Here is a 115,343-nt window from a genome sequence, read left to right as displayed (position 1 = left end):
TTGACCCGCCGGCGGGTTTTTTCGATTTCATCAGCCATGAGCTGACAGTTTTTTTCAACTTCTGCTAGCCGCAACAGCTTGGTGAGCTGTGCTTCCATTTTTTGAATCGTATTATCCATTTCACTGTTGGAATTAAGAAAACTATAGGACAGTTGATTGGCGCTGTCTGTTGACGTTTCATTGATTAGAAACCGGGGAACGTGAACACTCATGATATTATCAACTTCAATAATTAACTGGGCTTCTCGCACAGGAACTGAAAATAACTCTTCAATCATCGCATCATTTTCAAGAGACTTAGCTAAAACAAATTCTTGCATATTATGCTGAAGCACAGCTTCAACTTCCTGGCGAAGGCGCGCATTTTCTCGTATCAGATCAATAAAATGACGCATGAGCTCATCGCGTTTATCTTTGAGGAGTTTATGCCCTCTTTGTGCTGTTTTTAAACGTTTTTTTAGGCCATTTAGCTCCATGCGGGTTGGTTTGACATTTAATCTTACCATTGACAAAAACCTTTCTATTACATTAGGACCTTAAGACGACGCCTATCAAGCAGAGAAAAGCTATGCCTTACTTTCACCTAAATAATGGTCAAGCATCTCGTCTTTAATCCGTTTTAATTCGGTTCTTGGTAATATTGCCAATAGCTCCCATCCAAGATTTAAGCTTTCCTCAATACTGCGGTTAGTGTAAAAACCTTGGTTAATATACTCCGCTTCAAAGCGATCAGTAAATTGCACATATAATTTATCCGTCTTTGATAGGGCTGATTCTCCCAAAACGACAGCTAACTCCTTGGCTTGCTTTCCTTGAGCATAGGCAGCAAATAATTGATTCATCGTTGCAGCATGATCAGCTCGGGTTTTTCCCTCACCAGAACCTTTATCCTTTAAACGCGAGAGCGATGGCAAGATATTAATGGGCGGACGAAAACCATTATTATAAAGTTCGTGTGAGAGAATGATTTGACCCTCTGTGATATAGCCAGTTAAATCAGGAATAGGGTGCGTAATGTCGTCTTCAGGCATCGTTAAGATTGGAATCTGTGTAACAGAACCTTTCTTACCAACTAACCGTCCCGCACGTTCATAGAGGGTTGAGAGATTGGTATACAAATAACCGGGATAACCGCGCCGACCTGGCACCTCCCGGCGAGCAGCCGAAATTTCCCGCAGAGCTTCACAATAGTTGGTCATATCAGTCATAATGACTAACACATGCATACCTTTTTCATAAGCTAGATATTCAGCGGTGGTCAAGGCAATACGAGGAGTTGCTATCCGCTCAATAGCAGGGTCATTAGCTAGATTCATAAATAGGACTGAGCGATCAATAGCACCTGTTTTACGTAAATCATTCATAAAGAACTCGGCTTCTTCAAAACTGATACCCATAGCAGCAAAAACCACTGCAAAATGGTCGTCTGTATTGAGTACCGTGGCCTGGCGCGCGATTTGTGCGGCCAATTCATTATGAGGTAAGCCAGAGCCTGAAAAGACTGGTAGTTTTTGGCCACGAACCAAAGTATTCAAATGGTCAATCGCAGAAATACCCGTCTGAATAAATTCATCAGGATAGTCTCTAGCAACTGGGTTGATGGCTTGACCATCAATGTCCAGGTATTTTTCAGGGAGCAAGTCAGGTCCATCATCAATTGGTCGACCCAAACCATCGAAAATACGACCAAGCATATCCTCAGAAACGGCTAACTCAAGCGGGTGGCCGGTAAAACGTACTTTTGTCTTAGCCAGATTGATACCACTTGAGCTCTCAAACAATTGGACCATGACCTTGTCTTCTTGTACTTCAAGCACTTGGCCTTGACGTTTTTCACCATTATGCATCCTGATTTCAACCAATTCATTATAATGTACCCCTTGAACGTGATCAACAATCATCAAAGGACCCACAACCTCGCTAACGGTCCGGTATTCTTTAATGGCAGGCATGCTAGATTCCTCCTTTTTCTAAAACGTGATGAATGTCTGATTTAATGGTTTGAGCTAAATCAAGAATTTCTTGCAGCCGGTCCTCAGCGATGAACTTACTACGAGCAATCCGATCACGTAGGGTAACCGTTCCTTCCATCAGCTCTGTAAAATAAGCTCCTAATGATAAAGCCTTTGTAGCTTCTTCGTTAAAGAGCAAAATATTACTTAGCATTGCCTCTTGCTTAGCAAAGGAGGTAAAGGTATCTACACTATCAAAAGCATTTTGTTGCAAATAGTCTTCGCGAATTTGGCGCGCGACAGCCATGGTCAGGCGGTCTTGCTCTGATAGGGAATCGAGTCCCACCAAGCGAACAATTTCTTCGAGGCTTGCTTCTGCTTGAAGAATCGTCATGGCCGCCGTCACCTTTTGTATCCAGTTACTTTCTTGGTGCTGACTGATATACTGGCCGACCTGGTCACTATAAAGCGAATAAGAAGTTAACCAATTAATAGCTGGAAAATGTCGGCGTTGGGCAAGCGGAGCATCTAAGCCCCAGAATACTTTTACAATCCGTAAGGTATTTTGAGTAACTGGCTCTGAAATGTCTCCTCCAGGGGGTGAAACAGCCCCAATGGCTGTAATACTTCCTTCTCTTCCTTGACTGCCCAGAGTTCGATAACGGCCTGCGCGCTCATAATACTCAGCAATACGACTGCCTAAATAAGCAGGATAGCCCTCATCACCTGGCATTTCTTCTAAGCGGCCAGACATTTCCCTAAGTGCCTCAGCCCAGCGAGAGGTTGAATCCGCCATAACAGCAACAGAGTAACCCATATCGCGGAAGTATTCGGCAATCGTAATCCCTGTATAAATCGAAGCTTCACGTGCTGCTACTGGCATATTTGAGGTGTTAGCAATCAAAACTGTTCGTTCCATAATCGAATGGCCCGTACTAGGATCAATCAATTCTGGGAATTCATTTAAAACATCGGTCATTTCATTCCCACGTTCCCCACAACCAATGTAGATTACAATGTCCACATTAGCAAATTTAGCTATCTGGTGTTGGACAACTGTCTTACCAGCTCCAAAGGGCCCAGGAACGGCAGCCGCTCCGCCTTTTGCCACTGGAAAAAAGGTATCAATAACACGTTGGCCAGTAATTAAAGGTTCAACAGGCATGAGTTTTTTGGCTACCGGACGGCTCTTGCGCACAGGCCACGTTTGCATCAGTGTTCCTTTGTAAATACTGCCATCAGTTTGCTCAATTTCATAAACCACTTCATCCACACAAAAGGTGCCAGCCTTTATAGAGAGAAGCTTACCAGATACCTGGTTGGGTACCATAATCCGATGCTCCACCACTTGTGTTTCTTGAACTGTTCCTAAAACATCCCCTGTCACTACTTTTGTACCAACTGCAAGTGTTGGCTGAAAAGCCCATGCCCGCTCACGATCTAACCGCGCAACATCCACCCCACGAAGCAGAAAGTCACTAGATGTTGCCTGTTTGAATCGATCAAGTGGGCGTTGGATGCCATCAAACATCTCAGATATTAATCCTGGGCCCAATTCCACTGACAAAGGACTACCTGTAGAGATAACAGGTTCCCCAGGACCAAGCCCTGAGGTTTCTTCGTAAACCTGAATAGAGGCCTGATCCTGGCGCATTTCAATAATTTCACCGATTAGACCAAGCTGGCCAACACGGCAAATATCCTGAATATTTGCTTCTTCCATCCCAGAAGCCACGACAAGTGGCCCTGAAACCTTTATAATTTTTCCTTGGCGCAAGTTTCTCTCCTTTATTTCTGTTAAAAAGATTGTGTCCACGTCCTTAACTCTATATGCCGTTAGCAGACGACTCGCCTGCCCTGTTTGCTTTTAGAGGATATTTTGACCAACCGCACGTTCTACCCGCTCTTGAACACCTTTCATCCCTAATTGCAGATCAGCTTTATGAGTCGGTATAATCGTGACAGCTGGTAAGAGTTGTCCCTCATAATGGGCAAGGGTCTCAGGAATCATTGCAGCTATATCTTCAGTGATATAGATAATGCCAAAATCACTTTGGGCAAGTTTTCTAAGGGTATTGGTCGCCTCTTGGGCTGCAAGAACAGGGAAAGTCTGAAAGCCAATCATATGAAAAGGTAAAATCGCATCCCGATTTCCAATGACTCCAATCTTATAAGCTTTATTGGCCATAAATAGGTCGCATCCTTTCTTTAATGTGTGCCATTGGCAATTGGTTAACAAGAGCAGAAAGTATTAAACGGATATTTTTGACTTCAAATTGCTTCCCTAGCAGGTAGCGTGGCAAGAGATAAGGCCCATCACTGTCATATTTAGCCTCATCAAATAAAGCAAAGAGCAAATAGTCACTGAGGTACTCTAACTCTGGCAAAGACAAGGCTCCTTGACTGAGCTTGGTTTGATAGTTTTGTAAATCATGAGCATACGGATTGGAAATCAAGCAATCGAATAAGTCATTCCAACCTGATCCTGCAAGCAGCTCTTGATAACGATGGATAGGATAGCTTCCCTGACTGGAGATAAGCTGCTTGATAAAGCTATTTGATTTGCCTAATTGCTGAGCTCGGCCCACTGTTATCAGATTATAACATTCAATTATTATCTTAACTGCCTGCATCACCTTGCCATCCTTTAAAGATTGGGCAATTGTCATCAAATGTTTAAAATAGGCTAAATCTGCCCCTATCTCAATAACACGACTATCTTGATAATCCAAATACTCTGCCCAGATAGATTGCACCTCATGTACCATAACAAAAGGATAGCTATCTGAGTTTAAAGTCGACACTAGCTGTTTAAGAGCTGCTTGAGAGCCAATACCAATGGGTAGTAATAGACTGTGCAAGTCTCTTTGACTGGCTTTAGCCTTTAGCAGAACTTTTAAATTGTGATAAGTATAGCGTAAGGTAAACAAGTCCACTAGCTCAGGATAAGGAGACTCCTGATAGGCCCACTTAAAGGTCTTCGCTAACTCCGTCATCAAGGCGTGCTCCACTAAGTCTAGTTGTCCAAGACTATTGACAGAAAGCTGATAAGGCGAAGCTTGAAAAAGCAAACCAAGTCTTTCATTATCTGGTGAGTTTAGCATTTGGGAAAATTGCTCAGCAGTAAATAAGTCTTTTTCTTTCACACTTATAGTTGTATTAACCTGTGTAAACCGACTCGTGTCCATAAGGCCTCCTAATCTTCGTTAAATAATGTTTTAGCAATTAAGGAGCATTCTTCTTGATAAATCGAAGCTATCAGATCATGGTATAAATAAGAATAATCTAGGGGGCCCGTTTTAAGCAAAAAGCCAGCTTGGCCACTAATCTTCACCGGAGAAAGGACTACCTGAGGAAAGTCATCCCTAAGTTGCTCAAGATCAGACGGACCAAATTTATCAGCTGTGATTTGACCAAGCTCAAGTGTTATAGCTTGGTCTGTATAGTGCTGTAAAACTGACGTCATAAAAGCGAGCTCTTGCTTTTGATCAAAGGCGATCATTTGGTCAAGAGCAGCTGTAAATAAAGCTTTAAGAACAGTCTGCTTAGCAACTAGGGTTGACTGCCGCTCCTTGGTTTTTAACTGTTGTAACTCAATCTGGTAACGTTGATTGACTTTCTTGAGCCGCTGGCGCTTTTCTTCATTTTTCGTTGCTAATAAGGTGGCTTTATTATTTTCAAAAGCGGCAGCTATTTTTTTGCTCTCTTTGTCTAGTTTTTCTTTTCCCTCACGATGCGCACGCTCAAGTACGGTTTGCTTCAAGTTTTCCAGGTCATTCACTTGACATCCTCCTTCTTCCATCATTACAACTAACAAAAGGTTAGCCGACACGAAGGGTTAAGATAAATGAAACAACGAAAGCTAAAATAGCATAGGTTTCAACCATGGCCGCAAGGATCGCACCTTTCATGAATTCTTCAGGCCGTTTCGCCAAAATTTGCATACCAGCAACTGCCACATTACCCTGATGTTTAGCTGAAAAATAACCGACAATAGCAATAGGTAAAGCCACAAAGAAATAAGCCAAGCCTTTTGCTACTGATAAGTCTGGTGTTAATTGCAACCAGATTAAGATGCCAATAACAAAGCCATACAGTCCTTGTGTCCCTGGTAGCAATTGTAAGATTAAGGCAGAAGCAAACTTATCAGGTTCTTCTTTTAACAGCGCAGCTGCTGCTTGCCCTGCCTTACCAACGCCATAGGCTGACCCCATACCACTAAAGCTAACCGCAACCGCAATTCCTAAAGCGGCAAAAAAGGCACCTCCATGGGCTGCAAAATACTGTGCTAATTGTTCCATTTTATTTTTCCTCCATCGGATTTTCTTTGTGAATAGTGATGTATTTTTCTGAAATTTTAAGAGGTTGGAAGGGCTTACCGCCACCTTGATAGAATTTACCAAAAAATTCTACAAACATCAGCCTTGCCCCATGAACATAACCTGACAAAAGGGACAAGAAAATGTTGATGGCATGTAAAAGGGCAAACAGTAATATTCCAACCGTAAAGCGAGCCAGCGGTGGTAATATTCCTACAATCAGATTAAAGGCCGAAGCTATGCTCGCACCGGATAAACCAAGGGCCATCAAACGCGTAAAGCTTACGAGGTCCCCGATATAGCCACTAATATTATAGAGATTATAAAGACCAACTCCAAGGCCAAGTAGACTTCTTGCTTTAACAATTGCCACCAAGACCACACCAACAGCATTGAAAATGGCAAGCCACTTGCCAAGTTCCGCTAATAGAGCAAGGCCTGGTACCAGCTTACCTAAAGCTAGTAGGAAGATCCCAAGCAAGATTAAACACCAAGCAAAGCCTGAACTATAGGCTTTGGCATAATCTTTCATTTTGACATGTTGTAACCCACCTAACAGTAGGCCAACCATTACCGTGATAAAACCAAAGATGACAGACAGCATTAAAATCGTCATCACATCTGTGCGGGTAGAAATTAAAACAAATGGCAATGTAAAGCCAAAAAAAGAACCATAGACTAGTCCCCAAAGGGCAACAGCGAGACTTAAACTATTAAAAAAACGAAGAAAACGTCTTTGCTTATTAGGCAGCTTAAAAACTTGCAAGGCAAACCAGGTGACGGCAAATAAGAGTAAGCCATAACCGAGATCTGCTACCATCATGCCAAAAAAGGTAAAGTAAAATGGGGCTAGAATCGGAGTTGGATCTTGCTCATAATACTTAGGCAAGGCGTACATCTCAGTGATCAATTCAAACGGAGCAATCACCGGATGATTCACTAATTTGATAGGAACCTCATCCCAGTCATCCTTGTCCACCTCAGACTCACTGATATAGATAGACGTCCCAAACCGCTCGGCAATAACTTGCTTAAGTAAAGGCAATTGCGCCCTTTCTACCCAGCCTTCTAGGGCGACGAGGTTCTTGGTGCTAGCCAACTGCTTTTTAGCTGCTTGTCTTAGATAAGAGCTCAATAAAAAGTCTGTCGCCAACTGCATTTGCTGTAGGGCCAACTCAGCAGCAGCGAGTTCCCTGGTTAATTGCTGGCGCTCCTTTTCATATTCTGCTAGCCTGTAAGCAGAGTTTGCCAGCATTTTAGCCGGTAGTTCCGGATAAGGGTAATCTAAAGCTTTAAATTGCAGCTCATCTAAAGGAATTGTTTTGCCCTTGTCCCAAAACAAAATAACACCATATTCCAACTGATTGCGAAAAACTTCCTCAAAGGCCAAGTCGGGATTGCCTTGCAACAGCCGGTAATAGCTATCATCACTAGTATTAGGAATTGTTCCTACAAGAGCTGATAAGTGCTTAAACTGAGTCAAGTCTTTTGGCAACACTTTAAGCTTAACCCAATCAGCCAACTGTTCTTGCTGGTCTTGGCACACAGCCATTGCCTTATCCAGTTCGCTGAGGCGATCCAATTTTTGGTTGATCTGGGTATAGGCCAGCTCGGCCTGCTCTTGTCGCTTAGGATTGTCAAGTTCAGCAACAGAGACACTCAAAGGTGCCTGCTTAAGCTTTGTGAATTTGCTTTTGCGAGGGATATAGTTCTCAAGCCTAGCCATTGTACTTTCTAAATGTTGCTGGCGGCGGGACAATTCTTGAAAGACCTGCTCCCCCTTTAACAGCTGGTGAGGACCATCTGCTAACTCTTGATAAATCTTAGGGATGTGCACCTGCTCTTGCCTAAAGGCTGCTTGCCAAGTAGCTTGCTTTGGCATGTCCTTAATTTCCACCAATTGGGTGCTTTGAAGAAGCTGTAAAAAAGTATCAAGCTCGTGGTTTCCCAATACAAAAGAAACCGTTTGCATTTGACTAATGGCCATATTTTTCAACCACCTTATCCACTATTTGCGAAGCCAAAGTCCGCTTTTTTTGCTTTAAAATGGCTTGCACTTGTGCTTCATTTTTGGTCAGGGTGTCTGTCAGATGTGTTGTTTGAACCTTTAATTCCTTTGCCAAAGCAGCTTCTTCTTGCTCTAGGCACTTCTGTATTTCCTGATCACACTGCTGCTTGACTTCTTCTAATTCTAGTTGTCGTTCTCTGGCATAGTCCTGAATCTCTCGCTCGTAGCTATCTTGAATGGCTTGTGCTTCTGTCTCGATTTGTGTCATCAATGCCAATATTGAATTCGTCACATTTTCCTCCTTACCCTTTTGGTTACTGATTAACTGCTACTTACTCGTCTTTAAGGAAAAAACAAGGTCCATTTCGAGATACCCTAGCACATAACTGACTGTGATTTTCGCTTGAGTATCCTAAGCATGGACCCTATACCTTTATTGCTAAATTCAATCTTTCCAATAAGCTTATCATTTGCTGAAACACCAGGTTTCTATGAAACAAAGCAAACTCAGGTCCTATCTGCTTGTCCATGACTGTCAAAGGCTTCATCAACCGGGAAAACCACAGCAAAGCTTACCTGGATCAACAATAAGCACAAGGTTCTATCCACCAAACACCAGTAAGATAGGACTTCTTACCAATGATCAATTATTTCTAGCTTGTAGTTCTTGTTTGGTAATCACCTTATAATTTTTAAAGGCAAGGCCTCCCAGATAACCAGAAATCAGACTTAAGATAATACAGCCCAGAGCCGTTATCAGCACCTTGGTCATTGGATTATAAGCAAACATAACCGCAAATCCAGCAATTGGGGTGGCTGTCCCAGGAGTATTATTGACTAATTGCATTAGAGCGATCAAGACCCCGCAGGCCGCGCCACCGACAAAATTGGTCACATAAATAGGGATTGGATTTGCTGATGTCACATCGGCTTGCGTCAAGGGTTCAATAGCAAAGGCAATATTGTCTTTACGTTCACCGAGTTTGAGTTTGTAAAAGAGGACCCCATTCATAAAGGATGATCCAAAAACAGCAAGTGCACCGATAGCCATTGGAATTCCTGTTAAACCAAGCATAGCAGTTAAGGCCATGGAAGATAGCGGAGCAGTTGCTACCACGACAATTGTCCCACCAAGGATAATACCCATAATAATCGGACTTGATTTAGCACTAGCAGTCAGGATTTCACCAATGGTTAACAAGGTTTTATCAATCACCGGAGTGACAAACTGGGCAATAAAACGAGAAATCGGGGTGGCAACAATGATAATACTAATCAAATCTAAACCACCAGGAATTTTTTTCTCCATCCATTTCACAAGGAAAGATACCAAGTAGCCAGCAATGAAGCCAGGTAAAATACCAAAACCAGATGTTGCTAAACCAATCATTACCGCATAAACCGGAGAAACGTCTAAAGCAAGCGCCACTAAACTTGCTGCTGCTACACCTGATAGCGACCCATTTGCTCCTCCAACTTCGCTGAGAAATTTAAAGCCCAGAACTTTACCAAAAAAAGCACTTTGAAAAGCTTCCACCAAGAATGAAGCACAGGCAGCCGCTGCCAAAGCACCCATGGCCTTTGCACCATGAGGCGCTTTGTAGTTAAATAAGGTAAAAATCGCAAGGACAAGGAGTAAAAGCCCTGTACCAACAAGAATATCCATAATGTTTTCCACCAATCTATAAGATTATTTTTATAACGTTTTAGTAAGACGTGCCATTGCTTCTATCTCAATTAAGGCATTTCTAGGTAAGGATGCCACCTGATGGGCTGTACGAATCGGGTAAGGCTCCTCAAACAGCGTTTCCATAATACGATTAAGCTCATCAAAATGGGCTAAATCAGCTAAGTAAATCGTTAATTTAAAAATAGCATCCAATGATAAATCTTCGCTTTTCAAAACATTCGCAATATTTGAAAAAGCCCGGCGGCACTGTGCTTCAAAGCCTGTTTCTAAGGTGCCACTTTCCGGACAAATCGGCAGCTGACCAGAGGTATATAAGATATTCCCTTCAATGGTATAAATTGAATAAGGCCCAACACGCTTGGGTATGGTATTCATCATAATCCTCCTTTGACTTTATGACCTAATAGTACATGAAATCGCCTCCAAAGTCAATAATAATTTATTATCTTAACAATATTTTTTTATTATGATAGTTTTTTATTGTCTTTTAACCTAAAATATATTACTATAGTATAAATAAGAAAACAAAGGAATGACCGGATGGATAAAGAACGATTAAGTTACTGGAAAACCGTTATGCATTTTTTAAACGGCGTGCTTGGCAGCAATTATGAACTTGTCTTACATGTCATTGACAAAAATGATATTTACATTGGTGAAATTATCAACAACCACATCAGTGGTCGAACAACTAGTTCTCCTCTGACAACTTTCGCTCTTGATTTGATTAACAAAAAAATTTACAAAGAAAAAGACTTTGTTACTAATTACAAAGCCATCGTTAGCCCACAAAATAAAGAAGTCCGAGGTTCCACCTACTTTATCAAAGATACAGACGGAAACCTAGACGGTATGCTATGTATTAATATGGACATCACTGCCTATAAAGACATGGCTGAAAATATTCTCAATTTAGCTAACGTCAATCTGACACACTTAGTGCCAACTAATAGCTCTGCTAGTAGTGACAACAATCAAGATGAGACTGTCGAAGTCCTATCTAGCAATATTCAAGATATTATCGGCGAAATGATTGATCCTGCCTTATTGGATGAGGGGATTCACCTGAGCCAAGAAGTCAAAATTGACATTGTCCTTAAGTTATATGAAAGAGGCGTTTTTCAATTAAAAGGGGCCGTTTCCAAAGTGGCTGAAGTGTTAAAAATCTCAGAACCCAGTGTCTATCGCTACCTAAAAAAAGTAGAAAATGATTAGCCCGCTTCCTCCAATCATAGCAACTACCAAATGGTGGTTGTTTTTTATTGTCACTATTATCAGAATTTCCCTATAACTATTTAATGAAAACAGCGTTATTTAGACATTTTTTAGCAATTTGTCTCATTAACAATTCATTATAAGCTAGGATTGTGCTAAAATAAATCTGGAACCATCCCAAAAATAAAGGAAAGCAGACCTGATAAGCACTATCTGGAGCTTTGGAGAGCATTTTTATCAAGGGATAATAAAAATTTCTCACGTTTACACCATGCCCCTTAGTGCCCATCACATTGCACTAAAAAGCTTATGAAACCAAAAAAGTTTTCACCCCTTCAACTCAGTCTACTCTTAGTAATCCTCTCACTCACATTTTTAAGCGACAGCCTGCACTCTAGTGTCGTCAGACAGCCTTTTACTCAAGTAATTGCCGAAGCTAAGACAGACAGCGCAGCCATTCTTCCCTTTAAGCATAAGCGCCAACTCATCTTAGGTAAGCTTGATGAGAAAGGCCGATCTACCTATGCCCATATCCAACTGCAAAGCAAGGATGAACCGACCCATAAGCGTCATAAGCGGCTCAAGACCAAACCTGTCGGCTGGCATAATTTTAAATTCTACTATGAAGATGGTAGCAAAAAGGCCTGGTTGATGAAGCGTGGTCATCTGATTGGTTACCAATTTAGTGGGCTCAAGAATCAGCGAAGAAATCTAGTTCCCATGACCAGTTGGCTCAGTACTGGTCACTCACTACAAAAAAAGGAATGCAAACAACCAAGATAGCATGCTCTATTACGAAAAACGCCTAAACGCTTGGCTAGCGCAGCACAAAAATGCCTATCTTGACTACAAGGTCACCGCCATTTACCAAAATGACGAGCTAATTCCACGTAAAATTACCCTGCAGTACGTTGGCTTAGATAAATCTGGTCAGTTACTGCCCATTAAGATTGGTGGTAAAGCTGTCCAAGATGCCAAAGGCATCAGCAGGGTAACGCTTGATAACGTATCACCAAATGCTGACATTGACTACCTGACAGGTCAAGCTCAAAACACTGTCCTATCCGCTAAAGAACAAAAACGTAAAGCACAACAAGAAGCCCAAGCCCGCAAGCAGGCCGAGGAGGCTGCAGCACAAAAGGCAGCACAGGAAAAACAAGCCAAAGAGGAAGCAGAACGTCAAAGACAAGTGGCAGAAAGAGCTGCTAGACAAGCTGCTGAAGCAGAAAGACAGGCTGCTGCCAGACAGCAAGCCAATGCAGCACAAGAACAGACACAAGCCCCTTCTCAACAAGGTGGAGGCTACTTCCGTGATGTCAGAGGAAGATGGCATCGCCCAAATGGTCAGTATGCTTCCAAAGCCGAAATCGCCGCAGCCGGCCTTCCTTGGAAATAGACGTGCAAGCGTCAAAAAACGTCTGGTACAATAATGTTTTTCAGCACGTAGATAAACTCCTATAGAATGGCATCATTTGATGTAGCCTAAGTGAGCCGTTAAATTATTAAACTCTTAGAAACGTTAATCTGGCAATGTTTCTGAGAATTATTAATAAGCTTCATAACGAAAAAAGATTGAAGAAAATTATCCAAAATGGACTTTTTCTTCAATCTGAGCGTATCGAAGAAATTCGATACGCTTTTTAAGTGGAGGATTTAGAGTTTATCATAAAGGAGTAAACAAATAGTTCTTATTCTTGATTAATGTTTACAATTCAAAAATGACTTCAAAATAGTATTAACTGTTCTTTGTATTTCCAACCGAAGTAATGGTGTTCGAAATCATTTCAAGCTGGTCCAAATCCCTCTTAATATCATCACTAGACTTATTCTCACCCAAAGCCTTATCCAATTTATTTCTTAATTGCTTCCCTCTGGTAATCAGGGATTCCAGATTTTCACTATAAATTCCAGAATAGTTAATTTTATTGAGAGAAGTGTTAAAATCCTCAATCCAGAAGTTAATTTGTGATTTAGTGTAATCATCTAATGACGTTTGAACTGTTACTTCTTCTTGTGGTTCAGAAATAGCTTGAGGCTCTTCAATAACTTGGGCTGCTGTAGTTGTAGATGCTTGTAATTGCTGTGATGGAATCTCAGGCTTAGGTCCTACTTGTTTCGACAAATCCATAGATAAATGAGGAATAGTTTTTCTGGTAATTACTTGTTCTTTTGATGCAGTGAAATTTCCTATTATTAACGGCTGAAAGTTATACTTTTCCAATTCTTTTTTATTTTCTGTTAAATCATAATAATTGTATAATAACGCTTTTAAATTTTCAGTTACCTCATTAGCACATCTGAGATTAGGTATGTCTTCTGATAATATAATTCCATCAACAGTGTCTGTAGAATAATCAAAATTAGGAGTAATATTGGCTTTTTTCTTAGTTGCTTTTATGACAATATCCAACTCAGACTTAAGCGCTTCTCCATTCCATGTCTTATCCTCTTTGATAATATTATCAACTAGTTCTTTTAATTTTTTTATTTCAAGAATTTTATTTTTATATTGGTTAAAAATTTCATTAGTCATACTCAAGGGTGAATTTGCTAGTTCAGGAGATAAATAATCATCATAGAATTGTTCATAATATCCTCGATAAGTGTGTTCTAACAAGATTGATTTGAAAGGAAGACTGATATTATAATACAAAGAGATTGGGACAAGGTCCATAGAATTTTTCTGCTCTTTAATAACGTTCTCAGAAAATTCTTTGAGCGCTACTTTCAAACCATTTTCGATAGCATTTGATTGTTCCAAGGTAAGACTAGCTACTTGGTTTATTGTTTTATCAGTTGAAATTTTCATCACTTCTCTTGATTCTCTTAAGTAATTATCATATCCTGCAATTACTTGAGTTAAAGTTCTAACTGCGCTTGAATATTCTTTTTCTGAAAACTCTTCTTTATTAACTAAGTAACGTCCTAAGTCTAACAGAAAAACTATGGAATTTCTTTTAGAATTGGAATAATATTTACCTACTAAATAGCCATTTTCCCCCCGATTTCATCTAATTTCTTTTTTATCTCTTCGGTTTTTTCATAGAAATAACGAGTCACCGCCCCTACTGGCTGTGCTACTCCCAATGCTGTGCTTAATAGTCCTAAAATGGTTAACGATTGTAAAAATTTCTTGCTCATATTCCTTCTCTTTTTCCACATTTTACACCCGTGATAAGTGCAACGCGAACTATCATATCAGCAATTGATACATCTATCTAACCGTTTTTTTTATTAATTAATATTTTATTTGACTTGTATTATTTTACTCTTATCAATTCTAGCAGATTGTAATTGTATTATATCGTATTAATCCGCTTTCAGGATAAACATAGAGCCGTTTACCAGCAGTTAATTAGCAAAAGACGACTATTGCTTTTTTTAACCTTTTCATATATCGCATTAAAAGAGTAGGATTTACTCCATTTTATAATATATTAGTCGCAAGAAATTATCTAACTTTTAAATGCCTTTCACCTTCAAGCTCAGCTATACCTATTTTATTAGTCATTTTTCGTGCATCAGCCATTTTTACTCCCAAGATCTAAAGCAATATGCCCTTCCTTGGCCTCATGGTGGTGATTTTGCCAAATAAGGGTAGCAATGGTGGGCGAAAGAATTCCTTAAAATCAAAAAAAGCACTCTGGGGTGATTCAGCCAGAATGCTTTCACATAATGTTTCTTAACCAGTAATCAGATAGGCAACACAAAGGGCAAGTAAGATGGCATTAAGCTAATGAGTTCAGTAACCAAGCAACCGTCACCCCACAAGGTGCTATTTTATTTTTAATAAATATCGCCCCTATGTCCAAACTCAAGTGCTAAGATAATCATCTTATTATCTTGAATATCACAAATAAGCCTATAATTACCAATACGATAACGCCATTCGTTAGCATGATTACCTGTCAAGCCTTTACCATTGGCACGGGGGTTATCTGTTCCTTCTAAATGCTTATCAATCCAGGAAAACAGCAATCTCTGAATCTGCTTATCTAGTTTCTTAATTTGCTTTTGAGCTTTTTTAGAATACTCTATATGATACATATTATAAGTCTAGCTCTTTCTTAAAGTCAGCATGGCTAATTGTCTGTGGATCTGCTTTATATTCTGCATAAGCTTGATTATAGACTTTCAAATCATATTTATCTTCAATATCACGCTCAAGAGCTTTCTTAAAGAGGCTTGATAGGCTTTGCCCTGTTAATTGAGCATAGCTTTTGAAAAATACTTCTTCTTCTTGATTCAATCTGATAGTAACAGTACTCATGGTTATTTACCTCACTTCTTTGTGTTACATTGTAACACATCGCGGAAGATTTGTCAATTGCTGAGGGCTATAGTCGGTCCCAATACAGTTAAAATCGCAATCCTGATAAAAATTAATCCTTCTTTAGTTGTCTTTTAAGAATTGACATCTTACTTTGGCTTTCGCGTCAAGCAGACTTGGTACTTTTTTTAGAAGGGTGAGCTGATCCTCTAATGATCTGTCTGTATTTTCTAACTTCTTTATCTCAAATTGAGCCTGATAAAGTGCTATCCCCTAACATGGAACTGCACTTTCACCATCTTTTTCCTATTCTTGAACCCAACAACAAAGATTGTTTGAGTGAACACCTACAATTGAACTAACTATTGTCACAGACGACTTTACATCAAGGACAAGTTTGATAACAGATATGTTACCTTAGCAAATACTTTTCTTGGCATAATGATTTTCCTTGTTTTTACTTAATTTTGCGTCCACTTTATTATACCACGTCCAAAAATTGTTAGGCTTTTTATTTAACTTTTGAGGTGCAGCTTAGTTAGACTTCTCCTATTTTATTAGTCATTTTTCGTGCATCAGCCATTTTTACTCCCAAGATCTAAAGCAATATGCCACTAAATGGTCAAATAACGCTGGTTCTTGCCAAGTCAGGGCAAAAATCGGCAAAGGATCCTTAAAACAAAAAAGCACCCTGGGAGGGATCCCCAGAATGCTTTCAAATCAATGTTTCTGAACACTAATCAAATAATTAGATTATTTTTTAAGGTTGTAGAATGATTTAAGTCCTTTGTACTCAGCAACTTCTGCAAGTTGGTCTTCGATACGAAGCAATTGGTTGTATTTAGCAATACGGTCTGTACGTGACAATGAACCTGTTTTGATTTGGCCAGCGTTTGTTGCAACTGCGATGTCAGCGATTGTTGAATCTTCAGTTTCACCTGAACGGTGTGATACAACGGCAGTGTAACCAGCTTCTTTAGCCATTTCGATAGCTTCAAAAGTTTCAGTCAAAGTACCGATTTGGTTAACTTTGATAAGGATTGAGTTAGCTGCATTTTCTTTGATACCACGAGCAAGGTATTCAGTATTTGTAACGAAGAAGTCGTCACCAACCAATTGAACACGTCCGCCTAGGCGTTCAGTAAGAGCTTTCCAACCATCCCAGTCGTTTTCGTCCATACCATCTTCGATAGTAATAATTGGGTATTTGTTAACCAACTCTTCAAGGTAGTCGATTTGTTCTGTAGAAGTACGAACAGCAGCGCCTTCCCCTTCAAACTTGGTGTAGTCGTAGACTTTGCGTTCTTTGTCGTAAAACTCAGATGAAGCACAGTCAAAACCAATCATGATGCCGTTTTCGCCAGCTTCATAACCAGCTGCTTCAATAGCTTTAAGGATAGTTTCTACACCGTCTTCAGTTCCTTCAAATTTAGGAGCAAATCCACCTTCGTCACCTACAGCTGTAACAAGTCCGCGTTCTTTAAGGATTTTCTTAAGAGCGTGGAAAACTTCAGCACCCCAACGAAGACCTTCTTTGAAAGTAGGTGCACCAACTGGCATAATCATGAACTCTTGGAATGCAATTGGAGCATCTGAGTGTGATCCACCGTTGATGATGTTCATCATAGGAGTTGGAAGAACTTTAGTGTTGAATCCACCAAGGTAAGTGTAAAGTGGCACTTCAAGGTAGTCAGCAGCAGCACGAGCAACAGCGATAGAAACACCAAGAATAGCGTTAGCACCAAGTTTACCTTTATTAGGAGTACCGTCAAGTGCGATCATTGCACGGTCGATAGCTTGTTGATCGCGAACATCGTAACCGATGATTGCTTCAGCGATAATGTTGTTAACGTTATCAACAGCTTTTTGAGTACCAAGACCAAGGTAACGAGATTTGTCACCATCACGAAGTTCAACGGCTTCATGTTCACCAGTTGAAGCTCCTGAAGGGACCATGCCGCGTCCAAATGCACCTGATTCTGTATAAACTTCTACTTCCAGTGTTGGGTTACCGCGGGAGTCAAGGACTTCGCGAGCGTAAACATCAGTAATAATTGACATTATAATACTCTCCTTATGAGTTTTATTTTTTACATGTTAATAATACCACAAACTAGGCTTCTTATCAACATAAAAGCCATTTTTATGAAAATTACTTTTGAAATACAACCGCTTACATTAAGCCTTTCAATTGTCTAACTATTTCCTCAAAACCACCGAAAAAACTGGATTATTTAAGTATATCTCGGTATAATCAACTTATAAGTCTACTTGGAGGTTATTATGGAAACATTAGAAGAGAAGGTTAGGCAGAGCGCCTTAAGTGAAAGACGATTGAACCCTGATCAACAGCGTTACTATTTAGGTACCTTTGCTGAACGGGTTGTACTTACGATAGCTGTAGAAGAGATGGCACAGGATGCTGTTAAAAAAACATTTGAAGACCTCCTTCCCCAGTATGTTGACACTTACGCCCCCTTATTCTTAAAGCTTGCTCCTAGGTTAAAAACTGACGAACAACTATTTTTCATGACATTAGCCGACAAAAACGGCATCCCTTCCACCATCATTGATGATACTAGTGCAAAGTCACCTTTTGCACTCGTTTTACATACTGATCACGCTGTTAATCTCAGCCAGACTTCCATTAGCTCTTATTTAGCTAATAAGACCTCATCTTCAAAAGCAGCAAGTAAAACTCCTAAAAAAACCTCCTTCTGGCGCCAGCTTTTTAGCCGTAAATAAAGCAAGTCTGCTAGCTCTACTTCTGCCTCACCATGTCGTGTGCTTGCAAACTTTAAAGAAATTAAGAGGGAAATCAGGTACTCAATAGGCTAAAGCACAAAGCCCCCTACGCCCTATACACATGCTGATTTCAATCAAGTAGGGGGGTAATCTCTAGCCCCTCTCACACTACCGTGCGTGCCGTGTGGCACACGGCGGTTCAACTAACTTTTAACGCATGTCGTTTGAGATACTAATCTAAAGCAGAAAACCAGTCCTCGCTAAACGAGGACTGGTTTTAATAGTATGACATGCCAGCGTACTATTAAAAAGATTTGGGATGACCCAAATCTTTTTAATAACGAATATATTCACGTGTTTTGTCATAAGATGAGACAAAGCGGTCGGTCACACCTGGCTCCACCGTCTCCAACGCATATGAAATTTCATCAAAGGATGCCTGATAGTCATAACGATTTTCAAACAAATCAAAGGCAATTTCAAAGCTATTTTGAACACCTGGTTCAAAACTACGATAACGATTAGAGTATTGAAGCAGCTGTTCGGTTAAGGTTGCGTATTTAACAACTTCATAAGTCATTTCCTCAAGATTAGCAATGGAGGCTGTACAAACGTCTGTTAGACGCGTGATTGCCTCAATATTAATCTTGCCTTTACTTAATTCATCCATCAAAGCTTCTAGTTGCGTACTTGTGGTAAAGAACGTGTTCAAGTAATTTTCTGGAATGCCTGGTAGGTTACGCTTTTCCATAAACCGCTTAATCATATGCAATTGATTAACATATAAATCAATCGTTTTGCGTGCACGTTCTTCCACTGCTTCAATGTCTTTGATTGATTCAAAGACTTCAATTTGACCAGCTTCAACATTTGCAAGGGTTTGTAAAGCCCTATCAATGATGACTTGTAATTGAGAATAAGGCTTTTCTTGCTCTTTAATAGTCTGAGCAATAGCGACCACGTTATTTTCAATATGAGCCAACTCTTTATCAAAAGCCTTTACGTTGACACTTTGGTTCTCATTCATAATGTACTTATGAGACAAGCGGCTGATTTCTTCCTTGAGCTGCTGATTGTTAGTTTTAGCATGGATTAAATACTGAGGAAGAATCTTACTATTTTTTGTGGTCACCTTATAAGCAGCAATTTCACGCTCAAAAAGATCATAAAGATTATCCATCTTTTCTTGAATCACGAGATTTTCTTCACGTGCTCGGTCAAGGTCCAAACTCACCAACTCTTCAGAGTTTGAACTGATTGCTTCACGGATTTCTTGGAAGCGTGTTTCAATGTTATCTTCAGGGAAATGATAGTTTTCTTCTAATAAGCGGCGATAGCCAGATTCTAGGTCGTCCAATTGATCAGGGAAATCATCCTCAAGTTTTGTAACAATGGATGGAATCTGCTCAGCAATTTGCCCAAGAGCAATCGTGTGCTCTTCTGCACGTTCAAGAACTTCTGATGCTTCAATGGGGTCACCCGATGAATTGAGAGCGACAAACTGTGAGAATTCTTTTTCAATATTTCCCATCTGTTTTGCAATCTCATCCTTGGTAGAGCCAAAATTATCCTCATTTTCAGCATTTGATTGTTGCAATTGCTCATACAAATCAAGGGCATGCGTAACACGCGCACTATTTTTTTCTTCTTGTTCCTTAAGGATACTAAGAGCATCACGGATGGAGTTGACATCTTCTTCGACAAGATTTAATTGACTTTCAATATTTGAAATTTCATGCTTCGCCCGGATGAAATTAAATGTATCATTTAAGTTTTCTGCTTCAACAATGGCGTACTCAATTTCACGGAAAGTTGATGTTGATAGGTCAGTCCATTTTTGATGCCATTCTCTAAAGGATGTTTGGCTTTGCCCAATCAGGTGGAGTTCTTGGACTGCGTCAACTTCTTCTTGGACAGGAAGGCTAAGAAGTGCTTCTTTTCGTTCTTCTAATTGTTTAATTAATGAATCATTTCGTTTACGAATAATGACACCAATGAGATAGGCAATAATCACTAGAATGACTACTGCCACAATAAGCAAAATAATTCCGCTTGACATCTACTTCTCCTTATATATTTTAACGTTTTCGTCGTATGAAATGATTTTAAGATTCACCTGACAGTTAACGCCATTGTTTTTACTTTCTAATTAAACCACATTATAACGTTACGATTATAACACACTTTGAAATGCTTTTCAAAAGATTTTTAGCTAGATGTCAAGGGTACTATAGACAGCATTTTCTTCTATAAATTCCCGTCTTGGTTCAACCCGATCACCCATTAACATATCAAAGACTTTGTCCGCATCGGCGGCATCATCTACAGTGACACGGGCCATTAAGCGATGTTCTGGATCCATAGTTGTCTCCCATAATTGGTGATCATCCATCTCCCCCAATCCCTTATAGCGTTGCACAGAGGGTTTGGAACGTCCAGTACTATACTTTTCAAGAGCGGCTTTTAATTCTTCTTCTTGTCGAATACCTGGCTGAATGTAGGCTTTAATATCACTACCAACTTTTACGCCATAAATGGGCGGTTGAGCTATGTAGACATAGCCAGCTTCCAAGACAGGTCTCATAAAACGATAAATAAGGGTTAAGAGCAAGGTTCTGATATGGGCACCATCAACATCTGCATCGGTCATGATGACTAATTTCTGATACCGCGCTTTTGATACATCAAAGTCTGCCCCAAAGCCAGTTCCCATTGCTGTAAATAGGCTTCTAATCTCTTCATTGGCCAAAATTTTGTCCATGGTAGCCTTTTCGACATTTAAAATTTTACCACGGATAGGCAAGATTGCCTGAAATTCTCTATTACGTCCCGACTTGGCCGAGCCACCAGCAGAATCTCCCTCAACAATAAAGAGTTCATTTTGTGCAGCATCATTGGAGGAGCAATCTGCTAGTTTCCCTGGTAAATTGGAAATTTCAAGGCCTGATTTCTTGCGGGTGACTTCACGTGCGCGCTTAGCAGCAATTCGAGCTTTGGAAGCCAAGATCCCTTTTTCAACAATTTTTCGTGCCACTTGTGGATTTTCCAAAAGAAACCGCTGAAACGCTTCACTAAAGAGACGATTGGTGATTTTCACGACCTCAGAATTTCCTAATTTCGTCTTGGTTTGCCCCTCAAACTGTGGATTAGGATGCTTAACTGAGATAATAGCGGTGAGTCCTTCACGGACATCTTCGCCCGATAAATTATCATCGTTTTCCTTTAAGAGCTTGTTCTTTTTAGCATAGTCATTGATCACGCGCGTAAGCGCCGTTCGAAAGCCCTGTTCGTGCGTTCCACCTTCGTGAGTATGAATATTATTAGCAAAGCTCATCACGTGTTCATGATAGCCCGTAGTGTATTGCATGGCTACTTCCACTGCAATACCTTCTAGTTCACCTTCGGTAAAAATTGGGGTATCAAAAATCGTTTCTTTGTTGTCATTCAAGAATTCGACATAACTGGAGATACCACCTTCGTAGTGATAATGTTGCACTTGCTCGAGTCCTGGACGCTTATCTGTGATAGAAATCTGCAAACCACGGTTTAAAAAAGCGAGTTCTTGAATCCGCTCAGCTAGTTTAGCAAAGTCAAAAACTGTCGTCTCAGTAAAGATCTCTGGGTCTGGGGAAAAGTGAACAGTTGTTCCTGTCACAGAGGTCTCGCCAATAACGGCTAAATCAGCGACTACCTTGCCACGACGAAATTCCTGAAAATGAATCTTGCCATTTTTATAGACTTTAACGTCCAATTGAGTGGATAAGGCGTTAACAACTGAAGAGCCAACCCCATGTAAGCCCCCTGAAACCTTATACCCACCGCCGCCAAACTTACCTCCGGCATGAAGTACGGTAAACACTGTCTCAACTGCTGGCCGTCCGGTCTTTGCTTGAATATCAACAGGAATACCACGCCCATCATCAACAACCGTAATGGAGTTATCTGCTTCAATAAAGACATCAATGGTAGTTGCAAAACCAGCCAAGGCTTCATCGATTGAATTATCAACTATTTCCCAAACTAGGTGATGCAGCCCTTCTTTTGAGGTTGAACCAATATACATCCCCGGACGCATTCGCACCGCTTCAAGCCCTTCTAGGACCTGGATCTGACTGGCATCGTATTCCTGCGAACCATTTTCTACTTGCTTATTTTCATCATTCATTTACGTTACTATCTCCAATAGGGATTTTTTTCCATCAACTAACAGGGTATCAAAACCTGCTGCCTTACCAGCCTCAATATCAAGGCTCCGGTCTCCAATGACTAAACCATGGCTTATCTGATAGGTCTGTTTCAAATAAAGCATACTTTCAGGATTTGGTTTACGAGCAAAACCGTTATCTGAGGTAATCACTGCTGTAAAATAAGATGATAAACCAGCTTTCTCCAATAGGAAGAGGACCTGGTTATCACGATGGGACACTAAAAAATTACGCCCACCCTGTGCCACGATTTTGACTAGGACATCTTTTGCACCCTTATGCCAAATCGGGTCAGCTAAACGCTTTGCCTCATTAATCTTATAGCGGACTAAAAAATCAGTTTGGTGTGGCGCAAACTGAGCAATGGCGTTAGCAGTTGATTCTTTTAATTTTTGGTAAACCTCATCATGCTCTGCTGTTAGCTGATACTCTTCTAAGGTTTGAATAAAGGCATTGGTTGAACTCTCATAATTATCAAGGAGCGTTCCACCCAAATCCCAGATATAATCCTTATAGTTCATACCTTAAATTATAACACATTTTGCTCATTTTATACAGTGAGGACTACAAATAAAAATCGACGTAAGGGAGGCCGCGTAAAGCTGTGACTTCCCTTGCGTCAATTAAGCTTATTGATATTTAAAACTACGTCGCAATTCTTTTTCGCTTTGCGCTTCTTTTGCTAAGGTGTGCTGATAATGCATTGATAAAATCAAGCCTACGCCGATTAAATTGGAAATTAAGGCTGAGCCTCCCTGCGAGATAAAGGGCAAGGGAATCCCTGTCAAGGGAAGAATACCTGTCGCTGCGCCGATATTTTCAAAGATATGAAATAAAATCATCATAATAAAGCCTGTGGCTATATAGGTATAAAAGAGATTATTAAGCTCAAAAGTTACCCTAACCATGCGGTAGATTAGTAAAAGATAGAGGGTTAAAAGGAAGGTCGAGCCAATAAAGCCAAAATTTTCTGCGATAACTGTGAAAATCATATCACTTTCACGGACAGGCACTGGTAAATCAATCACATTAAAACCTTTGCCACGAAAACCCCCACTCCCAATCGAAATCATACTTTGCGTCTGTTGATAAGCAATGGTCTCTGAAAAATCAAAAGGGGTTAACCAAGCTGAAATCCGGTTTATCTTATAAGTATCCATACCCAGATGATAAAGCAATTCCTTGCCTTGGGGCAACAAGAAAACTAGGAAAAAACCAGCCAGCAAAAGCACCAATACCAAAAGTATCGGAAGAATGATCCGCCAGGAAATGCCAGCAATCAGCACCATGCCAGACAAAATAGCAAAGAAGACCAGAGCTGTCCCAAAGTCCTTTTGCAAGGCCAATAAAACCATTACCGGCAGAGTTACCAAGGCGTAGAGACCAAGGAGCTGCCAATCTGCTTTTAAGTCACTTCGCTCCTTGCCTTGTCTAAACCAAACTGTTAGGCGGGCCATCACTAATATATAGGAAATCTTCATAAATTCCGAAGGCTGAAAAAGCGTCACCGAACCAAGGGAAATCCAGTTTTTAGCACCCGTTGCAGCCACTAACTGCGGACTGTAGAAAAGCAAAGGCAAAACCATTAACATCAGGCCTAAGCCATACAGATAAGGGGTTAACTTCCACAAAAAACTCCGCTTAAAGAACATCAAAATAAAGGCTAGCACAGAGCCAAATAAAATCCATAGCCCCTGCTGGATGAGCATTCGTGCCATATGTTGGGGGTAATCATGATAGGTTGCAGCATAAATAGAGACAAAACCGATTAAGACTAAGAAAAAGACGGGTAAAATAATGGCGTAATCAATCCGCTGATCAACAGCTTTCACTTTGTGGGTCATGATATTTCCTTCTTTAATGATAAGCATTATTATACCATTTTTTTATTGTACCCCTTAATCAAAACCTTATTTTTAGTGAACTTTTATTAAAATCGCTGCGCCCCTCCTACTATAACTGTTCAAAGCAAGTACTGTAGTCAATAAGCCAGCAGGATTCCATAGCTGTGCTATTGACCTAGATCCAAAAAAACTTTGAGATGCTAAGCTTTGCAAATAGAAGCACCAAGGCAGTGTGACCAAGCAAAGGGAGCACCCGCTAGGCAGCAAGGTTAACTAGTAAAAATGGCCACAGAATTTCTTATTTATCAGACAGAAGATGGACTTACTAAAATTGACGTCCAAATGGAAAACGAAACCGTCTGGCTGACATTAGATCAACTAGCTGAGTTATTTCAAAGAGATAAATCTACTATTTCAAAAGACCGTATCACCTCTGACGATATTGTCATCGCAAAAAACTATCTATCCGAGAAAGAGCTAAAAACACTAAATCGCATTGTCAGCACATTCTTTGATGTGGCAGAGTTGCGAGCCGAAAGTCACCATCCTATGTATATGAAGGACTGGGTTAAAGAATTAGATGATTTTGCAATTAGATATGGTCAAGGTATACTGCCTAGCACTGGTAAAGTCAGCCACAAACAAGCTAGTCAAAAAACAAATGCAGAGTTCAAAACTATAAAAAATTAAATAACCAAAGTTGAAGAAGCTTTCTTGGAAACAATCAAAAAAGTTGAAAAATTGGATAACTAAAAAACCACGTTCAAATTTGGTCAAGGCGAGCATGAGACGAATCGGTACAATAAATGAGGCATAAAATGGCCCTATTTATTGTGCCATTTTAACCTAAAATGGGGTGAAAAACTATGTGGATATTTAGTCTCAGATGCTCACCTGGCTAGAGTTTTACCAGATGATAGGCTAGTCAACAAGATAACTAAACGAGCCCATAGATCCTACAAACGTCCCTGTCACTTTACAGCCACACTACCGTCAACCTGAGAAATTATACCTAAGCAAACTGCCGCTTTTGTGCCCCTAAAATTAATTGAGTAATACAAAAAGCCTTTGATATAAAGGCTTTTTCAGTTAATAGTAATGATCCCTGCCGGAATCGAACCAGCAACTACTCCTTAGGAGGGAGGTGTTATATCCATTGAACTAAGGGATCAAGATTAGCTTCCTCTATTTTAACCTAGAAAAATCGAGAATGCAAGGATACTTAAAGCATTTTTATAGTTAAAGCAAAATTGGGTGCTACTTGTCTAACTAAAAGAGAGGTTTAGCAACATAGGAAAACGCGTTCGCCCGGCTAATGTTCCTTCTTATGGCAATGGCAGGAAATGGGCTCTGACAAGACTACTGTACTGAGTGCGGCTATTTCAAAGCAAGTCAGTTTGGGTAGGCTTTTGCTGAGGCTTATGGCGACAGATAGTCTCCAAGAAATCATGAGTTACTCAGATGATGGCACTAAAAAACTGCCTTATGACCAAGTCACAATAGCAGTTTTTGTAGTGTTTTTTTCTGTCGCTGTCTAAATCCCAGTGGATTCTTTGATTAACGACGGATTTCTTTGATACGCGCCGCTTTACCTTGCAATGCACGCAAGTAGTAAAGTTTAGCACGGCGAACTTTACCATAACGAACAACTTCAATTTTTGCAACACGTGGTGTGTGGATTGGGAAAGTCCGTTCAACACCAATACCGCCAGAAATTTTACGAACTGTGTACATTTCTGAAATGCCTTGGCCTTTACGAGAAATAACGACACCTTCAAAAATCTGGATACGTTCGCGAGAACCTTCGACAACCTTAGCGTGAACACGTACAGTGTCTCCAGGACGGAATGAAGGGATGTCAGTGCGCAATTGACCTTCTGTCAAACTTTGGATTAATGGATTCATTTTTTCTTCTCCTATCTTACTAATCATTAAGTACTTGTCTCAGCGGATTAGCGATTTCTTATGTGTCCATCACACATAAGCTAAATTATACCATGTCTGATAGGGTTTGTAAAGCTAGGCTAGACATTTTAAATTTTTAACCGCAAACTGCTTGTTTAGGTTGCTGTAAGTCTAATCAAAGCTGGGCTGGCCTTTTTCTGTCGCCAAATGAGACCAGAACTTATGGTTTGCTTGGGTGCGGATTTTTTAGCGAAGCTGGGTAAAAGCTCTGTATACAGGGTCAAAGCCGGCTGCTAGCTAGTTTTCTTCTTTGAGGGGCACTGCTATTTCTTGTAGGCCGTAAATAGTCTGACGCCGATCAACAACATAGGCAACGACACAGACAAGAAAGAAGGCTGGTAACTGATGAGGGCCAAACACTTCATAGCCAATTATGATGGGTGTTACTACTGTGTTTGTCGCACTGCCAAAAACCGCCGTGTAACCTAGAGCTGCCACAAGTACGACTGGTAAACCCAAATGAGGTGCTAGTAAGACGCCAAGACTAGCCCCAATCGCAAAAAGCGGGGTCACCTCTCCACCTTGAAAGCCAGCAGCGATGGTGATCACCGTAAATATTAGCTTTAATACCCAATCATAGCTATATATGGGACCACCACTTAAAGCAGCATCGATCAAGTTTGTCCCCAAACCGCTATAGCGGCCCAGATGGCATAGCATCAATAATAGAGACAACAGACAACCCACACTGGCAATGCGTAAGTACGGATTAGATAGCTTTTTGGCAAGAAAGCTTTTCGCCTGCGCTAGCAAATAGGCAAAGAGATTGCCAACTATTCCAAAGCAAAGGCCCAGAATGACTAATTTCCCAAGCATTAGGGGTGTTATGGTTAGGGTGGCTGGTAAGGGCCAGACAAATTTTTCTAAGCCTAGGCCATGACTGGTCAGAGCTGCTGTAAAAGCAGCAATACTAGTTGGAAATAAGCTTTGCAAGCAGAGCTGATCTAAGACCAAAACTTCCAAGGCAAAGAAGGTAGCAGCCATTGGTGTTTGAAAAAGACCAGCAAAGCCGGCTGCCATCCCCATCATTAAAAAGCTTCGACCAGACTTGATGCCAGGGAAATAACGATGCAGATAATGTGAAAGTGTCGCGCCGATCTGCACTGCAACTCCCTCACGACCAGCACTACCACCAAACAAGTGAGTAAGCCAGGTGGTCACCATTACCAACGGGACCAACCGTAAAGGGAGCCCTGGTTCTTTACCTTGACCAACTTCAAAAACCAGACTCAGACCTTTTTTTGATTTGCCTCCAAATCGTTGATAAATAAATATGATGATAAGGCCAGCTAAGGCTAAAAAAGGAAGAAGGGCGAAGATGTGATTGGTGCGATAGGCAGAGATAGCAAGTAACACGCGTCCAAAAAGTGCGGAAAAACTCCCTACCAACAGGCCAATACCTATAGCTGCTACACTAAGTACCCCTATTTGTGCGAGGGTCTGATCATGCAAGTGTTGCAGTGATTTAAGCATGATTGGTTTCCTCACTTATCTTATCTTGGAAGTGACGCGAAGCAGCCATAATGGCCTGAAAGCTTTCCAAAATCGCAGGCTGGTAAGCCTTATTGTGAACTTCATCTGCTATTTTTTCCAGAGTACGTGCTTCACGTGCTTGATCTAAAATAGGGAGCCTTTGCTTGCGCTTATAATCTAAAACTTGCTGAACTAAGTACATGCGCTGTTCTAAAAGCGAAACAAGTTCTATATTCAATTGATCAATCTCTTTTCTAACGGTTTGTAGTTGGTCGCTCATGCCTTCTTCTCCTTTGGCAGCAAAAATGAGGCAAGGGATGACAAGCTATTTGCGCCTGATTCCTTGACCTCACTATGATCTGGTAATGTAAATGCTTATAAGTTTTGCACCGCTTCTGATAATTGTGTTGCAAACTGCTCTAGATTTTCAATGTCTTCATCTTCAGCTGCTAAATCAACCTTGACAGAATCAGCACCTTTTTTGGCACCCGTTAAAGCAAATTGCTCTTCAAACTCATCAACAGATTTACAGAAATAATCATAGAAAGTGTCGCCAGAGCCGACCACGCCATAAACCTTACCTGACAAATCTAAATCCTGCAAATCCTCGTAAAAATCAACAATTTCATCTGGTAAATCACCATCGCCATAGGTATAAGTAGCAACGATGGCAATATCAGCATCTTCAAAATCTGAGGCATCTACGGTTGTGCACTCATCAAGTTCAACATCATGGCCTAATTCTTCGAGTTTATTTGCGACAATGTCAGCAATTTCTTCAGTATTTCCTGTCATGCTGGCATAAACGATTTTTGCAAATGCCATATTTCCCTCCAAACTTCACTAAACTTTCTTTATTTTACCATAAACTGACAAGAAAAGCATTACTGATTCAGATAGGGCTGATAAGCAGCGCTTAGACGCTGCAGAATTTTTGCTTTTTCAGCTTTTGAAGCAAAGGAGGCCTTGAGAGCATCTTGATTGTGTTGGTAAAAATCAGCAAGGCTTGTATCAAAGTAGGCCGCATATAGCTGATATTCTTTCGTTAAGTTGGTATCTGAAACCGTCCGATTATCTGTATTAATACTAATGGGTAGGCCTGCCGCTTTTAGCAACTGATAGGGAAAGGCATCAATGCTTGGAGCGGCCTTTGTTTGCAGATTGCTACTCAGGCATAACTCTGCTGTAATCTCTTGCTTGCGCATGTCCTCTAATAAGTCCGGTCGCTTACTCAAAGCCGTCGCGTGTCCTAAGCGTTTAACCCCCAACGCAATGGCATCCCCAATATAGTTAGGACAGCCACATTCGCCAGCATGCAGCGTAAAAGGCAAGCCAAGGCTTTTGGTTTCTTCAATGATTGCTGCCAAATAGCTGGGCGGAAAATCCAGTTCATTGCCTGCAAAATCAAAACCTACAAGGCCTTTTTGGGCAAATGCAATCGCTTGCTCAAAAATACTTTTAGACCTGGCCAAGGGCGATTGCCGCATGCCACAGACAATGATTTTAACAAGGATGCCATATTCCTCTTGGGCTTTTTGGGTTCCTTCAAAAACAGCCTCCATAATCTCAGAGACAGTTAAGCCTTGATCCATTGATAGCTCCGGTGCAAAGCGCATTTCCAGATACAAGACATGCTCTTTTGCTGCTTGCCTAGCCACATCATAGGCAGCTAAAGCCAAGGCTTCTTGTGTTTGTAAAAGCGGCCGGATGACATCAAAAGCCTTCAAATAATCCATTAAGGACTCAGCTGTTGCTGGCGCTGTAACAAGGGCCTTTAGCGCCGCATCCTCACTAGGAAGCTTCACCTGGGCTAGCTTTGCTAATTGACGAATGCACCCAAGGGATAAGGAACCATCTAAATGACAATGGAGTTCTACCTTAGGGAGTTGTCTATATAATTGGGCATCCAATCCTTCATCACCTCACATTTGTATTTTTACTATCATACCAAACTTAGCTTTAAAATCAAGCGTTTTTTCAAGCTTATTTGATTTCTAAACAAGATTTTGTACAGACCGCTGAAAACTTTGGTAAGATAAAGTTACAAAAACAAAAAAGCGAGGAGACACTATGGCACAATATACTTTACCTAAAGTCTGGAAAAATACCCAGCCACAAGGCCTTAACAGTGATACTGCAGGTAGTCGCTTTGAGCAAACTCTCCCCAAAGGAGATAAGCCTTACCAACTTTATACCTTAAGCACTCCAAACGGCATTAAGCCGATCATTCTTTTGGAAGAATTGCTAGCGCTTGGGATTACAGACGCCCAGTACAACATGTATAAAATTAACATTATGAAAGGCGAGCAATTTGGTAGTGATTTTGTAGCTCTTAATCCCAATTCCAAAATTCCTGCTCTTTTGGATCAAGCACAAGGTGGGCTGCGCATTTTTGAATCAGCGCATATCTTATGGCACATTGCCAAAAAACATCAGGCCTTTTTAGGGGAAACCCCACAGGAGCAAAGTGAAGTCCTCAACTGGCTCTTTTGGCAAACCGGAGCAGCACCCTTTTTAGGTGGTGGCTTTGGCCATTTCTTCAAATATGCTCCGGAAAAACTAGAATATCCGATTAATCGCTACACCATGGAAACAAAACGTCAATTAGATTTGCTTGATCAACTCTTAGCAAAACGTACCTACATCGCTGGTGAACATTACACTATTGCTGATATTGCCATTTGGTCTTGGTATGGTCGCCTTTTAGATGATAAGGTTTATCCAGGCGCAGCCCAATTCCTAGATGGTCAAAGCTATCATCATCTCCACCGCTGGAATGAACTCATCAAGCAACGCCCAGCTGTCCAAAAAGCACTTGAAAAATCCTACGATGATTAAAACCTCACAAAAGCCTCAAGCTTACTGTAGCCCTGTCTACATTCCTTGGGGCTTTTATGATATAATGAGACAAATAGTTAACTTTGCCACTTGCTTGATTTCTGGGCTTTTGGCAACAATAGAAAGTGAAAATCATGTCCTTTTACCAAACCATCCTTGATACCATAAAACAATATAATACTATCATTATTCACCGCCATCAAAATCCTGATCCTGACGCTCTTGGTAGCCAAATGGGGCTAAAGCAACTCATCCAAGATAACTTTCCTGACAAAACCGTTTTAACAACGGGCTACGATGAACCAAGCCTCACTTGGATTGGAACCATGGATCAGGTCAAAGACGAACAATACCATGGTGCACTGGTAATTGTAACGGATACTGCGAACCGTCCAAGGATAGACGATCAACGCTATGCTACTGGTGATACCCTAATCAAAATCGACCACCATCCAGACGATGACGTCTATGGTGACATTTCCCTTGTTGACACCAAGGCCTCAAGTGCTAGTGAGATTGTTGCTGATTTTGCCTTAACTATGCACCTTAGCTTATCTGCCCGTTCTGCTCAATACCTCTATACAGGAATTGTTGGCGATACCGGACGCTTCTTGTACCCATCAACGACTAGTAAAACTCTGGCAATTGCTAGTACCCTGCGCACCTTTGATTTTGATTTTTCTGCTATTGCTAGGCAGATGGAATCTTTCCCTTATAAAATTGCTAAATTACAAGGCTATGTCTTTGAACACTTGGACATGGATGCTTCTGGGGTGGCTCGTATCGTTTTAACACAGGATATTCTCAAAGCCTATGATGTAACGGATGCTGAAAGCTCAGCTATTGTTTCTACACCTGGAAAAATCGATAATGTGCAAACCTGGGCTATTTTCGTTGAGCAAGCCGATGGCCATTATCGCGTGCGCATGCGCAGTAAAGTAAAACCGATTAATGCCATCGCCAAAAAGCATCATGGCGGCGGTCACCCGCTGGCTAGCGGAGCTAATTCCTATAGTTTAGCTGAAAATGAGCAAATCTTTCAAGAGTTAATTGCGCTGGTGCAAGCATAAACTGAAAGAAAATGCTTGTCAAAGGCTGCAAGTTTTGATAAGATAGAATGGTTAATAACTATGGCGCCAAGAAGGGCTATGGCAGAAAGGAAATTTTTTTAAGATGAGAAAAGACATCCATCCAGAATATCGTCCAGTTGTTTTCTTAGATACAACTACAGGTTACCAATTCCTTAGTGGTTCAACAAAACCTTCTAAGGAAACCGTTGAATTTGAAGGGGAAACTTACCCACTTATCCGTGTGGAAATTTCATCAGATTCACACCCATTCTATACAGGACGTCAAAAGTTCACTCAAGCAGATGGACGCGTGGACCGTTTCAACAAAAAATACGGTTTCAAAGACGCAAATGCTGCAAAATAAACCAAAGATTACTATTAAACCACTGCTCTACTTTAGGAGCAGTGGTTTTTTTCTTCTTCTAAAAAGAGAGACTGCAAGCATGTTATTTTTTCCCGTTGGGATAGCTACAGCATCTCCTAGCATTATCTTGGCTTTTAAGCCTCGTCATCATCAAGAGCAGCCAAAAGGTCATTAACCTTTTGGATATTTTCACGGGCAAAAGCTTGAATATCGTCTTTTTGTCCGAGCAATTCAGCATTTAGATAGCTAATGACCATAGGCATGTTCATCCCAGCATAAAGTTCAAAGTGGCGCCCTGTCAAAAGAACTTGTGAAACCACATTGCAAGGTGTACCTCCTAGTAAATCAGCAAAGACCAGGAAGTCACCATCTGCTAGTGGTGCAATCTGCTTAAGGAAGCGTTCTTTAAATGACGCTGCGCCTTCTTCTGGTTCCAAACCCAGCGTTACGATATTGTTTTGAGGGCCCATAATCATTTCGGTACTTTGTTTCAAAGCATGGCAAAAGTTACCATGACTTACCAGTATAAGGGTCTTACTCATATTTAAACACCTAACACTTTCAAATAGGACATCAAAAGGGCAAAAATGATAATCATAAAGATTGCCTTGGTCGGTGTCATGCCTTTTCGTCCAAGTAACCAGAAAATCAAGCCTGTGAACAGGGCTGGTACCAAACGGGGAAAAATTTGATCGAATAAATCTTGAACATTGATAACTTTTTGGCCAATCTTAGGAGCTGCAGTAAACTTGAAGTTAATCATTGTAGCAATCAAGGCTCCTACCATGAAAACACCCATAACAGACGCTGCATCAACCAAGGATGTTAATTTATCACGCATGGTGGTCACAAGCTTTGTTCCTTCTTTATAGGCAATTTCGAGCTGCTTCCAACGGAAAATATTGATAAGTGTGGTCATAGCAATCCAAAGGAAAATACCAATTGGGTTACCATTCATTGCTAGTGAGGCGGCAATTGAGCCCATAATTGCTGGTACCAAGGAAGCAAAGACAGAATCACCAATTGGGGCAAAAGGACCCATCAAACCCGTTTTAACCCCATTTACTGCATCCTTGGCCAAGATTCCTTCATTTTCTTCCAGTGCCAGATCAATGCCGGTGATGATGGTATGAAAGAAGTTTGAGGTGTTAAAGAACTGCGTATGAGTCTGCATCATTTCCTTAAGTTCTGGCGTACCATCACCGTAGATTTTGCGTAATTGGGGCAAAATGATAAAGAGATAGCTAGAACCTTGCATCCGCTCATAGTTCCATCCCAACTGGAAAGTAAATAAACTACGTTTATTAATCTGTTTAAAATCTTCTTTCGTTATGTGATAGTTAGAGTTCGTCATCTTCAATTTCCCCACTTTCTGAAAGCGTTGCTGTTTGAACGGGTTGTTCTGCTTGGAGCTTAGCTAAATGTTGACCATTTTTATAATGAATAGTAGCAAGGGCTGCACCAATAATCGCAATTCCAATCATTGGTAGCCCTTTTAATGGTGTTGCATCAAAGTGTTTGGCCACAGTCGCTAATGCGCCACCTACTGTCATTAAATTAGTATAAATCGTTGTTAAAATGGCGGTGATGGCAAAGCCCAAAGCAAGATAATGCCAGTTACGCTTGACTGGTAAATAGTGTAATAAAATAGCAAATCCTAGACCAGGTAACATTTTACCTGCCAAGGTCAAACCATCTGCAAACCATTGGACGTTTTGAATGCCTTTAACCAGCATTTCCACAAAACCACCGCCTAAGGCTAGAGCAAGAAAGACCGGCAAGGCCCGTGACAAGGCCCAAGGCAGAGCACCTAATAGGTAATTGCGTTCAATCCCTTTGTAATTAAACTGAGCCACATGGCTATCAATCCGATGGGCAAAATAGGTGGTTGAAAAGCGCCCTAGGATGTCCGTATAGACCATTAGAGCTGCCACAGGTACAGCAATCGTTGAAATCGCAAGCTCTGGCTTAATGCCTTGAGCAACAGAGAAGGCTGTGGCCAAAACAGCACCTGAGGTAGCATCAATCCGTGAGGCTCCACCAAAAGTCCCCACACCTAAAACCATCAATTGTAAACTACCACCAATCCAAAGACCCGTCTGTAAATCACCCATAATCAGGCCTGCGATAAAGCCTGCAAAAACAGGTGAGCCCGCAGAGGTATTCACCGTTAACTCATCACAAATTTGATAAGCTGAGTAAAGGGTAAGTAAAACTATCTGCCACCATTGAATCATGATCACGTTCCTCCCAAAAATCTAATAATGATTACTTTATCGAACTTTATCTAGTAGTGGACCAAATGCTGCTGGGCTATCACCTGGTACCATTTGTGCAATGAGTTTTGTGCCGTGAGCGGCAATCGCATCGAAATCCTGGATGTCTTGTTCCACCACATTGATCGAACGGCTCACAGCGCGTGTTTCAGCAGTTTGCGACATATTGCCAACGTTAACTTCTGCAAGGCTAACGCCTTTTTCTAATAACCCCCGAAAGCGATCGGGCCGTTTAGCAACAATCATCAAGCGTTGGGAATCATACTTGCCGGCTAAAATATTAGCTGCTGCTTTTTCCACGGTCAAAACAGACAGTTTGACACCTGTTGGCGTGGCCAACTTCAAGGCAGTCTTTTCTAAATCACTGCTAACGATGTCATCATCTACCACCATAATGCGACTAATGTTTAATGTGGTCGTCCACAAATTAGCGACTTGGCCGTGAATTAAACGACCATCAATACGAGCTGCTACTATTGTCATCATATTCTCCTTTTAAGAATGGTATAGAGGGGCTTTAACAAACGAAATGGAATCCTGGTAACGACCTTCTGTTTCAAAAATGATAATGGTATTGCGACCTTTTCTTAGCAGGCCTTTAGGAATGTACAGAGAAAGCGTAGGGCCAATGTCCCAAAAACGACCAATATTAACCTGATTAACAAAGACAAGCCCTTTACCAAAACCTGATAAATCAAGATAGGTAGCCTTAGGGTCTGAGCATTGATAGTCAAAACGATAAAAGCTGGGTTGGTCTGCTTGCCAATCCTGGGTGAAATCCAGCTGGTCTAAGCGGTCAAATGCGAGTGGATAGATCTGCCAATCACCAAGATAATGCAGATCAGCCATAACGCCTCGACCCAGCCCCTTACTTTGGCTTGGTGCGGCCAATTTATGCCCATAATTGACTCGCCCCATATTTTCCATCAGAATATCTAGTTGGTGCACCTCCTGAGTAAGAGCGAGCTCGATTGGATCACCAATTTCGTCTTGGTATTGAGTCGCTTGCCAGTGTTGATCCATAAAAATATGGGCCCGATCACGGCTAGCAATTAAGCGAATAGTTTCTTGATCTGCTTTATCTGCAGGCAAGGCTGTCCGATAGAGGATATAGCCATAAGCATGCCCTAAGGCTTCCATATTCTCTGGATAAAAGCGGTGCTGGACATGACTGATAGTCTCCAAATTGGCAAAAAGACTAGTCTTAGCCTTTACAGGAAGTGCCTCAATTTGCATGGTCTCAACTAGCAAAGGTTCTAAGTACTGACGTTCAGGGTAGCGTTTTTTGAGTTTGTCCTGTAAACAGTAAAACTTTGCCGTTGGCTGACCACTTTCATCTAAGATGGCATCGTAATCATAAGAAGTCACTTGCGGCAAATCTGTATCCTTGCGCGCTGAGCACCCGTTCATAAAGCCAAAGTTTGTCCCTCCATGGAACATATAAAGATTAATACTGCCATACTCTAGGACTTCCATAATGGCTTGCGCTGTTTCTTTTGGATCCCTTTTGATTACTGGCTCACCCCAGCGGTTAAACCAGCCATCCCAAAATTCCATGCACATGAGTGGCCACTGCTTATGGTACTTAGCAAAAAAATCCCTCATTTGCTGGAATTGTTGCTTGGCTTTTGAACCAAAATTACCCGTTACAAAAACATCATCCTCAATCAAGCTACCCGCCCGTAAGGTTGCTTGCCAGGGGCCATCTGAGGTAAAGAGTGGTGTCGTCACACCACCTGCTTCTAGGAGTTTACGAATAGCTCTTAAATAAGCTTTTTCTTCGCCATAAGACCCATATTCATTTTCAATTTGCATCATCAAGATATTCCCCCTTGATCAAGCTGATGCGGGATGAGCCGGGGCAAAAGCTGCCGGTAATAATTAGCCACAGCTGCTAAAAATTGGGGATCACTTGAGCGTAGCCGGCATTTTTTAGGAATTAACCAAGCTGGCAGGCCACCAAATTCCCATTCAGCACAAATATAGGGCGATGGCCTAACGATTGCATATAAGCCTAACTCTTGCGCTAGATTTAAGAATGCTTCAAGATCTAGCGCTTGGCTAAAGTCAAATTGGCCTTCTTTGGGCTCATGCAGGTTCCAAGGGACATATGTTTCAACCGTATTAAAACCCAGCGCCTTTAAATTATAGAGTGAACGGTACCAATCATCAGGATGAATCCGAAAATAGTGGATAGCTCCAGATAGGATTTTAAAGGGTTGGCCATTTAGGTAAAAATTTTCTTTGATTTCAAATCTCTCCATAAGCAATTCCTGTCTTTTTTGCAAACGCTTACCAAATCCAACAACAATATAATAACATTATATACTGGTTATATCAAGTTGTTTTGAAAAATTAGACCAATTTTTTTGGTATAATAGGTGGGATCTCCTAGGAAGGAAGTAACTTTTAAATGGCCCCAATCCATAAGCCAAAATATCAACACATCAAGAAAGAGCTTTACAACGATATTCTCTCTAATCACTACAAAATTGGCCAACAATTCTATACGGAAGCAGAGCTGATTGACAAATACCAAGTCAGTTCAATCACCGTTATTCGTGCCCTCAAAGAGTTAGAAAACGAAGGTTATCTCATTCGCAAGCAAGGATTAGGAACCTTTATTGCTAGAACCAGTCAAGACAAATTGGTCCAGTTTTCTTATCAAAATAATCCTGCTGATGTCCAAGAAGCCATTCAGGTGTTATCGCTAAATAAAGGTAACCATCCTTTTTACCTAGACCAACTCGGTTTGCACAAAACCGAATATTATTACACCTTGACCAGGACCAGACGCTTAGATAATCAGCCTTACATTTATCAAGAATCCTACATTCCCCACGACTATATTTTAGAAGAAAATAGTGCAAAAGAAGATGCCTATCACTCACTCCATCATCGTTTTTTCGAAGACTTTCAGATTCAAATGGCTGAGCAGCCATTTTGCCAAAGGACTGATGTGATCCAACCTAAGCCTGCTGCTCGTCACTTTCTTGCTTTAAAATGTGATCAGCACTGTATCCGCCAACTCAAAACAACTAAACACAAAGAGACCGGCCGGGTACTAGAGTACGCCGAAGTTTATAAGGCGCTTGATTTTTTTACTTATCAGATAAAATCAACTGATTTTTAAGTCAAAAAATGCCTTAGTAAACCTTTATTAATAGGCTTACTAAGGCATTGCTTATTTTAATCAAGCAGTTACTGACTAGTTCTTACTGCTCAATCCTGATAAAAGACCTACTTATTGTAGTAGCTGCCTTTTACAGAGGCGCAGCTATGACGTGCTACTTCAGCTTTTGATGGCATGTCGTTTGTCATTCCCTCTGGTCTCGTGTTTAGGGTTGATGCACCAGCGCAGAACGACTACGTTTACTTAGCACCAAAGCTCCATTACTAGAGCACTCTCATCTATTAAAGCATGGCGCATTGGCCAAGAGCTAAGAGTAAGAGCATTCTAGCTACTAGGGTAGCCGTTTTACTCAGCTGAGCTCTTTTATCGGCAATTAATGACCTAAACTCCCTTAGTTTGTCGGATAGGGATGTAGGGTAACACCTTTTACAACGCGGTTAACTGTACCAGAAGCAGATGGCGTATCTGGTGTATTACCGATTTTTACGGCAATCAAAAGAGCAAGCGTTTGAGCAGCGAGAATCATTGGCAATGCCAAGTAAACATCTGGTAGCTTGACTTCTGATAAGAGTTTAAAAGTCTCTCCGGAAAACTGGTGACCCCCATCTTGTGCAAAAGCGATGACTTTACTGGTAATCCCATCTGCTTTTACTTCCTCTAAAAGATCAAGGTCATATTGCCGTGTATAAGGATCATTGTTCACAAAATCAATGACTAAACAATTGGGATTAATAAACGATTTGGGGCCATGCCGAAAACCCATCGTGGAGTCATAGACAGTGGCTACCTTTCCTGCGGTTAATTCCAGTACTTTTAACTGAGCTTCGCGGGTTAATCCAGCCAGGCTACCCGATCCCAGGTAAACCATTCGATTAAAATCCAGGTCCACATAAGTTTGGAGTTGATCTTCACGTGCGATAATGTCTTGCGCCATTTTAACAGCAGCAGTCACATAGGTTTTCTTTTGTGAGTCAGGCAATGACTGATCAAAGATCAAGAGCGCAGAAAGCAACATAGAGGTAAAACTACCTGTCATGGCAAAGCCAGCATCATTGGAGCGCTCAGGCATCAGCATGAGATATTGCCTTTTAGGTGAGGCTATGGCCTGCTTAGCTAGTTGGCCTTCTTTAGCACACGTGATCTGGAGATGATAAGCATTTGGGATGAGTTGATTGACCAGGTTGACTGCACCAACACTCTCTGGGCTATTGCCACTACGCGCAAAGGAAACCAAAAGAACCGTCTCTTCTGGATAGAGGAATTGAGCAGGCGCTGAAACAAGATCGGTAGAGGCAATACTTTGAAAAATAAAATGCTTACGATCTCCATGCTGCTGCAGATAAGCCCAAATTGTATTGCCTACGTATTCAGAAGTTCCAGCTCCAGTGAAAATCACCTTGACCTTTTCACTGTCAGCGCTTTCAATAACCTGGTTTAAAAAGGAGGTCAACTCCTCCTTATGGGTAAGATAAGCCTCAAAGCATTCTTGCCATAATTCTGGTTGTTGCTTGATTTCTCGAGTGGTTATTTCTGCACCCAATTTTTCGAGTGCTGGTTTAGCTAAGGTAAACATCGTTCATTCTCCTTTTTATTCCTAACGAGAGGTAGGGTAATGGGTAATACGATACCTAAAGTGATCGGCACGAGCAATACTAAAGGTATACTCAATTAAAATGTTTTTATCATTATAGGTTTTACGAATCATATGTAAAACAGGATCGCCCTTTTGAATGTGCAATAGCTCTGCTTCATAGTCTAAGGCAATACTAGCATAAAATTCTTCTTCAGCCAATTTGATGGTCTGACCATAACTTTCAGCAAAAACATCATACAAAGGTTGTTTTTCCAGCTGAGACTTGCTAAGCTGAGGAAATTCTGCCATTGGGATAAACGACCGTTCAAACATCAAAGGAACATTATCAGCTAATCTTAGACGTTCTAATTCATAGACCGGTGTGCCAACCTCCATATCAAATAATTTTGCTAAAGAACTAGTAATCTGGGTTTCTTCAAAAGCTAGCATTTGGGTTTTGGGTTGCTTTCCCAAGCTCTTCATATGCTCGGTAAAACTATAAGCCGCAGCCAGATCTGCTGCCGGTTCACGGATTGCAGAGACAAAAGTTCCTTTGCCCTGCTTTTTATAAATCAGCCCACGCGTTTCTAACTCTTTCAAAGCTTGCCGAACCGTTATGCGACTAACTTGATAAACATCAATTAATTCCCTCTCAGATAATAACTTTTCGTTGGCCGACATTGATTGACGGATCTTTAGCTCGAGTTGATCTACTAGCTGCAAATAAAGGGGTGGTTCTTTAGCCATGTGTTCTCCTTCTAGTGGTTATAACCACATATGAGTATATTATATTAATCTATCCTTGTCAATGATTTAACAAAGCTCTTTTGAGAGGATAAATGCTACTCTAACGAGGATTTTGCCTATCTCTATAGCGATAATGATCAGTAAGTGCCCAGTAAAATCATTTGCCGGCATATTCCTAATTAAATGACCTTTTCGCGTCCAAGCAAAGTTATTTCCCCTAAAAAGGCTGAAAAAAGGAGCCGCAATGAATCCTTTCTTGAGCCTGATAATATCTCTTTAAAGCAAAACGTCGACAAACTTCTATAACATGTCATCATTTGGCTTAGCCTAGGTGAAATGATAAATTGTTAAACTCTTCGAAACCTTAATCTGTCAGTATTTCTGAGAGTTTTTAATTAGCATCACAGAAAAAAAGATTGAAGAAAGTTGTCCAAAATGAACTTTTTCTTCAATCTGACTATTTTTTTGACTGCCACAAGATTAATGGGCATTAATGGCTTGTGCGACTTCCCGGCCAGACATCTCAGCTGGGTAATAAGTTGGCCAATGTTCTAATTCATCAAGTAACTTAGCTTGGCTATCGCCACCCCAGTAAAGGTGGAAATGCTCTGCTTTTTCTGGAGCTATAGCGTGGTCACTAAATTGAATATAAGTAAATTCGCCAGCATCTTTTTCTTTTGCTTTAAAGAGGTAGCGGACACCTCGATTACCTTTAGGGTAAGTCAAAGTCTTTTTACCATCATACTCATAAGTAAAGGTCTGCTTTTTACCGTTACGTTCAAAGGTCACCGTTTTCTTTTTACCATTAATCGTAATGGCATCAACATCTGTCTTATAGCCAGTCATATAGTAGTCTTTATACTCTTTAGCTGTCATTTGACCCTTAGACTTTTTGGCCTTATAATCCATGACTTGGTCAAGCGTACCATCTTGTAAGTAAGGGTAAACCGATTGCCATTTACCTGACCAATCTGACAATTTACGGTCCTTGATTTGACTGTCTTTAAAGTAACCATTATAAACTGTCTTTTCTGTTCCTTTTTCTGGCTTGATTTCTTTGCCATCATAGTTAGTGGTCAATTGCAAAGCTTTTAAGTTGTCACGCATGACAGAGAAATAATCCTTGCCTTCTTGCATTTCTTTTTTAGTTAAGCTTTCCAATGGACTAAGAACTTCGGCTTTAACACCTGCTTCATTTGCTAAGGTTTTGGCTACCTTATTTGAGGCATTTTCTTCAAAATAAATGTATTTAATATCATATTTTTTAACATATTTTGAAAGTTCAGCAATGCGTTTGGCTGAAGGTTCTGTGTCAGGACTAACCCCATTGATAGCAACCTGATTTAGGCCATAATCTAGCGCCATATAATTAAAGGCTGCGTGTTGTGTTACAAAACTCTTTTGTTTAGCGTCCCCAAGCTCCTTAGCATACTCAGCATCAAGGGCTTTTAACTTCTCAATGTATTTTTGCGCATTGGCTTTAAATTCAGGGGCGCGGTCCGGATATTTCTTAGAAAGGGAGTCACGGATGTTTTCAACGATAGTGATGCTACGGTATGGTGATAACCATACGTGTGGGTCAAAAGCATGATGGTGGCCTTCATGCTCATGCTCTTTGTGCTCGTGTTTCTCATCACCTTCGTGGTCATGGCCTTCTTCAGTACCAGGAGCTAAGATCATGTTGCCTGTACCTTCAATGTATTTAACCTTTTTAGATTTAGCAGATTTTTTAATATCGGACATCCAGGTTTCCATGTTGTCATCCATGTAAACAACAGCATCAGCATCTTGCATTTTCTTGACATCTTTGGTAGATGGTTCAAATTCGTGTGGCTCTGTTCCGGCCTTCATTAACATGCTAACGTCGCCTTGATCACCAACAATTCCCTTGGTAAATTCATAAACAGGATAGAATGTCGCAATCACTTTGACCTTTTTGCCATCTGCTGCTACTTCATGTACTTGGCTTAGTTGCCATGCCGAAGTCATGGCCAGCATGCTTGTCATTAAAAGAACCTTCTTCTTCATCTTATCTCCTTTACTTATTAACTGGTATTTGACTAGTTACTTTACTAGTTAACTATATCAAAGTTTCGTTAAATTGTCACGTTTTTTTCGTTAATTTAAAAAAGATAACGTTTTCATACTCTTTTTACAACTGGTAATTCCAACGATTAAGCAAAGCTAGTAGCTTCAAACAAAGCGTAAAGCATGCGGCTGTTCGCCCATCAAACCCTCTGGGGCAAAAAACAGCAGTCCACTATTTAGCGAACTGCTTCCTTTGGTATTTGCCATGTGCTCAAGACACCTCGTAAAAAGCCTTTTGCATTGCCTACTGCTGTTAGTCAAGGCATCTGAGCCCTTACACTGTGGTCCTACTTTTATCAATCACTGAGGCTAAAACGATTGGTCATTAAGTTGCTAGCATCAAATACCACTTTATTTAAGAGCAACTGGGTCTCTTGTTGAATGGCATCGCTCATGTCTTGATTCTTCTGGGTAAGATTGACCGACTCACCCGCAGCAAGAGCTTCTTCGACATCATGAATCATAGCATGACCAAGAGCCATGGTTCGCTCAATATAATCTTCAATGCTAGCTTCATGCTGATAGAAATGAGCATCAGCCATCACTGCAATCAGCCGGTTCATCCAGTAGAAATTATTGGTTGATACGTCTTCATTAGTATTAGTAAAATAGTCCGGCATGTCTTTGACCTGAGTAAAGAATGGGACAAAGGTAGCAAAAGGCATTGCCCCAAAGGCCATCCATTGAATGGCACTGATTTCCTTTGGTTGATCAGAACGAATCTGTAGCAGCGCTGTTTGGCTAGTACGATTAATCCCGATTGGCCGGAAACTTCGCTGAGTCTGAGCATTGCCCTCTGGACCATAAGGATCATAGACGGTGTCTTGGTAATGGCTACTTAAGACATATTTGACATCTTCAATGGTTACCTTGCGATAAGGTTTACGGCACCAAGGAATTGCAAAGCTACGAGGATCCTGTTCGATTTCTGGGTTCAAATACTTTTGCATGAACCAAGCTCGTGGCGTGTTGTAATGGCGGTCCTTATCTTTTTGGCTACCAAAAGCATAGCGAGGATTAAAATGCTCATTTGAGTAGGTCAAATCCAAATGGTATTTGCTTACAAACTCTCTAATATCAGCACTAGCTAAGTAATCCTCTGGGTTATTAAACTCAAAATAGTCAATGCCTAATTGATTAGGATTGGTAACATAGGCATCATCTGGAACACGGCGGGCAATCCAATGATGGCCACCAACGGTCTCTAACCACCAAATCTCATTTTCATCAGAAAAGGCAATTCCATTTGATTCATATGTACCATATTGTTCTAAAATCTCACCCAGGCGCAAAACACCTTCGCGTGCAGAATGAATATAGGGTAAGACCAGGGTCAACATATCTTCTTCCCCAATGCCAGAAGCTACTAAGGGATCTGCTCCTAAGACACGAGCATTGGTTGTAATGGTCTCAGTTGCACTCATAGCAACATTTACTTCATTAACACCGGCTGCACCCCAAATACCGTCTTTTCCTAGCGCATCAGGCACTGAGGTATAGGCTAAAGGATTGTCAGGCAGCGTCATTTCAAAAGAAGATAAAACCGAGCGATAGACGCGAGGTTGTTGCTTTGGACTGACAAAAGCCATTTTTTTCGGGGTAAAGACACCATTTTGTGAGTCCTCCGTACGGGCTACTAAGGTCGAGCCATCATAGGAACATTTTTTTCCGACAAGAATTGTAGTACAAGACATAAGGTTCTCCTTTCTTGGGATAATGCCAAAGGTCCACTAAAGTTCCTCAGCAATTTTATTGATTTTGCGCAGACGATGATTGACACCACTCTTTGAAATAGGGGTTTCAAGGGTGTCAGCAATTTGTTGGATGGAATAATCAGGATGGGTAATGCGCAGCTGTGCTATTTCTTGGAGTTCAAGGGGCAGGCTTGAAAGGCCAATGGTATCCATGATTTTAACAATATTGTTGATGGTTTTCATGCTGGCTGTAATGGTCCTAGCAATATTAGCCGTTTCTGCATTATTAGCCCTGTTAATGTCATTGCGGGCTTCGCGCAAAAGCTTGACTGACTCAAATGCTTCCTTACAGGCCAGAGCTTGGACGATTAATAAAAAGTCCATGATGTCCTCAGCTTTTTGCAAGTAAGTGATGGCACCGTTTTTGTGCTCCAGTGTCTTGGCATCTAAGAGAAATTTTTGCAGGAGGCGTGCGAGGTCTTGGGCATGGTCCAAGTAGACTGAGTAAATCTCTAGCTGATACTTTCCTGACTCTGGATCACGCACCGTACCGGTCGCTAAAAAAGCACCCTTGATATAAGCACGACCAGCATCATCATCTTTTAAAACCTCAGGGCTAATGCCTGTTTCAAGGCCAAAAAAGGCATCGGCTAAGTGGAGATCTGTTAACAGCTCATCAACGCCTTGTTCAACCACTACAGCATACACTCGATTTTTTCGAAGGTTGGTCTTTTGATGGTACTTGATTTCTGGAACAATCTGATAATAGGCTTCAATGGCTGAATAAATATAACGTGCCGTCTTGGCATTTTCAGTGGTGATGGCAAGCTGCAGTCCCTTGGCTGACAAGCTAAGACTGCCTGATAGTTTGATAATAGCTGCCAACTCTTCCTTTTTGGGAGCAGCTAACTGGATCAGCTCTTCTTTAATTTTTGTTGTGAAACTCATAACCGTCGTTCCTTAACTAAGGTCATTAATTCCTCAACCACCAGGTCGCCATCATGAAAAGCTCCGCCATTTTCCAAGCGTAAAAAATTGGATGAAATGACTTTTTTGACGAGGCGATTCAACTCACTAAAATGATGTTCAACTTGCACGAGATACTCATCAAATTTGTTATAATCCATGTAGTCTTGTGGGACCTGATCAAGATTGACAAGGACAGTATCAATCAAATTGTCTCCCAGATGGCGGTTTAAGACAGCCACATGATCAGCATCGGAAAAGTGCTCCGTTTCGCCATACTGGGTCATGATATTACAAATATAAACGATTTCTGCCTTGGTGGCCTTGAGGGCCTCCTTGATTTCAGGGATAACTAAGTTAGGTAAGATGGAGGTATAAAGTGAGCCTGGCCCTAGTACAATCATATCACTGTTCATAATGGCTTCAACTACTTGATGACTGGCTTTGGGGTCTTGATCATTGTAAGAATTGGTCACATAAACATGGTCAATCATGCCTTGATAATTAGCAATATGGCTTTCACCAGAGACGACATGACCATCTTTGAAGACGGCATGTAGGGTAAGCGCATGCTCACTTGAGGGAAAGATTTTACCAGTGGTATGAAATAGCTGGGACAGTATTTGCATGGCATTCGAGATAGAGCCCTGCATTTCAGAGATGCCAGCAATAATCAAATTTCCCAGAGGGTGACCAGCTAACACCCCATCTTCTTTGTTAAAGCGGTACTGAAAGACCTGTTCGTAAAGCTTTGGCATATCGCTTAAAGCTAGTAAGACATTGCGCAAGTCACCTGGTGGGGCCAGCTGCATGGCGTTGCGAATCTTACCAGAGGAGCCGCCATCATCTGCCACTGTAACAACTGCATTAATCTCCACATCTTCTGAGCGAAGGCGCTTTAAAATCACAGGAATCCCAGTTCCTCCACCGATAACAGTGATTTTCGGTTTTCTCATGAGCGGTTGACGGTTTCCTTCCGTTTATTTTTGTCCCGATGGCTTTCATTCACAGGCCAATTTTTTTGTAAATCCTGAGCTAAGCGATGGGTAAAGGCAACACTGCGGTGTTGACCGCCAGTGCAGCCAATGGCAATGGTTAAGATTGCTTTTCCTTCTTTTTTGTATAAGGGCAAAATTGGCTCGATTAAGGCTAATAAGTGACGATAGAAATCCTTTGAGCTTTGCTGGTCCATGACATAGTCGTAAACCTGGTCATCTAAGCCGGTTTGGTTACGCATTTCAGGAAAATAATAAGGATTTGGTAAGAAGCGCACATCAAAGACCAGGTCAGCATCAAGGGGAACACCGTATTTAAAACCAAAACTCATCACTTCAATACGAAAAGATAGGGAGTTTTGCTCATCAGAAAATTGAGCCGCGATGGTTTGCCGTAGCTCTCGCGGTGTTAACTCTGATGTGTCGACTAAGTGTTGGCTGAGGCTTTTTAAGGGGGTTAATAATTCGCGTTCCAAGCGAATCCCATCTAAGACCCGGCCAGTGGGCGCAAGAGGATGGCTGCGCCTGGTTTCTTTATAACGTGAAACCAACTCAGTATCGGTAGCATCTAAAAAGAGAATTTTCACATCAATAGAGGGATTGGCTTCTAGCTGATCCAGGATTTGATTGATTTCTTTAAAGAAAGAGCGGCTGCGCATATCAACAACGAGAGCCACACGTTTATAATCATTGGTCTGTTCGATGATTTCGATAAACTTGGGCACCAGCGTTGGTGGCATATTATCAATGGTAAAATACCCTAGATCTTCAAAGGATTGAATCGCCACTGTTTTACCAGCTCCACTCATCCCTGTTACAATCACTAAGCTAATGGTCATCTTGAAACTTCTCCTTCTTAGACAACAAGTTATGGTGTCGTCTTATCTCTAATTGGTATCGCTGATGCTTTGGCACAGCTTGGTGTTAACACCCTATAGTAACTCTCCTTACTCCTTTTGACTCAAACTAACTAAGACAGCGCAAGCCATATGCAAAATCAATAAAACCGATGCCTAAAATAGGTATTGCTTTTCTTATTATAGCAAATCCTCAGGCTAGAAGACAAGAATATGGCGAGCTACTTATTAACCATTGCTGAAAGAGGCTGAGACAACCGTCTTCAGCCTTTCTACTAATAACATCATAACGCAAGCCCCAAAAGAAGTCGGCCCAGCAAAATGCCCTTAATGGTCAAGCGCAAGCAAGCTCACCTGCTGTAACTAACGAACCACCAGCTTTGTTTGCTGCCACATCCAGGTAACTGTTCCACTCTCTTAGGTTCTTTAAAGTTAAGGTTTAATGCGATGTAACATCCGAGGGAAGGGAATGGCTTCGCGGATATGCTTGGTGCCAGCTACAAAGGTCACCATCCGTTCAATTCCAATTCCAAAGCCGCCGTGAGGGACAGAGCCGTATTTACGAAGGTCAAGGTAAAATGCGTATTCGGATTTATCCATTTCGAGGGCGTCCATTTTGGCGACTAGGGCATCATAGTCATCCTCACGCATGGAGCCGCCGATGATTTCCCCGTAGCCTTCTGGAGCTAATAGGTCGGCACATAAGACACGGTCTGGATTGCCAGGAACTGGTTTCATGTAAAAGGCTTTGAAACTGGCAGGATAGTTAACGACAAAGGTTGGCACACCAAAATAATTGGAAATCCACGTTTCATGAGGCGAGCCAAAATCATCGCCATGCTCTAAGTGCTCATAATCCGTGTCTTCATCTGCTTCATGGGCTTGTAGCAGGTCAATAGCTTCATCATAGGAGACGCGTTTAAATGGCTCTGCAATATAGCGCTTTAGGGCAGCCACATCGCGCTCTAAAATATCAAGTGCTTGTGGGGCACGATCAAGTACACCTTGAATCAGGGCTTTAACATAAGCTTCTTGTAAATCAAGCGACTCGTCATGGTCTAGGAAGGAATACTCCGCATCCATCATCCAAAACTCTGTCAAATGGCGCCGGGTTTTGGATTTCTCTGCCCGGAAAACAGGGCCAAAGTCAAAGACACGCCCCAAAGCCATGGCCCCTGCTTCCAGGTAGAGTTGGCCTGATTGGCTCAAAAAGGCTGGGGTGCCAAAGTAATCTGTCTCAAACAATTCTGTTGAATCTTCAGCGGCATTTCCTGATAAAATCGGACTATCAAAACGAATAAAACCATTTTTATCAAAGAAATCATAGGTAGCATAAATAATAGCATTACGAATTTGCATGATTGCCATTTGCTTGCGCGAGCGTAACCACAAATGACGATTATCCATCAAGAAATCAGTACCGTGCTCCTTGGGTGTAATAGGGTAGTCAGCAGAGGTGCCGATAATTTCAAGATCTGTTATATCCAATTCATAGCCAAATTTTGAACGTTCATCCTCTTTAACAAGACCCGTCACATAAACAGACGTTTCTTGATTGAGGTGTTTGATGGTCTCAAACTTGGCAGTTCCGGCTTCTTGGCCAAAGCTTTCCAAGAAATTTGGCTTAAAAGCAACAGCTTGAAAGAAAGCCGTGCCATCGCGCAATTGCAAGAAAGCTATCTTTCCTTTACCAGACTTATTGGCAACCCAAGCACCAATAGTAACTTCTTGGCCAACATACTTTTTCACATCAATGATTGATACTAATTTTTTTGTCATGATTCCTCTTTCTTAATCTAAATAATCTTCTTATCCTATGCTGTGGTGTGCTTTGCTGTGCTATTTTCTTTGGCTAAAGTCAAAGCTTTACCAAGACCTATTTGCCTGCTACTCGAGCAAAACCGCTAACTCAACCAGCAGTCTTGCTTTCTCGCCTGCTTTGGCAAAATAAATAGCTGGCGCAATTATCTTAAAACACAAATCAAACCTAAAAAACCGGTCATCCTCTTTGATTTTGCTTACAGGTTGAGCTGAGCTAGGAGAATTCGTGCAACCTTTTCCAACACTCACTAGACTTATCCCATAAAAGCTTTTAGGCGTTGGATAGCTTGGGTCAGAGTTTGTAAATCAGTAGCATAGCTGAGCCTAACATGGTTTGGCGCACCAAAGCCAGCTCCAGTGACTAGGGCTACGCCAGCTTCTTCTAAAATAGCATTCGTAAATGCGGTAACATCTGAATACCCCTTCATTTCCATTGCTTTAGCAACATTGGGAAAGAGATAAAAGGCACCCTGGGGTTTGACCACCTCAAAACCTGGCACCTCACATAAGAGAGGGTAAATGGTATTTAGACGAGCTTCAAAGGCTAGGCGTAATTCCTCTATCGCATCTTGTGGTCCAGTTAAGGCTTCAATGGCTGCATATTGTGAAACAGTCGTCAGATTTGAAGTCGTCTGACTAATAATCTTGGCCATACCAGCAATGATCGCTCTATCACCAACCGCAAAGCCCACACGCCAGCCTGTCATCGCATAGGTTTTTGAAACCCCATTAATGACAATGGTTTGATTGCAAATGGACTGTGACAAGCTAGAAATAGGCGTAAAGCGATTGCCGTTATACACCAGGCGCCCATAAATATCATCTGCTAGAATTAAAATATCATGAGCCACCGCCCAATCACCAATGGCCTGCAGCTCTTTTGCTGAATAAATCATCCCCGTTGGATTAGATGGGCTGTTTAGTAAAAGCACCTTGGTATTTCTCGTTCTGGCAGCTTCTAATTGTTCAACAGTCACTTTAAAATCATGGGTCTGTGTCGTTGTCACAAAAACAGGAACACCCTCAGCCAGTTTGATTTGCTCAGCATATGAAACCCAATAAGGTGTTGGAATGATGACCTCGTCCTTGGGATTTAAAACGGTCATAAAAAAAGCATAGAGTACAAATTTAGCTCCCGTACCAACAACAATCTGATCAGGATTTACCGCATAGCCATAGAAACGGTTAAAATAATCTTTAATAGCCGCCTTCAATTCTGGTAAACCACTGGCTTGGGTATAAAAACTAGCCCGACCATCAGCAATGGCCTGATTTGCTGCAGCTTGAATATTCTTTGGAGTCACAAAATCAGGCTCTCCCAAAGTGAGGCTTAAAATATCTCGTCCTTGAGCTTTCAAGGCTTTAGCCCTAGCGCCAGCAGCCAGCGTAACGCTTTCTTCCATGTCTAAAACGCGTTTGGACAATGTGGTCATAAGACCTCCTTTCTCACCAGCTCACCCGTTTGAAAATCAATCAAGTAAAAGGCACCCCTGGCTTTAACTTCCCACAAGATTTGATGATCCTCCATTCCCAGACGTGTTGTCTGGATTGCTTTTGCACCAGCCTTTTGGGCAATGGCTCGCGCTTTTAGCGCAGAGATACCATCATTAGCTTGATAAACCTCTGGCTTAGCTGCTTGCTCTGGCAGGATCACAATAATCGAGGATTGCGCCTTGTTATGACCAAAGATAGCGTAAGAAGTTGCCTTGCCATGGTACACATCAATACGGCTAACTTCATGTAAGTCTGTTTGAGACTTAGCATAGGAAACGAGTTGTGATTTTAACAAGAGCCGATTCTTGATGGGGGCATAACCAAACATTGTAAGGGCAAAACTCCCTAACAGAACAATACTAGAAAGCCAATAGAAGAAAGTTCTTATTGGTTTTGGATTGGTCATACACGCCTCCAATTCATATGATCTTATCTATTATAGCAAAAATTGCTGTATTGCGGGCAGGGCTTCTGTGATTTTTTGCGAAGAAACCATAAATTCTTCAGATAAATTCGCGGTCATCTCCTGTCCATAGGTCTTGGTTAGCAAACGTTTATCAAGGATGATAACCGCCGATTTTTGGTGGGGTCGTCGCATGGTTCTGCCAATGGCCTGTTTTAATTTTAAAAGCGCCATCGGTTGAAAGTAATCCGTAAAGGGCTGCTTGTGGTTCGCTAGCAAATGCGCATTCATCTTCAGTACAAAGGGGTCGTTTGGATGGTCAAATGGTAAACGTGTAATCACTGTGATCATGCGATCAGCATGGGTAAAGTCTACTCCTTCCCAGAAGGCACCCACCCCAAGTAATAGTGCTTGCTCTCCCTTATCAAAGCGTTTTTTGATGTGATAGGCTGTGCCATGTTTTTCCTGAGCTAAGTGCCCCAAATCACGGCCTTCCAGTTCCTCTGATACCATATACATATGCTTTTTGGCATTAAATAAAACCAAAATAGGAACCTGCAAATCCTGTAAACGTTCTAAACGATTGACAATAGCTTCTGTATAGGCTTGATCAGATAGTTTAGAGATTAGGGGCATGGATTGATCAATAAAAATTCGTTGTTGCGGCAACACTTGCTTAGCAAGATAAGCTGCCTGATACGTTTCATAGCCCAATAAATTTGCTAAAGAGACCTGTTGACTGATCTGCAAAGTCGCTGAAATAAAATAGGTTTTAGTGGTTTGTGGTAAAAAATCACTAAAACGAATCAGCTGTGGACTGGTTGCATTGAGATAAGTGATTCGCTTATCACTACTTCGGTCGCTGGATAACCAAAACTCCCAGTTCTCAAGGCTCGTCCACTCTTCAAGCAAGGGCATGTGCGCTGCTTTTATTTCTGCTAGGAGCTGCTTTAAGGGTGCAAAGTCTGCTTGCTCAAGCATCCTTGTCTGATGGTACTTAGTGACCAAGTGATTTAATTCAAAGAGGAGTCCTTCGTATAAGCGACGCTGCAAAATAACTTCTGTTGTCGCAAGTTTTTCATCAAGTTGGTCAATGAGCCCTTTAATGTCACTTTGTTGCCGCAGCAATTGTTCCATGGCCAGCATGAGATTTTGCGCCTCATCAAACACCAAAATCCTACCACGTGCAAAGTCCTTGTCATCTTCGATTCGATGGAGGAAATAGGCATGATTGGTAATCAAAAGCTGAGCCTTTTGCGCCTTTTGATAGCTGCGCCACCAAAAATCCACATCATAAAAAGGCGATGATGCCAGGAGATTGCCATCATGCGCGACTTGCTCAAAATAAGCTGCATAGCGCTGCTTTTGCTTAATCTCGTCTAAGTCGCCCGTCTTCGTTTCTAATAACCAAATGACTAGCTGCATCTTATAGCGATTGATGAGACGATTGGTATCCGTTTGCTCCAGACTCGCTTTAAAGGAATCCAATTTAAGATAATTCTTTGGTCCTTTTAAGCTATGACAGGATAAGTGAAAGGTTTTTGCTAGCTGCGCCGCTTCTTTACTCATAATCTGATCTTGCAATACCTTGGTTGGCACACTAATCAAGACCTGTTCTTGCTTTGCTTTTGCAAGTAAAGGTAACAAATACCCATAGGTTTTACCGATACCTGCCTGGGCCTCAATAAAGCTCGCTTCTGGCTTTGCAAACTCATCTGTTACAATCTTTGCAAATGCAATCTGCTGAGCCCGTTCCTCCAAGCCAAGTAAGGCTGCATTGATGGCAAAGTCATTTGATAGCTGATAGCTGGGCAATGCCTCGCTTTCTCTTGTAAGCACCAGACCATGCACTAATTGGTAGTGCTTGGGATCAAATGTTTGGGCAAATGGCAGAGCCTGGGTTAGCACGGTTGCGGTTTCAAAAAGCAGGTTATCGGCATACTGTACCAACAAAGACAAGGTCTCATAAGGAAGCTTTGCGATTTTAGCTTGCACATGCAAAAAAAGCTGAGCAGTTGCCCTAGCATCAGCAATTGCGGTATGGGCATCGGCTAAGTCTAAATGGAGTTCTTGTGAGAGATGAGAAAGCGTGTATTTTTCAAGTGTGGGATAGAAAATCTGCGCTAATTCGACTGTATCTACGCGCGGTGTCCGCAATTCATAACCTTCTAAGAAAAGCGCCTCTGCTAGTAGATTGGCATCAAAGGTCACATTATGAGCCACAAAAACACAATCTTTAATGCGGTCAAAAATTGGCTTAGCAACCTGGGAAAAGTCTGGTGCTCTTTGCAACTGGGCGTCACTAATCCCTGTTAGAGACTTAATATGGTCGGTTAGGGGCTCATGTGGATTGACATCAGTTTGATAGGTATCAATAATCCGGCCATTGTGAATAATCACAATACCGACTTGGATAATGGAGGCATTGACCCCGGCGCTAGTAGCTTCCAAATCTACCACTGCATACTTACAATCTGTTTTCTCTGTCATAATAGCTTTATTATATCATTCCTCCTCCACAAAATAAACCTGAGGACTCTGGCTAAGGGTGCTTTAGAAAATCGCTTTGCTTGTGACTTTTTTTGACAGCCTTAAAGGTCACTATCAGCCCACTGTTACTAACTCTTTTAGTTAACAAATAGCCGGCTTTTTGATAGACTAAGGCTATGGCAATTATCAAAACAGTAAATACTATCGCTAGTGAAAACACTTATTACATAAGCAATGAACAAGCTCTGCTTCTTGTTGATCCAGGTAGCAATGGCGCTGATATTATTAAGCAGATTCGACGCTTCCAGCAACCATTAGTGGCTATCTTATTGACCCACACCCATTATGACCATATCATGAGTTTGGATTTGGTGCGCGAAACCTTTAACTTTCCACCTGTCTATGTCGCTAAAAAGGAAGCTGACTGGCTCTTAAGTCCTAAGGATAATTTATCTGGTCTTATACGACATGCTAAACTACCGGATATTGCGACCCGACCTGCTGAAGAACATTTTCAATTTAAGAAGCCTTATCACTTACATGGCTTTACCTTTACGGTGGTAGAGACGCCTGGTCACTCCATTGGTGGGGTTTCCATCATCTTCCCCCAGGACCAAATCGTTCTGACCGGGGATGCCCTGTTTCGAGAAAGTATCGGGCGCACCGATTTGCCAACTGGCAATTATGCGCAGCTACTGCAATCCATCAAAGAAGAGCTACTAACTCTACCCAATCATTATCAGGTCTATCCAGGCCACGGCGCACCAACTACTATTGCTCATGAGAAAATGGCTAATGCCTTTTTACACTAAGCACAGGCTGGTTACCATTCGTCCTGCGCTGACTCCGCTAAACGTTACATAATGCTTTTACCAGTCTGCACCCTTCACTGATGAGGAAAACTCAGTCTTTCTTTTGAAAGGCATGGACACCACATTCGTGGCCTGGCCTTGATGTGCTGATTTTCCCAGGTTACCTATCAACCAACCAGTCTTTAACAAGTAAGGCTGGTTTTTCTATGGCAGATAGAAGTGATGCTGTGCTATTTACCCGAAAAAAAGAAGTTGGAGCAAAAGCCAACTTCCGGTCTTTGATTAAAATTTAAGGTAACGCCGCATTGACAGCACCGAGCCCATTGAGCCAATGAGGATGCCAACCACAAAGAGGGCGGCAATCAGCTGATAAGCAAAATTATGGAAAGGGTACATGGAAAGTCCATTGACTTGAAGAGCCGGCATAAACTGACGGTAAGCATATTGATAGAGGTAAAATACTATGAGCGAAGGTAGGATGGCTCCTAAAAAGCCGACCCAGGCTCCTTCAAAGAAGAAGGGGCCACGAATGTAGGAATTTTTTGCCCCAACCAGCCGCATAATCTCAATGTCACGTTGACGAGACATAATGGTGATGCGAATGGTATTAGAGATGAGAAAAATCGCAATAAGCAATAAGACAAAAGTCCCAGCCAAGCCCCAGGTTTTAATAAAGTTAGAAAACTTGAACAGCTTATCTGAATTTATCCCCCCGTAATCAACCTCATCAACACCGCTCAGGGTCTTGATTTTGCGGCTCAAGCTTTTGACTTGAGAAGGTTTGTCAGTCTCTACGACATAAATATCTTGTAAGGGGTTGGTATCTTTGTCATACAATTTCCAGACGTCACCCATGGTGTCTTGGAGTTTTTTGAGTTGTTCATCTTTGCTAGAAAACTTAATGTGTCTGACACCTGTTAAACCAGCAATTTGGTCATAAACCTTATGATAGTTCTTGTTGGCTATTTCCTTGCCAGAAGCATCTTTGACAACCTTGGCAGCATCTGTTGAGTCAACTTGGAGATAAGTATTAATTTGGATATTATTTTCAACACCTGAGGCCACTCGTTGGATGTTTAATAGCGTCGCTGCAAAAATACCAACTAAGGTTAAAGTAATCGTAATTGAGCTAACAGCCGCTAAGGTCATCCAGAAATTACGTTTGAGGCTTTTAATGGATTCCCATATATGACGGAAAAAATATCTAATCATCGTATCCGTACTCTCCTTCCTCTTCATCACGAATAATTCGACCATCTTCAATTGCGATTACGCGGTGACGAAGTGTATTGACGATATGGCTATTATGAGTGGCCATCAAAATTGTTGTTCCTTGAAGATTAATGCGTTCTAAGGTCTGCATAACTTCCCAAGATATTTCTGGGTCCAAGTTACCCGTTGGCTCATCTGCTATTAACAATTTGGGATTGTTCACAATTGCCCGCGCAATAGCAACCCGCTGTTGTTCCCCACCAGAAAGTTGGCTCGGAAAGGACCGCATCTTGTGCTTTAAACCAACCAACTCTAGCACCTCTGGTACCCTTTTTTTGATGTTGCGTCGTTTTTCACCGATAACTTCCATGGCATAGGCGACATTTTCATAAACCGTTTTTTTGGGCAAGAGTTTATAATCTTGGAAAACAACACCAATATGGCGACGTAGTAAAGGAACTTTCTTGCCTTTTAGCCTAGTCAAATCAAACTCCCCGACATAGAGAGAGCCACTGCTTACTTTTTCTTCTCGGTACAAAAGCTTAATAAAGGTCGACTTACCTGCTCCAGAGGGACCAACTAGGTAGACAAATTCCCCTTGATGAACCGAGACGTCAATATGTCTTAAGGCTGTGGTTGAGCGATGGTATTTCTTAGAAACACCCTTCATTTCAATTAATGCCATTTTACTCTTCTTTCTTTATTTACTAGTTACACTTAGTCGTCTGACATTCGCCATTTCAAGTAAGCATCAATAAAGCCATCAAGCTCACCATCCATGACCTTATCAACTTGGGCCACTTCATAATTGGTGCGGTGATCTTTGACCATGGTATATGGCGTAAACACATAGGAACGAATCTGACTGCCCCAAGTGATTTCTTTTTTATCACCTTTTAGCGCGCTGACCTCAGCTGCTTTTTTTTCTTGTTCCATTTGGTAAAGCTTTGATTGCAACATTTTCATCGCTCGATCACGGTTTCCATATTGTGTACGGTCAACCGTAGAGGCAACGACAATACCTGTTGGAATATGAGTGAGGCGGACCCCTGTTGAAACCTTATTGACATTTTGTCCACCAGCACCGCCTGAACGAAAGGTGTCCATTTTAATATCATCTTCACGAATGTCAATCTCAATGGTATCATCCAGTTCTGGCATGACCTCTACTGAGGTAAAGGAGGTGTGCCGCCGCTTAGCAGAATCAAAAGGGGAAATACGTACCAAGCGATGGACGCCCATTTCGGATTTTAAAAGTCCATATGCATTGGGGCCTTGAAAGGACAGGGTAACTGACTTAATACCAGCCTCATCACCTGCTTGGTAATCAAGCGTTTCAACCTTGAAACCTTTGGCATTTCCAAAACGCACATACATCCGAAACAGCATGTCGGCCCAATCTTGCGCCTCGGTGCCGCCAGAGCCTGGATGAATCTCCAAAATGGCATTATTGTGATCGTAGGGCTCGGACAAGAGCAGGGTCATTTCGTAGTGGGTCAAAATCTTGGCCAACTCTGCTAGGCTAGCTTGCAACTCGTCTTTGACAGACTCATCTTCATCTAGCATTTCCAGATACAATTCGGTCTCCTCAGAGCGTTCTTGCATGTTATGATAGGTGTCAAATTTCAGTTTTAGGGCATTTAATTCTTGTGATGTTTTTTGCGCCGTAGTGCTGTCATTCCAAAAATCTGGCTCTGTCATTTTATTTTCCAACAAAGCGATGTCTTCTTCTAGACGATCTAAGTCAAAGAGACCTCCTAAAGCCGGCTAGCTTTTCTTTATTTTCTGCAATTTGTTGACGCATTTCTGCAACTTCCATGGTCTACCTCGTTTTATTCCATAATCTTACTTATTTTATCACATGGTCTTTTGATTTGCTATTTTTTCTAGGATGAGCCTTCCTTCTTGTTCTTTTATTTGCGTGAAAAATTGCTGGCGCAGCAAGAGTAACGGGGCAAGAGCCCTTCATGTTAAGCCAGCAGCAAACCCACCAAAGAACCACATTACTATGATAATGGAAAACTATAAAGACTGCAAGACTAAGCTGTTACGAAATGTAACAGAAATTAAAGCCTGATAACAGCCGAAATTTCGCCTAGAAAATTAAAAGCTGTAATCATTAAAATTGGTCGTAATGATGATAAAGATAAGATAATTCCTCAATCTGAGCCTGAAGCTCTTTCCCATTATCTGTTTCTTTAACAAGAGTGCGATTAGGTACTTCTTCGATTAGTCGTTTAATAAATATAATATCACCCTGGCCTGCTAAAACAGCATCTACAGAAATAAAGGGCTTATGGGCCACGATTTCAAGACCATAGCTGTTAGAAATTAGAGTATAACCGGCAATCCCCGTTTTTTGCTGATAACCCTTGGCTAAGCCTCCATCAATGATGAGCATCTTACCTTCTGCATGGATAGGTTTTTCTCCTTTTTTCTCTTTGACAGGGGTGTGCCCATTAACAATATGAGCCGTTTCATTTAAGCCAAACTGCTTCAGAATGTGAATGCAGACTGACTTTTGAGATCGTAACTGATAGTAAGCATTCTTGATTTCTTTATGACTAACTTTATCTTGAATATAGTAGCGTTCAAAGGTAGTCATACGGTTTTTACCAAACAAAGATGAGCCCGGACCACACCAAAGATACCAAAATAAGTCAGTATTAAAATCAGTATGCTGGTGAGGTTGGTCGTACGCTGCTCGTACACGACGCTCAAAGAAATCCAGTAAAGCTTTGCCAGACAAGGCTTGACCTGCCAAATGAACGGTTTTAAAAGCACCATTTTCTTCCATGGGAATACAGCCATGATAAAGCAAATGATTATTGCTCACATGATAAATAGCCCCCTTATCCATTAAAAAGGCAATGTGCTCTTTAAGACGCAAAGAAGATTGAAAACAAAGTAACAAGTGCTCAAGCAGCAACTGCTCATTTTTGGTTAACTGTGCTGGGGTGGTCCAATCCAACTGATCAAAGGGAAAAGCTGTTAAAGAATATACCTTACCTTCAATGGTAACCGTCTGCTTTTGGCGATCAATCTGATCAAATAACAAGGCAGCATCCATCTCAAATTCTGGCCGCCTAGCTACCAATTGGTGTTCTAATTTAAATTGCAAGAAAGCAGCTGCTTGTTGCAACTTATTTAGCATCACACGTTTTTCTTCGGTAATGGCGACACCATCTAAAATGGGATCAAAAACTGGCTCAGCAGTGAAGTGCTGTTGACTATAGTCAATCAAACCACGTAAATTAATTCCATAACGGTCTTCAAGCAAGGCCAGGCTATTGTAACGCGCAGCAATGCGAATCACATTAATCATGCAAATATAAGAACCAGACATAGCCCCAATCCAGGTAATATCATGATTTCCCCATTGAATATCGATTTTCGAAAACTCTTGCAAGCGATCAATAATCAAATCTGGAAAAGCTCCTCGATCATAAATATCACCAACCACATGCAAATGATCAATAGACAAGGTCTGGATTAAGGTAGCAAAGGCACTAAACAAAGCTGGAAGCTGGCCTAATTCACACACCTTAGCGATAATCGCTTGATAATAGCCCTGTTTGTTGATGTCTGGATTTTCTTCGTTTAGCAATTCCTCCATAATATAGGCATAGTCAGCCGGTAATTGCTTGCGCACTTTCGAACGTGTGTACTTGCTACCAGCATATTTGGCCATGCGAATCACATAAGGCAGATAGTCCGTTAGCTCAGCTTGCCAATTACTTGTCTCTTGCTTGCGCAGAGCGATTTTTTCTTCAGGATAATAGATATACTGACACAGTGTATCAAGCTGTGCTTGTGAAAGCTGCAAAAAGCATTCCATCACCTTTTTACGAATCGAACCCGAACCGCTACGCATAAGGTAATCAAAAGCTTGATATTCCCCATGAAGATCACTTAAGAAAAACTCGGTCCCCTTTGGTAGATGGCAAATGGCCTCTAGATTAATCATTTCCGTCATCACAGCAGACTTGCTGGGAAATTTTTCCTTTAATAATTGGTAATAATTCAACATAAGTCGTCCCAGTTCCCTTTCATCAGCAATTGGCAGGCCGTATCCATCCTGCTACTTTTCATTGTAGTGTTTCTAAAGTCAAATGACCAGTAAAAACAAGAAAACGGATACAATACTACAAAATCTCCTTGCTACCATGCTTGATGGCTATGCAAAATTGCCTCGTATGCTATAATAAATTATTGAAAAAGTTGATTATCAGCATGACTATTTAAAGGAGAACTTATGATTATTCAACGTGCGACACGCTGGTCGGCCTTTGGCCAGAAATTGGTTATCCTGATCGATCAGGATCAAAAAGCTATTCTAGCTAACCATGACAGTATTACTCTCCCTAAAAGCCAAAAAGAAAAGCAAACCTTGTCCATTAAGCATAGTTTTCACTCCACCATTACCGCTTCAGCTAAGGATCAGCTCACCATTGTTGACAATCCCTATCATTTGCTGCCTTTTTTGACTGGTATCATTTTGATCGTCATTGCTCATCTGACCTTAAGCTTTGACTCTGCTCTGCTCGTTTGGTTATCAATTGTTGGCTTAGTCCTCATTGTTAGCTCATTTTTTATTCCCAAAACCCGCTGGCAAAAGCAAACATCAGCTTAATTTTCTATAAGCCAGGCTTAACACTATCCGTAGCTCAGGCACTCCGTCCCTGATGTTTTGACCAGATTCCTTATACAAGTGCAGCTGGCTAATATCAACTAATCGAGTTAATAATGAGCTTAAAAAAATGAGGTTGGCACGCGCCCAACCTCATTTTTTAGAATGATTTAAATAGCATTTTTATCACGACCAATTGCTCGCAAAATAGCTTTAACCAACTCAACAAGTACCACCATCAGCAAACTACCAATGATAACAATACCCCATTGGGTGAGGCTCAGATGTGACACATGGAAGAATTTATTAAAACCAGGCACAACTACTGTCACCATCAACATGAAGAAGGCTACAGGAATGGAAATGTTAAAGAGTCGGTTTTTAAAGAGGCCAACTGTGAAAATGGATTGATAAACCGATTTAACATTATAGGCATGCACTAACTGGATAAGTGCTAGTGTGACATAGGCCATGGTTAAAGCATCCGCATGAATCTCTCTGTGACTAGCATGCTCAGGAAACATTAAGGCAAAGCCATAGACACCTAGAACAAGGAGGGTTTGGAAAAGCCCTTGATAGATAATGGCTTCTTTAACCCCGCCATCAAAGAAGTTAGACTTACGACCACGCGGCTGATGTTTCATCACACCAGGTTCAGCCGGTTCTACTCCTAAAGCAATAGCTGGCAGCGTATCTGTTACCAGATTAATCCAAAGTAAGTGCACTGGTTGCAGCACATCCCAACCAAATAAAGTCGCTAAGAAAATCGTCAAAACTTCAGCCATATTTGCTGATAGCAAGTACTGAATCGTTTTTTGAATGTTAGAGAAGACCTTACGTCCCTCTTCTACTGCAACAATGATGGTGGCAAAGTTATCATCGGCAAGGACCATATCAGAAGCCCCTTTTGAAACTTCTGTACCGGTAATCCCCATGCCAATACCAATATCAGCAGTCTTTAATGATGGTGCATCATTAACCCCATCACCTGTCATCGCAACAACCTTGCCAGCCTTTTGCCAAGCTTTGACGATACGCACCTTATGCTCAGGCGAAACACGCGCATAGACAGAATATTGCGTGAAGACCTTTTGAAATTCCTCATCTGTTAGTTCATTTAGTTCAGCGCCAGTAAAGACATGATCAACACCATCGTCTTCAATAATTCCTAAGCGCTTCGCAATGGCTTGCGCAGTATCTTGATGGTCGCCCGTAATCATAATAGGGCGAATGCCAGCTTCTTTAGCCACCTTGACGGCTTGCGCTGCTTCAGGGCGTTCTGGGTCAATCATCCCAATTAGCCCAGCAAAAATTAGCTCCGATTCAACCACATCCGATTCGAGAGTTGGCACCTGGCTTTCGTATTTGTAGGCCATCATCAAGACCCGAAGCGCTTGCCTAGCCAAGTCTTTATTGGTTGCTAAGATCGTCTCTTTATCTTTTGCAGTAATAGCACGCACCTGGCCATTTTCCTCAATCTGGGTAATGCGCTCCAAGAGCTGATCAGGGGCACCTTTAACCGCTACAAAATACCGATCATCTGCTTGCTTGTGAATCGTTGACATCAGCTTACGGTCCGAATCAAAAGGAAGCTCTGCCACACGGGGTTCCTTGCTCAGCCAATCTCGCACATCAAAATCATGATCTAAACCAAATTGAACGAGAGCCGTCTCTGTTGGATCTCCGATCAATTTGCCGGTTTGGTCAATTTTTGTATCATTAGCAAAGGTCATAATCCTTAAAGTAGGACTATCTTCTGCTATGGCTTGCGCTGCATCCTGTAATTGACCGTTGGCATAGACCTTCTCAACAGTCATTTGGTTCATCGTCAACGTCCCCGTCTTATCAGATGCAATAATTTCTGTTGATCCCAAGGTCTCTACGGCAGGGAGTTTGCGGATGATGGCATTACGTTTGGCTAGGACTTGCGTTCCCAAAGACAAGACAACTGTCACAATAGCTGGTAAGCCTTCTGGAATAGCCGCAACTGCTAAGGCAACTGAGGTCATCAGCCCTTCTAGCGGTGACTCCCCACGCAAGAATACACCAACAGCAAAAGTAATAGCCGCAATCACCAAAATGGCATAGGTTAAAATTTTAGAAAGGTTATCGAGATTTTGTTTGAGTGGTGTTGCCGTTTCATCAGCGTTTGCTAGCATTCCTGCAATATGCCCAACTTCTGTGTACATCCCCGTGTTGGTCACCACTCCAAGACCACGACCATAAGTCACGTTGGAATTTTGATAGGCCATATTAACACGATCGCCAATCCCTGCATCAGCAGCAACTTGCACCTGCAAGTCCTTCTCTACAGGAACAGACTCACCCGTTAAGGCTGCTTCTTCAATCTTTAATGAATTCGCCTCTAACAAACGTAAATCAGCCGGAACCACATCACCAGCTTCTAATAACACAATATCTCCTGGTACCAATTCCTTGGAATCAAGCTCAACCACATGATTATTGCGGCGAACACGAGCCAGTGGACTTGACATGGATTTCAAGGCTTCAATCGCCGCTTCTGCTTGGCCTTCTTGATAAACACCAAAAGCTGCATTGAGAATAACTACCGCCAAAATAATGATGGCATCTGTTAACCCCTTGGAACCTTCTGTGACCACTGAAAGCAAGGCGGCCGCAACCAAGATAATAATCATCAAATCTTTAAATTGATCCAAAAACTTCATCAAAAGGCTTCTTTTTTCGCCTTCTTCTAGTTCATTGCGTCCATATTCTTCAAGCCGTGTCTTGGCTTGCTCTGTGGTTAAGCCATCCGTGCTTGATTCTAATTGGGAAAGGACAGTTTCTTTAGTCAGCGTGTAATACGCTTCGTGCTTTTGTTCTTTCGACAAATTGTTTTCCTCCTTTGGTTTTTTTAGACCTAGACAGAAATAAGATATAAAAAAACCTGTTTAATGTACTAAACAAGTCTCGCTGTTTCAGATTGCACCGGAAAAGTTAAACTTCCGTATTGACGACACAATCACGGTAAACCGTTGGCTACTCCCTTGAATGAACTCTATTATAATGGATTTGACCTGAAAAAACAAGTCATAGCCCTGCTAACTTCAAGGTTTGCTAACACCCTACATGGGACAATCGCTAAGCAACTAAGCGTACATATCACACCGGAAAACACCCTCTTTTATTTGCTTATCTAGACAACCCTTCTTGGTATCACAGTCCACAGGCACTTCTATGAGCAGTAGACCGACAAAAACCTGCATAAGTCAGTAAACGTTTAGTCATCCACAAGCAAAAGTTGTAAATGATAACTCGCAAATAGGGTATCACTAGCTGCTTGCTTGAGGTCATAGCAAATAGACAAGCATTTAGTCTCAGCTAACCACTGATAAGTGTGAGTAACCGTCTCAAATGTTTGTAAACCTAAAGGCGTTGCGATAGTATAGGGCCAGGTCTGATTTTTCCCAAATCGCATAACAGTCTTAGGACTAGTGTAACGCGTCATAATCATCTCAGAGGCGTTGCATTTTATCAAGACAGTCTCATCTTCGGCATTTTTATACGTCACATACCAATAAGCACCCTTTTGGGTGAGCTGACAAGAATAGGCCTCAACGATTTCTTCAGTTTCTTGACCTATTTGGATGCGATTGCGCAGTTGTAATTTCATCTCTTCCCACTTCTAAGCTTTTTTGTATCTGGCTTATTTTACCAATTTCCTGCTTTTTTAGCAATTTTTCCTCAGAAATTTTGGTATAATAATCATATGAATGAAAAAGTTTTTCGTGATCCCGTCCACAATTATATCCATGTCAATCACCAGCTCATCTATGACTTGATTAACACTAAAGAATTTCAGCGTCTACGACGCATTAAACAAGTGCCTACAACAGCTTTTACATTTCACGGTGCCGAACATAGCCGATTTTCACACTGCCTTGGTGTCTATGAAATTGCCCGCCGCGTTACTGAAATATTTGAGGAAAAATACCCCAAACTCTGGGATCCAGCAGAAACGTTAGTAACAATGACAGCTGGCCTGCTCCATGACATTGGGCACGGAGCGTATTCTCATACTTTTGAAAAATTATTTGACACTGACCACGAAGTCATGACCCAGGAAATCATCTGTAGTCCTGAAACAGAAATTAATGCTGTCTTAACACGGTTTGCCCCTGATTTTCCCAATAAAGTTGCCAGTGTCATCAATCATACTTATTCTAATAAACAGGTTATCCAACTCATCTCCAGTCAAATTGACTGTGATCGCATGGATTATCTCTTGCGGGACTCTTACTTCTCAGCAGCCAACTATGGCCAATTTGACCTGATGCGGATCTTACGCGTGATTCGTCCTGTGGAAAATGGCATCGCATTTGATCGTTCTGGCATGCACGCCGTTGAAGATTATATTGTCAGCCGCTTCCAAATGTACATGCAGGTCTATTTTCATCCAGCTAGTCGCGGTGTTGAGCTGATTTTACAGAACCTCTTAAAACGAGCTAAGTGTCTCTATCAAAACAATAGTAGCTATTTTGAAAAAACAGCGCCGCTTTTACTACCTTTTATGCAAAATGAATTTCAACTAGCTGACTATCTAGCCTTAGATGATGGTGTCCTAAATACCTATTTCCAGACTTGGATGACCAGCTCTGATGCCATTTTAGCCGACTTAGCTAGTCGCTTTATTAATCGTAAAATCTTAAAATCAATCACCTTTGATGAAGCAGATACCGCAGCTCTTGCCAAGTTACGCCAATTGGTTGAAGCCGTTGGTTTTGATCCTGACTATTATACTGGTATCCATGTTAATTTTGATTTACCTTACGATGTTTATCGCCCAGAAATAGCTAATCCACGGACCCAGATTGAAATGCTCCAAACAGATGGCCAACTAGCTGAGCTATCTCAGCTTTCACCTATCGTCCAATCTTTGACTGGAACCAATTATGGTGATCGCCGCTTTTATTTTCCCAAAGAAATGCTGCAAGCAGAAGATCTCTTTGCTGCAACCAAGCTAAAGTTTCAAGCCAATATAAAAAACGAGCACTTCCAGCCCCAATCAGAACTCTTCATTTAAAAATGAAGGGTTTTTTCTTCTTGGAAAAACGCTTACATCCCACAAAAAGGGTTTTATTCTCTGTCTTTCATGACAAATACCTCGATTTTTAGTAAGATAAGATGTGGATGCTTTTACCTCGTATTTTTTATGAGACAAGGAGAATATAATGTCAATCAAACTTGTTGCCGTTGATATTGACGGCACCTTAGTGACAGACAGTCGTTTAATCACAGACGATGTTTACCAAGCTGTTCAAGAAGCCAAAGCACAAGATGTCAAAATTGTCATTGCAACTGGCCGGCCAATCGCTGGTGTTAAGCAACTATTGACCGATTTAAATTTACAAAATACCGGCGATTATGTTATTACCTTTAACGGCGGATTGGTGCAAGAAACAGCTACCGGCAATGAAATTGTTTCAGAAAAGCTAGACTATCAAGACTATCTGACACTGGAATACCTCAGCCGCAAGATCGGCCTACACATGCACGCTATCACCAAAGAAGGCATTTATACTGCTAATCGTAATATTGGCCACTACACAGTTCACGAAGCAACCCTTGTTGGCATGCCCATTTTTTATCGCACCCCAGAAGAAATGGTTGATAAAGATATTGTCAAAATCATGATGATTGATGAACCAGAGGTCCTAGACAAGGGCATCAGTCAAATTCCTGAGGAATTGTACGACCACTATAACATTGTCAAGTCTACTCCCTTTTACCTAGAATTTATGAAAAAATCAGTTAGTAAAGGGGCGGCCATTAGGCACCTGGCTGCAAAACTAGGCATTGCAATGGAAGATACCATGGCCATTGGTGATGCCGAAAATGACCGCGCCATGTTAGAAGTTGTTGGCAATCCTGTGGTCATGGAAAATGGCGTCCCAGAATTAAAGCAAATTGCCAAATATATTACCAAGTCAAATAACGACAGTGGCGTGGCTTACGCTATCCGTCAATGGGTGTTAAAATAATATGTATACTTATAAAATTGGAATATCAGCCCAAGAACATGATGCTTTTGTGGCCTCCCACCCACAAAGTAATCTTCTCCAAAGTTCCAACTGGGCTATCATCAAGGACAATTGGAGCAACCAACGGATTGGTTTTTACGAAAATGACCACTTAGTGGCCACCGCTTCGCTTTTAATCAAGTCCCTACCTGCTGGCTTTACCATGATTTACATTCCAAGAGGGCCAATCATGGATTACACCAGCTATGAGTTGGTGGCTTTTGTCATCTCCACTTTAAAAGCTTACGGCCGCAAGCAGCATGCCCTATTTATCAAATGTGATCCTCTTTTGCACTTAAAACAATACCCAGCTGGAACACCTGAGGAAAACCAAGAAGAAAATGAATTGAACCTTTCTATCGTCACATTTCTGACCAAAATTGGTGTGGAATGGAGTGGGCCGACCAAAGATTTAACCCAAACAATCCAACCCCGTGTTCAGGCTAACTTGTATGCGCAAGCTTTTTCTCTTGATAACCTACCAAAGAAAACAAAACAAGCGATCCGCTCCGCCAAAAACAAGGGTGTTGAGGTGATTTATGGTGGGGAAGAATTACTTGAAGATTTTGCTGCGCTGATGGCCAAAACGCAAGAGCGCAAAAGCATTCATCTGCGAGGCATTGATTACTATCGGAAATTATTAGCGACTTACCCTAATCAGTCCTACATCACCATGGCCCAGCTCAATTTACCACAGCGCTTAGCCGAGCTCGAGACACAAATTAGCAAATTGGAACAAACCAAAGCTACCTTTACAGAAAATACACGTGTCACAAAAGTCAAGGATGTCAATCGCCAGCTAGAACGCTTAAATCATGAAGTTGATTTTATTAACTCAGCCCGCAAAGACGGCAAAAGTGTCGTTCCTTTAGCTGCTACCTTGTCACTGATCTTTGGCGACACCTCAGAGAATCTCTATGCAGGGATGGATGATAGCTACCGCCAATATCAAGCCCCCTTGCTAACCTGGTATGAAACTGCCAAGGAAGCTTTTCGACGGGGCTGCGCTTGGCAAAATATGGGTGGTGTTGAAAACAACCTAGACGGTGGTCTTTATCAATTCAAAGCACGCTTAAATCCAATGATTGAAGAATTCGCTGGTGAGTTTACGATTCCTGTTAGTCCGCTTCATAAGCCGGCCATGCTGGCCTACTCTATTAGAAAACAAATGAGGAGTAAACATTCATGACATTAGTACATTTAAGTGACGACCAATTTGAAGCACATGCTAATGCTGTCTCAGAACGCTACTTCGAACAATCCGATGGCATGGCTAAGCTCCTGCGCAAAAGAGGCTATGAGGTCGAACTCCTAGGCTACAAAGATCCAGCAGGGCAATTACAAGTCTCTAGTCTCATCTACAGCACCCCTGTTGCAGGCGGCCTTCATGCCGAGATTCATTTTGGACCCATTTTTAATGACATTAGCTTTCTCAAGCCCTTTCTTTTAGAATTAAAAGGCTACATGACTCGTAAAAAAGTTATGGAAGTGGAAATTAAACCCTATCAAGCTTATCAATACTTTGATGATCATGGTAAACCTACCTCCCAACCCCATCTAGAGATTCAGCAGATTTTTGAAGAGGCAGGTTACCACTATCAAGGCTTAACTAATGGTATGGAAATCGGTGATTGGCACTATCTCAAGTCACTTGAAGGCTTGACAGAAAAAGATCTCTTGAAATCCTTCAGCAAAAAAGGCAAACCCTTGGTCAAAAAAGCCAAGAGTTTTGGGACTAAAATTCGACACTTGCAGCGCGAAGAATTAGCGATCCTTAAGGAAATCACCACTGCTACTTCTAATCGCAGGGACTATAATGATAAACCACTAGAATATTATCAATACCTTTATGATAGCTTTGGTGATCAGGCCCAGTTTCTTGTAGCTACGCTCAATTTTAAAGACTATTACCAAAATCTCGAACGTGACCAGGCTAAGCTCAAGCAAAAACTGACCAAACTAGAGGCCGCCCTACAAGACAACCCTACCTCGGAAAAGAAAAACAACCAATATAAGGAATTTTCTAGTCAATACCAAACCTTCGAAACGCGTAAGGCCGAGGCCCAAACCTTCATTGACAAGTATCAGGATCAAGACGTTGTGCTTTGCGGAGCCGTTTTCTTATTTACCAAGCAAGAAGCGGTTTATTTCTTTAGTGGGTCCTACCCTGAATTTAATAAATTTTATGCTCCGGCTGTCTTACAAGAGCATATCATGCTTGAAGCCATTCGTCGTGGTATCCCCACCTATAATTTATTGGGAATTGCCGGTGATTTTGACGGTAGTGATGGCGTTTTAGGCTTTAAGCAAAACTTTAATGGCTATATTACTCGTCATTATGGCAAATTTACCTTTTATCCCAACCCCTTTAAATACAAACTGATTAAGGGCCTCAAAAAACTCTTAAGACGAACCTAGCATCAAAACGCTCCCAAACCCAGAGCAACTGATGGCAAAAGGACCAGAAACCTAGGTAAAACTAAGTGTTGCTGGTCCTTTTTAATTGCTCGCAAACTAGAAAGACTAAAACAATGTAACCATCGCTTTTTGCCTGAAGAAAGTCTAGACAAAAACTTGCTCATCTGATGAAGAATCTCATGAAAAGAAGAACTGACCACCTGCAGTGAGCAGCTAAACGTGGCATTTAGCATAAAAGCCGACCAGATGCATTCTCTCACAGGCTTAGTTTGGCATTTCCCCCCACCACTTCGCTGATAAGGGCCTGGGCCCACAAGCTTTCTTCGTTTAGACATTCTTTACTATTTAGCTCTACGAAATTGACTAAGCCATAAAAAAAAACGAACCCCATCGTTTTTTATGTTGTGATATGCACCTCTTTTACTGGACTAATCCAGTGAAAGAGTGACATAGCAGTTGAACAGAATTCGATAGGGTTCGCCTTTTTAAGTTGTCTGTCCAATTGTTGTCCCAGACACTACTTATTTGTTATTTATTAAAGTCTAATAAAGCTAAGAAGCTTTCAGCATCAAGAGAGGCACCACCAACTAAAGCACCATCAACATCAGGGCAAGCCATGTATGATGCTACATTTTCTGGTTTTACAGAACCACCATATTGGACACGAACTTTGTCTGCAACTTCTTGACCAAAGTCTGCTGCCACAACATCACGTACTGCCTTACACATATTTTGAGCGTCATCTTGGGTAGCTGATTTGCCTGTGCCAATTGCCCAGATGGGTTCGTAAGCTAAAACAAGTGAAGCCACTTGCTCTGCTGATAAGCCTTTCAAAGCTGCTGATACTTGGCCGCCAACAAATTCAGCTGCCTTACCAGCTTCATAAGTTTCAAGGGATTCCCCACAACAAATAATTGGAGTCATACCATTGCGGAAGATAGCATGGGCTTTTTTGTTGATGTCTTCATCAGTTTCGTGGAAATAGTCACGACGTTCTGAGTGACCAATCACCACATAATCCACACCCATTTCGTTTAAGACTTTTGGACTTGTTTCCCCAGTGAAGGCACCGGCATCTTCAAAATAGCAGTTTTGCGCAGCTACTTTAAGGTCGCTATCTTTTGCAAACCATAGCAAAGCATTAAGGTCAACCGCTGGTGCTGCGATTGCTGCTTCTACTTGGCCATCAGTTGGTAATTTACCAGCTAAACCCTCAACAAAAGCTTGTGTTTCTTGAGGATTTTTATTCATTTTCCAGTTGCCGGCAATAATTGGTTTACGTGACATTTCACATACCTCTTCTCTTTTTAGTTACTCCTTTATTTTACCATATTTTACCTCTAATGAAAAGTTTCACGAGAAATGTAAAGGCTTTACTTAATGTCATAAAGGACCAAGCAGATATGTCTTTGCAAGGCTAGAATTTCTAGCAAAGCTCCCAAATATCAAGGTAGACTAGGCCTTAGCAACTAGAGCCTGACTGACTATGTGTGTCATCTATCTGAGACCTTCTTCTCCTAGCAGCTTAAGCTTGGGGCTGCTTAGTATTATTTGGACTTACTTTGTTGCCAGATGTTTTGTCCGGTAGACAAGGTGTATAAGCCTAAAAGCTGGTACCCTTCTTGATGGTCTTCGTTAGGCTTTGGAACAAGGATAGCTTTGCCTGCAGCATTGACCGTAACAATGTGTTTTTTCATACCAACAACACCATCAGTGTCCGAATCAGTTACATATAGCGCCTCTAGCTCTCCGCAGGCATCAAATGCAGCTCCCCATATATTAATCACATGATTAGGACTCTCACCGAAGGACGCATGAGATAGCGCAAGCGCCTTCCCGCTTTCTAGTTCATTCTTAATGAGGTCACTAATTTGTGCTAGAGTTTGGTCCTTGAGCTCATGACTAGCAGTTAATAAATGAGCCTGATTCCCCCTGTTAAAGACATGTTCAAAAAAACCGCCCCGCGGGTCTCGCGTATCAGGGTTGGTACTACCTTTAGATACGTCAGTTGCTTTTGTATCGCCTAACTTCATGCGGTAGCCGTTTATAAACATATCCAGAACCTGAGTGGGCATTACCCCCAATTTTTGAGTGGAAAAATTATGGAAGGCTTTTTTCTTAAAATAAGTAAACAGCTCACTGTTGATGTGATCATTCTTTGTCGTAATCACCTTATTTAAATCCAACATCTCTTTTCCATGAAAGAATAGTTTACGTTTTTCTGGGTACTTATTTAAATAGCTGTTAATTTCAGTTTTATTTTGATCAAACCACCAATGGAGCATATTGCCCGCTGTAGCTGCTCCACATAACAAGGTAGCTCCTCCTCTATTGGTCGTTTTGCTAATGTCATACCAACCTTGATTAGGATGATAAGGGGCATGTAAGCCATCTTTAGTGTAGATAAATTGCTCAGGGGCCAGAGGCGTCACCCCTTTTGTCCATATTAGGGTTATATTTGTAGCTCTCAAACGATTATAGGTTACAGAAGGGCTTCGTTCAGAAGATTCTGCAAAAATAGTATTGAGGCGCACTGGAGCAACAAGGATAATAGTTGTAAAGATCCCAACTAACAGAGTTCGCCAGCTGTTTGAGTAACCATTCTTAATCATAAAGAAAGCCCCCTTAACATTTACTGTATTTTATCATAAAATTACACTTTAACTATAATAAAATAATAATAAACTGACAATATTATTTTTTAAGCAGCTGCTTACTTTTAGACCAGGAGAGGACAGATCAGGACAAAACAAGACAAATCGTATCATCAAAAGCAGGTAGCCTACTTTACAGAAACTGTCACGAATATTGGGAAGAAAATGAATCTCTCTATCAGTCCAGGGCCACAATGATAAGCAGTTTTTACCCAGGAGGCACAGTCCAGCACAGAGCGTCTGTGTCGGCGTTGCTGCCCTCAAACAAAGAGTAACAGAGGATGAGAAGGCAGCTAATAGCTTGGCACTTTGTCCCACATCCAAAGGTCAGCCAAAAGGCTAGCCTTGTACTCCACCTCAACATGAGATTTTTTGGCTAACTTTTGAGGTGTCTTTTTCTGAAGGCAAAAAAAGAAGTTCACAAGGAACTTCTTGAGTTGTCTGACTCTAATTGTTATTCTGGGAACTCAAATGACATTAAGCTTCGATTTCTGAAACGATACCTGAACCAACAGTACGGCCACCTTCACGAATTGAGAAAGTAGTACCTTGTTCTACGGCGATTGGGTGAATCAACTCAACATCGATTGTTACGTTATCACCAGGCATAACCATTTCTGTACCTGCAGGAAGTTCGATTGAACCTGTTACGTCAGTTGTACGGAAGTAGAATTGTGGACGGTAGTTGTTAAAGAATGGTGTATGACGTCCACCTTCGTCTTTAGAAAGGATGTATACTTCACCTTTAAATTTAGTGTGTGGGTTGATTGAACCTGGTTTTGCGATAACTTGTCCACGTTCAACTTCGTCACGTTGGATACCACGTAGAAGAATACCTACGTTGTCTCCAGCAAGACCTTCGTCAAGTTGTTTACGGAACATTTCAACACCAGTAACAACAGCTTTTTTCTTGTCTTCTTTGATACCAACGATTTCAATTTCGTCGTTGACACGAACAGTACCACGGTCAATACGTCCTGAAGCAACGGTACCACGTCCAGTGATAGAGAATACGTCTTCGACTGGAAGAAGCAATGGTTTGTCAGTGTCGCGTTCTGGTTCTGGAATGTAGTCATCAACAATGTTCATCAAGTCCATGATGATGTCTTCATATTTGCTGTCACCTTCAAGAGCTTTAAGTGCTGAACCTTGAACAACAGGAAGATCGTCACCTGGGAAGTCGTATTCTGAAAGAAGGTCACGGATTTCCATTTCAACCAATTCAAGCAATTCTTCGTCATCAACTAAGTCAACTTTGTTCATGAAGACGATAAGGTGTTTAACACCAACTTGGCGTGAAAGAAGGATGTGCTCACGTGTTTGTGGCATTGGTCCGTCAGTTGATGCAACAACAAGGATAGCTCCGTCCATTTGAGCGGCACCAGTGATCATGTTTTTAACGTAGTCCGCGTGTCCTGGTGCATCGATATGAGCGTAGTGACGTTTTTCAGTTTCATACTCAACGTGTGCAGTGTTAATAGTGATACCGCGTTCGCGTTCTTCTGGAGCAGCATCGATAGAAGCGTAGTCTTTTGGTTGGTTAACTGCGCTTGGAAGACGACGTGCAAGAACAGTTGTAATTGCAGCTGTCAAAGTTGTTTTACCGTGGTCAACGTGTCCAATTGTACCAATATTAACGTGGGGTTTACTACGATCGTATTTTTCTTTTGCCATTTAGGAAAAGCCTCCAATAAAATATATTTTATAGATAGACAGTAGGCAATACAGTCTAACTTTACCTTACTATTGTAGCAAATTGTACTGAAATTGCAAGCATTTTATGCTTATAGGCCTATCTTTACTTGATAAAGTAAAGATAGACTGACAGTTAGCCCCAGTCTTTAGACCTTGGCTTCTCCAACCACGAAATGACGTGGCCTCTATTGTTGAGTACCTTGGATAAATAACCGCAAACTCTGTGCAGAATCACAGTTAGCAAAACCAGTAATCGCCTGTCAAATCTGCTTTAGTGGATTGAGTGGTTAGTCTACTGGGTCTACTAGTGATAGAGACATTCCTTAAAAAACAAGGATAAAAGAGATAGACCTGCATTCTTTTTTGATTTTCAAAAGTTAGCTGATCACTAACTTAAAAGCCTTGAGAAAGTACTTTCTCAAGGCTTTGTCTGCAAATCAAAACGAGACTTTGCTATCATTGGAAATGGTGGTTATTTGTACTGATCAAAATGAACGATATTGGTATCTGGGTCTTGTTTACGGCTTTCTTTTTTATAGGTTAGTTCTGCTTCTTTCATAATATCATCACGCTTTTCATTGGCGTCAATATTAAGCACAAAGGCTATCGCTACAGATAGAACTAATAAGCTGTTTCCCCCTTGCGACAAAAATGGAAAGGTTACACCTGTTGAGGGAATCAAGCCTGAGATACCACCTATATTGACAAATACTTGCATCAATATCATGCCCGCAACACCCAGTGCCATCATGGCATTAAAAGGTTTTTTTGCCTTGATACCAACATTCATAATACGCAAAATAAGAAAGAAAACAAGGGCCAGAATCAAGGCGGCGCCAATTAAACCAAGCTCTTCAATGACAATCGAAAAAACAAAGTCTGTCTGAGCTTCTGGTAAATAGCCGCGCTTTTCAATGGAATTGCCAAGACCCATCCCAAACCAACCACCATTACTCATGGCATAATAAGAGTGAGCTAGCTGGTGTCCTGAATCTGTTACATCATGAAAGGGATTGAAAAAAGCACTGAAGCGTTTGGCCACATAACCAAAGACTGGGATTTTAGCTACTCGATCCACCCCGATAAGGGCAATTCCTCCTAAAAAGAGAGTTGAGAGAGCCGTAATCATGACAACAATGGCTGAAAACCAACGATAGGCCACACCACTAATGGAAAACATAATGATAGCGGTCAAAACAATGATTGCAGCATTTCCTAAATCGGGCTGCGATGCTACTAACAAAATCAAAAACGTTGCAATCAAACGCCAATCCAGTAAATCTGACCGCTCCGTTGGCCACCATTTTCGCCGGGTCAACTCTTGATAGTCATACTTGGCAATTCCTTGCTGACGCTTAGAAAAGGTATTGGCTAAAAACCAGACCATAATAATTTTTAAATATTCTGCTGGCTGAAAGCTTATTGGTCCAAGTACAATCCAGCCATGGGCGCCGTTGACTTCTTTGGTCAAAAAACGAGCAATTAACAAGAGGGCAATTTCAATAATGATGACAATATTGAGAATGCCAGTATTGTTAAGAAAATTGAGCTTTAGTTTATAAATAAAGGCTATCGCAAATAAACTAACGATCCAAAACATGCCCTGGTTGATGACAGAACGAAATGGGTTCAAATGGTATTGGATTAAGCTAGCGCTGGTGGTTGAATAAACCATAATCAGGCCAACGACTGACAGAATTAGGTAAGGCAGTAAAATCGAATAATTAAGTAGATGCCTCTTATCAATTTTCATAATATCCCCTATAGCTGAAATAATCTTTAAGCATTATATCACTTTTTGCTGGCAAAAAAAAGAAAACACAGCCTTGAGGCAGACAGCCTGAAAAGGCCATGTTTTCCAGGGAATTAGCCCGAATTTCGTAATCCCGTAGCGATGCCATTAATAGTGATATGAATCAACTTTTCATAATCTTCATCCAATTCATCATGGCGCAGCCGTTTAATGAGCTCGATTTGGAGGTAATTAAGCACATTAAAATAGGGCAGGCGAAGCGCTAGGCTGTATTTCAAGGCAGGGGTCTCTGCTAACAGATCTTCTTGTCCTTCAATCGCCAAGATGACATTTTTGGTCAGCTGCCACTCATCCAAAATCGTGTGAAAGACAGTGCGGACTTCTTCTTTTTCAGCAAGTTGAGCGTAATGATAAGCAATGGTCATATTCGATTTGGATAAGACCATGTCCACATTAGCCAGCAGCGAGTGGAAAAACGGCCAAGTCTGATACATGTGCTGTAATTTAGCTAAATTACCAGCATCTTGCTTGATAAACTCTTGAAAGGCTGAGCCTACTCCATACCAACCTGGAAACATCATCCGATTTTGCGACCAAGAAAAGACCCAGGGAATCGCGCGCAGTCCACTAATGTCTGTAATTGTTTTTCGGGCTGCAGGCCGAGAACCAATATTTAAGCTTGATACTTCCTTAATAGGGCTGGCTTCAAAGAAATAGTCATAAAAATGAGGATTGTCAAAAACCAATTGGCGGTAGACCTGGTGGCTTTTTGCCACAATACCATCCATGGTAGCACGAAAATCTTCTAGCTCATCTGGGTTGGTCAACAATTGTGTAACCATCCGATTGATAGATGCTGAGAGTAACATTTCCAAATGGTAATAGGCGACGTCCTTGTGACCGTATTTATTTTCAATGATTTCGCCTTGCTCTGTCAAACGAATCCGATCTTTGATTGAGCCAAATGGCTGAGCTGTTATCGCATCATATGACGGCCCCCCGCCACGGCCCACTGTTCCGCCACGGCCATGGAAGAAAGTAATCTTAATGCCGTGCTTTTCACCAATTTGGGTTAGGTCATTTTGCGCCTTGTATAAAGTCCATCCAGAAGCAAGATAGCCTCCATCTTTGTTACTATCAGAATAGCCCAGCATAATTTCTTGATAATGGCCTTTTGAAGCAATCCAATTTTTTACAAGATCATAGGACAAAAATTCCGTCATAATGGCCCGTGAATTATCCAGATCTTCAATCGTCTCAAATAAAGGAACAATTTGGACACGGGCGGTGCGACTATCAATCAGTCCAGCTTCTTTAAGCATAATGGCAAGCTCAAAAAGATCAGATACACTTTCAGTGTGTGAAATGATGTGTTGCTTGATGATGTCTTCGCCTAATTTATCCTTTAATCGCCGAGCAGTGTGATAGATGGCCAATTCTTTTTCAAGCAAATCTGATTTGGGACCATTTGCCAAAGCTAGCGGCCGAGGATCGTCTGTCAATTGCTTAAGCAAGATTTGACATTTCTGACTCTCACTTAATTGACGATAGTTATCCACAATATTAGCTGAACGCAATAATTCGTCCACACAGGCTTCTTGCACACTTGAATCCTGGCGCATGTCAATACTAGCTAAGTAAAAACCAAAAATATCCACAGCCTGGACAAGATCAGCAAGATCACCTTTGATAAGAACATCATCACCATTAGCTTTGAGTGATTCTACAATGAGCAACAAATCCTGCTTAAACTCTGCAGCGCTGGCATAAGCAGGAAGCCGGTGCTCTTTAATGCCAGCAGCAACTTGATTGGCCGTTACTTGCACATACTCGGCAATCACAGCCGCATTGGTACTAGCCTGAACATCCAGTTGCGGCCTAGTTGTAGGAAAATTAAATTGATCATCTGTTTTTGATAATTGAATCAAGGTTTGCACTAAGCGCGAGCGGATATAGTGAAGCGCCTTGCGGTAAGCTTCATTTTCAAGGTAAACAGAATCATTATAAGATAGCTCAGCTAAATGCTTGACCTCATCACTAACCGCAGTGATGGTTGAAGACATGGAAAAACTTTGATAAAGGTTGGTCAACTGCTCAATGTAATAATTAATAATGACCTCGCTTTGGATTGTCGCTGATAAAAGTAAGGTTTCAGCAGTAACATAGGGATTGCCATCACGGTCACCGCCAATCCACATGCCCATGGTAATAGGCTTAGCCTTTGTAAGAGTGATTCCATGATGATTTGCTAAATCTTTATAGGTCTTGGTAAGATGCGTAACAGCCGGGATAAGAGAGTCATTATAATACTGCATCACATTGGTGATTTCATTTTTGACTTTTAATTTTTTCTCCCGGATAATATCTGTTTGCATGAGGATTTCGATATAACGACTCAAGTCTTCCAGCCACTTCTGTTTATTGACCACTCCAGCTTTGACATCACGATAGCGACGTAATAAGTGATGAATCGTATTGGTCAACTCTAGCACTGTCTTACGCTGCACTTGTGTAGGATGGGCTGTCAAGACAGGAACGACATTCACCTGCTCAAGCAGCTCTGTAGCTTGTTCTTTTTCGGCTACCGCATCAATACTAAGAGCCAATTTGCCCAAATAATCACGGCCCATATTGTTTTGGTAATTAATCTCATAAGCTAAATCAACATCTTCTGAGATATTAATCAAGAGCGGCAAAATCGAAAAATAGCGAGAAACAAGGACCATATCATCATTGCTCATTTCCGAGATTAAACGTTCCACTTGTCCATATTCTTGTTGCTCAGATAAGTGTACTAACTGCTGAATTTTAGCAAAGGCAGCTTCGCCTCCCATCCGAATAGTGACTTCCCCTAGCAAGTCCTTTAAGATGGCAACTTCTTCGGCAATAATTGCATGATTATGCTCATTTTCCAATTTTTTAATGGATACCATTTTTGCTCCTTTTCCTTGTTTTTCTCTTTTTATCATACCATTTTTTAACCTAAAAATAAGAATAATAAGAAAAAAGTCCTGCCTTTGCAAAAAAAGTTCGGCTTTTATCCCAGAGGTGGCCTTTTAACAAATATTTGTTATACTAAAAAGAAAAGACTAAGGAGCCAAACGATGGAATTAAAACAACGATCAGAATTTCCCGAGCGTGAATTATGGGATTTAACGGCACTCTACAAGGACCGCCAAGATTTCCTTTTGGCGATTGAAAAAGCCTGGCAAGATGTTCAAATCTTTCAGCACAACTATCAGAATCACTTAAACGATGTTGAGCATTTTACACAGGCATTATTGGAACTAGAGCAAATCGAAATTCAGATGAGTCACATCGAAACTTATGCCTTTATGCCGCAAACCAGTGACTTCTCCAACGAAGAATTTGCACAAATCGCTAAGGCAGGAGATGATTTCTCAACCAAAGCCCGTGTCGCACTTAGTTTCATGGATACAGCACTAGCACAAGCTGATGATGAGATTTTAGATCAGTTAGCTGCTAATAGCCATTTTACAGCTATCATCCGCCAAGCCAAACAAGCAAAGGCCCATCTTTTGGCACCCGAGGTCGAAAAAACCTTAACCAATCTGCGCGAAGTATTCAATGGCCCCTATGACATTTATACCAAAATGCGGGCGGGTGATTTTCATATGGCTGATTTTGAGGTGAATGGACAAACCTACCAGAATAGTTTTGTCCTTTATGAGAATTTCTACCAAAATCATGAAAACGCCGAAATTCGAGAAAAAGCATTTCGCTCTTTTTCAGCTGGTCTACGCCAGCATCAAAATGCTGCGGCAGCAGCTTATCTGGCCAAAGTCTCTTCTGAAAAATTAATGGCAGATATGCGTGGCTATGATACTGTATTTGATTATCTGTTAGCTGAACAAGAAGTGGATCGCCCAATGTTTGACCGGCAAATTGATTTAATCATGAAGGAATTTGGTCCTGTCGCCCAAAAATTTGTCAAACATGTTGCCCAAGTAAACGGACTTACACAGATGACCTTTGCAGACTGGAAATTAGACATTGACAACGACCTCAACCCTGAAGTATCCATAGATGATGCTTATGACCTGGTCATGCAATCTGTCCAGCCGCTAGGCCAAGAATACACTACAGAAATTGCCCGATACCAGCAAGAACGCTGGGTTGACTTTGCCGCTAATGCCAATAAGGACTCAGGCGGCTATGCTGCTGACCCTTACAAGGTTCATCCTTATGTGTTAATGAGCTGGACAGGGCGCATGTCTGATGTTTACACTTTAATCCACGAAATTGGGCATTCTGGTCAGTTTATTTTTTCAGACCATGAACAAAGTTTCTTCAACACCCATATGTCCACTTACTACGTGGAGGCACCGTCAACCTTCAATGAATTATTGTTAAGTGATTACTTAGAGCGACAATTTGATAACCCACGGCAAAAACGCTTTGCTTTGGCCCACCGCCTGACGGACACCTACTTCCATAACTTCATCACGCACTTACTAGAGGCGGCTTTCCAACGCAAAGTCTATCAATTGATTGAAGATGGTCAAACCTTTGGTGCTAAGCAATTGAATCAGATCATGAAGAGCGTGCTTGAAGAATTTTGGGGTGATGCTTTGATCATTGATGACGATGCTGCTCTTACTTGGATGCGGCAAGCTCATTACTACATGGGCCTATACAGCTATACTTATTCAGCGGGCTTAGTGATTGCTACAGCTGGTTACCTCAATCTCAAAAACAATCCTAAAGGTGCTAAAGAATGGCTTGACTTTTTGAAATCAGGAGGCAGCCGAACCCCACTTGAGACGGCCAGGCTGATTGGTGCTGATATTGCTACCGAAAAACCACTGCGTGACACGATTCAATTCTTAAGTGATACGGTTGATCAGATTATTCATTACAGTGAGGAGATTGCCCATGACTAACCTTTATGATTTTACAGTTAAGACCCAAGAGGGTCAGGATTTCCCTTTAGCCAACTACAAAGGAAAGCTTGTTTTAGTGGTCAATACAGCAACCAAATGTGGGCTCACTCCACAATACCAAGCCTTACAGGAATTGTACGATGCTTATCATGCCAAGGGCTTTGAGATTTTAGATTTTCCCTGCAATCAATTTTTAAATCAAGCACCTGGTGATGCTCAAGAGATTAACCAATTTTGTAGTTTGACCTACCATACAACTTTTCCGCGTTTTGCTAAAGTCAACGTAAACGGTAAGGATGCAGAGCCTTTATTCACTTGGTTAAAAGAGGAAAAAAGTGGCCCACTAGGCAAAGCGATCGAATGGAATTTTGCCAAATTTCTCATTAGCCCAGACGGTCAGGTTATTGAGCGCTACTCTGCAAAATCAGACCCTAAAGTAATCGAACAACAGCTTAAAGCTTTCCTTGATTAAAAAACAAACCCAGATTGGTTTTGCAATCTGGGTTTCTTTGTCTGGCTAGCTGTGCTTGATAGCTGCGCAGCAGAAGTTTGATCCTATTTTGAATGCGCTGCTGGGGGATTTTTTCTTAACACCATTAAACACACAAGATAGCAGACCATAGTTACTACAGCGTGAGCGATATTAAATGAAGAGCCCCTTAAAAGGTAAGACCATACGGGTATACCATAGACATAAGCAAGGCAAGCATCCAAGATAAGGCCATAAAAGACTGCACAAAAGCCAGCCCAAAGGAGCTGCCGTAACAGAGTATGTCGCTTGCGCCCTTTACCTAGAAAATAGACCAGACCGCCGTACCAAAGGCCAATCACAATAGTAAAACTAAGCAACTGCCAGGCCAGCCAAGGACCAAAACCCAGCAAAAAAGATGAGAAAAAAAGTCCAAGGGCCATAAGCAGCTCTGTTTCGTAAAAGCCAAAATAGGCAGCATAGACCATAAACAAAGCCGTTAAGGGCTGAATATGAGGCAAGTGACTAAAGACTAGTTGTAAAACGACCACAAAGACTGAGCAAATGGTCATACGTGTTAATTGTTTTGGTGACATAATACTCCTTTTACACCTCTTTATTATGACAAAATTTGGCCCGATTGACCACTTTGGAAACAAAAAGAATAGTTCCTCGCAAATAAGAGTTGGATTATAAGCCCTTCAAAAACAACTCTAACCTTACCCTCATTTTAGGGTCGTTCGCAGGAAATCGCAGAGCTTTTCAGGTGTTTTTTTACCTTATAAAAAGCCGCTGATCTTTGCTAGCCCAATGCCTGTGAAAGTTTCACAAAAAAGAGATTAATTCTACAGAATAATATCAGAAATAAGGAAGATGCTTTGATTTTTTGCCGTTTTTAAGGTACAATAGCGATAATGAGAAGAAGAATCAAGCCGATTGTTGTGCTCGTCTTCTTTCTTTTGATAGGCATTTTGTTACTTATTGGAAAAGCACATTCAGATAATCTCAAAGAAAGGGAACTAAGACAGGCTCAAAATAGCATTCCAGTAGTTTCTAGCGCATCACAGAAAGAAAAAACCAGCACAAAGGAAAATGAAGAATTTGTCTTAAACCCTATTATTGATGTTTCGGGTTGGCAATTACCAAATGAAATTGACTACGATACCTTATCCAAAAATATTTCCGGAGCAATTATTCGTGTCTTTGGTGGTTCGCAGATCACCAAACGAAATAATGCTGCTTATACCACAGGGATTGATAAATCATTTAAAAGCCACATCAAAGAATTTCAAAAGCGCCATGTACCCGTAGCCGTTTACAGCTACGCTTTAGGCTCAAGCACCAAGGAGATGCGCGCAGAAGCACGAACCTTTTATAAAAATGCCTCCCCCTATAAACCAACCTTTTATTGGATCGATGTGGAGGAGGTCACGATGAAAGACATGAATAAAGGCATAAAAGCCTTTCGTGATGAACTTAGAAAATTAGGTGCCAAAAATGTCGGACTTTACATTGGGACCTACTTCATGGTTGAACAAGACATCTCAACAGAAGGTTTTGATGCTATTTGGATACCAACTTACGGGAGTGATTCTGGTTACTACGAAGCCGCACCCAATACCAACCTTAACTACGACCTGCACCAGTACACCTCTCAAGGCTATCTACCAGGCTTTAACAATACCCTGGATCTTAATCAGATTGCAGTCAACAAAGACACGAAAAAGACTTATGAAAAATTATTTGGTCACCAAAAATAAGACTGGGCGTTCTCAGTCTTATTTATTTGCCCTTGTGGCTTCGCACTTCTGGACCTGCTCATCTGTCATTTTTACCAGGGTGATGTGACAAAGCCCGCTCGCTGCAAGCCAGGAGCCAGGACCGGCTTGTTTTTTTCCTTGGAGAAATGGCTGCGCCTTGCAGCGGGCTGTCCTTTTCTGCTTGACAAACGTCTTTTGTGCATTTATAATGAAGGTAATTATTAATAATCATCACAAAGGAGTGCTTTGGCTGAGATCGCAGTTGCGAAATCCTGAGGACCTGATCTTGTTAGTACAAGCGTAGGGATTGTGACCATTTTTAGAACCGATGGAAACCCGACTCTTTTTTGTGACCAAAAGGAGTTTTTTTATGTCTACCAATAACCAAACAAAATACTTAGTCGAAACCGCTATTTTTGCCGCCTTGGCAATGGGATTGTCACTGATTCCAGACTTTGCTTCCTGGTTTACCCCATCATTTGGAGCAATTGTCCTTGTGATCTTCGCCCTAAGACGAGGGGTCAAATACGGCGTCTTAGCTGGCTTAATTTGGGGGCTACTGCACTTTTTATTTGGCAGAGTGTACTATCTCAGTATGTCTCAAGTCTTGATTGAATATATCTTGGCATTCATGTCCATGGGGATTGCAGGTTTGTTCACCCCATCGTTAAGGACAGCACTGAGCCAAGGCTATAAGCAAAAAGCTTGGATGATTGGGGGCTTAGCTGCCTTAGCTGCTGTAGGCTTACGTTACCTTTGGCATTTTATTGCTGGTGTTATTTTCTGGGGCTCTTATGCTCCTAAGGGCACCTCGGCTTGGATGTATTCCTTATCGGTCAATGGCACAGCGGCTTGTTTGACGTTTATTTTTGTTGTGGTTGTCACTTTAGTATTGATAACTTACCAAGCCACAATTTTCTTACCAAAAGATTAGGAATTAAGCATTTAATTAGAAGACTAAAAATGGTATAATAATAATGATATTATTATACTTTTTTTGTGTGCAAAAAAGAGGGTTATATGATGACGAAAAAGGGTAAATTAAAAAAAACACTAGTGGAACAAATCCTAGACAAAGCAGCCATTCCCTATGATAGTTTGGCGATTAATGCCTTACAAGAGCAAGAGCTCCCTGATCAGATTCAGCGCTCTGATATTTTTAAAACACTGGCTTTGGTTGGCGACAAGACCGGGCCTATTATTGGCATTGTTCCTATTACAGAACATTTATCAGAAAAAAAGCTGGCCAAGTTATCTGGCAATAAAAAGGTCAGCATGATTCCTCAAAAAGACTTACAAAAAACCACTGGTTATATTCACGGCGCAAACAATCCCATTGGGATTAGACAAAAGCATACTTTTCCTATTTACATTGATTCGACCGCGCTTGTACAAGACCAAGTAATCGTCTCAGCTGGTGAAGTGGGGCGCTCTGTTCGAATCAATAGTCAAGCGCTAGCTGATTTTGTCGGAGCAGCATTTGCTGATATTAAAGAATGATAATCATAAATTAATTAGAAGGGTTAAACTTATTATGAAATGTTATTTTGTCAGACATGGAAAAACGCAGTGGAATGTTGAGGGACGCTTTCAAGGTGGCGGAGCCGACTCACCCTTGCTACCCGAATCCTATGAGGAAATTCGTCAGCTTGGTATAGCACTTAAGGACGTCCCTTTTGATGCGGTCTACTCAAGTGATCTCAAACGCGCTTACGAAACTGCACAGCTGCTGTTGGCTGCTTGCGAGCAAGACCTGGAAATTACACAAACCAAAGCATTGAGAGAATGGGGCCTGGGCAAACTGGAGGGAGCAAAAATTGCTACTATGAATGCTATTTACCCGCACCAAATGGATGCTTTTCGACACAACCTAGCCCGTTTTAATGCTGGGCAATTCGAGGCAGAATCAATCTATCAAACTACCCACCGTGTTTGTGAATTAGTCGACTCACTCAAGGATAAGCATTACCAACATGTCTTATTTGTCGGACACGGAGCTAATTTGACTGCCTCCATCCGCTCGCTGTTGGGCTATGAACCAGCCTTACTTCGGGCTAACGGCGGACTTGACAATGCTAGTTTAACGATCCTTGAAACAAATGATTTTAAATCCTTTCATTGTCTCACTTGGAATGATAAAAACTACCTCAATGCAGCAAGCCAGCAAGGCCTAAATTGACATTCACTAAACAGCTAAGTTTGGGATAGCTGTTTAGCACAAACTTTGGCTGCAAGCAGAGCCCTTCTACCTTTCTTATTGGCAAATCCAATTTGTATCTATTAGCATTTGAGTATCAGACTAATTCTATTAGGCTAGATGTGGCACACTTAGAAAAAGAAAGCAGACCCAACATTTAGAGGTTTACTATAGGCACAAGAGAGCTTCACCTGACTAGGCCACCCAAAAATCAGCCTGGATTGAAATGAGTGATCCGGCTGCTGGGGCTCTCTTGTTTTTTTAATAAGTTTTATTATAATTAAATGAGTTAACGATTAATTTTTTGATAAAACCTAATCACGTCGTTGTCTTTAAGAGCAATCATTGTGCCATAAGGAGATTTTTACTTGAAAAGAAAAACCATAGGATCCTATCTTGCTTTGATAGCAGGCCTGTTGAGCCTAACAAGCTTATCTGTTCAGGCAGAAGATACTTACACTTATCCCAGTCGTCAAGGAGATAGCTACACTAACTCCTACTACCACTATCCTCCTAGAAACTATGATGCTAGGCCATATGATTATAGAAGGGAGAATCGGCAAGACTATAGAGATAGTAATAATTTCTATACTTACTACCAAGAAGAATACCGTCAGCTAGAGACTGAACATAATCAGTTGATTGCCACCTACAAGCAGTTAAAAGCAAGCTATGACGCGACCAGGCAAGCTAGTGATTCAGAATTACGTAGTCTGATCCAAAAATGGCAGGAGCTTTACAATCGCTTTCAAGTACTCGTTAGAGAAAACCCTGTTGTCGGGGGTAATTACGCAATTGAAAACCTGAAAGCTACGGTAGCTGGTTATAACAATCGCCTAGCCAGCTACCAAGCCAGCCAGGACTTTATCACTAGCAATCAAGAAACTTTAAACAGATTAGACCAACTCGATTCTGAACGACGAGCTCTTCAGTACGGTAGTATAGAACTTAACAGCAATCTTCAAACTACCAACAATCTGATTCAAGGGCTAAATAGTCGGTTAAATAACCAGCAATCACGTACTTATCCTTTTACAACTACACTTGCCGACTTACAAAGCCAACAAACAGAAATTGAAGCTCAGATTAACCAAATCGAGCGGGACAAGGCTACGTCTAGGCCAGAACCGAGAGCTTACCGCTCTGGACCTGACTCCAACCACGCATCTAGCTCTCGCTCCCGACGTCAAAGACGTCAGGCGCCCGAATCAGAATCAGAAAATGTTCCCCTGTGGCATGAAATGCGCAATGAAGGCCTAGACCACAGTAAGCCAAACCGTTATGAGGCTACTGCCCCTACAAATGGGCGAGTAGATCTATCAAATATTAGCGATTTAAAAACACTGCAAGAAAAGTCTGACCTGGCCCATTACCAACGGGCCAAAGAGATTGTTTTCCACATAAAACGTTCGGATTTAACAGGGCTAACAGAGCAGCGATATGCAGACACTAACCTCTCTGCAGCCATTTCTCGCTTTATCAAAGAAAAACTGGCTGTGATGCCCAATACACGCGGAGTAACTTCAGGTTTTAAATTTCAAGTACAGTTCTACTATGATCGTGATGATCTGAATATTACCCTGATGCCAGACTACTACATGACCGATGCACAGTATCAGGAGTACGATAGGCATCTCAGGGATTGGACCCACAAAAATATTCATGCTTCTGATTCCGAAGTAGAAAAAATAGATAAGATTCAAGACTATATCATGACCAACTATCACTATGCGGTAGGTAAGGTTGGCGGGCATACTGTCACAGGTATTTCCGTGCAAACGCCCTATGCCTTCCTCAAGGATAAGGAAGCCGTCTGCCAGGCCTATGCCCAACTCTTTAAGGATATGGGACGCCTAGCCGGACTTGATGTCTACTATATCCAAGGTTATGGCGACCCTGCTGGTGGTAAGTCCAGTCTGCATGCCTGGAACATTGTCAAAGTCGGTGATAAGTATTACCATGTTGATTTAACCTGGAATGATACTATTGACCAAACTAACAAGAACCATACCTATACTCTGCGCGGGAATAACTTTATGAAGCAGACCCACCTGTGGAATGTAGATTACCAGATTTCAGATGAGGATTATCAGGGTTATCCAAGGCCAACCTACTACAACGGAAGGCATCCTTACAGAATATCCAACTATAGCCAGCCCGTCCAGGCTAACTACCGGAGCACAAGCCCATCTGCTTACACTAGTCAAAGACAACCACAAGCCACTCACCTTCGCCAAAGACGTTCTGCTAACAACTCCAACACAGGACCACAATATCGATTTGTCTTTGGTCGCGAAGCCACTTTAGGTAGGGCATAAGAAGAGCACTACGCCTTTCTAACGCAACCCACTTGACACCTGCAAAAAGACTACTGCTATTTAGCAAGTCGCTTTTGCAGGTGTTTTTTTACTCTATCTCTTGTACCAAGCCAAAAGCCTTACCTTAATCGACTATGCTCATTTTTATTTCATCAAAATATTATTTAAACAGCCATTTTATTCTCAAAAAGTTCATAATATTTTATTTAAATTAATTTAAAATTACAAAATATATTGACGTGGCTCTTGTCAACTAATATAATTAAGGTGTTACTTGATAAGATTTCCACTAACTAAGAAAACAAGCTTGCCTTTTACCTAATTGTTAACAATTATTCAAAGTATGAAAAGGAAAGACATATTATGAGACGCACCGTTTTACCTAAAAAATTCATAGGCTTCGCTGTAGCTGCTGCAACTTTAAGTGCCCTATTCATTTCATCAACGACAAATGTAAGTGCGCATGATAATATTGATGAGTACGGCAAAGTGCATCTTTACTGGCAGGGAAATTACTACGTTGATAACTATGTTGACTATACTAAAAAATTATCTGAAGACAAAAACAGTATCGAATGGACAGTATATTTTAACTCAGCCAAAGAAAATTGGGTTTACCCTGACTTTTCAGTCTTTCTGCCAGAAGGCGTTGAAAAACCAGATTCAATACTTGTTGATGATGAATGGCGGGGGCTAACGATAACCCGTACCATCACTAGCACTCCATGGAGTTATGATTGGAAGACGCAAAAAGACCAATTTAACCGCGAATGGGACAAATTTCCGGGTTACACCGGATGGAGTAACTCATTAGACAAGCTAACCAAAACTCGTAATGAGGGAGGCTTTGCTTATGTCCTGGTTGATACCTATGGTCGTAATGAACGTGTCTATTTTGGCCAAAAACGAACTTGGACTTTTACCACTAGGTTAAAAGATGGTTACAAGGACAAATGGGATAAACTACCATTTGTCGCAGGTATTAAACAAAATGACTCTTTAGCAGCTTCATACCCTAGCTACAAGGCCGAATTCAAAAACTATTAAGCATTCACGTAAATTTTGTTTAATTAGTCCTTTAGAAAAGCAATAACCTCGAACTTTCTAGATAATCCAGGTTCGAGATTATCTAGAAAACTTAAGTATAAAGGTTCGCTGTCAACTGTAGTGACTGACAATGAACCCAAAAACGCTATCCTCTCATCTAGGGATTCTCCCTCAAGACAGGATAGCGTCTATTTTTTAGCGTCCATATTTCATGCGTAGGACCTTTTCTTGTTTTTTATTGAGGCGTAAGAGAATAACCACCTTATCAATGCTCATATTGCTTTCTAAAAGGCGTTCAGCGGCCATCATTAAGCCGTTATTAAGTCCTAAAGTCAAGATAGGATTCTTTTGATCATTAACATCAAAAATAAATTTATTGTCGGGTAGGTCAAAGAGAACTTTCACTGCCCCATAGAGCTGCTCAAAGTTATCAATAGCGACATCGTACACTGGTTTAATCCCAGGTTTTAAGCTACGACCACGGTGGTTAAACCACATGGCATGCCAACCGCCATTGTGGGCACCCATAACATCATTATCATAGGAATCACCGACATACAGTGTGGTGGCAGGATTCATGTCAAATTGCTCAGCTGCCAGGTTGAAAATCTCTTTTTCAGGTTTTTGAAAGCCGGTAGCTTGACTGACAATGACCCGTTTAGGGTCGACATAATCATAAAGACCGAGCTTTTTGACCTTTTTTAATTGGTGTTCGGTAGGGCCATTGGTGATGATCCCCATGGGTACATTTTTAGATTTGAGAAAATCCAGCGTCATCCGCATCTCATCTAGCATGGTAATATTATCTAAGGCATGCTCATAAATGTCTTGGAAATGGGCACCTGTAGCTTCATCAATAGCTTGATAGCCAAATTCTAAAAGGGTTTCTTTGCAACGCCAAAAGCGAAAATACTCTGTCGTCCACTCCCCAGCCATGACTCTTGGAAAACCAATATCGGAATAATGACGAAAACGAATATAGGCCTGATTGATGGATGCCATATTAAAATCAGGAAAGCATTTTTCCATAGCAATCCGATAAGGTGCCTGCTGATCATAGATGGTATCATCAACATCAAAAACAATAGCTGTAATCATGGCTCTCTTTTCTTTTTCTTCCTTTTTTTTGACTATTATACTATTTTCTAGGAGCATTTTCAAACAGCGGCTGAGAAGCTCTGCAATTCCCCTAAAAAACGTGGAAATATGGTGTTTTCTCAAGGCTTTTGTGATACAATAAGGAAGAATATCTATTGGAGGAAAACATGTCTAACGAACACATCGAAGAACTAAACGATCAACAACTTGTGCGACGCGAAAAAATGGCAGCGCTGGCTGAAAAGGGAATTGATCCGTTTGGTAAACGTTTTGAACGTACTGCCAATTCTGCTCAATTAAAAGACCAATTTGCTGACAAATCTAAAGAAGAGTTACACGATCTGAATCAAACAGCTGTCATTGCCGGCCGTCTAATGACTAAACGAGGCAAAGGAAAAGTTGGCTTTGCCCACATTCAAGACCGCGATGGACAAATCCAAATTTATGTTCGCAAAGATGCCGTTGGTGAAGACAACTATGACATCTTTAAAAAGGCTGATTTAGGTGACTTCTTGGGAGTTGAGGGAGAAGTTATGCGAACAGATATGGGGGAATTATCCATCAAAGCAACCAAGCTAACCCATTTATCAAAAGCCCTTCGTCCCTTACCAGAAAAATTCCATGGACTTTCAGACATTGAAACCATTTACCGTAAACGTCATTTAGACCTCATTTCTAATCGCGCTAGCTTTGAGCGTTTTGTTACCCGTTCAAAAATGATTTCAGATATGCGCCGCTACCTGGATGAGCAGGGCTTTTTAGAGGTAGAAACACCCGTTCTCCACAACGAAGCTGGTGGGGCAGCTGCGCGGCCATTTATGACCCATCATAATGCACAGGATATGGATATGGTCTTGCGCATTGCCACAGAGTTGCACTTGAAACGCTTGATTGTAGGGGGTATGGAACGCGTCTATGAAATTGGCCGAATTTTTCGCAATGAAGGCATGGATGCTACCCACAATCCTGAATTTACCTCAATTGAAGTTTATCAGGCCTATGCTGATTTCCAAGACATTATGAACTTAACAGAAGGAATTATCCAGCATGTCGCTAAAGCTGTTAAAGGCGATGGGCCAATTCAATATCAAGGACAAGAGATCCTGATTAATCAACCCTTTAAGCGAGTTCACATTGTTGATGCCATTAAGGAAGTAACCGGGATTGATTTCTGGCCACGGATGACTTTTGAGGAAGCTAAAGCCCTAGCCCAAGAAAAGCATGTCCCACTTGAAAAGCACTTTACAAGTGTGGGGCACATTATTAATGCCTTCTTTGAAGAATTTGTCGAAGAAACTTTAATCCAACCTACCTTTGTCTTTGGACATCCCGTAGAAGTCTCACCACTGGCAAAGAAAAATGCCGAAGATGACCGCTTCACAGACCGTTTTGAGCTCTTCATTGTGACTAAAGAATACGCAAATGCCTTTACGGAATTGAATGATCCGATTGATCAGTTGGCACGCTTTGAAGCGCAGGCTAAGGCCAAAGAATTAGGTGATGATGAAGCTACCGGTATTGATTACGACTACATCGAAGCTTTGGAATATGGTATGCCACCAACAGGCGGACTAGGCATTGGTATTGATCGCCTTTGTATGCTATTAACAGATACCACAACAATCCGTGATGTTTTACTCTTTCCAACCATGAAATAACATAGCACAGCTGGACCATCTGGTCCAGCTGTTTGTCGTTTAGAGCTTCTTGCTTAAAATTGCCCGATACTTGCATGAGCATTTCTTGAAGCATCTAATAGGCGAATAAGCTTCATTTAACATATCCTGCGCTAATACTAACTTGACATCCCTTGACATTCCTGGCCATAGGAATTTGCTAGCCTAAAGTACCATCCCATCAGCTCCTAATCTGACCTAGTCCTTCTTTTGGACCAGATGGAAATCTAAAGCGGTACAGTAAGTAGGTTAAGGACATCCTCTGCTGAGTTGCATTCTGCTTTGTTTTAGAGTATAGTTAGGTTAACAAAGGATTGGAGGCGCTTTCACATGGTAGCTGACTTAAGACTTACTTTATTTGGACAACCATCCATTTGCCAAGGAGAGCGTGAAGTCTTCTTCACCTTTTCAAAAATTAACGCCCTCCTCTACTATCTTGTCATCAACGAGTCTGTCAACCGTGATGAAATTGCTGGTATGTTATGGGAGGATAAGGACAACCAAACAGCAAAGAAAAATTTGCGTAATACCATTTACCAGGTCAATAAAATTTTGGGTGCCGACTATGTAATTGCTCCGAGTCGCTCTATCTTAACCTTAAATCCCGCTTTGCCGATTTCTAGTGATGTGGGGCCTTTCCTAGCTGATCCCGTTGCTAATCTATCCCTCTATCAGGGTGAATTTCTTAAAGGGTTTTATTTAAAATCAAATGAAACGTTTGATTTGTGGCTCAGCAAAATGCGGACTTATTTTGAACAGTTATACATCAAAACCTCCTATCAAAAGCTTGACCAAATGATAGAGACGGCATCGGTAGAAGAGATTGAGGCTATTTTGTTTCAGTTAATGGCTATTGATGAATTTGAAGAAAAAAATTATCAATTATTAATGTCACTTTATCAAAAACATCACCGTTATGGCAAAGTAATTGAAACCTACTATCGCTTAGTCAATCTCTTAGATAAAGAGCTAGGAATTAGCCCAAGTGACGCATCACAGCAAATTTATGATGAGGTGGTTGCCAAAGATCGCAATCAGCGTAAGGTGAAACAGTTCTTACGTAATACCAATCACTTTTTTGGTCGGGTGACGGAAATTAAACAGCTAGAGGCCTTTTTTGATTCTGTTTACAATAGTCAACGTGCGCACACCATTGTACTTGTTGGGGGCACGGGTATTGGTAAGCGAACTGTAACCAGGCAAGTTCTCGCCAATCAAACCAAGCATTTCCAAATGGTAACTACTGAGTGTGACCATCAATCAGATGATACAGCTCGTACCCTCTATGAAAACCTTTTAGATGGCCTTGGTGATTTGGCGATTCAACATCAATTAATGTCCACCAATCAGTGGCAGGCTCTTATGCAAAGCTTTTTCTTCGATTTGTATCCGCTAGATACCCTCACTCAACAAGCAAAAGCCTTATCTAAGCCAATGGACTGCAAAGCTATTACCCATGTGATTGTCACTATTAGTAAGCGTATTGCTCAGCAAAAACCTCTTGTCCTGCTTATTGAAGACATTCACTGGCTGGAGCAAGACAGTATTTACGTACTCCACACCATGATTCAACAACTCAGTGAGTATCCTGTGGCCTTTGTCTTGACCAAGCATCTTAACACAACGCCTCACCTAGAGCAGTTCCTCAATCAGCTAATCTACCATAAACAGGCTGATATTATTACCCTACAACCATTGACGCAAACTGAAAGCCTGCAATACCTTCATCAGAAATTAGATCACCTTTCTTTAGCTCAAGATACTTTCATCCAAGCTTATGAATTGAGTGAGGGCAATCCCTTCTTTCTAACTGAATATGCTGCGCAATTGGCCACTGATAAGCACTTTTCACCCCTGACGCCTGCAATTAAAGCTAAATTTGCCTTGAAAATAGATGTTATCAACAGCCATGAAGAAGCTCTTCTTCACTATTTGGCCTGTTGCCGTAAGCCTGCCCCGATTGGATTGCTAGCGCAACTACTGACTTTGTCTTTAGAAGAAACCATCAATCTAGTAGAGAGCTTATCGCGTCACCATCTCATCATTGAAGAATGTCTGCACGATAATATCACCGTCTGCTTTCATCAGCGACTCTTTGGTATTTATTGCTATGAAAAATTATCTCTTGCTAAAAAGCGCATGCTGCACGCGCAGATTGCCCAAGCCCTAGAAAGCAATCTCAGCTTTTTTGCTCAGCCATCAATAGCATTTGAAGACATTGCTTATCATTACCGGCAAGCTAAGCAGCCGATTAAAGCTTTGAGCTATCAGCTGGATTTTATCGAAGCTCGCTTGCATTTACATCATGAGTTATTTCCCATTTATTCACAAATCTTGGACCACTACCCCCAATCTGATCAAGGGACCCCTTCTATTCAACAAGAGCTTGCTGCCCTTCAAAAGCAATTGCAAGACTTAGAAAAACGTTATGAACAAAGCAAGGATTTTCAAGGTTTACAGCTACGTTTTCTCTATCTGGAAGGCTGTTATCACATTCGGATTGGCCAGTATGAAAAGGGGATTGCTAATATTCAAAAAGTCATTGCTGTAGCCACAGATTTGCATCACACCTCTTACTTATTAGAAGGCTATAGGCAATTAATTTATTATTGCATCCAAGTAGAAAATATTCCTGAGATGAAATATTATACAGAATTGGCCTTGGAGGCTGCTGCTCAGGCCAATAATCACGAAGCTATCGCACTTAATCTGCGACTCAGTGGTTTGTACCATCTGATTATTGGCAAGCTTGATCAAGCTATTCAGCAGCTGAATGCCTCTATTGATTGTTTTAGCCTGACTACGTCACTTCAATCCAAATACCCCATTCAAATTGCCGCGGCTCTGGATTACCTGGCTGAGATCCAGCAAATGCGTGGCTGCTTTGAGCAAGCAATCGTTTATCAGCGCAAAGCAATCCAGCTAACCCATAATAAGCTTAGTGAGCCATCTATTATCTCATTTTACATCGGTCTTGGTATTTCCTATTTTTATCAGGGCAATTTTTCAAAGGCCGCTGACATTTTTATGCAATCAAAAGAGGCCCTCAAAACTCTGCGCTTTCCATGGAAAGAAGCGCAATTAGAAGTGTACTTAACCTTACTAAAATGTGAGCAGGGAGATTATGGTGCTGTCAGTGAGCTCTTTGCCAAAAAAGACGAACTTATCTCCCTTTACTCTAATCCACGTGACAAGGGAATGATTTACTATGTTTTAGCCTTAACCAAGTATAAACTTGAGACCAATCACATCACGTGTGACACTTTGGTGAGCTGTTTGACTGATGACTTTAGTACCTATTACCACATTGCAAAAAATCACTTGAATCCTTATCGAGATTGCCATTTTCTCAAACGCTTAGAAAAATGCAAGCAAGCATTAACAAGCAAAACCACCAAAAAAGCCTAGGACATCTCCCCCCTAAAAGGAAACAGCAAAAGTAAGAGTCACTAGCATGTTTAGCTCTTACTTAACTTTGGGTCGGTAGAAGTCAAGTTTAGGCCAAAAAAAGCAGTAACTTGAATCATTCTAAGTCCTAAACCGTTGGTGTTGCCCCTATCGTAGCAGCAAGTCCCAAAACGTTCTGGGGATATAACAAAATCCTAAGCTTGTTTAGCGATGTTAATGTATTTGGGCTAAGATTTGTGTCAGGTAAAAAATATAGGTGGCTGCCAAATTAGCTGTGTGCTGATCAATGTCATGTGGAGGTGAGACCTCAACAAGATCAAAACCAATGACTTTGCCACTGCCTACAATATGCTGTAAAACCATTAAAGCCAGTTTTGGATCTACTCCCAAAGACTGAATGGCACTCACACCCGGGGCACTGCCCACAGCAAAGCAGTCCATATCAATTGTCAAATACACATAAGCTTGATTCTCTAAAAAAGTATCAACGATTTGACAAACTTTTTGGTAGCCCATTTGATACATATCTTGACCCGTTAAAAAGGAAATGCCTTTTGACTTAGAAACAAAGTCAAAGAGAAATAGATTGTTATTATGCTCTTGAATGCCTAAAACTAAGTAAGGAAAAATATCATGATGAGCCACATTGTCATCGAACATTTGGCGAAAGCCCGTGCCAGAATTAGGACCGGTTTGGTCATAAGGGCGTAAATCAAAATGGGCATCCATATTAATAACAGCTAATGGCTGGTTTTTAGGAAGGGAAGCTTTGAGTCCTAGATAGTGGCCATAGGCTGTACCGTGACCACCGCCTAAGACAATCGGACGAATATTGAGCGCTCGCATCCGCTCGATGGCTTTGGCTAAGCTTAGCTGCATTTCTGCCAAAGATTGGTTGGGCGCATCAATGTTGCCCAAATCAAAGACAGTGACATGCCTTCCGAGATGCCAGGGCATTTTAGCGATTTGACTGCGAATAGCATCAGGTCCTTCCACTGCTCCGACCCGTCCATGGTTAATATAGACCCCTTTATCGCTCTTAAAACCAATAAGGCCAAAGTTAATGCCTTCAAGTGGTTCTAAATCAGGGTTATTTAAATCAAGAAATTGGATAACCATACCCCATTTAGCATTGTATAGATTATCATCGTCAATGCCCCGTTGATAATAGGTAGCAGTCATCGGAAAATAATGATCAAGCATCAGTCAATCCTTTCTAAATAGTTGGTTCAGTTGCTTTACTTGCTATTTTGTTAAATATGCCCGTACTTGCGAAATAAAGTATAAAGAGCCTGTAATCACATAAAAATCTTGCTCACTACTAGGATCAATCTCTGCAAGCCAAGTCTGAAACTGTGCTACTTGGTGATAAGATTGAGGATAAGCAGATAAGGGTAAACTCTTTGGAAAGTCAAAACTCGTGACAGTAACCTGTCCAAGGTGACTTAGGGCAGCCAGCATAGGCTCAATCGGCTTATTCTTAATAGCCGCAACCAAAATATGGATCTTTTTTCCTGCAAACTGTTGCTCTAGTAAAGCCACCAGTGCAGCAATGCTTTCCATATTATGGGCACCATCTAGCATAAGGTTTGGTCCCATAAATTCTGTCCGGCCTACCCATTGGCTACTTGCCAAGCCCTGGCGAATATGCGTCAAACTGACTTGAGGAAAGTCTTTTTGCAATAATAACGCTGTCATAATAGCAAGGCTGGCATTGCGCTTTTGATGTTGACCTAGCATAGCTAAATGGAGATTATCTAAAGTGACCTCCTGGTAATGAAAATCAAAACCTTGCTCATGGAGATTTATTGTAAACTCGCTCCCTAAAAGATAGAGAGGACTATGACTTGCTTGACAACTGGCTCTAAAAGCGAAAAGAACATCTGGGCGGTCTGCTGCCAAGATTAGTGGCTCACCATTTTTTAAGACGCCGGCTTTTTGCTTAGCAATTGCTACATAGCTCTCACCTAAGAGGTCTTGATGATCTAAGCCGATAGAAGGGCAAACAACCGCCAAGGCCTGAAAGACATTTGTGGCATCCATCATTCCCCCGACTCCTGCTTCAATAATGGCAATGGCCACAGGCTGCACATGAGTAAAGTACAAAAACATCATCACCGTGATGATTTCAAATTCTGTCGCGGGAGCATAGAGCTTTGCCTGATCCAAGCGTTCGACGACTGGCTTAACCTGACTAACCAAATCAATTAATTCTTGCTCAGTCATCATCTGGCCATCAATGGCAATGCGTTCTCTAAATTCCACAATATATGGTGACGTAAAGGTGCCGACTTTATAGCCACTTGCAGTGAAAATGTGCTGAAGGTAGGAAACAGTCGAGCCTTTGCCATTGGTGCCAACTACATGAACAGCTGCTAGATGGCGCTCGGGGTTATCAAATTGTTCCAGTAACCACTTAACACGTTTTAGGCCTGGCTTTTCACCTTGCTTAAGGCGGCTATGGATCCAAGCCAGTGACTCTTGGTAATTCATGTTTACTCCTTTTATCTGATGCTGTATGGGCTGAGCTTGCACCTACATTATAAAAACTTGGTTAGTCCTTGTCAATCCCACAGCAGCAAAGCAAAAAGATAACTATACTAGAAGAGTTTGCCGATAAGCTGACAAACTCTTTTAAAATACGAAAACTTAGTAATGGGGTGATGGGGTTACTTGTTGGTTTAGCTGCAAACCCTTAAAAATAGTTGAAAACTAATACTGAATGGATAGTTGGACAGCTTGTTCCACACTTGCTAGAAATTCCTCACTTTCAACAACCTTTGAGGCCTTATTCAACTCTTCGTAGATTTCAATATCCTTATCAAAGGCAATAAAGTTGATATTTTTACGAATCATATCATAAGCAGGCTGGGTTCCCTTGCCTAATCTATGATTTTCAGGCTTCAAATCCAAAGCCTGACAGGCAGCCATTATCTCAGTAGCAACTATCCGGCGAGCGTTTTGCAAAATTTGGCCTGCCTTACGAGCAGCCGTGGTTCCCATGCTGACAAAGTCCTCTTGATTTTCACAAGACGGTATCGAGTCCACACTAGCTGGATGCGCCAAAATTTTATTTTCAGAAGCCAGGGCAGCACAGGCATATTGGGTAATCATAAAGCCTGAATTTAAACCTGGGTGTTTGACTAAAAAGGATGGTAAATGGCTGAGCTGGCTATTAACAAGCCGCTCAACACGACGCTCAGAGACATTACCAATTTCTGAGAGGGCGATGCCTAAAAAATCAAAAGGTTGAGCCATTGGTTCCCCGTGGAAATTACCACCTGAGATGACCTTGCCATCTTTACAGATAATTGGATTGTCCGTAACAGCATTGATTTCGATTTCGACTTTGCTTTTCACATAGGCAATCGAATCTTTGCTTGCACCATGAATCTGTGGTATACAGCGAAGCGTATAGGGATCTTGTACCCGCTGTTGACTTGCTACAGTTGTATTGCCTGAACCTTCTAGCAAATGACGAATATTATGAGCTGTTGCTAGTTGACCACTTTGTGGTCGAATGGTATGCAAATCGTCATCAAAGGGACTAGAAATACCATTGTGAACTTCTAAGGATAAGGCCCCAGCAATATCTGAGAGTTTCAATAATTGAATGCCATCATAGGTTGCCAAAGCACCGATCGCTGTCAAGACAGTGGTTCCATTAATCAAAGCCAGACCTTCTTTAGCAGCCAAGGCAATCTTTTGAATACCTGCTCGCTCAAGTGCTGCTTGACCAGACAGTAATTCGCCTTGATAGTAGGCCTGACCTAAGCCAAGCATTGGTAAAACCATATGGGCTAAAGGAGCCAGGTCACCAGAAGCTCCTAGGGAGCCTTTTTCTGGAATATAAGGATGCACACCCTTATTCAATAATTCCAAAAGTTTTTCAATGGTTGACAAACGAATACCAGAATAGCCCTTAACTAAAGAATTAATCCGAATAAGCATAATTGCCCGAACAGCATCTTCTGGCAGCGGGTCACCAAAACCACTCGAGTGGGTCCGAATTAAATTTTCTTGGAGTTGAACGGTGTCCTCAGGAGAGATACTGACATTACAAAGGGAGCCAAAGCCAGTCGTCACCCCATACACAATCCGTTTTTCATTAACGATGTCATCAACAATTTTTCGAGAAGCCTTAACATCACATACAGCTGATTCAGCGATTTGACAGTGGACGCCTTTACGTGCTACTGCTATGACATCTTCTAGTGTTAAACTTTTGCCGTCTAAAGTAATCATTTCTGACATAATCTTTTCCTCCTATTGAACGTCATGATGGCGGACCTTCCGAGAAGAGTCCTTACGCCCATGCATAAAGAAATAAATCGTACTTGCGATAGCAACCCCGATAAGACCATAAACCACATTCATCACATTATCACCGATAATCATCAATAGACTGATCACAACAGCGACAATGGGGATGACAGAACCAAAGGGCACGCGAAAAGTAAGCTGGGCTTTTGGTTCTAGTTTCCGCATTTTGATAACTGCTAGTGCAGTGGGAATATATTGGAAGAAGCGAAAGACCACACTAAGCGTGGCTAATTTTTCAAAGGTCCCCGTTAACAATAAGACAATTGCAATGCCGCTTGAAATGGCAATAGCCACTGTAGGAGCAGCATTTTTATTTTGCTTAGCAATAAAAGCAGGTAGGAGGCCCTCATCTGCGATGGCAGCACCGTAGCGGGGAACCATGATTGACTCCCCCATATTAAGCCCGGTGATAGAAATCAAGGCGCCAATTGAAACGAGCCAAGCGCCAGCAGGACCGATCATTTTGACAAAGGCATCCTGTACTGGGGCCTTGGTGGACATGATGGCTCCCCCAAGCATAGCAATGGTTCCACCAATAATAAGCATGTATAAAATGGACACAATTGTGATTGAAGTTAAAATGGCTCGTGGGACATTCTTTTGCGGATTTCGCATTTCTCCTGCAACAATAGAAAGTGTTTCAAAACCGATAAAACCGTAGAAAATATAAACAGCTGTACCTGAAATCGCACTAAATAGATGGTCACCAGCTTGTAATTGTAAAAAGGGGGTAAAGTTACCAAGACCATTTTTGAAAAAGAAAAGCGTACATGCTGAGAAGGCAACAATCGGAATGAGTTTAGCAATTGTTGCTGTAATCGTTAAAATTTTTGAGGTCTTTAAACCAGCAATATTCATCAAAGAAAGCAAAATCACTAACCGATACTCAAGGGGACATTCCAGCCTTCCAATGTCGGAAAAGTAATAATGAACATTTTAGCAAAACCAGCAGCCATTGCCGCCCAAGCAAAAATGGTGACGGCCCAGCCTAAAATACCAACATTAAAACCAATAAAATCGCCAAAGGCTCGCTTGGAATATTGAAAAGCTCCGCCATTTTTACCAAAGTAGCCAGCAACCTCAGCAAAACAAACCGCAAGCATAATGGTAAGGATGGCCGTTCCGGCCATGACTGCAATCGAAGCCGGTCCTAATCCCTTATAAATGCTTTGGGGAAGTAGAAAAATCCCTGAGCCAATGACCGCATTTATGCCATAGAGCGTCGCGCCACCCAAGCTGAATTTAGCGTCTTCGCTTTCAGCTACACGTCTTTTTTGTGAATCCATAATCATGCTCCTCCTTAAAGAGCCCATAAGCACACCAGCCAAATCCCATTGTTAAATGCTAATCCTACCCCAAAAGCAAATGAATTGCTGCTGCCTTTGCCATTAAAGGAAATGATGCTTTAAATCCTGCTTTCCTTACTTATTACAATGAGACTAGCTTCTTAGACTATTGCTTTTTAGCTGCTGCTAGATAGCCATACGGATTAAACAAAAGCAGGGATGGGTTGCAGGGGCTAACCACTACAAATAGGATGAAAGTTACTGGCCAAGGCTCATAACTAACCATAATAATTATTATACCTTAATTTATCATCCCTGCCTTTACCATGCTTGCTATTTCATTTTATTCTTCCAAATAAGAAAGGAGGCAATCATGGCGCAAGCAGTTTTAAGAGGCGATTAACTAGTAAAATTAATGGCCCAATCAAGCATTAAGGTTATGGGATGAACAGCTGATCAAACACTAAAGGATGCTAGCGGCAATCCAAAGCTAGCCGCTGGTACAGGATACCTAAAACACCTCTTAGACAAAAGCAAAAGACTAAGCAAAGTGCACGTGATCGTTATTAAGCCTTGTTTCTTGAACCGATTGACGCTTAGTCATCATTGCGTTTGCAGTTACTAGAACAACTATTGTAACAATTATGTCTTACTTAGAAAAGGCCTGTGATATTGCCAGCATCATCAATATCAATTTTTTCACTTGCTGGTTGTTTTGGTAGTCCTGGCATCGTCATGATGGCTCCAGTTAAGGCAACAATGAAGCCTGCTCCTGCTGAAACTTTAAGATTGGTAATCTTGATAGTAAAATCTTTTGGTGCACCAAGTTTTTTAGGATCATCAGAAAAGGAATATTGTGTTTTGGCCATACAAATAGGGTAATGACCAAAACCAAGCTCTTCTAATGCCTTTAATTCTTTACGGGCTGCAGCTGTTAGGGTAATGCCCTTGCCACCATAGACTTTAGTCACAATTTTAGTAAGTTTCGTTTCAATGCTATCATCTTCTTGATAGACAAAGTTAAAATGATGATCTCTCTGGGCTAGTGCAACAACTTTTTCTGCTAGTTCTCGACCACCGGCTCCGCCTTTTGCCCAAACATCTGAAATAACAACGTCTACTTGACGTTTTTCACAGGCATCATAGACAGCTTGCAGTTCTGCATCGGTATCTAAAGGGAATTTATTAAGAGCAACAAGGACTGGCAAGCCATACACTTCTTGAATCGTTTCTAGATGCTTATCTAGATTAGGAAGGCCTGCTAAGACAGCCTGAACATTTTCAGCACCCAGATCTGCTTTTGCCACGCCACCATGCATTTTTAGGGCCCGAATTGTAGCCACTAACACCACTGCTGCTGGGCGAAGGCCTGCAAGCCGGCATTTGATGTCAATAAATTTTTCTGCCCCAAGGTCTGCCCCAAAGCCAGCTTCTGTAACGGCATAATCGGCATATTTCAGGGCTAATTTGGTGGCTAAAACACTGTTACAACCATGGGCAATATTGGCAAAGGGGCCGCCATGGATGATTGCTGGAGTATGCTCTAGAGTTTGTACTAAGTTAGGATGAATAGCATCTTTTAAAAGCGCAGCCATGGCACCCGCAGCTTTTAAATCTCCAGCTGTAACTGGAACCCCTTGGTCATTATAACCGATGATGATTTTCTCAAGTCGTGCCTTTAAATCTGATATGGAAGTGGCTAAGCAAAGGATGGCCATAATTTCTGAGGCGACAGTGATGTCATAGCCGTCTTCTCGAGGTACACCATTAACCTTACCTTGCAGACCATCTACAATATGCCGTAATTGGCGATCATTCATATCCACAACACGTTTCCAGGTTATCCGGCGGCTATCAATCCTAAGTGTATTGCCATGGTGAATATGGTTATCAATTAAAGCAGCTAAGAGATTATTAGCCGCACCAATCGCATGAAAATCACCCGTAAAATGCAGGTTAATATCTTCCATTGGTACTACCTGGGCATAGCCTCCCCCAGCAGCACCGCCTTTCACACCAAAGACGGGACCTAAGGAAGGCTCACGTAAAGCAATGACAGCTTTTTTGCCAATGTGAGTGAGTGCATCTACCAAGCCAACAGAGGTAGTGGTCTTACCTTCACCTGCTGGTGTTGGTGAGATGGCTGTGACGAGAATGAGTTTGCCGTCTTTTTGCTTATCTAGCCTTGCTAAGCGTCTGGCATCAATTTTGGCTTTATAGTTTCCATAAAGCGTTAAATCATCTTCTGCAATGCCGATAGACTTAGCAACTTCAAGGATTGGTTTCATGGGCACGGAGTTTGCAATTTCAATATCTGATTGAGCCATAATGTCTCCTTTTCATCACTATTATAAATTGTTTTCAATTTCTTGATAAATCTTATCTGCAAGTTGGCTTCCTTGATCTAGCAAAGCCTGAGCTTGGCTCTTATATTGTGCAACAAAAGCCGCATCCTTAATAGCAGCTAGATTAATCAAAACGTTTAACCAAGCGCCTTGAAGTCCTGCCTTGAGATTTAAGGCCGCCACACCCAAATCGCTAGCTGCATTAGTATTGGAATGGCCAACAGCTCGATTGGTAACCTCAATTGCTTCAACAATTTTACTCATCATCTCAAAAGGTGACTTAGTTGCTTCTTGTAGAGCCTCTTGCATAGCTTTTTGGCGAGCTGCCTTTTGTTCATTGGTCGCTTTAGGTAGCTCAAACACAGCAGAAACTAAATTAAAGGCTTGAGTATCTTTATCAATCGCTGCCAGTAAGTCTTGTTGCAGCCTTTGACTATCTTTGTGAATCGCAACCATCAAATCTTGCACTGCTTCATATTTCTTCTTACCCAGTGTCAATTCACAAACCATTTTGGTTAAGGCAATGCCGCTTGCAGCAGAAAGAGCCGCAGCCGAACCACCGCCAGGAGCTGGGGCGTCTGAGCCGAGCATTTCTGCAAAATCGCTTATAGTTAATTCAACCAATTTCATCGAACTGCTCCTTTTAATCTAGTAGATGATTTTCAAGTATTTGTTTGTGGTAATCAAACGCTTCAACCTGCAAATAATATTCCGCACAATCAACCAAAGCTTTAGCTGGTGCTAAGCCAATGACTTCTGAGCCAAGGATAGCAACCCCATAGCGACGAGCCTCAAATTTTATGGTTTCAAACGTTCGATACAGGGAACATTTTTCAAAATTCACCATATTCATAGAAACTTGAGCAATCTTGCGGTCTTCTAGCATTAAACCTATCGCCTTGCAGTATTTGTACCCACCACTTGATCCTCGCAATATTTTTGCTATTTTTTTAGCAATCTCAACATTGTCTGTATCTAGATTCACATTAAAAGCAACCAAAGGCATTCTTGCGCCTACCGCAGTCACACCAGCTGTGGGATGAATGCTACGATCGCCATAATCTGGAGCCCAATCCTCTTCTTGCAGCTTTTTAGGCATTCCTTCAAATTGACCTTTCCGTACTTTAGCAAGATTTTGACGTTCTGGCCGACTAGCAGAGGCTTCATACAAAAAGATAGGAATATGCAACTCCTTATTAATACGTTGAGCAACTTGCTTAGAAATGTCAATACATTCTTGCATGGTAATGGATTTGATGGGCACAAATGGACAGACATCGGTTGCCCCCATTCGAGGATGTTCACCTTCGTGCTTCGTCATATCAATATGTTCAGAGGCATATTTTACTAGCTGAAAAGCTACCTCTTGAATACTCTTTTCATCTCCAACTAGAGTAAAGACGCTACGATTATGACTCGCATCCGATGAGTAATCAAGGAGTGTGACACCTGGAATACTTTTTGCTACTGCAACTAACCCATCAATGACCTCTTGATTCCGTCCTTCTGAAAAATTGGGAATACATTCTACAATTTTTGCCATAATTTTTTCTCCTTAAAAGCTTTTTTTACATCACAAGATTGGTCAAAAAGTAGCCTGCTAAAAAGCTTTGCACTGTCACTAAACAGAGATGTCACCCTGAGCCTAGCTACGATGAACTGATAAAAAGCTAGGGCAGACTACTCTTGATCAAAACTAGGCAAATCACCTACTCATCAAATAATTTTTGAACAGAAGCTTCTACAAGTGCTTCATCTGTTAGATAGGGGATAGTAATGTGGTTGCTTCCTTCTCGTAATTTATTATATTCAATAGCAGTTTCAATAGCGTGTTCATTGCGAGCCCAGTTACGACGAGCAACACCTCCCATGGTATCCCAAGCAATCGCCGATTTAATAATCTCATCAATTCGTTTACTGCCATCAAGGACTAAGCCAAAACCACCATTAATGGCTTTTCCAATCCCTGTACCACCACCATTATGGAGAGCCACCAAGCTCATACCACGCGCAGCATTTCCTGCATAGCATTGAACCGCCATATCTGCACAAACATTGGAACCATCCTTAATATTTGAGGTTTCTCTAAATGGAGAATCTGTCCCTGAGACATCATGGTGATCTCGTCCAATCATGACCGGACCAATCTTACCTTGACGAACCAACTCATTAAATTTAAGCGCGATATTAACCCGACCCATACAATCTTGATAGAGAATGCGAGCTTGGGTACCAACTACCAGCTGATTTTTCTCAGCATCACGAATCCAATTATAGTTATCCCGGTCTTGATAGCGACGATTAGGATTAATAACAGCCATCGCAGCCTTATCTGTAGCCACCAAATCATCATGGTTACCACTCAAGCAACACCAGCGAAATGGGCCATAGCCATAGTCAAAAAGCATTGGTCCCATAATATCTTCTACATAAGAAGGCCAGATAAAACCATCCTTATCATCAATACCATTCTTTGAAATTTCTGTAATTCCTGAATCATAAACAGCCTTCATAAAAGCATTGCCATAATCAAAAAAATAAGTTCCTTTTGCTGTCAAGGCTTTAATGGCTTGGAAATGGCGTTGCAAGGTTTGATCCACCAATTGGCAAAAGTGCTCCTTGTCTTTGGCAAGCAAGTGAGTTCGCTCAGCAAAACTAATGCCTACTGGACAATAGCCACCATCATAGACATTATGGCAGGAAGTTTGATCTGACAGTAAATCCACTGGGATGTCATGATCATTGACATATTCGAGTAAGTCAACAATATTACCATGATAGGCAATTGAAGTGGATTGTTTGGCCGCTTGAGCCTCTTGGGCAAGAGCGACTGCTTCTTCCACAGATTCGGTTACTTGACTCACCCAACCTTGGGAATGCCTGGTTTCAATCCGTGATGCATCTACTTCAGCAATGATAGCTACTGCTTTAGCAATTTCTCCTGCCTTCCCCTGCGCTCCACTCATACCACCAAGTCCTGAAGAAATAAAGAGTTTGCCGGTTAAATCACCATCATCTGCAATACCTAATTTGAGCCGGCCAGCATTCAACAGAGTGTTAAAGGTTCCATGCACAATCCCTTGTGGGCCAATGTACATCCAACCACCTGCTGTCATTTGACCATAATTGGTAACACCCATTTCTTCAGCAATTTCCCAGTCCTTCATGTTGTCATATTCTCCAACGAGCAGGCCATTAGTGATAACCACACGGGGAGCTTCTGGTTTAGATTTAAAAAGCCCAAGAGGATGCCCTGATTCCACGACTAGGGTCTGTTCCTCAGTCATCACTTCAAGGTATTTTTTAATCAGATTGTACTGCATCCAATTGGCACAAACAGAACCTGTTTCCCCATAGGTAACTAATTCATAGGGATAAAGGGCAATTTCAAAGCTTAGGTTATTGTCAATCATCACTTGCATCGCCTTTGCTGCTGTGCAATTCCCCTTATACTCATCAATTGGCTTACCATAGATGCGTTCTTTAGGGCGAAAACGGTAACCATAAATGCGGCCACGAGTTTTTAATTCTTCGAGAAATTCAGGAATCACTTCTGCGTGATATTTTTTAGGGACATAGCGCAGTGCATTTTTTAGAGCTGTTTTTGTTTGTTCTTGAGTCAAACGAAAACCTCTATTAGGTGCACGCCGAATGCCTTCTTGAAAAACAGTTTTTTCAGGTAACACATCATCCAATTTTACTGTCATTGCTGCTGCAATCTCAGCTTCACTATAATGAGTCATAGCAAGTCCTCCTGTCACCATCTCTACGATGCCATTATTTTCACCCATAGTTTAGGCAGTCATCGCCGATTAATTGTCAAATTTTATAAAAAAATGATTTTAAGGTGCCTAGTTGTAATCCTCTAGCATTTTTGACTTAAATTTGACGTTTAAGACCTACTATTTAGACAGATTAAGATATAATAATAGAAAAAAAGGAGTTGTCACATATGATTGCAGATTTAATTCTTGTTCATTTCAATCAGATTTTTGCTCCTCATGATTTGGGACATCCTCTGTATGGGGCGGAAATGAGAGAAGCTGACATCATTGAAGATGGTTACATCGCTATCAAAGATGGGAAAATCCTGGCCATCGGCAGTGGTCAGCCAGACAATGAACTGATTGGCCCAGCCACACAAATAAAAGCCTACAATGGCAAAATTGCAACTCCAGGTATCATTGATTGCCACACCCATCTTGTCTATGGGGGGAGTCGTGAACACGAATTTGCCCAAAAATTAAATGGTGTCCCTTATCTTGAGATTCTTGCTCAAGGGGGTGGGATTTTAAACACTGTGCGCGCAACCCGTCAGGCAGATTTTGATACCTTATATGATAAAACCAAGCGATTGCTAGATTATATGCTCCTACACGGTGTCACTACTGTTGAAGCCAAAAGTGGCTATGGTTTAGATTGGAATACGGAATATCGACAATTAGAGGTAGCACAAGCTTTAAACAAGGATCATACTATTGATCTTGTTTCTACCTTCATGGCTGCGCATGCTATTCCACCAGAATATCAAGGACGCTCGAAAGAGTATTTGGACTTGATTGTTAATGATATGCTTCCACTCGTTAAAGGCCAGAACTTAGCGGAATTTTGCGATATTTTTTGCGAAAAAGGCGTTTTTACAGCTGATGAATCACGTTATCTCTTAGAAAAAGCCAAAAAATTGGGCTTTAAACTGCGCATTCATGCCGATGAAATTGCATCAATCGGTGGTGTTGAGGTGGCCGCTGAATTACAAACCACTAGTGCTGAACACCTGATGATGGCCACTGACCAAGGCATGGAAGAATTAAGCAAAGCTCATGTAATTGGTAATCTATTGCCTGCCACAACCTTTAGTCTTATGGAAGATACCTATGCTCCAGCCCGTAAAATGATTGAAAAAGGCATGGCTATTACCCTATCAACCGACAGCAATCCCGGTTCTTGTCCAACTGCAAATATGCAATTTGTCATGCAACTAGGGTGCTTTATGATGCACTTAACGCCAATTGAAGTCCTAAATGCTGTCACTATAAATGCTGCATATTCTGTCAATCGACAAGAAACCGTTGGTAATTTTGACAAAGGAAAAGAGGCAGACATCAGTATCTTTGACGCCCCAAATATTGACTATTGCTTCTACTTCTTTGCCACCAATCTTATTCATCAGGTCTACAAAACTGGTCAGCTCGTTGTCGATCAGGGTCGACTTACCGATAAATAAACCAAGTCACCTTCACCACTTTTTAGAGATCAATTGACAGACCTACAGCACAAAAATCAAGACATCTAGCATCTAAAAGGAGCGCGCTCATAAACAAGCCCGCTCCTTTTGTATCATTGGTCAAAATATGTGATTCCCTGCAATTAAAAATAGTTTGACAGTAGCCCAGTAAAGAATTAGTCACAACGGCTCTAATTGTTTACCTTTTTTGCCAAAGCGATCTTACTACTGCATTTTTGCTTGACTACCTTTGACCAATCAAAAAGCATAGACTATACGAAACAATAAAAGCTAAACCGATGGTCAGCAAAAGAGCTAAACACTGTCCCAAGAAGTGTTGTAGTAGGCAGCAGGCTGTTAGGAAACTACCGGTGAAACCACCCAGGCCATTGATTGCAACAGAATCAACCGCATCATTGACGGCCACTTTTTTGGTAAGAAACTGTCTTCCCCAATAACTAAGTGCACTGCTAAGCACAATGACAAGTAAAAAAGACACTAGCGATAGCTGAGGCCACTGAAAAAGTCATCATAAAAGATGGCTTTTTCAGTGGCCTCCACTTTACATCCTCTCTTTTATTTGTTACACTAAATTAGTTAACCAGTTAAGTATTGTACGCATTTTTAGTAGATTTAGCAAGGAGAAAAGATGACAGACTACACAATTGTGATTATTGGTGCTGGTGCTGCTGGAATTGGTTTTGGTGCAGCCCTTCGACAATTTAATCTGAATGATTTTCTGATTTTAGAGCAAGGACAAATTGGGGATAGTTTTACCAAATGGCCCAAAACGACCCGCTTTATCACCCCCATCTTTCCCGACAAATGGTTTTGGCTTTCCAGATTTAAATGCCGTAGTTCCTGATACATCCCCTGCTTTTACCTTTGAAAAAGAACACTTATCTGGTTCAGAGTATGCTAACTATCTACAACGTGTCGCTGCTCATTATACACTGCCAATCAAAACCCAAACCCCAGTCACAGCCATTGAGAAACAAGCAGACCACTATCAAATCCAGACAGACACCCGCCACTATAGCGCAAAATATGTGATTATGGCTACAGGAGAATTTCAAAACCCCAATTCAGTCGGTATTAAAAATGCCCATTTAGGGATGCATTATGGTCAAGTCGATAGTTTCCAGGTTAAGTCAGAACAGCCCTTTTAATTATTGGCGGCAACGAGAGTGCCTGTGATGCTTTGACACACCTTGCCTACTTAGGTAACGAAGTTCATCTTTTTACTGATCATTTTGGACAAAATACCACTAAACCCGATCCTAGTATCTCTCTGGCACCCATCACAAAAGAACGTTTAGCCAGCATCAAAGCTCAGGCAGCTGGGCGTGTCTTTATCACCGAACATAAAACAGCCCAAGAAATCACCTATTCTAAGGGCACTTATACGGTTGTATTTAGCGATGGTAGTCTTGCCAAAAGCTCACACCAACCTATTTTAGCTACCGGTTTTGCACCCAGTTTTAATCAAATCGCTGGCGCAGAACTCTTTGAAAAAGATCAGCACGGACTGCCATTGGTCACCGAACAAGATGAATCAACCCGCTACCAACATTGCTTCCTCATTGGACCTAGCCTGCGTCATAGTGAAACCATTTTCTGTTATATCTATAAATTCCGACAACGGTTTGCTCCCATCATTAGAGAAATTGCACAACGCGAAAAGTTGCCAATTGATAAGCACGGCTTAGCTTTCTACCAAACAAATCAGATGTATCTTGATGATTTGTCCTGCTGTCAAGTCAACTGTGATTGCTAAGCTTTTATGATATAATAAGGAGGTGAAAGGAGTTAGAGATGAAAAAAGAATATATCTCCTATCTGTCAGGGTTAATTTTTATCATCTACGCCCTCCTCATCAGTAACAAACTGTTATTCCTTAGCTTTGGCTTAGTTCTATTCATTATCGGTTACGCAGATCGCATCAAACACAAGTAAACTCTCAAACCAGACTGAAAAAGAAAGCTTCCTATAAGATGCTTTCTTTTTTTTCGTTCGTTGTTTTAGCATAGCTAGTAAAAAAGCAAAAGCATTTTTCATTCTTGGCTTATGGTCAAGAGGGCTTTTACGAAACAATAACAGTAATAGAAACTAACTGTAAATTTAGTAAATCAAACCAGCCCTTGCCTTCTTTGAGCGCCTAGCTTTAGTTTTTAGCCTATACTTGAATTGAAGCTAACAGCATCACTACAGCTACTGTTGACAACTAGTTATTTTTCAACGCTTTGACTAATTGTTCAAATTCGTCATTGGTTAAGGTAATGCCTTTTCCCATCTTAGCATGGTCAGGGCTCCAGCTTCGAATGTCCCACTTAGGCTCTGCACCATTAAAAGAGACACGGTTTAGTTCTTTTGTCCAACCTTTTTCGCTTTCAGATAAGGTGAGTAGATGTTCTTCAATAGAAAATGTAAATTCTGACATAAGTTCCTCCTACTTATATATTCGATAATACTCTCTCAAACTATCCTTATTTTAGCAAGAAATAATAAAAATAGCGACCTCATTTTAAGTCCACTAAAGGCCTTTTTATTTTGTTTTATAACTCTAATCAAGTTTTATAATTCTAATCAAAAGGACGGATGGTAATGACGCGTCTGCTTCTAAAGCAAAGAAAACTAGTAGCACCCCTTAAAAGCATCGGGGATAAAGGTTCAACCTCAAACAAAAAAGCAGCAGCCTTTCTTTTGATGTGAACTGAGCCTCAAAAAAAGTTAGACACAAATGCACCGCACCCCCAAAAGTTAGACACAAAATCTAATTTTTTTCTTAGGAGACGATGCACTAGAATGCTGCTTTGTGCATTTTTTATGACTATTTTGTATGCTAGAGAGTCCGTTAATCACGATTTTTTCATATTAAGACCTTATTGTCCTAAAATCCTTTGCTCTTAAGCACGGACCGTTTGACTCGTGCCATCTTTACGATAAAGGTTCACCAAGCCTTCTTTGCAGGCACGGATCATATCACCAGGTTTAACAGCCTGAGGGACATCAATGGATAGTAATTCCATAGGATTGGGTGCTCGCTTAATGGCCTGCCCATCTGCATCCTTTAAGTTGTGAATAGTTGTCTCAAAGTGACGAAAACCTGGTCCGTAAAATTCAACCCTATCACCTTCAACAATAACATTTCGTTGACGGATGGTTGCCCGCATCGCTGCTTGGTCAAAATCAACCACTTCAGCGACAAATTTGTATTGCGGAATTTTGCGCCGAGCTCCAAAAAGCTGCTCATTTTCACTTGGGATATGATAATAAAAACCAGTTGCTAATTCTCGCTGAGCAACTTTCCACAGTTCATCAATCAGATCATCTTTTATAGCATAGAAGGCTTCTGGACTTTCCATGTAAGCATCCACCGCTGCTTTATAACAATTGGTAACTGTTGAAACATAGTGGATTGATTTCATCCGACCTTCGATCTTAAGACTATCAACGCCATTTTCAATCAAATCTGGTATATGCTCTATCATACACATATCTACCGAAGACATTGAATATTCCTCTGGAATCTCTCCCCTTAAGGATTGGCGCTCGCTGCCAAAGGGCATTTCATACAGATCATACTTCCAACGACAAGATTGTGAACAGCCTCCTCGGTTAGCATCACGATGGCTCATATGATTCGATAAAACACAACGTCCTGAGTAAGAAATACACATAGCCCCGTGAACAAAGGCCTCAATCTCAACGGCTGTTTGCTTACGGATCTCAGCTAGCTCAGCCATGTTAACTTCACGAGCCAAAACAACACGCGTCAGCCCTACTTGTTTCCAAAATTCAAAGGTTTCATAGTTAGTTGACGAAGCCTGGGTAGAGAGATGAATGTCTAGACCTGGTGCTTCTGTTGAACAAATAACAATCAAGGCGGGATCTGAAATAATCACTGCATCAAGTCCCATATCGCGAAGCTGTTTAAACCACGCTCCCGCTCCCGCTTCGTTGCCTTCGTGTGTGACCATGTTGGCAGCAACATAGACTTTTGCCCCACGCTTATGGGCATAATCAATCCCTTCTTGCAACTCCTCCATGGAAAAATTTCCTGCTCGGCTTCTTAAACCATAAGCTTGTCCTCCGACAAATACCGCATCTGCACCATAGTCTACTGCAACCTTTAGTTTTTCCAAAGTTCCAGCAGGAGAAAGTACTTCTGGTCGTTTTTTTGCTTGCTTTGCCATGCTTACTTTAATTCCTCTTTTCCTTACAAAATACTATTTCACGGTTTTAGGATCAAGATCATAAAAACCAGTATCTAAGCCTCTGTTCTTTGGATGATGTTCCTTTAAGATGGCTCCAAATGCTGCTTGAGTTTGCTGGTTCCACTGATGAGTCTCAAGTAATTGCCCAGCTTTTACAAATAAGTTACAAATGGCTAGGAAATCATCACCCGGACAATAAATCCCATCTAATTTCCAGTGGGTTAAACCATGATCATATAATTCCTGTAATTTTGATAGCAGATTGACATCATTATTCATAAAAATATGGGTCCCATGCTTATCTTGATAAATCGAATAATGGCTGTCATGGTCGCTTGGTTCTGCTAAAAATAAATCTCTTTGGCGAGAAACAGCCTCATCAATATGCGTAAAATGGTAGTAGTTTTCAAGTAAAGGCCGCTTTGAGTGGTGAATCACCGAAGCACCATAGACCAAGATCTCAGCAGGATAGGCAATCTGATCTGCCAAAATAAACAGCTCCTCAGAAGGAATTTCCCGAGCTAATACGGTTTCAACAGCCCCATGCTGCCCCCAAAAATTAACTTGACGGCTAGATGTGGCAAAAACAGAAGCGTCATAAATCAATTTGAAGTGATAATGATCACGCTTATTAACATAAAAAAGCCCAGCATCACCGACTGTTAGATAGTCTGCCTGAATCTCCTTGAGAAAATTTAAAAAAGGTTTGATGGAATCCATCATTCCTTGATGCATTAAAGCATTGCATGCTACCGTTAACTCTTTTCCAGCTGCATGGACTAATTGGGCGATTTCCCTTAGTTCTTCACAGGAAAAATTATAGGGGAGGCGCAGGCCATAATTTTCTTCCCCTACATAAATACGATCAACTCCAAGCTCCAACAGAGCTTTGACTTGTGCTACACTTTCAGCAGTTGCTGTTATTATTACTTTTTTCATACCAAAATCATTATAACAGATTTCACAAAAAATGAGCAGATTTCTTGCATAAACTCAATTTGTATGTTAAATTCCCGCTTTCTTTAAAAAACTAATGACAAATAGACTATTTTGTGGTAGAATTACTTAGTATCTTGGAAGGAAAGGAGAGGACGATGTCTGCACCATTGAAGCAATATCATGACTATGAAGAAGATGTCCACGTTGAGGACAGTCCTAAGTTTCATGAATTTCCAGTAAAGCAATCGCAACCATCTGGAGCTAAACTTCAAGAAGTTTTTTTCTTTGCCAAAATCGCAACGTTTAGTTTAGTAGCTGTCTTATTTGCCTTTGTCCTTCTCGCATTTAATTTAGCACCTCTATGGTCTTTCCTTATTGCGGGACTCATCAGTCTTGGTATCACTTCATTTTTAAGTCATACCGTAGCAGCATTCCTAAAACACTAAAATCAGTTATAAAAAGTAAAAAACCGAAGAAACCTACCTTGCTAAGTTTTTTCGGTTTTTTACTTGTCCTTTTGCTACAATGACACTCTTAATGAGCTAAAGCAAAAAGGCACAGCTGCTAGAGTTGAAGTTAGCTAAATTAGCGGCAGCAATTGCTAATCAAGCACAAGGAGCTCATCTCACTATGTATCAAGCTCCACGTGACTATTACTATCGAAGGCTAATTTAATTTACAAAAAAACGAATGAAACGAGAAAGGTGATAAAGCCTTACCATACTTCATTCGTTTTTACTTGTTGTTAGTACGTTATGAACTGAGCAAGATAAACTTTCCCATCCTGATAAGCATCAGTTGTTTTTTCTTTTGAGCGCAACCATACCACCAACTACCAAAATAAGCGGCTATGATTAGCGATTGGCATCCTTAGAATCCACGGCTTCGTCTACCTCTTGGGCTGCTTTTTCCAAAACTTCTTCTGGTGTCACTGGCCGTTCAAAGTCTGATTTTAAATTTTTGGTAAAATCATCGTCCTTAGCAGATGAGGAGGTTGGAACTGGCTCTTCAATATCAGAATAATCAATAATAATATCGTCTTCATTAACAGTTTCACTGGCTTGGCCTGAGTTCTTGGCTTGGTTTGTTTGCTCTGTAAACTGTTGGCTTGCTTTTTGCACAAAGGCATTGGCTTTTTCTTTAACCGTATCAACTACTTGTTCAGGAGTTAGTTCACCAGATTCAAACTTGTTCTTATAGCTGGTAAAAGTATCTTTAGCTAGATTTGAGTATTCGTAGCTTTTGTCCTTGGCCATTTTATGGTAATGATCAGGGTTAGCTTTGTAATCCTCAAATGCCTGTTCAACGCGTTCTTTGACAACCTTACCTTTTTTAGTGGTTAGGAAATAAGCTGTCGCAATTCCCGTTGCAGTACCGATAATAACTGATTTAAAAAATTTACCCATGATTTTTCTCCTTTTTACGAAAGATTTTTGAGGCTGCTTTTCCAACTAAAGCCGCTTTACTGGCTTTTGAGACGCTTGAAGTCGCTGTGTTAGCTTTTTGACCTAAGCTACGCGCATGAACATTAAGATCTGACACGGTCTCAGAGAGATCAGCAATGGCGAGAAACAAAGGGTCAATGGTTGAAACCTTGCCATTAACATCTTCAACCAAGACATTAGCCTTTGCTAGAATTTCATTAGTCTGATAAAGGGTAACGTTAACGTCACTAGTCAAAACTGAAATGGTTTTTTTTGTTTCATCAATCACTTCAGAGACTTTTTTCAAGACGAGAATTAAGAAAATAACTAAGGCTACAAAAGCTAATGCAATAATAAGTAATGAAATACCAACTAAGTCCATAAAATACTCCTTTATTTCCCTCTTATGGCTGATAATAAGGGATGTTTGCTTGTTTTCTGCGATAAAGAATGAACCCTATTCCCACTAATATCAACACAAGGGATAAGAGCTGCGAGACACGTATTCCCATGAAATAGAGGCTATCTGTTCGCATTCCTTCAATAATCATGCGACCAAAGCCATACCAAATCAGGTAAAAAGCAAATACTTCGCCATCTAAAAGCAATCTAGGTTTTCGGCGTAAGCTAATGATGATGATAAAACCAAGAAGGTTCCACAAAGATTCATACAAAAAAGTCGGAATGCGGTAACTCCCATCAATATACATCTGACGTTGAATGAAAGCAGGTAGGTAGTTAAGACTTGCAACCGCCCGGCCATAGGCCTCCTGGTTGACAAAATTGCCCCAACGCCCTACAGCCTGAGCAAGCAAAACGCCAGGAACGGCAATATCAAGAAAATGAATAGGATTTAGATAGTTGTAATAACAGTAAATCCAAAGCACTACCGCACCGGTTAAAAGACCGCCGTAAATGGCAATGCCGCCATTCCAAATAGCAAAGAGCTCATTGAGATGATCTTGATAATAGGACCACTCAAAAACTACATAATAGAGTCGTGCGCCAATAATGGCTAGAGGAAAGGCAATCAGGATAAAGTCAATAACCTGATCACTCGTCATTTTTTTGCGAGGTGCTTCTTTTGCTGCAAGGTAAACGGCTAAGAGCAGTCCTGTCATGATGCAAATGGCGTACCAATGGACGCTAAAGGGACCAAGCTTAAATGCTACTGGATTAATCATTTAGCGCTCCTCATTTTTGCTAATCAAATGGGTTAGCCGATCTTCAAAGGTTTTCGTCGCATCAAAGCCCATTTGGCGCGCTCGGTGATTCATGGCAGCAGCTTCAATTACCACAGAGACATTGCGCCCCGTTTTAACAGGAATACGAATGCAGGGAATCTTGACACCAGCATATTCAATATCTTCGTTGCCATTGCCCAGGCGATCAAATACTTTTCCCACTTCGAAATTTTCCAAATAAACGGCTAATTGGACTTGAGAGGAATCCTTTACAGCGCTAGCTCCATATAAAGACATCACATCAATGATCCCTACACCGCGGATTTCTAAGAGATGGCGTAAGATTTCAGCGGGCTCCCCCCAAAGTGTCTCTTCATCTTTAGCATAAACGTCCACACGATCATCAGCCACCAGGCGGTGCCCCCGCTTGACTAATTCTAAACCCGTCTCGCTTTTTCCGATACCGGAATCTCCCTGGATCAGCACGCCCATACCATAAATGTCCATTAACACACCATGCACACTGATACGTTCAGCAAGCGAAGCGTCTAGAAAGTAGGACAATTCCCCAGATAGACGACTAGTGGAAATGCGACTTTTGAGGATGGGGATGTGCTCTTCCTTGGCCGCTTGGATCATTTCTTCTGGAATAGAGAGGTTTCTAGAAATAATGACGGCTGGGGTCCCTTTTTGGAACATTTCTTTGAGCACGGCATAGCGATTGCGGGCGGTCATCTTGATCAGATAGGACCACTCCTTCATTCCAATCAGCTGAATACGTTCTGGAGTATAGTAGTCAAAATAGCCAGTCATTTCAAGGCCGGGCCGCGAAATATCAGAGGTGGAAATTCCCTTATCTAACATAGCATCGGTGCCATAGATGACTTCTAATTTAACTTTTTCAACTATTTTTTTAACGGTAACAGGCATAAATCCTCCTTTGTTCTATTATAACATAAAACAAAAGGGAAACGATTTCATTAGGTTTTTAAAATAACTGTATGTTTAGCCTTTTCTATTTGTCCTATTGTTAAAACCATTAGACCAAGAATTGTGATTAGTGTTACCAGAACCAGCCATCTTCTTTATCTGTTTCTTCATGGACGACCTCGGCGTCTTTTCGCTTACGCGGACCCTGTCTTTGTGTGCGATAATCTCTTTCTAAGTCTTCTTTATAAGGTAAAAAGAGAGCTAGCAAAATATAGATAACAGCCACAAATTGATTGAAGAAAATCAGACTGGCTGTTAAAATTCTGGCTAATGTTAAGTCCCAGTGGTATTTATCAGCTAAACCAGCAACAACGCCACCGATGAGTTTTTTTCGACGCAATTTATAGAATTTTGTTTCCATAGAGTTCCTCACCTTCTTTTCCTTATTATACTGCTTTATAAGGATAAAAGAAATCAGCCTTTTGACTGATTTTTTAGATCTAATTTTCCTTTACAGTGCCCACAGACCAACCGTGTTGTATCAATGGCGCGCTGCCTGCGGTAGATTTGATAGCAGCCTTGACATTGATAAGTGTACCTGATCTTAACCGTTCTTAGTGGTGGCGTGTATCTTAAGCCATCGACTGCTGCTAGTAGGTCTTTAAAGGTTTGATCACGATGATGAAATCCCTTATTGGCATAATAAAGGTGGTAATGACACAGCTCATGCCGCACTATTTTCCGAAAAACATCTAAGCCCAATTCTTGATAAACTTTTGGATTAAAATCTAAGTGACCATCTTTTGGGAAAAAGCGCCCGCCAGTTGTTTGCAAACGCGGATTCCAGCTAGCTTGATGTCGAAAGGGTTTACCAAAGTCTGCTT

The 115,343-nt window shown here is 41.3% G+C and carries 95 protein-coding genes, 1 tRNA gene, 4 pseudogenes and 1 riboswitch (2 of these 101 running past the window's edge); of the genes and pseudogenes, 28 read left to right on the top strand and 72 right to left on the bottom strand.

What is annotated here, in order from left to right:
• From K5J94_RS05830 to K5J94_RS05780, 11 genes are all read right to left on the bottom strand, one after another.
• Positions 1 to 506, bottom strand: partial view of a V-type ATP synthase subunit D gene (locus tag K5J94_RS05830; RefSeq protein ID WP_159544213.1) — the 5' portion only. The gene continues 112 nt to the left of window position 1, outside the view; only the first 506 of its 618 coding nucleotides appear in the window; the start codon lies at positions 504 to 506; its stop codon lies off the left edge, out of view.
• Positions 507 to 566: 60 nt separating this feature from the next.
• The gene (locus K5J94_RS05825) at positions 567 to 1,952 is read right to left on the bottom strand and encodes a V-type ATP synthase subunit B (protein WP_221912612.1); all 1,386 of its coding nucleotides are present in this window, start codon (positions 1,950 to 1,952) and stop codon (positions 567 to 569) included.
• A 1-nt stretch (position 1,953) separates the two neighbouring features.
• Positions 1,954 to 3,729: a V-type ATP synthase subunit A gene (locus tag K5J94_RS05820; protein WP_159564060.1), complete on the bottom strand. Its 1,776-nt coding sequence runs from the start codon at positions 3,727 to 3,729 to the stop codon at positions 1,954 to 1,956.
• A gap of 90 nt (positions 3,730 to 3,819) precedes the next feature.
• Complete coding sequence (locus K5J94_RS05815) at positions 3,820 to 4,140, bottom strand: V-type ATP synthase subunit F (RefSeq protein ID WP_159544219.1); 321 nt, start codon at positions 4,138 to 4,140, stop codon at positions 3,820 to 3,822.
• Entirely contained in the window at positions 4,130 to 5,140 is a 1,011-nt protein-coding gene (locus K5J94_RS05810) for a V-type ATPase subunit (protein WP_221912611.1), read from the bottom strand. The genes K5J94_RS05815 and K5J94_RS05810 overlap by 11 nt, the downstream gene beginning before the upstream one ends.
• Before the next feature lie 8 nt (positions 5,141 to 5,148).
• Complete coding sequence (locus K5J94_RS05805; RefSeq protein ID WP_221912610.1) at positions 5,149 to 5,733, bottom strand: hypothetical protein; 585 nt, start codon at positions 5,731 to 5,733, stop codon at positions 5,149 to 5,151.
• A 40-nt stretch (positions 5,734 to 5,773) separates the two neighbouring features.
• On the bottom strand, positions 5,774 to 6,253 hold the full coding sequence (locus K5J94_RS05800; RefSeq protein ID WP_159544225.1) for a V-type ATP synthase subunit K: 480 nt from the start codon (positions 6,251 to 6,253) through the stop codon (positions 5,774 to 5,776).
• Position 6,254: 1 nt separating this feature from the next.
• A complete protein-coding gene (locus K5J94_RS05795) occupies positions 6,255 to 8,258 on the bottom strand; it encodes a V-type ATP synthase subunit I (protein WP_221912609.1) in 2,004 nt (667 codons plus the stop codon).
• A complete protein-coding gene (locus K5J94_RS05790; protein ID WP_159544229.1) occupies positions 8,248 to 8,571 on the bottom strand; it encodes a hypothetical protein in 324 nt (107 codons plus the stop codon). The genes K5J94_RS05795 and K5J94_RS05790 overlap by 11 nt, the downstream gene beginning before the upstream one ends.
• 351 nt (positions 8,572 to 8,922) lie before the next feature.
• Positions 8,923 to 9,945: a PTS sugar transporter subunit IIC gene (locus K5J94_RS05785; protein ID WP_159549105.1), complete on the bottom strand. Its 1,023-nt coding sequence runs from the start codon at positions 9,943 to 9,945 to the stop codon at positions 8,923 to 8,925.
• A gap of 30 nt (positions 9,946 to 9,975) precedes the next feature.
• Positions 9,976 to 10,344, bottom strand: a complete 369-nt coding sequence (locus K5J94_RS05780) for a RidA family protein (RefSeq protein ID WP_221913783.1) — start codon at positions 10,342 to 10,344, stop codon at positions 9,976 to 9,978.
• A gap of 165 nt (positions 10,345 to 10,509) precedes the next feature.
• On the opposite strand from K5J94_RS05780, the gene K5J94_RS05775 reads away from it, so the two are divergent.
• Both K5J94_RS05775 and K5J94_RS09635 read left to right on the top strand, forming a co-directional pair.
• Complete coding sequence (locus K5J94_RS05775) at positions 10,510 to 11,184, top strand: helix-turn-helix transcriptional regulator (protein WP_159564065.1); 675 nt, start codon at positions 10,510 to 10,512, stop codon at positions 11,182 to 11,184.
• A 309-nt stretch (positions 11,185 to 11,493) separates the two neighbouring features.
• Positions 11,494 to 12,580, top strand: a pseudogene (locus tag K5J94_RS09635) (DNA/RNA non-specific endonuclease).
• Positions 12,581 to 12,919: 339 nt separating this feature from the next.
• Here K5J94_RS09635 and K5J94_RS05765 read toward each other — a convergent pair.
• The 5 genes from K5J94_RS05765 to eno all read right to left on the bottom strand — a co-directional run bounded on the left by K5J94_RS05765 (position 12,920) and on the right by eno (position 17,515).
• Positions 12,920 to 13,993, bottom strand: coding sequence for a hypothetical protein (locus K5J94_RS05765; protein WP_221912608.1), 1,074 nt, complete (start codon positions 13,991 to 13,993; stop codon positions 12,920 to 12,922).
• A gap of 173 nt (positions 13,994 to 14,166) precedes the next feature.
• Positions 14,167 to 14,325 (bottom strand): hypothetical protein, encoded by a 159-nt coding sequence (locus K5J94_RS05760; RefSeq protein WP_221912607.1) that lies wholly within the window; start codon positions 14,323 to 14,325, stop codon positions 14,167 to 14,169.
• Between the two features lie 645 nt (positions 14,326 to 14,970).
• The gene (locus K5J94_RS05755) at positions 14,971 to 15,231 is read right to left on the bottom strand and encodes a type II toxin-antitoxin system RelE family toxin (RefSeq protein ID WP_159544238.1); all 261 of its coding nucleotides are present in this window, start codon (positions 15,229 to 15,231) and stop codon (positions 14,971 to 14,973) included.
• 1 nt (position 15,232) lies between these two features.
• Positions 15,233 to 15,454: a type II toxin-antitoxin system RelB family antitoxin gene (relB, locus tag K5J94_RS05750; protein ID WP_159544240.1), complete on the bottom strand. Its 222-nt coding sequence runs from the start codon at positions 15,452 to 15,454 to the stop codon at positions 15,233 to 15,235.
• A gap of 753 nt (positions 15,455 to 16,207) precedes the next feature.
• On the bottom strand, positions 16,208 to 17,515 hold the full coding sequence (gene eno / locus K5J94_RS05745; protein WP_221912606.1) for a surface-displayed alpha-enolase: 1,308 nt from the start codon (positions 17,513 to 17,515) through the stop codon (positions 16,208 to 16,210).
• 222 nt (positions 17,516 to 17,737) lie between these two features.
• Here eno and K5J94_RS05740 point away from each other — a divergent pair, with 222 nt between their 5' ends.
• The gene (locus tag K5J94_RS05740) at positions 17,738 to 18,199 is read left to right on the top strand and encodes a YueI family protein (RefSeq protein ID WP_159564069.1); all 462 of its coding nucleotides are present in this window, start codon (positions 17,738 to 17,740) and stop codon (positions 18,197 to 18,199) included.
• 334 nt (positions 18,200 to 18,533) lie between these two features.
• Here K5J94_RS05740 and ezrA read toward each other — a convergent pair whose 3' ends face one another.
• The 4 genes from ezrA to K5J94_RS05720 all read right to left on the bottom strand — a co-directional run bounded on the left by ezrA (position 18,534) and on the right by K5J94_RS05720 (position 24,248).
• Positions 18,534 to 20,258, bottom strand: a complete 1,725-nt coding sequence (gene ezrA / locus K5J94_RS05735; protein ID WP_159549329.1) for a septation ring formation regulator EzrA — start codon at positions 20,256 to 20,258, stop codon at positions 18,534 to 18,536.
• Between the two features lie 153 nt (positions 20,259 to 20,411).
• Positions 20,412 to 22,364 carry a DNA topoisomerase (ATP-hydrolyzing) subunit B gene (gene gyrB / locus K5J94_RS05730; protein ID WP_159544248.1) on the bottom strand — a complete coding sequence of 651 codons (1,953 nt, stop codon included), beginning with the start codon at positions 22,362 to 22,364 and terminating at the stop codon, positions 20,412 to 20,414.
• Complete coding sequence (locus K5J94_RS05725; protein WP_221912605.1) at positions 22,365 to 22,925, bottom strand: HAD-IA family hydrolase; 561 nt, start codon at positions 22,923 to 22,925, stop codon at positions 22,365 to 22,367.
• A 108-nt stretch (positions 22,926 to 23,033) separates the two neighbouring features.
• Positions 23,034 to 24,248: an FtsW/RodA/SpoVE family cell cycle protein gene (locus K5J94_RS05720; protein WP_159549323.1), complete on the bottom strand. Its 1,215-nt coding sequence runs from the start codon at positions 24,246 to 24,248 to the stop codon at positions 23,034 to 23,036.
• Positions 24,249 to 24,530: 282 nt separating this feature from the next.
• On the opposite strand from K5J94_RS05720, the gene rhuM reads away from it, so the two are divergent.
• Positions 24,531 to 24,938 (top strand): RhuM family protein, encoded by a 408-nt coding sequence (rhuM, locus tag K5J94_RS05715; RefSeq protein ID WP_221912604.1) that lies wholly within the window; start codon positions 24,531 to 24,533, stop codon positions 24,936 to 24,938.
• 409 nt (positions 24,939 to 25,347) lie between these two features.
• Here rhuM and K5J94_RS05710 read toward each other — a convergent pair.
• The 6 genes from K5J94_RS05710 to add form a co-directional block, all read right to left on the bottom strand.
• A tRNA-Arg gene (locus tag K5J94_RS05710) sits at positions 25,348 to 25,419 on the bottom strand.
• A gap of 386 nt (positions 25,420 to 25,805) precedes the next feature.
• A complete protein-coding gene (gene rplS / locus K5J94_RS05705; protein WP_159544256.1) occupies positions 25,806 to 26,153 on the bottom strand; it encodes a 50S ribosomal protein L19 in 348 nt (115 codons plus the stop codon).
• 297 nt (positions 26,154 to 26,450) lie between these two features.
• The gene (locus K5J94_RS05700) at positions 26,451 to 27,686 is read right to left on the bottom strand and encodes a chloride channel protein (RefSeq protein ID WP_159564074.1); all 1,236 of its coding nucleotides are present in this window, start codon (positions 27,684 to 27,686) and stop codon (positions 26,451 to 26,453) included.
• Positions 27,679 to 27,966 carry a chorismate mutase gene (locus K5J94_RS05695; RefSeq protein ID WP_159564075.1) on the bottom strand — a complete coding sequence of 96 codons (288 nt, stop codon included), beginning with the start codon at positions 27,964 to 27,966 and terminating at the stop codon, positions 27,679 to 27,681. Before K5J94_RS05695 ends, K5J94_RS05700 begins: the two co-directional genes overlap by 8 nt.
• Before the next feature lie 95 nt (positions 27,967 to 28,061).
• Positions 28,062 to 28,511: a flavodoxin gene (locus K5J94_RS05690; RefSeq protein WP_159544262.1), complete on the bottom strand. Its 450-nt coding sequence runs from the start codon at positions 28,509 to 28,511 to the stop codon at positions 28,062 to 28,064.
• Positions 28,512 to 28,570: 59 nt separating this feature from the next.
• The gene (gene add / locus K5J94_RS05685; protein ID WP_159564077.1) at positions 28,571 to 29,596 is read right to left on the bottom strand and encodes an adenosine deaminase; all 1,026 of its coding nucleotides are present in this window, start codon (positions 29,594 to 29,596) and stop codon (positions 28,571 to 28,573) included.
• Between the two features lie 160 nt (positions 29,597 to 29,756).
• On the opposite strand from add, the gene yghU reads away from it, so the two are divergent.
• The 3 genes from yghU to K5J94_RS05670 all read left to right on the top strand — a co-directional run bounded on the left by yghU (position 29,757) and on the right by K5J94_RS05670 (position 31,958).
• Positions 29,757 to 30,524: a glutathione-dependent disulfide-bond oxidoreductase gene (yghU, locus tag K5J94_RS05680; protein ID WP_159544266.1), complete on the top strand. Its 768-nt coding sequence runs from the start codon at positions 29,757 to 29,759 to the stop codon at positions 30,522 to 30,524.
• A 134-nt stretch (positions 30,525 to 30,658) separates the two neighbouring features.
• Positions 30,659 to 31,594, top strand: coding sequence for a DHH family phosphoesterase (locus K5J94_RS05675; RefSeq protein WP_221912603.1), 936 nt, complete (start codon positions 30,659 to 30,661; stop codon positions 31,592 to 31,594).
• A 103-nt stretch (positions 31,595 to 31,697) separates the two neighbouring features.
• Complete coding sequence (locus K5J94_RS05670) at positions 31,698 to 31,958, top strand: type B 50S ribosomal protein L31 (RefSeq protein ID WP_159544270.1); 261 nt, start codon at positions 31,698 to 31,700, stop codon at positions 31,956 to 31,958.
• A 134-nt stretch (positions 31,959 to 32,092) separates the two neighbouring features.
• Here the strand turns inward: K5J94_RS05670 and K5J94_RS05665 are convergent, their stop codons facing one another.
• From K5J94_RS05665 to K5J94_RS05645, 5 genes and pseudogenes are all read right to left on the bottom strand, one after another.
• Positions 32,093 to 32,500, bottom strand: coding sequence for a PTS sugar transporter subunit IIA (locus K5J94_RS05665; protein WP_159564079.1), 408 nt, complete (start codon positions 32,498 to 32,500; stop codon positions 32,093 to 32,095).
• Between the two features lie 2 nt (positions 32,501 to 32,502).
• Positions 32,503 to 33,312 carry a PTS system mannose/fructose/sorbose family transporter subunit IID gene (locus K5J94_RS05660; protein ID WP_221912602.1) on the bottom strand — a complete coding sequence of 270 codons (810 nt, stop codon included), beginning with the start codon at positions 33,310 to 33,312 and terminating at the stop codon, positions 32,503 to 32,505.
• Complete coding sequence (locus K5J94_RS05655; RefSeq protein ID WP_159544276.1) at positions 33,299 to 34,195, bottom strand: PTS mannose/fructose/sorbose/N-acetylgalactosamine transporter subunit IIC; 897 nt, start codon at positions 34,193 to 34,195, stop codon at positions 33,299 to 33,301. The genes K5J94_RS05660 and K5J94_RS05655 overlap by 14 nt, the downstream gene beginning before the upstream one ends.
• Positions 34,196 to 34,231: 36 nt before the next feature.
• The gene (locus tag K5J94_RS05650) at positions 34,232 to 34,717 is read right to left on the bottom strand and encodes a PTS sugar transporter subunit IIB (protein ID WP_159564092.1); all 486 of its coding nucleotides are present in this window, start codon (positions 34,715 to 34,717) and stop codon (positions 34,232 to 34,234) included.
• Positions 34,718 to 34,729: 12 nt separating this feature from the next.
• Positions 34,730 to 36,498, bottom strand: a pseudogene (locus tag K5J94_RS05645) (glycoside hydrolase family 35 protein).
• A gap of 149 nt (positions 36,499 to 36,647) precedes the next feature.
• Between K5J94_RS05645 and K5J94_RS05640 the strand changes: the two are divergent.
• The gene (locus K5J94_RS05640) at positions 36,648 to 37,367 is read left to right on the top strand and encodes a GntR family transcriptional regulator (RefSeq protein WP_221912601.1); all 720 of its coding nucleotides are present in this window, start codon (positions 36,648 to 36,650) and stop codon (positions 37,365 to 37,367) included.
• A 391-nt stretch (positions 37,368 to 37,758) separates the two neighbouring features.
• Here the strand turns inward: K5J94_RS05640 and K5J94_RS05635 are convergent, their stop codons facing one another.
• The 11 genes from K5J94_RS05635 to K5J94_RS05585 all read right to left on the bottom strand — a co-directional run bounded on the left by K5J94_RS05635 (position 37,759) and on the right by K5J94_RS05585 (position 52,495).
• Positions 37,759 to 38,940 carry an SIS domain-containing protein gene (locus tag K5J94_RS05635; protein ID WP_159560923.1) on the bottom strand — a complete coding sequence of 394 codons (1,182 nt, stop codon included), beginning with the start codon at positions 38,938 to 38,940 and terminating at the stop codon, positions 37,759 to 37,761.
• A gap of 21 nt (positions 38,941 to 38,961) precedes the next feature.
• On the bottom strand, positions 38,962 to 39,687 hold the full coding sequence (locus tag K5J94_RS05630; RefSeq protein WP_159544286.1) for a GntR family transcriptional regulator: 726 nt from the start codon (positions 39,685 to 39,687) through the stop codon (positions 38,962 to 38,964).
• Between the two features lie 480 nt (positions 39,688 to 40,167).
• Entirely contained in the window at positions 40,168 to 41,715 is a 1,548-nt protein-coding gene (locus tag K5J94_RS05625) for a zinc ABC transporter substrate-binding protein AdcA (RefSeq protein ID WP_221912600.1), read from the bottom strand.
• 356 nt (positions 41,716 to 42,071) lie between these two features.
• Entirely contained in the window at positions 42,072 to 43,469 is a 1,398-nt protein-coding gene (locus K5J94_RS05620) for a C69 family dipeptidase (RefSeq protein ID WP_159544290.1), read from the bottom strand.
• 36 nt (positions 43,470 to 43,505) lie between these two features.
• Positions 43,506 to 44,417, bottom strand: a complete 912-nt coding sequence (gene whiA, locus K5J94_RS05615; protein ID WP_159560913.1) for a DNA-binding protein WhiA — start codon at positions 44,415 to 44,417, stop codon at positions 43,506 to 43,508.
• Positions 44,414 to 45,391, bottom strand: coding sequence for a YvcK family protein (locus tag K5J94_RS05610; RefSeq protein ID WP_159544294.1), 978 nt, complete (start codon positions 45,389 to 45,391; stop codon positions 44,414 to 44,416). Before K5J94_RS05610 ends, whiA begins: the two co-directional genes overlap by 4 nt.
• Positions 45,388 to 46,269, bottom strand: a complete 882-nt coding sequence (rapZ, locus tag K5J94_RS05605; RefSeq protein ID WP_159564086.1) for an RNase adapter RapZ — start codon at positions 46,267 to 46,269, stop codon at positions 45,388 to 45,390. The genes K5J94_RS05610 and rapZ overlap by 4 nt, the downstream gene beginning before the upstream one ends.
• Before the next feature lie 450 nt (positions 46,270 to 46,719).
• Positions 46,720 to 48,066, bottom strand: a complete 1,347-nt coding sequence (gene asnS, locus K5J94_RS05600; protein ID WP_159564087.1) for an asparagine--tRNA ligase — start codon at positions 48,064 to 48,066, stop codon at positions 46,720 to 46,722.
• Between the two features lie 296 nt (positions 48,067 to 48,362).
• Positions 48,363 to 49,541, bottom strand: a complete 1,179-nt coding sequence (locus K5J94_RS05595) for a pyridoxal phosphate-dependent aminotransferase (protein WP_159564088.1) — start codon at positions 49,539 to 49,541, stop codon at positions 48,363 to 48,365.
• On the bottom strand, positions 49,538 to 50,008 hold the full coding sequence (locus K5J94_RS05590; protein WP_221912599.1) for a cell wall elongation regulator TseB-like domain-containing protein: 471 nt from the start codon (positions 50,006 to 50,008) through the stop codon (positions 49,538 to 49,540). The genes K5J94_RS05595 and K5J94_RS05590 overlap by 4 nt, the downstream gene beginning before the upstream one ends.
• A 30-nt stretch (positions 50,009 to 50,038) precedes the next feature.
• Positions 50,039 to 52,495 (bottom strand): bifunctional DnaQ family exonuclease/ATP-dependent helicase, encoded by a 2,457-nt coding sequence (locus tag K5J94_RS05585; protein WP_221912598.1) that lies wholly within the window; start codon positions 52,493 to 52,495, stop codon positions 50,039 to 50,041.
• Positions 52,496 to 52,671: 176 nt separating this feature from the next.
• Here K5J94_RS05585 and K5J94_RS05580 point away from each other — a divergent pair, with 176 nt between their 5' ends.
• Positions 52,672 to 53,307, top strand: a complete 636-nt coding sequence (locus K5J94_RS05580) for an MBL fold metallo-hydrolase (protein ID WP_159565052.1) — start codon at positions 52,672 to 52,674, stop codon at positions 53,305 to 53,307.
• A gap of 282 nt (positions 53,308 to 53,589) precedes the next feature.
• Here K5J94_RS05580 and ftsX read toward each other — a convergent pair whose 3' ends face one another.
• The 4 genes from ftsX to K5J94_RS05560 form a co-directional block, all read right to left on the bottom strand.
• Positions 53,590 to 54,519: a permease-like cell division protein FtsX gene (ftsX, locus tag K5J94_RS05575; protein ID WP_159549261.1), complete on the bottom strand. Its 930-nt coding sequence runs from the start codon at positions 54,517 to 54,519 to the stop codon at positions 53,590 to 53,592.
• Positions 54,512 to 55,204: a cell division ATP-binding protein FtsE gene (ftsE, locus tag K5J94_RS05570; protein ID WP_159544310.1), complete on the bottom strand. Its 693-nt coding sequence runs from the start codon at positions 55,202 to 55,204 to the stop codon at positions 54,512 to 54,514. The genes ftsX and ftsE overlap by 8 nt, the downstream gene beginning before the upstream one ends.
• Positions 55,205 to 55,236: 32 nt before the next feature.
• A protein-coding gene (gene prfB / locus K5J94_RS05565) for a peptide chain release factor 2 (protein WP_167547772.1) occupies positions 55,237 to 56,338 on the bottom strand; the annotation gives its coding sequence in 2 pieces (ribosomal slippage) (positions 55,237 to 56,265 and positions 56,267 to 56,338; 1,101 coding nt in all).
• 300 nt (positions 56,339 to 56,638) lie between these two features.
• Positions 56,639 to 58,549 carry a fructose-1,6-bisphosphatase gene (locus K5J94_RS05560; RefSeq protein WP_221912597.1) on the bottom strand — a complete coding sequence of 637 codons (1,911 nt, stop codon included), beginning with the start codon at positions 58,547 to 58,549 and terminating at the stop codon, positions 56,639 to 56,641.
• A gap of 225 nt (positions 58,550 to 58,774) precedes the next feature.
• On the opposite strand from K5J94_RS05560, the gene K5J94_RS05555 reads away from it, so the two are divergent.
• On the top strand, positions 58,775 to 59,152 hold the full coding sequence (locus tag K5J94_RS05555; protein WP_159565048.1) for a hypothetical protein: 378 nt from the start codon (positions 58,775 to 58,777) through the stop codon (positions 59,150 to 59,152).
• 167 nt (positions 59,153 to 59,319) lie between these two features.
• Here the strand turns inward: K5J94_RS05555 and K5J94_RS05550 are convergent, their stop codons facing one another.
• Together K5J94_RS05550 and K5J94_RS05545 are read right to left on the bottom strand one after the other, a co-directional pair.
• A complete protein-coding gene (locus tag K5J94_RS05550) occupies positions 59,320 to 62,001 on the bottom strand; it encodes a cation-translocating P-type ATPase (protein ID WP_221912596.1) in 2,682 nt (893 codons plus the stop codon).
• 389 nt (positions 62,002 to 62,390) lie between these two features.
• On the bottom strand, positions 62,391 to 62,783 hold the full coding sequence (locus tag K5J94_RS05545) for a DUF1934 domain-containing protein (RefSeq protein ID WP_221912595.1): 393 nt from the start codon (positions 62,781 to 62,783) through the stop codon (positions 62,391 to 62,393).
• Between the two features lie 96 nt (positions 62,784 to 62,879).
• Here K5J94_RS05545 and K5J94_RS05540 point away from each other — a divergent pair, with 96 nt between their 5' ends.
• From K5J94_RS05540 to K5J94_RS05525, 4 genes are all read left to right on the top strand, one after another.
• Positions 62,880 to 64,193 carry an HD domain-containing protein gene (locus K5J94_RS05540; RefSeq protein WP_221912594.1) on the top strand — a complete coding sequence of 438 codons (1,314 nt, stop codon included), beginning with the start codon at positions 62,880 to 62,882 and terminating at the stop codon, positions 64,191 to 64,193.
• Positions 64,194 to 64,341: 148 nt separating this feature from the next.
• On the top strand, positions 64,342 to 65,151 hold the full coding sequence (gene yidA, locus K5J94_RS05535) for a sugar-phosphatase (protein WP_159545279.1): 810 nt from the start codon (positions 64,342 to 64,344) through the stop codon (positions 65,149 to 65,151).
• Position 65,152: 1 nt separating this feature from the next.
• Positions 65,153 to 66,379 carry an aminoacyltransferase gene (locus K5J94_RS05530; RefSeq protein ID WP_221912593.1) on the top strand — a complete coding sequence of 409 codons (1,227 nt, stop codon included), beginning with the start codon at positions 65,153 to 65,155 and terminating at the stop codon, positions 66,377 to 66,379.
• On the top strand, positions 66,376 to 67,608 hold the full coding sequence (locus K5J94_RS05525) for an aminoacyltransferase (protein WP_159565040.1): 1,233 nt from the start codon (positions 66,376 to 66,378) through the stop codon (positions 67,606 to 67,608). Before K5J94_RS05530 ends, K5J94_RS05525 begins: the two co-directional genes overlap by 4 nt.
• A 528-nt stretch (positions 67,609 to 68,136) precedes the next feature.
• On the opposite strand, the gene tpiA is transcribed toward K5J94_RS05525, so the two are convergent.
• The 5 genes from tpiA to ppc form a co-directional block, all read right to left on the bottom strand.
• Positions 68,137 to 68,895: a triose-phosphate isomerase gene (gene tpiA, locus K5J94_RS05520; RefSeq protein WP_159549243.1), complete on the bottom strand. Its 759-nt coding sequence runs from the start codon at positions 68,893 to 68,895 to the stop codon at positions 68,137 to 68,139.
• Between the two features lie 260 nt (positions 68,896 to 69,155).
• Entirely contained in the window at positions 69,156 to 70,220 is a 1,065-nt protein-coding gene (locus K5J94_RS05515; protein ID WP_221912592.1) for an IdeS/Mac family cysteine endopeptidase, read from the bottom strand.
• Positions 70,221 to 70,739: 519 nt separating this feature from the next.
• A complete protein-coding gene (gene tuf, locus K5J94_RS05510) occupies positions 70,740 to 71,936 on the bottom strand; it encodes an elongation factor Tu (RefSeq protein WP_159545289.1) in 1,197 nt (398 codons plus the stop codon).
• A gap of 493 nt (positions 71,937 to 72,429) precedes the next feature.
• Positions 72,430 to 73,710, bottom strand: a complete 1,281-nt coding sequence (ftsW, locus tag K5J94_RS05505; RefSeq protein WP_159564238.1) for a cell division peptidoglycan polymerase FtsW — start codon at positions 73,708 to 73,710, stop codon at positions 72,430 to 72,432.
• 113 nt (positions 73,711 to 73,823) lie between these two features.
• The gene (gene ppc / locus K5J94_RS05500; RefSeq protein WP_231700342.1) at positions 73,824 to 76,643 is read right to left on the bottom strand and encodes a phosphoenolpyruvate carboxylase; all 2,820 of its coding nucleotides are present in this window, start codon (positions 76,641 to 76,643) and stop codon (positions 73,824 to 73,826) included.
• Between the two features lie 171 nt (positions 76,644 to 76,814).
• On the opposite strand from ppc, the gene pepF reads away from it, so the two are divergent.
• Together pepF and K5J94_RS05490 are read left to right on the top strand one after the other, a co-directional pair.
• Positions 76,815 to 78,614 (top strand): oligoendopeptidase F, encoded by a 1,800-nt coding sequence (pepF, locus tag K5J94_RS05495; protein ID WP_221912591.1) that lies wholly within the window; start codon positions 76,815 to 76,817, stop codon positions 78,612 to 78,614.
• Positions 78,607 to 79,086: a glutathione peroxidase gene (locus tag K5J94_RS05490; RefSeq protein ID WP_159545297.1), complete on the top strand. Its 480-nt coding sequence runs from the start codon at positions 78,607 to 78,609 to the stop codon at positions 79,084 to 79,086. The genes pepF and K5J94_RS05490 overlap by 8 nt, the downstream gene beginning before the upstream one ends.
• A gap of 83 nt (positions 79,087 to 79,169) precedes the next feature.
• Here K5J94_RS05490 and K5J94_RS05485 read toward each other — a convergent pair whose 3' ends face one another.
• On the bottom strand, positions 79,170 to 79,679 hold the full coding sequence (locus K5J94_RS05485; RefSeq protein WP_221912590.1) for an ECF transporter S component: 510 nt from the start codon (positions 79,677 to 79,679) through the stop codon (positions 79,170 to 79,172).
• A 318-nt stretch (positions 79,680 to 79,997) separates the two neighbouring features.
• On the opposite strand from K5J94_RS05485, the gene K5J94_RS05480 reads away from it, so the two are divergent.
• The 6 genes from K5J94_RS05480 to K5J94_RS05455 all read left to right on the top strand — a co-directional run bounded on the left by K5J94_RS05480 (position 79,998) and on the right by K5J94_RS05455 (position 86,405).
• Positions 79,998 to 80,843 (top strand): glycoside hydrolase family 25 protein, encoded by an 846-nt coding sequence (locus K5J94_RS05480; RefSeq protein WP_159564242.1) that lies wholly within the window; start codon positions 79,998 to 80,000, stop codon positions 80,841 to 80,843.
• A 227-nt stretch (positions 80,844 to 81,070) separates the two neighbouring features.
• Positions 81,071 to 81,167: riboswitch (TPP riboswitch) on the top strand.
• A 46-nt stretch (positions 81,168 to 81,213) separates the two neighbouring features.
• Positions 81,214 to 81,777 carry an energy-coupled thiamine transporter ThiT gene (gene thiT / locus K5J94_RS05475; RefSeq protein ID WP_221912589.1) on the top strand — a complete coding sequence of 188 codons (564 nt, stop codon included), beginning with the start codon at positions 81,214 to 81,216 and terminating at the stop codon, positions 81,775 to 81,777.
• 89 nt (positions 81,778 to 81,866) lie between these two features.
• Positions 81,867 to 82,343 carry an aminoacyl-tRNA deacylase gene (locus K5J94_RS05470; protein ID WP_221913781.1) on the top strand — a complete coding sequence of 159 codons (477 nt, stop codon included), beginning with the start codon at positions 81,867 to 81,869 and terminating at the stop codon, positions 82,341 to 82,343.
• Between the two features lie 34 nt (positions 82,344 to 82,377).
• Positions 82,378 to 83,022 carry a histidine phosphatase family protein gene (locus K5J94_RS05465; RefSeq protein ID WP_159545306.1) on the top strand — a complete coding sequence of 215 codons (645 nt, stop codon included), beginning with the start codon at positions 82,378 to 82,380 and terminating at the stop codon, positions 83,020 to 83,022.
• Positions 83,023 to 83,408: 386 nt separating this feature from the next.
• Positions 83,409 to 85,358 carry a transglutaminase domain-containing protein gene (locus K5J94_RS09535; RefSeq protein ID WP_231700341.1) on the top strand — a complete coding sequence of 650 codons (1,950 nt, stop codon included), beginning with the start codon at positions 83,409 to 83,411 and terminating at the stop codon, positions 85,356 to 85,358.
• Positions 85,359 to 85,721: 363 nt separating this feature from the next.
• On the top strand, positions 85,722 to 86,405 hold the full coding sequence (locus tag K5J94_RS05455; RefSeq protein ID WP_159795526.1) for a hypothetical protein: 684 nt from the start codon (positions 85,722 to 85,724) through the stop codon (positions 86,403 to 86,405).
• Positions 86,406 to 86,600: 195 nt separating this feature from the next.
• Here K5J94_RS05455 and K5J94_RS05450 read toward each other — a convergent pair whose 3' ends face one another.
• Positions 86,601 to 87,503, bottom strand: coding sequence for an HAD family hydrolase (locus K5J94_RS05450; RefSeq protein ID WP_159549338.1), 903 nt, complete (start codon positions 87,501 to 87,503; stop codon positions 86,601 to 86,603).
• Between the two features lie 167 nt (positions 87,504 to 87,670).
• Here K5J94_RS05450 and lysS point away from each other — a divergent pair, with 167 nt between their 5' ends.
• On the top strand, positions 87,671 to 89,161 hold the full coding sequence (lysS, locus tag K5J94_RS05445) for a lysine--tRNA ligase (RefSeq protein ID WP_221912588.1): 1,491 nt from the start codon (positions 87,671 to 87,673) through the stop codon (positions 89,159 to 89,161).
• 348 nt (positions 89,162 to 89,509) lie between these two features.
• Positions 89,510 to 92,587 carry an AAA family ATPase gene (locus K5J94_RS05440; protein WP_221912587.1) on the top strand — a complete coding sequence of 1,026 codons (3,078 nt, stop codon included), beginning with the start codon at positions 89,510 to 89,512 and terminating at the stop codon, positions 92,585 to 92,587.
• 213 nt (positions 92,588 to 92,800) lie between these two features.
• Here the strand turns inward: K5J94_RS05440 and K5J94_RS05435 are convergent, their stop codons facing one another.
• From K5J94_RS05435 to K5J94_RS05400, 8 genes and pseudogenes are all read right to left on the bottom strand, one after another.
• Positions 92,801 to 93,790 carry an arginase family protein gene (locus tag K5J94_RS05435; protein ID WP_221912586.1) on the bottom strand — a complete coding sequence of 330 codons (990 nt, stop codon included), beginning with the start codon at positions 93,788 to 93,790 and terminating at the stop codon, positions 92,801 to 92,803.
• Between the two features lie 42 nt (positions 93,791 to 93,832).
• Positions 93,833 to 95,080, bottom strand: a complete 1,248-nt coding sequence (locus K5J94_RS05430) for a bifunctional folylpolyglutamate synthase/dihydrofolate synthase (RefSeq protein ID WP_221912585.1) — start codon at positions 95,078 to 95,080, stop codon at positions 93,833 to 93,835.
• Positions 95,081 to 95,299: 219 nt separating this feature from the next.
• Positions 95,300 to 96,841, bottom strand: a complete 1,542-nt coding sequence (gene hutH / locus K5J94_RS05425; protein WP_159564247.1) for a histidine ammonia-lyase — start codon at positions 96,839 to 96,841, stop codon at positions 95,300 to 95,302.
• A 12-nt stretch (positions 96,842 to 96,853) separates the two neighbouring features.
• A pseudogene (locus K5J94_RS05420) lies at positions 96,854 to 98,196 on the bottom strand (APC family permease).
• A 653-nt stretch (positions 98,197 to 98,849) separates the two neighbouring features.
• Positions 98,850 to 100,523 carry a formate--tetrahydrofolate ligase gene (locus K5J94_RS05415; RefSeq protein WP_159549359.1) on the bottom strand — a complete coding sequence of 558 codons (1,674 nt, stop codon included), beginning with the start codon at positions 100,521 to 100,523 and terminating at the stop codon, positions 98,850 to 98,852.
• A gap of 21 nt (positions 100,524 to 100,544) precedes the next feature.
• Positions 100,545 to 101,171 carry a cyclodeaminase/cyclohydrolase family protein gene (locus tag K5J94_RS05410; protein ID WP_159545326.1) on the bottom strand — a complete coding sequence of 209 codons (627 nt, stop codon included), beginning with the start codon at positions 101,169 to 101,171 and terminating at the stop codon, positions 100,545 to 100,547.
• A 13-nt stretch (positions 101,172 to 101,184) separates the two neighbouring features.
• Positions 101,185 to 102,084 carry a glutamate formimidoyltransferase gene (gene ftcD, locus K5J94_RS05405; RefSeq protein WP_159549362.1) on the bottom strand — a complete coding sequence of 300 codons (900 nt, stop codon included), beginning with the start codon at positions 102,082 to 102,084 and terminating at the stop codon, positions 101,185 to 101,187.
• A 166-nt stretch (positions 102,085 to 102,250) separates the two neighbouring features.
• Positions 102,251 to 104,284, bottom strand: coding sequence for a urocanate hydratase (locus K5J94_RS05400; protein ID WP_221912584.1), 2,034 nt, complete (start codon positions 104,282 to 104,284; stop codon positions 102,251 to 102,253).
• Positions 104,285 to 104,493: 209 nt separating this feature from the next.
• Here K5J94_RS05400 and hutI point away from each other — a divergent pair, with 209 nt between their 5' ends.
• From hutI to K5J94_RS05385, 3 genes and pseudogenes are all read left to right on the top strand, one after another.
• Positions 104,494 to 105,765: an imidazolonepropionase gene (hutI, locus tag K5J94_RS05395; protein WP_159564255.1), complete on the top strand. Its 1,272-nt coding sequence runs from the start codon at positions 104,494 to 104,496 to the stop codon at positions 105,763 to 105,765.
• Positions 105,766 to 106,414: 649 nt separating this feature from the next.
• A pseudogene (locus tag K5J94_RS05390) lies at positions 106,415 to 107,542 on the top strand (NAD(P)/FAD-dependent oxidoreductase).
• A gap of 38 nt (positions 107,543 to 107,580) precedes the next feature.
• The gene (locus K5J94_RS05385; protein WP_221912583.1) at positions 107,581 to 107,721 is read left to right on the top strand and encodes a hypothetical protein; all 141 of its coding nucleotides are present in this window, start codon (positions 107,581 to 107,583) and stop codon (positions 107,719 to 107,721) included.
• Positions 107,722 to 107,989: 268 nt separating this feature from the next.
• Here the strand turns inward: K5J94_RS05385 and K5J94_RS05380 are convergent, their stop codons facing one another.
• The 3 genes from K5J94_RS05380 to K5J94_RS05370 form a co-directional block, all read right to left on the bottom strand.
• Positions 107,990 to 108,205, bottom strand: coding sequence for a YdbC family protein (locus K5J94_RS05380; RefSeq protein WP_159545338.1), 216 nt, complete (start codon positions 108,203 to 108,205; stop codon positions 107,990 to 107,992).
• 466 nt (positions 108,206 to 108,671) lie between these two features.
• On the bottom strand, positions 108,672 to 109,961 hold the full coding sequence (locus tag K5J94_RS05375; protein ID WP_221912582.1) for a peptidase U32 family protein: 1,290 nt from the start codon (positions 109,959 to 109,961) through the stop codon (positions 108,672 to 108,674).
• A gap of 33 nt (positions 109,962 to 109,994) precedes the next feature.
• Positions 109,995 to 110,921 (bottom strand): peptidase U32 family protein, encoded by a 927-nt coding sequence (locus K5J94_RS05370; RefSeq protein ID WP_221912581.1) that lies wholly within the window; start codon positions 110,919 to 110,921, stop codon positions 109,995 to 109,997.
• 155 nt (positions 110,922 to 111,076) lie between these two features.
• Between K5J94_RS05370 and K5J94_RS05365 the strand changes: the two genes are divergently transcribed.
• A complete protein-coding gene (locus tag K5J94_RS05365) occupies positions 111,077 to 111,367 on the top strand; it encodes a DUF3270 family protein (protein ID WP_159564261.1) in 291 nt (96 codons plus the stop codon).
• Positions 111,368 to 111,775: 408 nt separating this feature from the next.
• On the opposite strand, the gene K5J94_RS05360 is transcribed toward K5J94_RS05365, so the two are convergent.
• The 6 genes from K5J94_RS05360 to K5J94_RS05335 form a co-directional block, all read right to left on the bottom strand.
• A complete protein-coding gene (locus K5J94_RS05360) occupies positions 111,776 to 112,327 on the bottom strand; it encodes a YtxH domain-containing protein (RefSeq protein WP_159564263.1) in 552 nt (183 codons plus the stop codon).
• Positions 112,320 to 112,727 (bottom strand): DUF948 domain-containing protein, encoded by a 408-nt coding sequence (locus tag K5J94_RS05355; RefSeq protein WP_159545348.1) that lies wholly within the window; start codon positions 112,725 to 112,727, stop codon positions 112,320 to 112,322. Before K5J94_RS05355 ends, K5J94_RS05360 begins: the two co-directional genes overlap by 8 nt.
• 22 nt (positions 112,728 to 112,749) lie before the next feature.
• Entirely contained in the window at positions 112,750 to 113,529 is a 780-nt protein-coding gene (gene lgt / locus K5J94_RS05350; protein WP_159545350.1) for a prolipoprotein diacylglyceryl transferase, read from the bottom strand.
• Positions 113,530 to 114,459: an HPr(Ser) kinase/phosphatase gene (gene hprK / locus K5J94_RS05345; protein ID WP_159564265.1), complete on the bottom strand. Its 930-nt coding sequence runs from the start codon at positions 114,457 to 114,459 to the stop codon at positions 113,530 to 113,532.
• A gap of 133 nt (positions 114,460 to 114,592) precedes the next feature.
• On the bottom strand, positions 114,593 to 114,880 hold the full coding sequence (locus tag K5J94_RS05340) for a PspC domain-containing protein (protein WP_159561101.1): 288 nt from the start codon (positions 114,878 to 114,880) through the stop codon (positions 114,593 to 114,595).
• Positions 114,881 to 114,933: 53 nt separating this feature from the next.
• Positions 114,934 to 115,343: the 3' portion of a SprT family protein gene (locus K5J94_RS05335; protein ID WP_159564269.1), read on the bottom strand. 34 nt of this gene lie beyond the right edge of the window; 410 of the gene's 444 nt are visible here — the last part of the coding sequence; its start codon lies beyond the right edge, outside the window; it ends in the stop codon at positions 114,934 to 114,936.

The organism is Streptococcus halichoeri, assembly GCF_019774635.1.
GTDB classification, from domain to species: domain Bacteria; phylum Bacillota; class Bacilli; order Lactobacillales; family Streptococcaceae; genus Streptococcus; species Streptococcus halichoeri.
This window is presented reverse-complemented; position numbering and strand designations above follow the sequence as displayed.

Bases quoted from the DNA above. Each gene is read 5' to 3' on its own strand.
- K5J94_RS05825 (WP_221912612.1), bottom strand. From the start codon at position 1,952: ATGCCTGCCATTAAAGAATACCGGACCGTTAGCGAGGTTGTGGGTCCT.
- K5J94_RS05815 (WP_159544219.1), bottom strand. From the start codon at position 4,140: ATGGCCAATAAAGCTTATAAGATTGGAGTCATTGGAAATCGGGATGCG.
- K5J94_RS05810 (WP_221912611.1), bottom strand. From the start codon at position 5,140: ATGGACACGAGTCGGTTTACACAGGTTAATACAACTATAAGTGTGAAA.
- K5J94_RS05800 (WP_159544225.1), bottom strand. From the start codon at position 6,253: ATGGAACAATTAGCACAGTATTTTGCAGCCCATGGAGGTGCCTTTTTT.
- K5J94_RS05795 (WP_221912609.1), bottom strand. From the start codon at position 8,258: ATGGCCATTAGTCAAATGCAAACGGTTTCTTTTGTATTGGGAAACCAC.
- K5J94_RS05785 (WP_159549105.1), bottom strand. From the start codon at position 9,945: ATGGATATTCTTGTTGGTACAGGGCTTTTACTCCTTGTCCTTGCGATT.
- K5J94_RS05780 (WP_221913783.1), bottom strand. From the start codon at position 10,344: ATGAATACCATACCCAAGCGTGTTGGGCCTTATTCAATTTATACCATT.
- K5J94_RS05775 (WP_159564065.1), top strand. From the start codon at position 10,510: ATGGATAAAGAACGATTAAGTTACTGGAAAACCGTTATGCATTTTTTA.
- K5J94_RS05765 (WP_221912608.1), bottom strand. From the start codon at position 13,993: ATGAAAATTTCAACTGATAAAACAATAAACCAAGTAGCTAGTCTTACC.
- K5J94_RS05760 (WP_221912607.1), bottom strand. From the start codon at position 14,325: ATGAGCAAGAAATTTTTACAATCGTTAACCATTTTAGGACTATTAAGC.
- K5J94_RS05755 (WP_159544238.1), bottom strand. From the start codon at position 15,231: ATGTATCATATAGAGTATTCTAAAAAAGCTCAAAAGCAAATTAAGAAA.
- relB (WP_159544240.1), bottom strand. From the start codon at position 15,454: ATGAGTACTGTTACTATCAGATTGAATCAAGAAGAAGAAGTATTTTTC.
- eno (WP_221912606.1), bottom strand. From the start codon at position 17,515: ATGTCAATTATTACTGATGTTTACGCTCGCGAAGTCCTTGACTCCCGC.
- K5J94_RS05740 (WP_159564069.1), top strand. From the start codon at position 17,738: ATGGAAACATTAGAAGAGAAGGTTAGGCAGAGCGCCTTAAGTGAAAGA.
- ezrA (WP_159549329.1), bottom strand. From the start codon at position 20,258: ATGTCAAGCGGAATTATTTTGCTTATTGTGGCAGTAGTCATTCTAGTG.
- gyrB (WP_159544248.1), bottom strand. From the start codon at position 22,364: ATGAATGATGAAAATAAGCAAGTAGAAAATGGTTCGCAGGAATACGAT.
- K5J94_RS05725 (WP_221912605.1), bottom strand. From the start codon at position 22,925: ATGAACTATAAGGATTATATCTGGGATTTGGGTGGAACGCTCCTTGAT.
- K5J94_RS05720 (WP_159549323.1), bottom strand. From the start codon at position 24,248: ATGACCCACAAAGTGAAAGCTGTTGATCAGCGGATTGATTACGCCATT.
- rhuM (WP_221912604.1), top strand. From the start codon at position 24,531: ATGGCCACAGAATTTCTTATTTATCAGACAGAAGATGGACTTACTAAA.
- rplS (WP_159544256.1), bottom strand. From the start codon at position 26,153: ATGAATCCATTAATCCAAAGTTTGACAGAAGGTCAATTGCGCACTGAC.
- K5J94_RS05700 (WP_159564074.1), bottom strand. From the start codon at position 27,686: ATGCTTAAATCACTGCAACACTTGCATGATCAGACCCTCGCACAAATA.
- K5J94_RS05695 (WP_159564075.1), bottom strand. From the start codon at position 27,966: ATGAGCGACCAACTACAAACCGTTAGAAAAGAGATTGATCAATTGAAT.
- K5J94_RS05690 (WP_159544262.1), bottom strand. From the start codon at position 28,511: ATGGCATTTGCAAAAATCGTTTATGCCAGCATGACAGGAAATACTGAA.
- yghU (WP_159544266.1), top strand. From the start codon at position 29,757: ATGGCACAATATACTTTACCTAAAGTCTGGAAAAATACCCAGCCACAA.
- K5J94_RS05675 (WP_221912603.1), top strand. From the start codon at position 30,659: ATGTCCTTTTACCAAACCATCCTTGATACCATAAAACAATATAATACT.
- K5J94_RS05670 (WP_159544270.1), top strand. From the start codon at position 31,698: ATGAGAAAAGACATCCATCCAGAATATCGTCCAGTTGTTTTCTTAGAT.
- K5J94_RS05665 (WP_159564079.1), bottom strand. From the start codon at position 32,500: ATGAGTAAGACCCTTATACTGGTAAGTCATGGTAACTTTTGCCATGCT.
- K5J94_RS05660 (WP_221912602.1), bottom strand. From the start codon at position 33,312: ATGACGAACTCTAACTATCACATAACGAAAGAAGATTTTAAACAGATT.
- K5J94_RS05655 (WP_159544276.1), bottom strand. From the start codon at position 34,195: ATGATTCAATGGTGGCAGATAGTTTTACTTACCCTTTACTCAGCTTAT.
- K5J94_RS05650 (WP_159564092.1), bottom strand. From the start codon at position 34,717: ATGACAATAGTAGCAGCTCGTATTGATGGTCGTTTAATTCACGGCCAA.
- K5J94_RS05640 (WP_221912601.1), top strand. From the start codon at position 36,648: ATGGCCCCAATCCATAAGCCAAAATATCAACACATCAAGAAAGAGCTT.
- K5J94_RS05635 (WP_159560923.1), bottom strand. From the start codon at position 38,940: ATGTTTACCTTAGCTAAACCAGCACTCGAAAAATTGGGTGCAGAAATA.
- K5J94_RS05630 (WP_159544286.1), bottom strand. From the start codon at position 39,687: ATGGCTAAAGAACCACCCCTTTATTTGCAGCTAGTAGATCAACTCGAG.
- K5J94_RS05625 (WP_221912600.1), bottom strand. From the start codon at position 41,715: ATGAAGAAGAAGGTTCTTTTAATGACAAGCATGCTGGCCATGACTTCG.
- K5J94_RS05620 (WP_159544290.1), bottom strand. From the start codon at position 43,469: ATGTCTTGTACTACAATTCTTGTCGGAAAAAAATGTTCCTATGATGGC.
- whiA (WP_159560913.1), bottom strand. From the start codon at position 44,417: ATGAGTTTCACAACAAAAATTAAAGAAGAGCTGATCCAGTTAGCTGCT.
- K5J94_RS05610 (WP_159544294.1), bottom strand. From the start codon at position 45,391: ATGAGAAAACCGAAAATCACTGTTATCGGTGGAGGAACTGGGATTCCT.
- rapZ (WP_159564086.1), bottom strand. From the start codon at position 46,269: ATGACCATTAGCTTAGTGATTGTAACAGGGATGAGTGGAGCTGGTAAA.
- asnS (WP_159564087.1), bottom strand. From the start codon at position 48,066: ATGACAAAAAAATTAGTATCAATCATTGATGTGAAAAAGTATGTTGGC.
- K5J94_RS05595 (WP_159564088.1), bottom strand. From the start codon at position 49,541: ATGACCACATTGTCCAAACGCGTTTTAGACATGGAAGAAAGCGTTACG.
- K5J94_RS05590 (WP_221912599.1), bottom strand. From the start codon at position 50,008: ATGACCAATCCAAAACCAATAAGAACTTTCTTCTATTGGCTTTCTAGT.
- K5J94_RS05585 (WP_221912598.1), bottom strand. From the start codon at position 52,495: ATGACAGAGAAAACAGATTGTAAGTATGCAGTGGTAGATTTGGAAGCT.
- K5J94_RS05580 (WP_159565052.1), top strand. From the start codon at position 52,672: ATGGCAATTATCAAAACAGTAAATACTATCGCTAGTGAAAACACTTAT.
- ftsX (WP_159549261.1), bottom strand. From the start codon at position 54,519: ATGATTAGATATTTTTTCCGTCATATATGGGAATCCATTAAAAGCCTC.
- ftsE (WP_159544310.1), bottom strand. From the start codon at position 55,204: ATGGCATTAATTGAAATGAAGGGTGTTTCTAAGAAATACCATCGCTCA.
- K5J94_RS05560 (WP_221912597.1), bottom strand. From the start codon at position 58,549: ATGTTGAATTATTACCAATTATTAAAGGAAAAATTTCCCAGCAAGTCT.
- K5J94_RS05555 (WP_159565048.1), top strand. From the start codon at position 58,775: ATGATTATTCAACGTGCGACACGCTGGTCGGCCTTTGGCCAGAAATTG.
- K5J94_RS05545 (WP_221912595.1), bottom strand. From the start codon at position 62,783: ATGAAATTACAACTGCGCAATCGCATCCAAATAGGTCAAGAAACTGAA.
- K5J94_RS05540 (WP_221912594.1), top strand. From the start codon at position 62,880: ATGAATGAAAAAGTTTTTCGTGATCCCGTCCACAATTATATCCATGTC.
- yidA (WP_159545279.1), top strand. From the start codon at position 64,342: ATGTCAATCAAACTTGTTGCCGTTGATATTGACGGCACCTTAGTGACA.
- K5J94_RS05530 (WP_221912593.1), top strand. From the start codon at position 65,153: ATGTATACTTATAAAATTGGAATATCAGCCCAAGAACATGATGCTTTT.
- K5J94_RS05525 (WP_159565040.1), top strand. From the start codon at position 66,376: ATGACATTAGTACATTTAAGTGACGACCAATTTGAAGCACATGCTAAT.
- tpiA (WP_159549243.1), bottom strand. From the start codon at position 68,895: ATGTCACGTAAACCAATTATTGCCGGCAACTGGAAAATGAATAAAAAT.
- K5J94_RS05515 (WP_221912592.1), bottom strand. From the start codon at position 70,220: ATGATTAAGAATGGTTACTCAAACAGCTGGCGAACTCTGTTAGTTGGG.
- tuf (WP_159545289.1), bottom strand. From the start codon at position 71,936: ATGGCAAAAGAAAAATACGATCGTAGTAAACCCCACGTTAATATTGGT.
- ftsW (WP_159564238.1), bottom strand. From the start codon at position 73,710: ATGAAAATTGATAAGAGGCATCTACTTAATTATTCGATTTTACTGCCT.
- ppc (WP_231700342.1), bottom strand. From the start codon at position 76,643: ATGGTATCCATTAAAAAATTGGAAAATGAGCATAATCATGCAATTATT.
- pepF (WP_221912591.1), top strand. From the start codon at position 76,815: ATGGAATTAAAACAACGATCAGAATTTCCCGAGCGTGAATTATGGGAT.
- K5J94_RS05490 (WP_159545297.1), top strand. From the start codon at position 78,607: ATGACTAACCTTTATGATTTTACAGTTAAGACCCAAGAGGGTCAGGAT.
- K5J94_RS05485 (WP_221912590.1), bottom strand. From the start codon at position 79,679: ATGTCACCAAAACAATTAACACGTATGACCATTTGCTCAGTCTTTGTG.
- K5J94_RS05480 (WP_159564242.1), top strand. From the start codon at position 79,998: ATGAGAAGAAGAATCAAGCCGATTGTTGTGCTCGTCTTCTTTCTTTTG.
- thiT (WP_221912589.1), top strand. From the start codon at position 81,214: ATGTCTACCAATAACCAAACAAAATACTTAGTCGAAACCGCTATTTTT.
- K5J94_RS05470 (WP_221913781.1), top strand. From the start codon at position 81,867: ATGACGAAAAAGGGTAAATTAAAAAAAACACTAGTGGAACAAATCCTA.
- K5J94_RS05465 (WP_159545306.1), top strand. From the start codon at position 82,378: ATGAAATGTTATTTTGTCAGACATGGAAAAACGCAGTGGAATGTTGAG.
- K5J94_RS05455 (WP_159795526.1), top strand. From the start codon at position 85,722: ATGAGACGCACCGTTTTACCTAAAAAATTCATAGGCTTCGCTGTAGCT.
- K5J94_RS05450 (WP_159549338.1), bottom strand. From the start codon at position 87,503: ATGATTACAGCTATTGTTTTTGATGTTGATGATACCATCTATGATCAG.
- lysS (WP_221912588.1), top strand. From the start codon at position 87,671: ATGTCTAACGAACACATCGAAGAACTAAACGATCAACAACTTGTGCGA.
- K5J94_RS05440 (WP_221912587.1), top strand. From the start codon at position 89,510: ATGGTAGCTGACTTAAGACTTACTTTATTTGGACAACCATCCATTTGC.
- K5J94_RS05435 (WP_221912586.1), bottom strand. From the start codon at position 93,790: ATGCTTGATCATTATTTTCCGATGACTGCTACCTATTATCAACGGGGC.
- K5J94_RS05430 (WP_221912585.1), bottom strand. From the start codon at position 95,080: ATGAATTACCAAGAGTCACTGGCTTGGATCCATAGCCGCCTTAAGCAA.
- hutH (WP_159564247.1), bottom strand. From the start codon at position 96,841: ATGTCAGAAATGATTACTTTAGACGGCAAAAGTTTAACACTAGAAGAT.
- K5J94_RS05415 (WP_159549359.1), bottom strand. From the start codon at position 100,523: ATGGCTCAATCAGATATTGAAATTGCAAACTCCGTGCCCATGAAACCA.
- K5J94_RS05410 (WP_159545326.1), bottom strand. From the start codon at position 101,171: ATGAAATTGGTTGAATTAACTATAAGCGATTTTGCAGAAATGCTCGGC.
- ftcD (WP_159549362.1), bottom strand. From the start codon at position 102,084: ATGGCAAAAATTGTAGAATGTATTCCCAATTTTTCAGAAGGACGGAAT.
- K5J94_RS05400 (WP_221912584.1), bottom strand. From the start codon at position 104,284: ATGACTCATTATAGTGAAGCTGAGATTGCAGCAGCAATGACAGTAAAA.
- hutI (WP_159564255.1), top strand. From the start codon at position 104,494: ATGATTGCAGATTTAATTCTTGTTCATTTCAATCAGATTTTTGCTCCT.
- K5J94_RS05385 (WP_221912583.1), top strand. From the start codon at position 107,581: ATGAAAAAAGAATATATCTCCTATCTGTCAGGGTTAATTTTTATCATC.
- K5J94_RS05380 (WP_159545338.1), bottom strand. From the start codon at position 108,205: ATGTCAGAATTTACATTTTCTATTGAAGAACATCTACTCACCTTATCT.
- K5J94_RS05375 (WP_221912582.1), bottom strand. From the start codon at position 109,961: ATGGCAAAGCAAGCAAAAAAACGACCAGAAGTACTTTCTCCTGCTGGA.
- K5J94_RS05370 (WP_221912581.1), bottom strand. From the start codon at position 110,921: ATGAAAAAAGTAATAATAACAGCAACTGCTGAAAGTGTAGCACAAGTC.
- K5J94_RS05365 (WP_159564261.1), top strand. From the start codon at position 111,077: ATGTCTGCACCATTGAAGCAATATCATGACTATGAAGAAGATGTCCAC.
- K5J94_RS05360 (WP_159564263.1), bottom strand. From the start codon at position 112,327: ATGGGTAAATTTTTTAAATCAGTTATTATCGGTACTGCAACGGGAATT.
- K5J94_RS05355 (WP_159545348.1), bottom strand. From the start codon at position 112,727: ATGGACTTAGTTGGTATTTCATTACTTATTATTGCATTAGCTTTTGTA.
- lgt (WP_159545350.1), bottom strand. From the start codon at position 113,529: ATGATTAATCCAGTAGCATTTAAGCTTGGTCCCTTTAGCGTCCATTGG.
- hprK (WP_159564265.1), bottom strand. From the start codon at position 114,459: ATGCCTGTTACCGTTAAAAAAATAGTTGAAAAAGTTAAATTAGAAGTC.
- K5J94_RS05340 (WP_159561101.1), bottom strand. From the start codon at position 114,880: ATGGAAACAAAATTCTATAAATTGCGTCGAAAAAAACTCATCGGTGGC.